We start from the raw sequence: 115,343 nt of genomic DNA on the forward strand, positions 1-115,343 counted from the left end.
AATCAGGACAGCCTGCATAACCTTTGCGCAGAATAAACGGTACGATAGCGTTCTGGGCCGCGGTTTCATGATGAAGGGTGGTGATTAGATTGACAGAAATACGGTTTGATTTAAACTTTTCATCGCGTACAGCGTTAAAAAACACTCGGTCTAGGAGTTTCGTCCTTTTCAAGGTCTGCTCCATCTTTTCTATCTCCTCCAACTGGATTTACGGGCAAAGCTCGCATTTCTTTTCTATCATACTATTTTTCCCAAAGATTATCAATTGCTTTTGCCCTCGTTCATTTTTTGTTTACGAGGTGCGATAGTTGGATATAACACCGGAAACAATGCTCCTCTACCGCTTGCAGGCTGTTCGTCCGAGGAGAGAATCAATCGGATACCCACAGGACGTCGGGGAGGAAGCTTCTTTGGTGGTCTGATCGTTACCCAGGAATCCAAATTGGATAGTAGGGCCAAGCGATATTTTCGGAAGTGCGCCTGGGCAAATCTCATAGCGCTATCTGAATACGGAACGCCACCTAGAAAGTAATTACTGTTCATTTCATGATCATCCTTTCACCGAAAGAGATTCATGAAATAGTTTTCCATTTTTCACCGCTTTCATACAAGAGGAAATAAGAAGCAGCTGCCCCCAAAAGGTAGCTGCTTCTTATTGTATTAGTACATTTCTTCTCTTTTTTTCCGAATACGACGCACTACATTAATGACAATTGAAGCCACAATACAAAGAACTAAAAACACAGGGATAATCCACTGATTTGCTCCCTCATTGGTGCTCATGATATCGGTCCAAAGCTTGTCCATCAGACGGTTTGCGTCATCCGGCAGACTTAAAAAGGTCTCGGTATTTTCCAGTATCTCATCAGACGGATAAGCGATAGGATTATTTTTTACTTCATCATCTAACAGTTCCATGGCACCGTCATTAGGTGTGGAGTAGCCGATGTATTCACAGTTAGCCAATCCTACTTCCGGTTCGCAGAGAAAATTAATGTACATCTCCGCCGCTTCCTTCTGTTGGCTGCCTTTTGGAATACAAATGGCATCTACAAAGCGATTGGTTCCTTCCTTCGGGAAGGCAAAAGCTAAATCTGGATTATCGGCAATCATGGTAATAGCATCCCCAGCATAATACGGAGCCAACGCCGCCTCCCCTGCCTGCATCTTGTCAAAGATCTCATCCATAACATAGGCCTGTACTAGAGGCTTTTGCTCTTTGAGACTTTCAGCAGCCTTTTCCAACTCGTCTGCATTGCCGGAGTTAAAGGAATAGCCCAGACGTTTCTGTGCAATAGCAAAAGCGTCTCTGGAATTGGCAAACATCAAAATGTCCCCCATATACCGAGCATCCCAAAGAATATCCCAGCTATCCACATCGCCATCCACCATGGTAGTATTGTAGATGATCCCTACAGTTCCCCAGGTATATGGTACAGAATATGCATTGTCTGGGTCATAAGCCGGATTGACAAATTGTTCATTAATATGCTGAAAGTTGGGGATATTCTCAAAATTAAGCGGTTCCAGCATATCTTCCTTGACCATCCGGCCGATCATATAATCAGAGGGGATAATAATATCATAACTAGCACCGCCGCTTTTTAACTTGGCGTAGAGTTCCTCATTAGAAGCATAGGTTGAGTAGTTTACTTTGATCCCGGTTAGTTCCTCGAACTCCTTGTTGACATTGATTGTCCCTTCTTCAGCACCATCAGAAATATATTCACCCCAGTTGTAAACGTTGATCGAAATGTTCTGGCCCTGGAATTTCTGATAGTAGCCCTCGTCCTCCACCTCAATTTGCGCGAAAGCGGGGAGCGTAAAGGTGATAAGCAGTAAAATTATAGAACATAGCGAGAGAACTCTTTTCACAGGCTCACCTCCCGGCGAACCTTTTTCTCTTTTTTCAAATCTTTGAAATTGACAATAAGAAGTGTGGCCAAAACTACAATAAAGATTATTGTAGATAGCGCGTTAATTTCTGGGCTTACCTTTCTCCGGGTCATGGAAAAGATGGTGACCGGAAGTGTCTGTGATGTGGGTCCGGTGGTAAAATAGCTAATAACAAAGTCATCCAAAGAAAAGGTGAAGGCCATCAGCATTCCTGAAATAATGCCTGGCAGGATTTCTGGAAAAATCACCTTACGAAAAGCCAGGAAGGGTGTGCATCCTAAGTCTAAAGCTGCCTCATAGACAAAATTATCCATCTGCCTTAGCTTTGGAAGCACATTGAGGATGACGTATGGTAGTCCAAAAGTAATATGTGCAATAATCAAGGTGGTAAATCCAAATTCCAGTTTCAGAAAGACAAACAGCAGCATCATGGATACGCCTGTGACAATTTCCGGGTTAATTATGGGAAGATATGTCAAATTCATCATAGCCGATTTCATCCACTTGTTCATGGAATTGATCCCTACTGCTGCCGCGGTGCCAATGATTGTGGCAATCAGGGAGGATACAATGGCAATGATAAGGGTGTTGATTAGAGATTGAATGATGACTTCATTGTGAAACAGTCGCTCATACCAATCAAAGGTAAAGCCTGTGAAGACCGCCCTGCTCTTCGATTCATTGAAGGAGTAGGCAATCAACACACCAATGGGAAGGTATAAAAATGCAAAGACCAATCCAATATAGGTGTTGGATAGCCATCTTCTCTTTTTCACAGCAATGCTCCCTCCATTCCCTCATCGTTGTCAAACTGGTTCATTATACTCATACATAGAAGAATGAGCACCATAAGGACCAGGGAAATGGCTGCACCCAAATTAGGATTATATGCATTGCCAAGAAATTGTAAATCAATCAGATCTCCGATGAGCAGATTACCGCCGCCGCCCAGCATCCGAGAAATGATAAAGGTGCTCACTGCCGGAACAAATACCATAGTAATTCCGGTGGTAATACCAGGAACGCTCAGCGGAAGAACCACCTTGGAAAAGACATGAAAGGAATTGGCGCCAAGATCCTGTGCCGCCTCAATGATCCGGTCATCTATTTTGACCATGATGGTATAAAGGGGCAGGATCATAAAGGGCAGGTAATTATATACCATCCCCAGAACCACCGCTCCCTGGGTATTAATCATCTCAAAGGGTCCTAAACCAAACAGGGCAAAAAAGCGATTGATGAGGCCATTTCTCTCTAATAAGGTCATCCATGCATAGGTGCGCAGCAGAAAATTCATCCACATGGGGAGCATCACCAGCATCAGGAATACCTTCTGCCTTCCTGCATGCATCCGAGAAAGAAGATAGGACAGAGGATAGGCAATGATCAAACAGACGATGGTGGCAATGGCAGCAAGCCAGATGGAACGAGCCAGAACCGGCGTGTACTGCCCAACACTGGATACATTTTCTAATGTAAAATGTCCATTCTGATCGATAAACGCAAAATAAGCCACCATTCCCAGCGGCACTACGACAAAGATAAAAGACCACACTGCATAAGGCAGAGAAGCAGATTTCAGTTTCATTTCTCCGCCTCCATTTTGTGCATAATGTGAATATCAAAGGGATCGATATTCATACCGATGGATGATCCCGGCTCCTGCGACTGGGTAGAATGGATAATCCAGGTAAATCCCGCTCCCTCCACCGTCATTTCATAGTGAACACCTTTGAATATAACCGACTCAACCCGGCCAGTTAACTGCCCTGCAATAGCGGGCACTACCTTAATATCCTCCGGTCGGATGACAACATCCACTTGTTCCATCTTGGCGAATCCTTTATCCACGCAATCAAATTGCCGTCCGGCAAATTCCACCACGAAATCTTTGTGCATAACGCCATCTAGAATGTTGCTTTCTCCGATAAAATCTGCTACAAAAGCATTTTCTGGCTCGTTGTAAATATCTTGAGGCGTGCCCACCTGCTGGATATGCCCATCTTTCATTACCACCACCGTATCGCTCATGGTCAAAGCTTCCTCTTGGTCGTGGGTTACATAAATAAAGGTGATATCCAAGCTCTGTTGTATGCGCTTCAGCTCAATCTGCATCCCTTTGCGAAGCTTGAGGTCCAATGCGCCCAAAGGTTCGTCTAAAAGCAGCAACCTGGGATGATTGACCAGAGCTCTTGCAATCGCCACCCGCTGCTGCTGACCACCGGATAAGCGATTCACGTTTCTTTTATCAAAGCCTTTTAGGTTGACTAGTTCCAGCATCTCAGAAACACGGGAGGATATTTCTTTTTCCGGCAGTTTTTTCAGCCGCAGTCCAAAGGCAATATTCTCAAATACGTTCAGATGCGGAAACAATGCATAACGCTGAAAGACAGTATTCAGCGGCCGCTTATAAGGCGGCAGGCCATTAATTCTCTTGCCATCAAAAAAGACATCGCCGGATGCAGGCTCCACAAACCCGCCAATAATGCGCAGCGTTGTGGTCTTTCCGCAGCCTGACGGGCCCAGCAATGTGACGAACTCCTTGTCGTGAATGTCAAGGTTGATTCCATCCAACACTACTTCCCCGTCATAGTCGACGACGATGTCTTTCAAGCTTACAATACAGTTCTCCCCCATTGAGCATCCCCCTTTGCGGATTTAAGTTACATGTCCCGGTAAACGAGCATGCCAACCCCGATGAACTTGTAGCCGCTTCCCGCAAAAGGCTTTTTCTATCGTTGCTGTGAATGTGCTTTTCCCATCATCCACCAGCCCGTTTTAGGCGGTACCTTATTCATCAGTTCATTCTCTTTTTTGCTAGATGCCAAAAGCAACGAATATCACTATAGCATATATCCTAAAAAAGTCAATATTTTTACTAAATTCTCGTAAATTTTGCGCTTCTGTCTGTGCTTTTATTAAATTTCCATATCCTGCTTCTAATATCTTTTATTTACTCCTTTTATCTTTTGTTTTCTCCGCATGAAATATCTCCATTGTCTTCTAGTATATCTTTATCATCATTTCACAAACGTTCTTAAAAATTCGGTACTACCCCAATATAGTTAGTTTCCCAAGCGGGGATGTAAGGCTGATGACGCAGATAAAAAACATAATTGGGATTGATTCTTTTAACCGCCAAGGGCAGAGACCATAGATCCTCATTGCGGTGATAAGCGCTGAGCAAAAGCTTGGGTCCGTAAGTGCGAATGGTATCTTGAGCTCCGGTCAGAGCTTTCTCTTCACTTCCTTCCACATCCAACTTGATGTAGGTTGCTGGATTTCCTTGTAAAAGACTATCCACACTGATAGCCGAAATTTTATTTCCACCCTGCTCCACTCGGGAATTGCGCCCTGCTTTTCCGAGAAAAGAGATTTCCCCAGCCTGATTCCAGATACCTGCATGGACTGCCTCAATATGATCAATTCCTAACGATTCAATGGTCTTGCACAGTTTTCGATAATTTTTTTCGTCAGGCTCTACCGCATAGATTTTTTTATATTCAGGAGCCCAATTTAGAAACTCCCGAAGGGTATCGCCGTCGTAGGCACCTAGATCGACATAAATTTCATCACGGCCCAGACAAAGAAGATTTTGATAGATTTCCTTTACCGGTGTTTCTACCTCTGCCAAAAGCTGAATATCTCCCGTAGCCTTAAAACGCAAGACATTTTCAAAGACTCGTTTTGACTGATCGTCCATCAACATTTCATAAACCTGTTGGATCTCTTCCTCATGAGCGGCGGCAAATTCTGGAGTAAACAGTCCTTCCCCTGCCACTGGAACATCAGGCGCTACCACCTCATATCGCTGAGATAACTGCTGCAAACGAAGAAGCATTTGAGGATGATGAACACCGAAAGCTACTACGATAAATAAATCATCATATATCTCTTCCAGCTCCGACAACCTTTTCACCTTATATCCTGCAAAACTATGTCCACGCACAAATTCATCACTGGCAAATATTTCAGCTACCGGAATCTGCTTTTGTTGGCAGACATCCAGAATCATCTGAGCACCGTTTCCCATGCCATACAGCGCAATGGGCTTTTTTGTTTTTTTCATCCGATCCCATACACCGGTTACATCCTTCCAGTTAGGGAGCATCTTGTCACCTCCAAACAAACAGCGCCCGCGCAACAATGCAGCGGGCGCTGTATCTCCATACAACTCTTTACCTTAATCTCTATTCTTCGATCTTTTCATCGGCATATTTGCTATCGTAAGCATTTGAAGTTCCTGCCGCCGTCTGGAATCCTTTGACCGCAGCCGATGCCTTGTTCAATGGGATAATCGTGCCAGCGCCACCTACGCAGCCACCTGGGCACGCCATACCTTCCAGCAGATATCCGTTTCGTTTACCCGCCTTGGCAATCTGGAGCATCTTCTTACAGTTGCGCAGACCCTCTGCCCGGTCGACTTTTACCTCTACATCAGGATATTTGGTCTTGATGCAATTGGCAATAGCATCCGCCACGCCGCCAGCCACGGCATAACCACGTCCCGCGCCGGTAGCATCCTGCAAGGGTTCATCTTCAATGCTGCCAAAGTCAATGCCTTTCGCGACAAACATTCCCATTAATTCTTCAAAGGTGATAACAAAGTCTACATCGCTTCGTACCGTCCGTCTGGATGCCTCCAGCTTCTTAGCCGCACATGGGCCAATGAATACCACTCTGGCGTTCGGATGCTCTTTCTTGATGATCCTAGCCGTGTCAACCATAGGTGTCAGTGCTTCAGAAACACAGCCCGCCAGCTCCGGGAAATTATTTTTTGCCATTACGGACCAAGAAGGACAACAGGACGTGGCCAAAAACGGCAAATCCTTCCCCACATGGTTCACATAGTGGTCCGCCTCTGCCATAGCACTGACATCTGCGCCGGCAGCTACTTCATAAACTTCAGAAAATCCTAGCACTTTCAGTGCTTCTTTCATTTTTTCTGGAGTTGCCATAGGTCCAAATTGTCCAACAAAAGCAGGGGCAATAGCAGCTATAATCTCCTGGCCATCCATAATCGCGCGGATCAGCTGATAAATCTGGGATTTATCGGCAATCGCTCCAAAGGGACAATTGACAATACACATTCCACAGGAAACGCATTTATCATAGTTGATCTTTGCCCGTCCCAAATAATCGCTTTCAATGGCGTCGACGCCGCAGGCCGCAGCGCAAGGACGATCATATTTAACAATGGCACTATAGGGGCACACATCCTTGCATCGACCGCACCGTACGCACTTATCCTGATCAATATGTGATTTTCCGTTTTCAAAAGATACTGCCTTTACCGGGCAGACACTAACACAGGGATGCGCCAAACATCCGCGGCAGTTATCGGTTACCATGAGGGAATTTTCTGGACATGCGTTACAGGCAAAGGGAATAACATTCACCAGCGGCGGTTCGTAATATTTTTCCGGCTTAGCGCATTCCTCAATTCCTTTTGCTACCGGCATGTGCTCATCTACTTTACGCAGAGAAAGGCCCATGGCCAAGCGCAGGCGCTCACCGATAATAGCCCTTTCCTTGAAAATGCTGTCGCGATAAGTCGCCACCTCACCCTTAATAATCCGATAAGGAATTTCCTCAAAGGCCGCATATTCCTCATTGTTATAAGCAAACTCAGCAATCTGGGCGAATACCTGACGCCGTAATTTTGTTACCGGTGTATAAATTCCGCGCACTTAATGCTTCACATCCTTCGCTTTTAATGAAATGATCTTTTCCATGACAGTCTGGCTGTTGGCGCAGACCAATCTGTCACCGTTAACCACTACCACAGGGGAGTCACTTCCATGTTTTGGATCTCCAATACAACTTTTGGTAATCACCTGCACCTGAGTATTCAATCTCAACTGGGTTTTCAGCTTTTTCAAGCTCTCAATGGCCTCAATGATGTCCATTGCCCCCATCATGACACACTCTGGACATACGCACACTTCCACAATCAACCTTTTCATCCGGGCAAAACGCCACCTTTCCTTATTCCTCCATGGTTTGTTCCAAATATTTCAGAACAATACACAAATTTTCTTATTAAAAATTGTCTACATTTTAACAATTAATTTTATTATATCCTATAAAAAGAGATCGTGTCAAGGCGTGGCCAGGAGTTTCCATCTGTTTTTTCCATCTTTGTTCATTGTTCCTAGGATTGTCCTCTTTCTTTGTACAGTCTTCCCTTTCATAAAGATTGCACCAAAGATTTCCCAGCCTTTTTATGCGTTTCTCATCTTGTTATTCTCCCCTTTTTTCATGTATACTAGAGATAATATGGAATTCGTTTCGTTTTTAACAATTTTATGTAGTAATTCATGAAGAAGGGATGGAGAAGTTATGGTCGTCGTCAGTGTCTGTGTAGGCAGTTCCTGTCATATGAAGGGCTCCTATCAAGTGATCAAAACTTTTCAAGAATTGATCAAAAAAAATCAATTGGAAGATGTCATTGAGCTGAAAGCCTCTTTCTGTATGGGCCGTTGCCTTTCCGGCATCTCGGTAATGGTCAACGACACTCCTGTCCAGAATGTTGGTTTCGTCAATGCGGAAAATGTCTTTTATGAACATGTCTTTCCCCTAGCACAGGCTGAGAAAGCAGGGGAATAAAAGGAAAGAGAGGTTATATTAATGGGAGTTATTGAGCTGAATATCGGTAATTGTCACAACTGTTATAAATGCATCCGGGAATGTCCTGTGAAGGCCATTGCTTTTAAGGATGGGAAAGCCACTATTATTGACGATGAATGTATTTTATGCGGTAACTGTGTCCAGTGCTGTCCCCAAAATGCTAAATTTATCAAAAGCGATCATCACTATGTCCAAGAAATGATTGCCCAAGGGAAACGAGTCTATGCTACCGTCGCGCCTTCCTGGCCGGGGTTCTTCGGCACAGATGACTTCTCCGAACTTTCGGCTGCACTAAAGAAGCTAGGCTTTGCCGGAGTAGAAGAAACAGCCATCGGCGCCAATGAAACCAGCAGAGAGTACGCCGCTCTGATGGAAAACGGACAGATGAAAAATATTATTGCCACCGCATGCTCCTCTGTGGTCATGCTGATAGAGCGGTATTATCCGGAGCTGATTAAAAATCTGGCCCCTGTCTCCTCCCCCATGATGGCTCATGCCAAGCTGATGCGTGAAACTTACGGAGATATCAAGGTAGCTTTCATCGGGCCTTGCCTTTCCAAAAAAAATGAAGCCTCTGATCCATTGGCCGGCGGCTTTGTGAACTACGCTCTAACCTTTGCTGGCATCCAAAAGTGGATGGACAGCGCTGGCGTTTCCATGGATGTCCAGGACAGTGAAGCCACCGGTGTGAGCAATCCAGTTTCTCGTCTTTATCCCAAAACTACAGGTATTCTCAAGACCATTCCCGACGAAAAATTTCACCATTATCGGCCTGTTGCTGTCGATGGCATCAGCCGTTGTATGGAGGTTTTCGATGCCATCCGCGATGGTCTAGTAGAGGGTCTGTTTGTTGAGGCCAATATCTGCCCGGGCGGATGTATTGGCGGTCCTATTATGCGGATGGGTCACAAGAGCCTGCTGGTCACTGAAACAATGATTGACGATGCCCCCATGCCCCAGGATGAAAATCCTGCCCCCACCTCTACCATCGAATTCCCACATCCCCGTGTCTTTACCAACCGTTCTGTCCGGCGAGATATGCCGACAGAAGAAGAGATTAGAGCTATTCTTGCAAAAATCGGTAAGCTGACGCCAGAGGATGAGCTAAATTGTGGCAGCTGTGGCTATCATTCATGTCGTGAAAAAGCGGTTGCAGTTTTCCAGGGTAAAGCGGATATTAATATGTGTCTTCCCTTCTTCCGCGAGAGGGCAGAAAATATGTCCAGCACCATTACGGAGCATTCCCCCAACGCTATTTTGGCGCTGGATGAGGATCTGAATGTGCAGGACATCAACCCCATGGCAGAGGATATTTATCAAGTAAATCGTGGGGAAATTCTGGGCTATCCTATTCCCGCCTTTTATGGTGAGCCCGATTTCGACACCGCTAAAAGTGAAGGAAAGGCTGTCACCAAGAAAGTACATGTAGATGAATCCGATAAAACAGTAGAACAAACCATCCTTTATATTAAAGAACATAGTATGTATTTGGTCTTCGTCAAGGATATCTCTGAAGAAGAGCAGCATAAAAAACAGATGGAGTCTCTCCGCGATTCCACCGTGGACATTGCACAAAAAGTCATTGTCAAACAGATGAGGGTCGCTCAGGAGATTGCAAGCCTGCTGGGTGAAACCACCGCAGAAACTAAGGTGGCGCTGACCAATCTGAAAAAATCCATGTCTGAACTTTCCGAGCTATGAGTGTGAACTTCGCCAGAGGAAACGCCCTAGATAGAATTGAAAGGTTCTTTCCGGCCTTTTTCAATGATTAGAAACGGAGGTTCACCATGGAATTATATATTGACGCTGTTTATGAAAGCCTACATAAATATGGCGAAGAATTATGTGGAGATAAAGTAGAATTTGTCCGTACTGATGATTATTTTTTGGCTGTGTTGGCCGATGGCTTAGGAAGCGGTGTAAAAGCCAATATTCTCTCTACCCTGACCAGCAAAATTATTGCCACTATGTTTGCAAGTGGCGCAGATTTAGAAGAAACTCTGGAAACTATCGCCAGTACTTTACCTGTCTGTAGTGAGCGTGGGCTTGCATATTCTACCTTTACGATCATTCGTGTCGGTCGGGATGGTAAAGTGTATACCGCTGAGTTTGACAATCCTGACCTACTCTATTTTCACAAAAATGTTCTCACCCCTATTCCCCGTGAAACAGTAGAAATTGGTGGAAAGATCATTCATATCAGCCAATTTGAGGCTGAAAGTTCCGACATGATCATCACTTTTTCTGATGGTGTAGTTCATGCGGGAGTTGGACGTCTGCTGGACCTAGGCTGGCAATATGAGAATATTGTCAACTATGTGGTAGAAAATCTGGAACCCGGCATGTCCCCTCGTGTTATTACCAAAAAACTACTTGCCGCTGTTAACACCCTTTACATGCAGAAATGTGGCGACGATTCCACCGTCTGTGCCCTGGCACTGAAGCCTAACCGGCCTGCTACAATAATGGTCGGCCCCCCTGTTAATAATGAGATGGACAAAATTGTCGTAGACAAACTGATGTATTCCAAGGGGCTCAAGGTAGTCTGCGGCGGTACCACATCCCAGATTGTCAGCCGGATTACCGGCCGTGAACTTAAGGTGCAAATCGACTATGAAAATCCTGCCGTTCCCCCAATCGCCACACTCCCTGGGGTAGATCTGGTTACAGAAGGTGTTCTGACCCTAGGTAAGGCGCTGGAGATTATCAAGGGAATCAACGATGCTGGAGTGGAAAACACAGAAGCCTACACACTCAATAAAAAAGATGGTGCTACCAAACTGACCCGTCTTCTTTTAGAGGATGCCACCGAGGTTCGCTTCTTGGTTGGACGGGCTCTCAATCCGGCACATCAAAATCCAGGTATGCCTGTATCTCTCGGTCTTAAACTTAACCTAATTAAAGAACTTGCAGCCGAACTGGAACGCACAGGAAAAAAGGTTTCTGTAGAATACTTTTAATCTTTATCCTGTTTTCGTAATACTTCGAAAAACGGCACGCTGCCCTGTCATGGATGCGGCGTGCCGTTTCTTCGGCAAAAAATAAAAAAATCAAATATTATGCAATAAATCGCAATATTTTTCCCACTAAAAAAATGGACACCCTTTCCGGAAGGTGGTGGAACATATGACGATCGATATACGTGTCGTCGAAGAAGCGCGGTTGGGAGATCAGGAGGCCTTTACTCGCCTTTACGAGCAAGTCTATGCCGATTTATACAAAACTGCTCTGTTTATACTGGGTAGTCGGTCAGATGCGGAGGACGCGGTATCCGAAACCTTCTTAGATGCCTATCGGGGCATCCGAAAGCTCAAGGAACCATCAGCCTTTAAATCCTGGATTTTCAAAATTCTACAGGCTCGCTGCAACAGGAAAATTGCTCTCAACTATAAGCTTCGCAATCATTTTAACCTCGAAGATTTTGCCCTATCCGACACCAGCTTATGCTACAATCAAAACTCAGATGACAAACTGGTACTGATGAACGCTTTGTACTGCCTTAATTATCACGAGCGCTCTATTGTTGTCCTCAGCGTCATCCAGGGGTACAAAATCAGAGAGATTGCAGAAATTCTTAAAATGCCACAGGGAACGGTCTCCTCAAAACTGCACCGCTGCCTAGAAAAACTGAAAAAAACTATCGAAAGGGGTGAGTATTGTGAAGTACAAAAATAACGGCTCACATGGGGATGATATGCTTCGCTTACAAAAGCTCCTACAGGACATTGACCGTGATATTCCAATTCCCGACAAGGTCCAACCCAGCGAAATGCAAAAACTCTTTTCTTTGCCGCTAAAGAAAAAGCCTATCAGCAAGTACATCGCCATCGCCGCCAGCCTAATTCTGGTTCTAGGATGCGTGGTCAGTATCTCCATGTATGCGGGCGCCAAACTCGCCACCACTGATTTTACCGCCGCAGACCAAGGGAACGCTTTTTCTTCCACCGCCACTGCTGATGCCGCAAGTCCTGAAACCGCTGTGGTCTCCGATCTGGATTCTTCTCTGGCTGACCGAGAACTTACAGAACTAAAGGCTAAGGATTATGAGGAAATCGCAGAGGTTCTAGCTCCCTTTGAAGAAAGCGGTTTTCTTGGCGGAAGCGATGGAGGTACGGCACAAAATATCAACCCACCTACCGCAGGAGCTGGTAACGAAAACGGGGCTGACTCATCCAGTGAAATCAAGCCCAATCCCAACACAGCCGGCGGGGATACAGACGAAAAGCTAGCCCGCGATCAAACCAATACTCAGGTAGATGGGGTCAGCGAAGCGGATATTGTCAAAACCGATGGGGATTACATTTACTATTCGACTACTGACACCATTGACATTGTCCTCATGGGAGAAGACGGCGACATGGAACATGTGGCCAAAATCAAGGATCAGGAATTCTGTTATACCTTAGATCTATTCCTCCATGAGAGCAAACTGGTGGTCCTTGCCTCTTCCAATACTGGATTAGACAGTCAGAGGAAGATGGCGGCAGATTCTAGCGGAGAATCCAGAAGTTCTGTAAAAATTACCATCTATGATGTCTCGGATCCTTCTTCCCCCCAAGTGGACCGCGTTCTTACACAAGAAGGAGATTATAAGGATGCGCGGATGATCGGTTCACAGCTCTATGTCGTCTCCCAGGATTTCATGTATCTTCAAGAAACGAATCAAGCAGAACCTTCCTCCTTTATCCCCTCAATTTCGGACAGCAGCAACACTTCCCTGCAAATGCTCTCCGCAGACTCCATATATCTGCTTCCCCAGATAGAGGCATCCTGTTATAATATTATCTCCGCAGTGGATGTCACGGACACCAGCAGTGTTTTCAATACGAAAGCTATTTTGGGCAGTTCCAGCCAGATGTATGTTTCTACTAACAGCATGTATCTAGTCAGCGAGAGCTACGACAATGTATCCATGATCTCCTATTCCAATATTTATAAGGTAGAGCTTTCCGGTAGTGAAATCGCTCTCACCGCCTCCGGTCGGGTCAAAGGAAGTGTGCTCAACCAATTCTCTATGGATGAATATGACGGCTACTTCCGGATTGCTACCCAGCTTTATGACGCGCGGAATAATAGAACTACCAACAATCTCTATGTCCTCGATGAAAATCTCAGCCTATTCTCCTACTTGGAGAATATAGCGGAGGGCGAGGAAATCAAGTCTGTGCGTTTTATGGGGAATAAGGTCTATCTTGTTACCTTCCGTCAGGTTGACCCACTTTTCGCCATTGATCTTTCCGATCCCAGTCAACCTGTCATTTTAGGCCAGCTGAAAATCCCCGGATTTTCAACCTATATGCATCCGATTTCCGATGATCTTATTGTGGGGTTAGGCTATGACACGCAAGAGGTGGATGACGGATATGGCAATACCTTTACCGTTACCGGCGGCATCAAACTTTCCCTGTTTGATGTTTCTGATATGGAAAACCCAACCGAAATCAATCATATCATTGTAGGAGATGTCGGTAGCGATAGCCCCGCATTGTATGATCACAAGGCTTTCCTTTATTATGAAGAAAAAGGGATCATTGGTATTCCCGCCACCTTGACTCAAAATCTTACTCCCAATGCCGGCTATTATGATGCTCAATATGAAAATGTGTTCAATGGATACCTTCTCTTCCAAATTTCTGATGGAAAACTGACCGAATTAGGACGGATTACCCATCAAAGTGAGGAAGCACAACAGGATCTCACACAGCTCTTGGATCAATCTCTCAGCATTCGTCGCGGGGTCTATCGAGGAAACTATATTTACACAATCTCTGATCTCAAAATCAAGTCAACTGGGCTCAATGATATGAAGGACGTCAAGGAAGTCTCTATCGGATAGTAAGTTCTCACCTTCCCATATTTCATTTGCGGGACAGGAAAATATCCTGCCCCGCCTTTTTTGTCGAGATTTTCTATTGCTCCCCTTCATTTGCGAAATTGAGAAAACAGATAGTCCATGGGGATGAAGGCGAATAAGTAATTTTCTCAAAAACTCGTCTGGAGTAAATCAATCACCTTCCCACTTGGCGATAGATTAATGTCTTATACCAATATGTGAGACTGTCAGGTTTTCCCCTTTCTTTTTCAATGAGTTTCGTGTAAAATATATGACAAGAGTTAGTGCAAAGGCGGGTGATGCTCATGAAACTTCACGGATTTTCTGCCGGTGTAGAGCCGGGAGGATTACACGAGGATTACGAGATAAAAATTCTCATTTGCTATCTTCTTTCCGCACTTAAGGATCCTCTGTCAAAATCTCAGATGAACGAGGTGCTAACCGGAAATGGTCTGGTGAACTATTTTCAATTTGCCGATGCCTTGGAAGAGCTTGTACAGGATGGGCATATTGAAGTCATTGAAGAAATGCGGCCTGAAGGAGAGTTTTACCGTCTCCTTCCCAAGGGAAAGATGACAGCTTTGGAGTTCGAGCGTTCATTGCCTCTTACTGTACGGGAAAAATCAGTGAACAGCGCGCTACAGATACAAAAAAAGGCCCGGCTTCGTTCTCAAAATAAGGCAGAAATTGAGAAAACAAAAGATGGCTATATCGTCACCTGCCTCATGAAGGATATTGGATCTGATCTATTACGACTAAGTTTATTTGTGCCCACCAAGGAGCAGGCTGAGCGGGTGAAAGAGCGCTTTTTGGATGATCCGGAGATTCTCTATCGAAGCGTGTTGGATTCATTGCGATGACATAGTCTGTGAAAAACATGAAAAATGGCATAAGCTCTAGGGCTTATGCCATTTTTCATGTTTTTCACACTTTATCATGCATTCTCTGCATCTGCATTTTGCTCACCAATATGATTGATTTGCCCCATAATAAATGGGACTACATCATCAGGTTTAATTTTTAACACATAGGCAAATTCACCATGCAGGATTCGTTCCGCCTCTTTCATCGCCTTTTCATCGGCTACATGAAACTTCTTCCCCTCCTGCTTCTTTTCTTGCTTTTTATAGTAGAGGGTTTTGATAAGCTGTACCAGCTCTTTATGATCTCCTCTTCTGATAATTTCCCCATATTTTTCCTTCCGAAGCTGCTCATTTTCAATCCACTTTGTTTGTGCATCCGGCATAGCCTCAATCAGCTGATGGATTTCTCCGATAGAAAGGATCTTTCGCATTTTGTCTTCTCCACTCTCAACAGGGCAATAAAAGGTAGAATTTTTATCCTGTACCGGCTTGAGCACATAATAGAGCTTGGCGTCCCTGTCAAATTTTTCTGATCGGATGTCAACAATTTGGCACACTCCGTAGCTACCATACATGACAGAATCTTCGACATGAAACATTTTCTTTACCTCCATAAAAACGCACAACTTGTTGATAACTGGACTTACGTTCGGTCATCGACAAACTGCACGTTATATATAGATTATAACATTTTTGCTAGAAAAATGTTATAGGAAGAATGTATAAAAATGTCCATATTGTTTGTTTTTACATTAGCTCTTTATCAATAAAGGGAGAAACTGCCAGACACAGTTTCTCCCTTTATGAATTACTTTATTGATGTTGATTATTCCTGATATCCACACGTTTGATCTTCCCGCTGATGGTCTTGGGAAGTTCTTCGACAAATTCAACAATACGCGGATATTTATAGGGTGCTGTCTGTTTCTTCACATATTGCTGTAGCTCCTTCACCAATGCGTCCGAGGGCTGATAGTTCTTGGTAAGAACAATGGTTGCCTTTACCACCTGGCCACGTACTGGGTCAGGCGCTCCAGTGATGGCACATTCCAAAACTGCGGGGTGCTCCATTAGAACACTTTCAATTTCAAAAGGCCCGATGCGGTAGCCAGACGCTTTGATTACATCATCGGTTCTACCCACATACCAGTAAAATCCGTCCTCGTCTTTCCACGCTGTATCTCCAGTGTGATAGAGGCCATCATGCCAGGATTCTCTGGTCTTTTCCTCGTTTCGGTAATAGCTGCAGAAAAGGCCAGGCTGTTTTTTACCTTCCTCGGTGATTACACAGATCTCTCCAACTTCACCAGGTGCCACTGTATTCCCATCCTCGTCGAAAAGATCAACACGATACAGTGGCGAAGGCTTACCCATAGAACCAGGTTTTGGCTCTGTGCCATAGAGATTCGCCAAAAGCAATGTCGTTTCTGTCTGGCCAAACCCTTCCATCAATTTTAGTCCGGTATACTCATAGAAGCGATTATAAACCTCTGGATTGAGTGCTTCTCCAGCCGTTGTCGCATAGCGCAAACTGGAAAGATCATAGTTGCCCATTCCCTCTTTGATAAAGAAACGATAAATAGTCGGAGGAGCGCAGAAGGTAGTAATACGATATTTTTCAATCATATGCAGCAGGTCGGCAGGTACAAATTTTCCGTCAAAATCATAGACAAAAATGCAACTAGCGGCAAACCATTGGCCATACAGTTTTCCCCAAACAGCTTTTCCCCACCCTGTTTCTGAGACAGTCAAATGGAGATCATCCGAATGGATATTGTGCCAATGTTTTGCTGTGATGATATGGCCCAATGCATAATAATGGTCGTGGATGACCATCTTGGGATATCCTGTGGTGCCAGAAGTAAAATACAACAGCATATAATCTGTGACCTTCGTGGGTACACGATCAAAATGCTCATCCGCCTTTTCTACTTCCTCATCAAAATTAAACCAGCCTTCACGCTCTCCGTTAGCTACGAATTTCACCTGCATACCATGATACTGCTGACATGCCTCATCTACATATTTGGTAACATCCCCATGGGCTGTAGCAACAATGGCTTTGATATCCGCTGCGTCAAAACGGTAGATTAGATCTTTCGTGGTCAACAGGTTGGTCGCCGGGATTGTTACAGCGCCGATCTTATGCAGTGCAAGAATGGCAATCCAAAATTGATAGTGACGTTTGAGGATGAGCATTACCATGTCGCCTTTTTTGATACCATGCTCTGTAAACATGTTTGCCGCCTTGTCACTCAGGCGTTTGAGATCCGCAAAAGTAAATATTTTTTCTGCCCCGGCATCATCACACCAGATCATTGCACGGCGATTCGGATCCAGCCGGGCAATCTCGTCAATAACATCATAGCCAAAGTTGAAATTGTCTGCACAGGTGATTTCAAATTGATCCAGTACTCCATTTTCATCAAAATGTTCTTTGCAAAAGCGCTGATAAAATGTTTCCATATTTTCCATTTGCCTAATTCCTCCGAAGCATCAGTTTAATCTTGATTATCATCTTTTTTCAGGACTACAGCCAAAAAGACACACTCTTTTCCGCCGGTGGCAATCATACCATGGCCGTGGCCGGAATCGTAATAAATTGCGTCTCCTTCGTGAAGGATTTCAATGTGGTCCTCCATCGCCACCTTCAAGCTGCCACTGAGGATGTAGTCAAATTCCTGCCCCTCATGGGTCGAAAGCTTGATTGGCTGATTCTGTTCCTCCTCAAAATAAGGTGCTGTAACCACAAAAGGCTCTGCAACCTTAGCCCGGAACCGGGGCGCCATATGCTGATAGAGAAATCCCTTTCTCCGTTTAATTGGCAGTCCCTTTCCCTTCCTTACAATACTATAGAAAGAAAGTTTTGGACCGTCTCCAGTGAGAATCTCCACAATGTCTACGCCAAACATTTCGGCACATTTATACAGAAAGGTGAAAGAAAAATCAGATTTTCCTTCTTCCATCTCGCTGTATTCCTGGACAGAGACCCCAGTCCCGGCTGCCATTTCCTCAAGGGAAAAGCCCATAATATCTCGTAAGGTCCTTATTCTCTCTGCAATTTCAATGATCTGAGTTTCCATGGAATCGCTCCCCTTTGCTCATAATTTTAGAATGGTTTATAGACAAAAATAAAAAGCTCGTCCCAATCAAATTGATTGGGACGAGCTTATAAACAAAACCCGCGGTACCACCCAAATTGCATCTATTGATGCCACTTAGCAGGATTCTAACAAATCCCCGACCTTAACGCAGTCATACGGAAGAGCCCTACTTGAAAACGTTCAGGCCTCAGCTCAGAAGTGATCTCCCTTCTCCACCTTTACCGGTTTACACCACCCACCGGCTCTCTGTAAAAGGCTACGGCGAAAGGCCGCCTTCCTCATCGCTTTTGCTTTATTGTTCCCTATCATATCCCAAGTTTTCAGCTTTGTCAAGAGAGTTTTTTTAAAAAATTTGGATAGATCTGCTAGGAACACATTTCTTTCATTGTGCGTTTTGTGTTAAACTTCAATCAATAAAATCGATAATTTCCTCTGGTGCATGGACAATGGCATCAGCGCCGTTTTCCAAAAGTTCCGCTTCACCGCGAAATCCCCATGCTACTCCAATGGTCAGCAGCCCTGCATTTTTCCCCGTCTGCATATCAACACCAGAATCGCCCACATAAATAGTATCTTCCGGCGCTATATCCACCTGACCCAGTGCCTCAAAAACAGCGGCTGGATCCGGTTTTTTTGGCACATGATCCCTCTGTCCCAAAATAACGTCGAAAATGCCGGGAAAGATGTTTTGTATTAGCTGTACCACAAAGTTATGGGCCTTATTTGAAATGACAATCATCTTTACTCCCTTGTTCTTAAGGGTGTCCAGCATCTCAGAAATACCGTCATATGGTTTTGTAAAATCTACAGTATGGGCTTCATAATAGGCATCAAATGCCGCTTTTACTTTCGCCCGTGTCTCCTCATCCTGAGCATCCTCAGGAAGAATCCTTTTTACCAGATTATAGACGCCGTTTCCCACAAACATCTTGTACGCTTCTACCTGGTGCGTCGGATAGCCATATGTTTCCAGCGCATGGTTACAAGCAACAGCAAGGTCTGTCAACGTGTTTAATAGTGTGCCATCCAGGTCAAATATGGCAGCTTTTTTCACCGTAATATCCCCCATCTAAAAAAAGATTCTTTTTTCGTCAGATTTACTATTTTTATTATAAATTATTTCTTCATTCTGTCAAGAAAAAGTCCTTTTATCTCAACATTTTGACCAAAGTGTTGGATTTTTTTTGTTCTGGTGGTCCATTCCCTTTTGAGGACAGGTACGGTATAATAAATTTAACTATAAGAAGGAGGAGTATGCTTGCGCCAGGATTTTACCGATTTACTCAGTGATTCCCCTGTCATTGCGGCAGTCAAAGATTTCCGTGGTCTCCAAAAATGCATGACATCGGAATGCATGGTGGTATTCGTACTCTTTGGGGATATCTGCAATATCGGACAAATCGTCCATACCATCAAGGCTGGAGGGAAAATGGCCATTGTTCATATCGATCTAGTGGATGGTCTTTCTACCAAGGATGTAGCTGTGCGTTTTCTCAAAGAAAATACTCAGGCAGACGGAATTATCAGCACCAAAACCAATCTGATCAAACTGGCCCATAGTCTGGGATTTCTCACCATTCAGCGTTTTTTCCTGATTGATTCCATCGCCCTTGGCAATGTCCTGAAGACGATTGACAGTGGATATGCAGATTATGTAGAGATTCTTCCCGGTGTTATGCCCAAGATTGTCAAGCGTATTGCCTCCTATAGCGCGGCGCCTCTCATTGCAGGGGGGCTGATTTCAGACAAAGACGATGTAATTTCCATGTTGCAGGCAGGTGCTACTGCCATATCCACCACCTGCGAGGACGTTTGGTTTATGTAAGCTAAGAAAGAAGGAGATTGAATGAAACAGTATGTCATCGCCCTGGATCAGGGCACTACCAGTTCCCGCGCCATTATTTTCGATAAAGAGCAAAATATTATTGCAATGGCACAAAAGGAATTTATCCAACACTACCCGAAAGAAGGCTGGGTGGAACACGACCCTATGGAGATCTATGCTTCCCAGTACGGTGTCCTCATCGAAGTGCTGGCCAAAAGCGGTGTTAAAGCGGAAGAAATCGCTGCTATCGGCATTACCAACCAGCGTGAAACCGCTATTGTCTGGGATAAAAATACTGGACGTCCGGTATACAATGCCATTGTTTGGCAATGCAGGCGTACCGCCTCTATTTGTGAGGATCTTAAGGCCAGAGGACTGGCCGACTACATACAGAAAACCACCGGCCTTGTAGTAGATGCCTATTTTTCCGGAACAAAGATTAAATGGATTTTGGATAACGTCCCAGGTGCTCGAGAAAAGGCAGAGCGTGGAGAACTGCTTTTCGGCACTGTGGATACCTGGCTCATCTGGAAGTTGACGGAGGGTAAAGTCCATGTGACCGACTACACCAATGCTTCTAGGACCATGATCTACAACATCAAAGACCTTTGTTGGGATGAAAGGATGCTCAAAGAGCTGGATATTCCTGCTTCCATGCTGCCAGAAGTGAGAAATTGCAGTGAAGTCTATGGATATGTCAACATTTCCGGTGACCAGGTGCCTATTGCTGGTATTGCAGGAGACCAGCAGGCCGCTCTCTTTGGTCAGACTTGTTTTTCCAAGGGAGATGCTAAGAACACCTATGGTACCGGTTGTTTCCTGCTGATGAACACAGGAGAAGATATGTATCTGAGCAAAAATGGCATGGTGACGACCATCGCCATTGGACTTGGAGGCAAGGTCACCTACGCTATTGAAGGAAGCGTCTTTGTCGGCGGTGCGGTTATTCAGTGGCTGCGGGATGAGCTACGTTTCATTGTGGAATCCAAGGATTCGGAGTATTTTGCCACCAAGGTACCTGATAATGGAGGAGTCTATGTTGTCCCCGCCTTTACAGGATTGGGTGCTCCCTACTGGGATATGTATGCCAGAGGTTCCATTTTCGGATTGACCCGTGGAAGCAACCGCAACCATATTATCCGCGCCAGCTTGGAATCCATTGCATATCAGTCTTTTGATGTGCTTTCTGCCATTATTGCTGATACCGGCATCGACATCAACGAGCTCAAAGTAGACGGCGGCGCGTCAGCCAATAACTTCCTCATGCAGTTCCAGGCGGACATCATCGGCAAAAGAGTGCGCCGGCCCATGATTCGGGAGACAACAGCACTGGGGGCTGCTTATCTCGCTGGCTTAGCCATGGGGCTGTGGAACAGTCTGGATGAAATCAAAAATAATTGGACACTGGATAAAGTATATGAGCCAAACATGGATGAAGCAACGAAAAAGACGCTGATCGCCGGATGGAGTAAGGCGGTGGGAAGAAGCAGAGATTGGACAAAATGATCCATGTGCCAGGAGAGCCATTGCAAACGTATTTTTATTGTGATATAATAATTTTGTTCTAAAATGTCGGAGTAATGAGAGTCGATACATTTTAGGCCTATTGGGGTTGGCCTAATGTAGCGGCTCTCTTTGTTTTGCTCCCATTTGGAGAAAGAGGGAAGAAACAATCAATTGGAGAAAAGATATCCTCCAAAATTGATGCTGAAAGGATGTCATTATGGTTGATGTAATCATCATCGGTGCAGGTATTGTGGGCTGCAGCCTGGCCTATGAACTTTCCAAATACCAGGTTCAGACGGTGGTACTGGAGAAAGAAAACGATGTAGCCTGCGGAACCACCAAAGCCAATAGTGCCATCGTCCATGCGGGGTATGATCCCCGCCCTGGAACACTGATGGCCAAATACAATGTAGAGGGCAACCGGCTCATCGAAGAAATCGCTAAAAAACTGGATGTGCCCTATAAAAAAGTCGGATCTTTTGTCTTAGCGTTTGACGACACTGATCTTGCTACTGTAGGCACATTATTTGACCGAGGCCGGCAAAATGGTGTGCCTGACCTACAGATTCTCTCCGCAAAGGAGACTTTGGCAATTGAGCCTAACATCAATCCAGAAATTAAGGGGGCGTTATATGCCCCCTCTGCCGGTATTGTCTCTCCGTGGGAGATGGCCATTGCGATGATGGATACCGCTCTTCGTAATGGTGTTAGCCTTTACACCGATTCTCAGGTCACCGCAATTGAAAAAAAACCGGATGGCTACGAGGTTATCTGCGGCGATAAGCGCTATCAAAGCCGCTATGTCATCAATGCAGCAGGTCTTTATTCCGATCAAATTCACAACATGGTATCGGCCCCTGCCTTTACAGTGACGCCTAATAAAGGTGAGTACTATCTCCTGGATAAAAATCAAGGGAATGTGGTCAGCCATGTCATTTTCCAGTGCCCTTCCAAGGTAGGAAAGGGTGTCCTCGTCTCCCCCACCGTCCATGGCAATCTGATCGTGGGCCCCAATGCTGTAGACGCTGATGAAAAAGACGATGTTGGTACTACACGTACTGGCCTGGATTTCGTTATCAAGGCAGCTTCCCGTTCCTGTGACAAGGTGAATTATCGCCAATCGATCCGCAATTTTGCTGGCAATCGTGCATTGACAGAAATTGACGATTTTATTATCGGGGAGGCGCAAGACGCAAAAGGATTTTTTGATATTGCGGGAATTAAATCTCCTGGCCTCACCTCTGCTCCTGCCATTGCCGTGGATATGGTATCCATGCTGGGGGCAGCTGGTCTTTCCCTAGTCAAAAAGGAGGAATATATCGACCGGAGGGAAAAAGTTACCTTCCGTGATCTTTCCCCCCAGGAACGTGCGGAGCTCATTAAAAAAGACAGCCGTTATGGAACAATCATCTGTCGCTGTGAAACTGTAACTGAAGGGGAAATCGTGGATGCCATTCACTCCCCTACCGCTCCCCGATCTGTAGATGCCATCAAGCGCCGTTGCAATGCGGGAATGGGTCGCTGCCAGGGCGGTTTTTGTGGGCCTCGCGTCTTGGAGATACTCTGTAGGGAGCTTGGCCTTGATCCCCGTGAAATTCCACAGGACAAAGATGGTTCCTATATTGTCATGGGTGAGACAAAAACAAGAGGAGGTAACAACTAATGCAATATGATCTTGTCGTTGTCGGCGGAGGTCCTGCTGGATTGGCGGCTGCACTTTCTGCCCATGAAAATGGTGTTAACAGTATCCTCATCATCGAACGTGACCGTGAACTAGGTGGCATCCTCAATCAGTGTATCCACAATGGTTTTGGCCTGCACTATTTTAAGGAAGAACTGACAGGGCCGGAGTACGCCCTTCGTTTTATCGATATGCTGCAAAACACAGGGATCGATATTAAACTTGGCACTATGGTCCTGGATATCGCAGAAGACCGCACCATCCAGGCCATGAACAGTGTCGATGGCTATATGATGATAAAGGCTAAGGCCATCATCTTAGCTATGGGATGCCGGGAACGTACCAGAGGCGCTATTGCCATTCCAGGAGACCGGCCTTCCGGCATCTTCACCGCTGGAGCGGCCCAACGTTACCTCAATATGGAAGGCTATATGGTAGGCAAACGGGTATTGATCTTGGGATCTGGCGATATCGGGTTAATCATGGCCCGGCGTATGACGCTGGAAGGAGCAAAAGTCTTAGCGGTTGTGGAACTTATGCCCTATTCCAATGGCCTTAACCGCAACATTGTTCAGTGCCTTCAGGACTATGATATTCCCCTCTATCTTTCCCATACTATCACCGATATCCAGGGCCATAAACGGGTAGAAAAAGCCATTGTTTCCAAGGTGGATGCCAACAGAAAGCCCATTCCGGGAACGGAAATCGAATTTGATTGTGACACCATTCTTCTTTCAGTGGGTCTGATTCCGGAAAATGAGCTATCCCGTGGCGTAGGAATCCAGATCGATCCCCGTACCAACGGGCCCGTCGTCTATGAAAATATGGAAACTTCCCTAGAAGGTGTTTTTGCCTGCGGCAATGTGGTTCATGTCCACGATCTAGTTGACTTTGTCACCCAGGAAAGTATGCGTGCTGGTAAGGCTGCCGCACAGTACATTTTAGGAAATACTCCAAATCAGAAAAATTTGATTACCGTTAAAAACGGCAGTCATGTCAACTATACGGTTCCTCAGTATATTCGGCCTGACCATGTCGAAAAACTGGTAGAGGTCTTCTTCCGTGTGGATAATGTTTACAGCAATATGCGCATCGTGGTCACATCTGGTGGACAAGAATTATGTAGCTTTAAACGGGAACATATGGCTCCTGGAGAAATGGAAAAAATTGTTGTACCGAAAAAATTTCTTGACGAAGCGAAACAGGATGAAATCACCATTGCAGTAGTCAATCAGGAGGAAGCAAAATGAAGGAACTGATCTGTATTGTCTGCCCCAAAGGATGTCACCTGCGGGTTGACGAGGAAAATGGCTATAAAGTGACGGGCAACAGTTGTCCCAAGGGTGCGGATTATGGTTATAAGGAGCTGACCCATCCCACCAGGGTAATCACCTCTACCGTAAAAATTCATGGCGGCATTCATCATCGTCTCCCTGTGAAAACAAGCTGTGATATCCCCAAAGACAAAATCTTTGATGTTGTCCGATTATTAGACAATGTTGAAGTAGAAGCGCCTGTACATAAGGGAGACATCATCATTGAAAACATTTTAAATACAGGTGCGAATATTATAGCGACCAGAAATATGTAAGTTTTTTGTTAATATTGATTTTTTTTGATTTTTTTAAATATCATGACAGCAGAATACATAAAAATCTATTCTTCTTTGCTTGACGATTTATTTTGTTTTTTGCGGATAAAATATTGTATTTTACATGTAAATGGGCTATAATAATTATGGTACTTGTTGCGGGATGCAATAGGTTATCAATTATTTTATTTGATTACTTCTTATTTCTTCTTCTCAATAAAAGGAGCCGGATGTGTGAAAGCACATTCGGTTCCTTTTATTTTGCGTATTTCTGATCGTTTTGAATAAACAAGAAAAGGATGGAATTCTTCGCAGAAATTCCATCCTTTATCACTCACTTCTTTTTCTTTTGTCCGTAATAAGCATTCTTTCCATGTTTTCTCAGATAATGCTTATCCAAAAGCGCCTGCTGCATGGGAGGATATCCTTCTCCTGCCAGCATCTGTGTATGCCAGGCCATCATAGCAACCTGTTCTAACACAACAGCATTGTGTACTGCCTCTACCGGATTTTGACCCCAAGTAAAAGGACCATGACTATGGACTAGGACCGCCGGTACCATATCTGGATCGATATGCCGTTTATTAAATGTTTCTACGATTATTTTACCTGTTTCCAGCTCGTATTCCCCAGCGATTTGCTGATCGCTCATCAGTCCGGTACAAGGTATGTCACCATAGAGGTAATCGGCATGTGTGGTTCCATAAGCTGGAATATCTTTTCCAGCCTGCGCCCAAATTGTAGCCCAATTGGAATGGGTATGGACAATGGCTCCAAGCCCAGGAAAACTACGATAGAGTTCCAAATGGGTTGGTGTATCCGAGGAGGGATTCAGTTCCCCTTCTACTACCTCTCCTTGAAGATTCACCACCACCATGTCCTCAGGTTTCATCACATCATATTCCACTCCGGACGGCTTAATAACTACAAGGCCTTTTTTCCTGTCAATGGCGGAGACATTTCCCCAAGTAAAGGTAATCAGTCCATAGTGAGGCAGTAACATATTTGCCTCATATACTTGTTTTTTCAAAGATTTGAGCATGAAAAACCTCTTTCTTAACGGTCCACAGCTTTTTTAATCTTTTTTAGCCGCTTCATCACATCATTTCCACCTCTGCCGAAGTAATCATGCAGGATAGAATATTCCGCATAGAGCTGATCGTAAACAGCCACATTTTCCGGAATTGGCTGATAGATCACATCTTTGAGTTTGCCCATTACTTTTGCGGCATCAAATACGCTGTCATAGCCACCCTTTTCTTTACCCGCGGCCACTGCTCCGAAAATTGCAGATCCAAGGGCCGGTCCCTGGGTACTTCCCGCAATTTTTATGGGCATATTGATAATATCCGCATAAATCTGCATAACCATAGGACTTTTCTGTGCAATCCCTCCGGAAGCATAAAACTCTTCGACAGGCACGCCGCTTTCCCGGAAAGTCTCGATAATCTTTCTGGTTCCGTAAGCTGTGGCTTCAACCAAAGCACGATATATTTCTTCAGGCTTGGTAGCCAAAGTGAGTCCTACCATCATTCCAGTAAGATCTACATCTACAAGGCAGGAACGATTGCCATTCCACCAATCAAGGGCCAGCAACCCACTTTGTCCAGGACGGAGAGCTTTTGCTCTTTCTTCCACGTATTGATACACATCTTTATTCTCCGCTTTTGCGGCAGAATAGTACTCGGAAGGCAGACAATTTTCCATAAACCAGGCAAAGTGATCCCCTACACAGGATTGGCCAGCTTCATAGCCAAAATAACCAGGAAGAATTCCATCCTCTACCACGCCGCACATACCCGGTACCTCTTTTTCCACTTCAGAAAGGAGCATGTGGCAGGTAGAAGTACCCATAATTGCCAGCATTTTATCCGGTCCATCAATTTTTACTGCTGGTACACAGACATGGGCATCCACATTTCCTACTGCCACGGCGGTACCTGCCTTCAGCCCCGTCAGTTTCGAAGCAGCCTCAGTAATCTCTCCAGCCTTTTGACCCAAAGGAGTAATGGGACATCCAAGTTTCTCCTCTACAAAGTTTTCCAAACGAGGATCCAACGCTCGATAAAAATCTTTGGAGGGGTAGCCTTTTTTCTTATGCCAAATTGCTTTATATCCCGCGGTACAGGAGTTGCGGGTCTGGACGCCGGTTAACTGCCAAATGACCCAGTCAGCTGCTTCAATAATGAAATCTGTAGCTGCATAGACATCAGGTGCTTCATCAAGAATCTGCCAAACCTTTGGCACTACCCATTCCGATGAAATCTTGCCACCATATCTAGGGAGCCAATCTTCTCCTCGTTTTTCAGCGATTTCATTCAGTTGATTGGCCTTATCCTGCGCTGCGTGGTGTTTCCACAGTTTCACATAAGCGTTAGGATTGGACTGAAATTCCTTCAAAAAGCATAGCGGCGTTCCATCTGCTTTGACCGGCAGAATCGTACACGCAGTGAAGTCAATACCAATACCGATGACATCTTCCGGACTAATTCCAGTTTTTTTCAATACATCCGGTATGGTATGGGAAAAGACATCCAGGTAGTCTTGTGGTTGCTGTAAAGCCCAGTCAACACCTAGCTTTGTGCCATCCGGCAGTTTCTCATCCATGACACCATGGGGATATTCAAACACACTGCTGCCCAGTTCGTTACCTGTCGTAACATCCACAAGAACTGCGCGTCCAGAAAGTGTTCCAAAGTCCACACCAATTGTATACTTTCCCATAATAACCTCCCTTTCGCGGAAATCCGCCTTTTCATAGAATTGTCAGACTGTATCTTGTACGTACAACTCCACATTGTAACTATTGTAATTCGATTTCAAAAAAAGAGCAATAGAGAATATGAATGAAAAAAACTATAAAATTTTTACAGAGTCCCGTTCTACCATTTGCGGTTTCATAACCAACGTCTGATCCTCTTCCGGACGATCAATTAACTTGATGATGCGGTCTGCAGCCTGTTCCCCAAGATGAGCACCCGCATGTGCGACAGATGTAATCCCAATCGACTGAATCGTTGCAAGATTAGAATCGTCAAAACTGACGATGGACATATCATCCGGCACTTTTTTATCATTTCGGGCCAACATGTCCATAAATTTTAACGCAATCTGATCATTGTAGCAGACCACACCTGTGCATCGACTGAGTCGACTCATAATAATTTTGTCAAATTCTCCTGAGAAAAAGCTTTCTACATCTTCTGTTGTATACCATACGACAGAACTGTCATTGAGAATAATTCCAGAGTTTTTCAGCGCTTTTGCAAATCCCGCATATCGGCTATGTCCCTGAATATCATCTGACTTAAATATACCGCCGATCTTTCGGTGACCTGCGTTAATCAAGGTTGAAGCAGCTGTATACCCGCCATACTCATCATCCATAATGACCTTATTACAGGGCAGGGCAGGATAATAGCCATTGATAAAAATATAGGGAATCCCCTGGGCATCAAATTCTTTATAAATATCTAAATTAGGATTGGGCAAAGCGCTTTTTGTCGCTTCTACAATTAGTCCATCAATTCCTTTATCTAAAAGTGAACGGAGCAGTTTTCCCTCGTTTTCAACTTTGTTGTATGTAATTCCTAATGACATACCATAGCCATAGTGGGATAACACCGTATCAATCCCTTTAATAATGCCGGGAAAAATGTAGTCATCAACATAGGTTGTAATGACACCAATATTCATAGTTTTGGGATGGCTTTGAATATTGGAAGAACAAATATAAGTGCCGCTGCCTCTTCTTCTCTCTAAAAGCCCTTCTGCTTCCAAGGCTCCTATCGCCTGCCGCACAGTTTGACGACTGATACCGAATTTTTCTGCCAAAATATTTTCAGAAAGCAGTTTTTCCCCGTTGGCAAAGGTTTTATCCATGATGTTTTTTCTGATCCATTCTCTGAGATAAACATGTTTTGGAACGTTTTTTATGTCCATAATACAACTCACCTCCTGATTGTACTTACATCTTTTCTTATTGTAAATGTTATTTACAGTGAAAACAATTGACAAAACTTATATTTTTTCAGATATTTTTTATATTTTTGATACAAATTTAAAATAAGCTCTTTATATTTATTGCAAAATATCAAATTTTATTCTATTTTTTCCCAAATTTAAAAATAATAAGAAACCGTTATTTGCTTATCGTTGTTTTATTTACTTGTTTTCTAAGAGAAATTGTACCAAATTTTTTTGTGAAATTTTCCAAAAAATCTCCTATATTATTGGGGGCTCCTCATCGTATGGATACGATAAAAAACCCGGGAAACTATTCCCAGGTTTTTTATTTCACTATTCCAATACAATATATTGTCGTATATTTTCAAGGGTCTTTTCTCCGATACCCGACACGTTGACAAGCTCCTCCATGGTTCTTATCACCCCCACAGTGTTACGGTAGTCAATAATTGCTTGCGCTTTTGCAGGCCCAATCCCGGGAATCAGATCCAACTCCTCTTTGGTTGCTGTATTGATATTGATGGGAAAGCTGGCAGTTACACTGGATGTAACATCCGATGACTCATAGACATCTCCTCTTCCATCTGGAAGTTCCTCTGAATCCTCCTCATAGTAATAAAATTCCGGCTCTATCGTGGAGGGGATGGTCGCCACATTAAAGGCCACCAAAAAGATTGACATGACTAAAACTGCGATCAACAAGATCTTCATGTCACGATGATTGCCCATGATCCCACGTCCCATCTACAAATATTAACATCCATATCATACCACATTTTTCGACTATTTTCGATTATAGTATAAAAAAAGAGACGCTCATGCGTCTCTTTTTTACATCAAAGGATATTAAAGGGAAGCTTTTACCTTTTTGGCAATATCTTCGCCCGTCAATTCAAATTGTTTTAAGAGCTCTCCTGCCGGACCAGAATAGCCGAAGCGATCTTTTACACCGATCCGATGGACCTTTACTGGGCAGTTTTCACTGACAACAGAGGCCACAGCTTCACCCAAACCGCCAACAATGCTATGTTCCTCGGCAGTAAAGAGCAGTCCAGTTTCTCGAGCGGCCTTCAGGACAATCTCTTCATCCAAGGGTTTGATGGTATGGATATTGATAACACGGACATGAATCCCCTCATCTTCCAAAATCTTTGCCGCTTTCAGAGATTCCTGAACCATCAGGCCTGTGGCAATAATCGCCGCATCATTGCCGTCTTTGAGCTGGATTCCCTTGCCCAATTCAAAATGATAGTCTGGGCCATTGTTGATGTTTTCTACCGCAAGACGGCCAAAGCGCAGATAAACAGGGCCTTCATGGAGAATGGCAGCTTCTACCGCCGCTTTTGTCTCAGTATCATCACAGGGATTGACCACTACCATGCCCGGAATAGCCCGCATAAGAGCAATATCCTCCAAGCATTGGTGGGTAGCGCCATCCTCGCCTACTGTAATACCCGCATGGGTAGCACCAATTTTTACGTTCAAATGAGGGTATGCGATAGAATTGCGAATAATTTCATACGCTCTGCCTGCCGCAAACATGGCGAAAGAACTTGCAAAGGGAATCTTGCCGCAGGTCGAAAGACCGGCTGCAACTCCCATCATATTGGCCTCAGAAATTCCACATTCATAGAAACGTTCTGGAAATTTTTTCAGGAATACTTCTGTCTTGGTTGCTTTTGCAAGGTCTGCATCCAAAACGACAAGATTTTTATATTTTTCACCCAGCTCAGCCAAAGCGGCGCCATAACTTTCACGGGTTGCCTTTTTTACCATTTCTGCCATTTATTCCACCTCCAAGCTCTTAAGCTGTGCATTCAGCTCGTCCATTGCCTGTGCATACTGCTCATCATTGGGAGCGGATCCATGCCATGCTACATTGTTTTCCATGAAGGAAACGCCCTTGCCTTTGATAGATTTTGCAATAATCACTGTAGGCTTGCCTTGGGTTGCTTCCGCTTGATCTAAGGCAGAAAGGATCTGATCGTAGTCGTGGGCATCAATGGTGATCACTTCAAAGCCAAAGGAGGCGAATTTTTCAGCCAATGAATCGGCAGAATTAGAGTAAGCCACATTGCCGTCAATCTGCAATCCGTTGCAGTCCACAATCGCGCACAAATTATCCAGGCCGTAATTTGAAGCAAACATTGCAGCTTCCCAAATCTGGCCTTCCTGGGTCTCACCATCGCCGATGATGGAGTAAACACGGTAATCTTTATGATCTGCTTTCGCAGCAGCGGCCATACCACATGCCGTGGAGAAGCCCTGACCTAAAGATCCAGTGGACATATCGATACCGGGAGTTCCTTTCATATCAGGATGCCCTTGGAGCATTGCGCCGGGCTTCCGCAGCTTTTTCAGCTCCTCTACCGGGAAATAACCTTTCAGCGCTAAAGCGGCATAGAGGCCGGGAGCACAGTGGCCCTTCGAAAGGACCAGACGGTCACGGTCTTCCCACTTGGGATTTTTCGGGTCAACCCGCATTTTGTAAAAATACAGGCAGGATAACAGGTCAGCAATTGACAAAGACCCACCGGGATGTCCGGATTTGGCTGCATGGACTGCATCCACTGCGTGGATTCTAATTTTACATGCCATGCACTCCAACTGTTTTTTCTCATTTGGTTGCATAAGAACACTCCTTCTGCCACTGATGGCAATAATTTCTGATAGGCTAGATTTCATAGGTATTTTCTAAATATTCAATCAGCTCCGCTACAGCGCCGTCCAAACAATTGCAAAATTGGCGCTCACACAGGGTTTTAATTTCCGGCCGGGAGTCTCCAGGACACACCGGATGCCCCACGCACTTCAGCATCTCCACATCGTTGTCATAATCGCCAATGGCATAGACATTTTCCAATGGGACTCCGTAGAGCTGGGCCAGCTTCGGCATGGCAGTGCCCTTGGTAACATGAGCCGGAAGCATCTCTAAATAGAATGGACCGGTTTGGACAAAATAAACGCCCTCCACCTGCATATGATAAGCATAATCCAGAATTTCAGGCATGACGTCGCCTTCAGAGCCAAACATAATTTTAAAACAGCTACCCGATAATCCCGAAACTCCGTCTACTTTGATATGCTTTAGGAATTCATTATTCAAATGCTGTTGAGTAATACAATTCATACGGGGAATATAAATATCCCTGTCTATATAGACCTCAATGCCGGTACGAGGGAAGCGGTCATAGATTTCCTGGACATACTCCATGGCATGGGGAGGAAGAAAATGGGTGTCGCCAATCTGGTGGGTTGTATAATCATAAATACCGCCACCATTAAAGACAATAGAGGGTCCTATCGGAGGCAATTGATTAACATAATACTGCGCTGAGACAATGGCGCGGCCCGTAGCAATAGCAAAATTTCCGCCTTCATTGATGAACCGTTCAATGGCTACCAAGTTCTTCTTTGGTATGCCCGTCTTCGCAGTCATCAATGTGCCATCCATATCGGTGACAAGCAAGATCTCCGAAAGCTTTGTCATAGGTTCCTTCCTTTCTATCATCTACTCCACAGGTAGGCCTTTGATAAATTGGTCAAAGTAGCTCGGCAATGGAGACGTAAACTCCATATATTCCCCGCTGCGCGGATGAACAAATCCCAAAGTTTGGGCATGGAGGCATTGGCCCTGAAGGCTCTTGATCACCTTTTTAGGGCCATAGACAGGATCGCCGGCTACTGGATGTCCGATATAAGCCATGTGTACCCTAATTTGGTGGGTCCGACCTGTTTCCAACCGCAACTTCAGTTGGGTAAAACCGCGAAAATACTGTACAACCTCAAAGTGGGTAATCGCTTCTTTGCTATTTCTCTCTGTGACCGCCATCTTCTTGCGATCCACTGGATGCCTCCCAATGGGAGCGATCACCTCACCCTTTTCTTCTTTCATGTGGCCGTAGACCACGGCCGCGTAAATACGGGTAAAGGAATGATCTTTTATCTGTTGGGCCAGAGAAAGATGAGCAAAGTCGTTTTTTGCCACCATGAGCAGCCCACTGGTGTCCTTATCGATACGGTGAACGATACCGGGACGCATAACACCACCAATGCCCGATAAAGAGTTCCTACAATGAAAAAGCAATGCGTTGACAAGGGTACCATCATGGTTGCCCGCCGCCGGATGAACTACCATCCCTTTCGGCTTGTTGACAACAAGGAGGTCTTCATCCTCGTAGACAATATCCAGGGGTATATTCTCAGGGAGAACACCCAAAGGAATTGGAGGAGGGATGGTTAATTCCACTCGATCACCGGGTTTCGCCTTGGCGTTTTTAGAAACGACTCTGCCCTCCAATCGCACCTCGCCCGCTTCCATAAGCCTTTGAATACTGGCACGGGACTGATCTTCCACAACATCAGCCAAATACTTATCCAGCCGGACTTCTTCCTCCCCTGCTACCGTCAAAATAATAGTCTCTTTCTCATTCATGAGAAATCACCTGTGAGGTTTCTTTATCCTTCTTTCCGTCAAAAAACAGAATATAGATTACAATAGCAATCATCCCTATGACAACACAACAATCGGCAAAATTAAATACGGGAAAATCTATAAAAGAAAAGTTGAGATAATCTACTACAAAGTGGTTTCCCGCAGCATCTACCCGAAAAATCCGGTCTATGAGATTGCCAACTCCCCCTCCGATGACAACGCTGATCATCCAAATCAAAAAGGGAGACTGAACCTTTTTCATCAACATGAATACAACGGCTGCGATGATAGCAAGGGACGTTACCCCCACCAAGAGCCAAGTATTCCCCGCAAAAAGCCCCCAGGCAGCGCCAGTATTTTCAACATAAACCAGATCGATGAGCCCCGGTATCAGTGTCACTGTGCCGGCGTCCTGCAGCCAGGTTACAGCAAAAAACTTAATAAGCTGATCGATAGCGGCCAAACCAGCAGCTGATAATAACGCAATATAAACCATACGAATATCCTGTCCCTTTCGAATTGATAGCGCAAGGGTAGCATAAATTTGCGGTGTATCTCAAGGAGACACACCGCAAGAAATTATTCTTTGATAATTGAGGCACACCGGCTGCATAAAGTCGGATGCTCTATATCCTGGCCAACAGTATTACTGAAGGTCCAGCAACGTTCACATTTCTCGCCGTCAGCCTTGGAAATAGTGACCTTAAGGCCTTCTACATCCCCTGCAAAATCTCCACTGGGAGTATTCACAATTTCAACAGCGGACACAATAAATGCTGTCGTCAATTCCTTTTCCACGCTCTTCAAGAAGTCATAAAGTTCACCCTCACAGCCCAAGGTAACCTTAGCCTCCAAGGATTTTCCAATAACTTTTTGTTTTCTCGCCAGCTCCAGCGCTTTATTGACATCTTCACGAATATCCTTAATCCGGTTCCACTTGGTCATGAAGGCGCTATCCTCGCTGAGCCCAGAGGTAGAAGGCATGTCATTAAACATCACACACTCGCTATCCTCGCTGTCAAGATGGGGCAAGAATTTCCAGATTTCATCAGCAGTGAAAGCCAAAATTGGAGCCAACATCCGAGTCAGAGCGCTAAGAATACGGTAAATAGCAGTCTGCGCTGCACGCCGGGAAAGAGAATCCGGCTTTTCAACATACAGGCGGTCTTTCAAAATGTCCAGATAGAAATTCGACATATCAATCACACAGAAATTGCGCACTGCATGGTAGATCAAATGGAACTCGAAGTGATCGTAGGCATCGCGCACCTTGCCGATAAGGCTATCCAGCTGGGTCAACGCCCAACGATCCAGCTCAAAGAGCTGATCATCTGCGACCATGTCCCGGTTGGGATCAAAGTCATAGAGATTGCCCAGAATATAACGCGCCGTATTGCGGATCTTCCGATACACTTCAGAAAGCTGCTTGAGAATATCAGGAGAAATACGAATATCCGCATGATAATCAGAGGAGGCAACCCACAGCCGCAGTACATCTGCACCATATTGTTTGATGATATCTTCAGGAACAATTCCGTTGCCCAAAGACTTGGACATTTTCTTGCCTTCTCCGTCTACAACCCAGCCGTGGGTACAAACTGCTTTATACGGTGCTGTACCAAGGGCTGCCACCGAGGTCAACAAGGAGGACTGGAACCAACCGCGGTACTGATCCGCACCCTCTAGATAGAGGTCTGCAGGCCAGCGCAGTTCCTTTCTTTCTTTGAGGACTGCTGCGTGGGTACAACCAGAATCAAACCACACATCCATAATGTCGTTTTCTTTGGTAAAGTGAGTGCCGCCACAGTGCGGACACTTAAAGCCCTCCGGCAGAATCTCATCTGCCTCCTTGGTATACCAGGCGTCAGAGCCTTCTTTTCGGAAAAGATCGGACACCGCTTTGATGCTCTCATCGGTGACAACATGCTCACCACAGTCTGCGCAGTAGAAGATGGGGATAGGAACACCCCAGGTCCGCTGCCGAGAGATACACCAGTCGGAGCGGTCTCTTACCATACCGGTAATCCGATCTTCACCCCAGGCAGGAATCCAATGAATATCTTTGATCGCCTTGTATACATCCTCTTTAAAGCCGTCAATGGAACAGAACCACTGTTCGGTCGCACGGAATAACACCGGCTGTTTACACCGCCAGCAGTGTGGATACTGGTGAATGATCTTTTCGATAGCAAAAAGATGTCCCGTCTCATCCAAATGCTTGGCAATGGCCTTATTGGCCTCATCTGTCGTCAAGCCGGCAAATTGTCCGGCAAGTTCTGTCAACTTACCCTTATCATCCACCGGTACTACAATTGGAATCTCAGGATAATGGTTGACACAAACCTCGAAGTCCTCAATACCGTGTCCCGGGGCAGTATGGACACATCCGGTACCACTTTCCAGGGTAACATGGTCACCCAAAATCACCAGGGAATCCCGATCAATAAAGGGGTGTTCGCAAACCACATATTCCAGCTCTTTACCCTGGATGGATCCTACAATTTCATAATTTTCGATTTTAGCGGCTTTCATGGCATTGTCTACAAGTTCTCTCGCCATGATATAATATTCATCCCCAGCCTTGACTGCACAGTATTCAAAGTCAGGGCCAAGGCAGATGGCTACGTTACCCGGCAAGGTCCAGGTGGTCGTTGTCCAGATCACAAAGTAAGTTTTGGACAGATCCACCCCCAAAGGTGCCATTTTTCCCTTATCATCCTTTACCTTAAACTTAACATAGATGGAATGACAAGGATCCTCCGCATATTCAATCTCTGCCTCCGCCAGCGCCGTAACACACTCAGGGCACCAATATACCGGCTTTAAGCCTTTATAGATATAGCCTTTTTTCGCCATTTCACCGAAAATTTCGATCTGGCGGGCCTCAAATTCGGGCTTCAAGGTCAGATAGGGGTCATCAAAATCCCCCCAAACGCCAAGGCGTTGGAACTGTTTTTTCTGATTTTCTACAAAGGACAATGCAAATTCACGGCAGTGATGGCGGAGGTCTACCGCCGACTTAATATTATTGACGCCGATACTCTTCATTGCCTTAAGTTCGATGGGCAGACCATGGGTATCCCAGCCCGGAACATAAGGAGACTGGAATCCGGCCATATTTTTATAGCGAACAATAAAATCTTTCAGTACTTTGTTAAGCGCTGTACCCAAATGGATGTCTCCATTGGCATAAGGCGGGCCGTCATGAAGCACATACAGAGGTTTCCCCTCATTTTTTTTGATCAGCTTCTCATAACGTTTGTTCTCTTCCCATTCCTTGAGCATCTCGGGTTCCCTCTGGGGCAACGCCGCACGCATCTGAAAATCTGTCTGGGGAAGATTCAGTGTTTGATTATAGTCCTGAGGCATTGGGTATTCTCTCCTTAATATTTTAGGTATCCAAAAATACCGTTATTTGTCGGAATCACGGGTCAAGTCATAGGCAGCGCCGAATTTAAGCGGACCAAACTTGTTTTCGCTCTTGGTCTCGCTCTTTGCAGGCTGGCTCAGTTCCTGAATGCCCTGAGCGATATCTGCGTGATAATCTGGCTTAAATGCAGAGCTGCTCTTTTTTATGATAAATTCATCCTCTTCAGCCACTTCCTCAACAGCAGCCGCTTCGTCGGATTGGGAATTCTCTACAACAGAAATGGACGGCCCTTCGTTGAGCTTGGTTTCCTCGGGCTGAACCGCAGCATCCTCTTTCGGTTCAGAAGAGGAAATATCGTCAATATTGATTTCCACCGCATCTTCCTTTTCATCGTCAAAATCAGGAAGCGCTGTGATTAACTCTAAATGGGCTTTATACAGGGAAAGTAATTTCTCTTTAAAGTTTTTAACTTCCGTCTGCATCAACTGCAGGGCGTACTGCTCTTTTTCGATTTTATGCTGAGCATTTTCTACGATGCGTTCTGCCTTAATCTGAGCATCACGCATAATGAGCTCCGCCTTATTTTTCGACTCTTTGACAATATTGTCTCCCAGTTTCTGGGCGCCGATCAACGCGGCACGAAGGCTGTCCTCGTCGTTCCGGTACTCCTCAACCTTGTCAGCTAAAACCTCAATTTTAGCCTCCAGTTCATTTTTCTCGGCCTGAAGGGCAGCCATAGCCGATGCAACTTCCTGCATGAAAACATCTACGTCCTCAGGCCGGTAACCGGAAAATTTAGTCTTCTCAAAAGTTTTGTTGGCAATCTCATTCGGAGTTAACATTCCCTGTCCTCCCTCTCACTTATATGAATTTTTTCGTATGGATAAAGGTTCTGCCCTTACGGGTTGTCCCTCCGATGCTGTCAACCAGAAATCGTCCATATCCGCGAATGGAGAGTTGATCTCCCTCCTCCACGGTTTTGTCCTTGTCTTCGCACACCAGAAAATTTAGCGCCACCAATCCAGATGTAATGAGACGCACTGCTTTTTCACGGCTCAAAGAAAGCAGCAGTGCAACGACACAATCAAGGCGCATAGAACTGACCGTACCTTCCGACTCTACAAAATGATGGAGGGCAGGCAAAGGGTCTTGAAAACCATCACTGATTTTTACACCTTCTCTGCCCACCTTGGACAATTCATTTTTCACTAGCCGAGCCGCAGGTTCTCTGAGGAAAACTACGCACCGACCTGGCTCTATCAGAATGTCGCCAACACTGTCCCGGGTAATATTAAGGTGCATCAGCGCCCCCAGCACATCCCGATGTGACAACTGCGCTTCCCTGCGAAAGGTAAGTGTCAAAGCACACAGAGGATAATCTCCTACCTCTGGCTCACAATACGGCGGGAAAAAGCCCGCCATCGTTCGTTCACTTCCCGGATATCCACCGAAAAAATCCAGTGTAACATCCACAGGTTTGATCATGGACTGAATTACCGCAGATTGGTGTAAATCCAAAAAGCCCAGGAATTTTGGCGTGTATTGATCCCGGGCAAATATGAAACAATCTTCGGCCCGGGACAAAAGAAGTTTGTCCTCAGGCGAAGATAAAACTGTCGTCATCACATTTCTCCCGTGCAAGCAATATTAAAAGAAAACGCCATTGCTCTCCAGCTCATCCAGGAGTTCTCCTTTGATGTCTACGTTATAGGGTGTAATAATATAAGTGCTGTTAGCGACTCTCTGCAGATGGCCATTGTTGGCATAAGCCACACCGCTTAAAAAGTCAAGCAGCCTTCTGGCAACATCCCGATTGGTAGACTCCAGATTCAGTACCACTGTGTGTTTGGAATTCAGATGGTCAGCTACAGCGCTGGCATCGTCAAAGCGCTCGGGCTTTACCAATACGACCTGCAGCTGTGTTGTGGCATGAATGTTTACCACCTTGTTGCGCTGCTTTCCAGCCGTATCCTCTGCCGGAGCCTCCACCTCGTCGTCAAATTTAGAAGAAATTATATCCATGTCGTCATCTTCGTAGTTTTCGTCAGGTATTCCCATAAAGTTCTTGAATTTGTCCATCATTCCCATGACAAAATTCCCCCTTAATAGTTTCGTTTGCCGAAGATTGCTGTGCCAAGACGTACCATGTTAGACCCATGGCGGATTGCAGTCAGATAATCGCCTGACATTCCCATCGACAATAAATCCATAGAAACATTATCTATTTTTTTCGTGCCGATGTCAAGAAATAGCTGATACATTCTGTCAAAATAGTCCTCCAAATCTGAAATTTGATCACAAATTGGAGGAATCGCCATCAGTCCAGCTACATGGATATGGGGATATGCAGAAGTTTCCTCCACAAAATCCAGCACCTTATCCGGATCCAGACCTGACTTGCTCTCTTCCCTTCCGATATTGACTTCTAGCAGCACTTTCATCCTTTTATTCAGTTTTGCCGCCTCTTTTTCAATTTCAGCCAGCAATCGGTGGTTGTCCACCGATTCAATACAATCCACTTCCCCTATAATGTATTTTACCTTATTGGTCTGCAGATGTCCGATCATATGGACAGAGACATCGTTTCGATGATATTTGTCCTTCTTAGAGAGAAATTCTTGTACCCTGTTTTCCCCCAGGAGCTTGATACCGCAGTCAATGGCGGTATTGACAAAAATAGGGTCTACTGTCTTTGTTACCGCCATCAGTGTAATATCATCCGGGTTTCGCCCACAGGAAAGCGCCGCCTTAACGATCTCCTCACGAATCCGATCAATATTTTCCCGTATCTGTTCCTGTTTCTCTTTAACTGAGTAACTTTCCATCATATAAATCTGTCCCTTCTACAATAATCTCGTCAAACAATTGCAGTGATCCATCTGTATCCAATTCGTCAATGGAACTGAGGACAAAATCTTCTCCAACAAATATGGGATAAATCTGTTTAAAGCTCACTCGGTCTCCAATGCGGACAAAAACGCCCTGTACATTGTTTTGAATCCGGATCGCTTTCTCAGGAACACGCAGTCCAGTATAGCTTTCAAACTGAATCTGCGCCTGTGCCGTCCTCATTTGAGCAAGATCAGAAGACATACGATTACACCGGATAATAACAATATTATTTTCTGAGGTATCATCACTGAAAATCTTCATAACTTCCCCAGGAACGCTTTCCTCATCAGTCTCACTAAAACTCAGACTAACATCAGAACCTTCTACAAACTTCGAGGCATCATCTGCGGACACCTGAGCCGCATAAAACCAGTTAAACTCACTGATGATCTTTCCTATATGCCCGCTTTGAGGCTCTATCTCTTGGGCGATGAGATCTTCATACTCTTTAACACTCATCTGATCCATTGCCTCAAACTTCAGTGTTTCCTCCAATCCATCAGTAGAACCTACAAAATACCCGGCCAAAGGAGATGTAATCGTCTGTTCTGTTCCAGCGGCAGCCGTACTTTCCAATTGCTCCTTTTCCGCAGTCAATTCTTGGATTGTAGCGCTGAAATCGGTAGTATTACCAGTGGACATCTGTTTTTTATTGATAAGAGAGACCAAATTCATCTTGGTATCTTCTATCTCTCCCACCTGCCCAGATGAAGCAGCGTCAATGTAATTTCCTAATTCATCTGCAATCTGGCGAGTGATAGAATCCGAATTGGCATAATAGCCGCTGCCAGCGCTTTGGGCTTCTTCCAAAATCTCGATTTGATTGGCCAGTTCTTCAATGCGCACCTTATCGGCCGCATACTGTTCTGATGGATAAATTTCAGCGATCACACTGCCCTGGGATACTTTGGTCCCATCAGCGTTGACATAGCTAATGACATCGCCTGTCTGGCCATCAATTACTGTCTCATCACGAATCATAATTCCTTGGACATCTATGCTGTCCGCCACCGTGAAGTTAAATGCCGTCTCTGTCCGATAGGGAGCATAAAAATAACGCACCGCCTGATAGCCGGCATAAATAACAAGGAATAAAGAAAACACAAAGATTAAAACCTTACCAGTTCGGTTATTCATTGCTAGACCTCAGACTTTTATTCTATACTTTCCTTTTCCGTCTGATCCAAAATGCTGATGGCCCGAGACGGGGTAATGGTGGAAATCGCATGTTTATATACCAAATTCTGTTTTCCCTCGGTGTCGAGAATGACAGTGAAACTGTCAAAACCCTTGACAACACCTTTGAATTGGAAACCATTGGTCAGATAAATGGTCACCGTAATTTTTTCCTTCCGTGCCTGATTGAGAAATACATCTTGTAAATTCATATTTTTGTTCATTTCAAACCACCATTTCTCCAGCGAACCTTGCAAAGGAAAGAAACGGATTCGTCGCTGGCAAAAACCCGCTTTTCCTATTTCCTATGAATCAACTTTTCTGTGTCTGAGCAAGCAACACTGAGCTATATTTTATCATACCATAATTTTGTGTCAGATTTGTTGATGGGCTTTTAAATATATCTTATCACAGTATTCCACTTTTTTCCAGTATTCTTTGCGCTGACCGAAAAACTTCATCATAACCATGGAGAGTATCAGGCAAAATCCACTGAATCCGCTGATCTCTGCGAAACCACGTGAGTTGTCGCTTAGCGTATCGCCGGGTTTCCCTTTTTAGATTCTCCACAGCTTCCTGATAGGAAATCTGACCATCAATATACCCCTTAAGTTCCTTATAGCCTATGGCCTGCCGGGCTGTTTTTAGATCTCCTCTGGACAAAATATCCTTTGCCTCTTCCAGCAGCCCCATCTCCAGCATTTGGTCCACTCGAAGATTAACGCGGTCATACAGCTTCTGCCGGTCGGCGTAGGCAATACCGATCATACATAGCTGGTACTGGCTTTCCTTTTCTTTCGCCCTTTTCTGCATTTCTGACATAGGGATTCCAGTGGTCTGATAAACTTCGATGGCGCGGATCACCCTGCCCACATTGTTGGGATGTAATTTTTCACAGAGCAAGGGATCAATTTTCTGTAATATCGCAAACAAGGCATCGTTGCCCTTTTCCTGTGCCAAGCCCTGTAGATTCTGACGAAGTTGGGGATCAGTTTTTATCTTTTCAAAATTCACATTGTCAATCAAGGAATTAATATAGAGACCAGTTCCACCCACTAGCATAGGGAGTTTCTGCCTGTTTGAAATATCCGCGATTGCTTCTTTCGCCTTTGCACAATACTGAGCGACGCTAAACTCCTCATCCAGGGATAAAAAATCAAAAAGATGATGGGGGATGTCCTGCATCTCCTCAGCCGTTGGCTTGGCCGTGGCAATCTGCATTTCCTTATAAATCTGCATGGAGTCAGCGCAAACGATTTCTCCATGGTAGCATCGGGCCAGGTCAATGGAGAGCCGGGTCTTTCCAGATGCAGTTGGTCCTGTAATGACCAAAAGAGGAATTTTCCTATCCAACCTCGCATCCTCCTTTATTCTTGACCATCATCCTATCCTAGCCTACCGAATTTCTTTTCCAGCTCTGTTTTTTTGATCACTATAGAAACCGGCCGGCCATGAGGACAGTATTTCGCATCGTCATCTTGCCGCAAAAGGGTAATAAGCTGCTCTAATTCCAGAGTATTCCTTTTGTCATTGGCCTTCATCGCCGCCTTACACGCCATGGAATGGTAGAGATCATCCATAACCTGAGGCGTCAGATCTTTTTTATGTTCCAAGATGGAAGTTGCAATTTCACAAACACAGTTCTCAATCTCCGCCGTATCCAGCATCATGGGAGCACTACGAACAAGAATAGTATGATCGCCAAAATCTTCCACGTCAAAGCCGAGAGCGGCATAGGCTTTCACATTTCCGCAGACAGCCTCATGTTCCGGCGGCGTCAGCGTCACCATCACCGGAGACAGGAGAAACTGCCGATCCATCTCACCGAGCCCAGCCTTCAGCCGGTTATATAGCAGCCTCTCATGGGCTGCGTGCTTATCAATGAAAACGACTTTTTCTCCTTGTTCCAGAATCATATAGGTGCGGAAAACCTCTCCCACCAGCCGATAGCCGTCCTCTTCCTTTTGCATTCTATTGGCACTTTCAGAGATCTCTTTTACATTTTTTTCTGTCTCTTCCTGCTGATCTGCCTGGATAGGGCGCAGTGATGGTGAAGTAGTTTCATCCACCGGAATTGCCGCTTTAGGTTTCAGTTCATAGGTAAAGGTGGTGGTATCCTGAAGTGGCCGCAGCTTCTCCCTTTCAGGGGAGGTAAAAATCATCTGTGGACGGTAGGCAGCAGCTTTTGGGGGAACAGGATTCTCGCGTTCAACCAGAGTGCTTTTTCTGGAAGACGGTTTTATCTCTTCAAAGTGAACTTGATTCTTTACAGCATCAATCTGTTCTGTTGCTTTAGCAGCAGACACAGTTTGGCCGGTGGGAGAAACATAAAGCTCCGGCTGATCCCCCGACTTCATAATCGCAGATTTCACCCCGTAATACACAAGGTCAAAAATCATCTTTTCGTTTGCGAAACGAACTTCGATCTTTGCGGGATGGACATTGACGTCTACCATATTTTCCGGAATGGTAATATGGAGCACACAAGCGGGAAATTTTCCCACCATGATGCTGTGTTTATATCCTTCCTCCAACGCTACCATGCAGGTTTTGGATTTGACAAAACGTTCATTGACAAAAAAGTTCTGCATGGTGCGGTTTGCTCGGGCCGCATAGGGTTTTGTAATATAGCCTTGCAAGGTAAGGGTACCACTGGTAAAATTCACCGGTATCAAATCATCAGAGAACTTCTTTCCATAAACTGCATAAATAGTGGATTTTAAGCTATTATCTCCCGGTGTATACAGCCGCTCCTGATTATCCCTCAGAAAACGGATGGATACATTAGGATGAGAAAGCGCAGTTTTCTCCACAACATTGGCGACCGCATTCCCCTCTGAAACGTCTTTTTTCAGAAATTTCATCCGAGCCGGGGTATTGAAAAAAATATCCCGCACAATAATGGTCGTCCCTTTGGGGCATCCAGCGTCATCCAGGCTTTCCACTTCACCACCTGACAAGGTGATGCGGGAACCTACGGTCTCCTCCTGGGTTTTGGTCAGCATCTCTACTTTGGATACCGCCGCAATAGAGGCCAGAGCCTCTCCTCGAAATCCCAGTGTCCCGATGCTTTCCAAATCTTCCTCGCTCTTAATTTTACTGGTGGCATGGCGCAAAAAGGCGTTTCGGACATCCGCCCTTTCAATGCCACAGCCGTCATCCGTAATCCGTATATAGGAAATGCCACCATTCTTTATCTCTACCGTAATGGAAGATGCACCAGCATCAATGGAATTCTCCATCAGCTCTTTAATAGCGGAAGCTGGCCGCTCTACCACCTCGCCGGCAGCAATCAATTCGGCAACATGTTTGTCCAGCACATTGATAACAGGCATCTTTCCACCACCTTCTCATTATTTAAGCATGTTCTTTAATTCGTATAGCTTGTTGAGCGCTTCAATCGGCGTCACCGTGTTAAGATCAATATTCCGGATGGTATCCGCCAACTGGTCATTGACCGACTGGGCAAAGGAAATCTGCATAGAGTCCTCCGCTGCCGCCGCAGGCTTCCTGCCTCTCCGGTGTTCAGCCGGTGTTTTTCCTGCCTCTAGGGCCTTGAGCACCTCATGGGCCCGCTTGATCACCGGATCGGGAATGCCCGCCAGCTTTGAAACCTCGATTCCATAGCTATCATCTGCCCCACCACTGACAATGCGGCGCAGAAAGATAATCTCATCGCCTCGTTTTTTTACCGCAATATTGTAATTTTTTACCCCGCTGATAGTATCTTCCAATTCCGTCAGCTCATGGTAATGGGTGGCAAACAGGGTCTTGGCCCCTAGCTTTCTCTTATCAGCGATATACTCGATCACAGCCCGTGCAATGCTCATGCCATCATAAGTGGAGGTTCCCCGTCCGATCTCATCGAGAATGAGAAGGCTGTTGGATGTGGCATTTTTTAGAATATAGGCCACCTCGCTCATCTCCACCATGAAGGTAGACTGTCCCGCCGAAAGATCATCCGAGGCGCCAACACGGGTAAAGATGCCATCTACAATTCCGATATCCGCACTTTCTGCCGGAACAAAGCTCCCCATCTGTGCCATGAGGACAATCAAGGCGACCTGCCGCATATAGGTAGATTTCCCCGCCATATTAGGCCCGGTAATGATGGCCACCCGGTTTTCGTTTTTATCCAAAATGGCATCGTTGGGGACAAATGGCGCGTCGCTGATGGCCTCAACTACAGGATGCCGCCCCCCTTTGATTTCTACTCTGCCCTCTAAATTGATGTGGGGCCGAACATAGCGGTTCTTTACCGCCACCTGAGCCAGAGAGCAAAATACGTCCAGCTTGGCCACTGCCGTTGCGGTAGCCTGAATTCGATGCAGGGCACTCGCCACCGTTTTCCGAATCTCTTCAAATAACTGATTCTCCAAAAGGATAATCTTATCCTTGGCTGTAAGAATCAGCTCCTCCAATTCCTTGAGCTCCTGGGTAATGTAGCGCTCACAATTGGTCAGGGTCTGTTTTCTTATGTATTCTTCAGGTACTTGGCTTAAAAAGGACTTTGTTACTTCGATATAATAGCCAAACACCCTGTTATATCCAATTTTTAAGTTTTTAATCCCGGTTTTTTCCCGCTGAGACGCCTCAATATTGGCCAAATACTGTTTCGAGTTGTTCACCACGTCCCGCAGGGAATCCAGTTCTTCATTGTATCCATTCTTGATGACCCCACCCTCTTTCAGGGTAACTGGCGGGTCGTCAATAATAGCGTTTTCAATCAAAGAGGCAATATCCTCCAGCGGATCAATGGCATTTTCGATCTGCTCCAGATAGGTTGCCTGGAAAGGGGCAAGAATTCCTTTGATTTCGGGTAATTTTTGAGCTGTAAAGGCCAGTGCCTTTAGTTCTCTTCCATTGACACTCCCATAGACAATACGGGTCATCAGGCGCTCCATGTCAAAGACACCGCCCAGTAATTCCATCAGATCTTGGCGCGCCACATTGTTTTGGGACAATTCATCTACAGCGCCTAAACGTTTAGTGATAATGGTGGGATTGACCACCGGCTGCTCAATATAGGTTTTCATCAGCCGCTTGCCCATGGCTGTCTTTGTCTGATCCAGCACCCAAAGCAATGATCCTTTTTTATCCCCGGAACGCAGCGTTTTGGTCAGTTCCAGGTTTCGCCTTGCCACCAGATCCAAATTCATGAATTGAGTTTCCTGATACAAGTTGATGGTCATCAGCCTCTCGACACCGGTTTTCTGGGTGTCATATAAATAACGAATCAGCCCCCCTAAACTCTTAAGGGCCGCTTTCTTCTCAAAAAGTCCCAACTTTTCAAGATCCGTGTCCGCAAATTGGCTGGTTGCTCTGGTCTTGCAACTTTCTTCTTCAAAATAGCCGTCATCGAGCACATCATACATGCAGTTGAGCTTATCTTTAAAAAACTGGATGACCTGTTTCTTCTCCGCTAAGGTATGATTGGCTACTACCTCACTAGGAGAGAATCGGCTGGACTCGTTCATAATCTTATATTCCACTTCGTCAGTGGAAAGTTCGGTTACATAAACTTCGCCTGTAGAGATATCCGCGAAGCTAAGCCCACAGGCATAGGTATCTAGATAGGCACAGCAGATAAAGTTATTGCTTGCCTCATCCAGCATACTGTTTTCAATCACAGTTCCGGGCGTAACAACCCGGACAACTTCCCGCTTGACAACGCCTTTGGCAAGGGCAGGATTCTCCATCTGCTCACAGATGGCTACTTTATAGCCCTTTTTCACCAGCCGCGCAATATACGCTTCACAGCTGTGGTAAGGAATTCCGCACATAGGTGCTCTTTCCTCCTGCCCACAGTCCCGTCCTGTCAAGGTCAGTTCCAGCTCTTTGGAGGCGGTAATGGCGTCATCATAAAACATTTCATAAAAATCCCCAAGGCGGAAAAACAGAAGCTGATCTTTGTGTTCACTTTTGATCCTAAAATATTGCTGCATCATGGGTGAAAGCTCGGCCACTGTCATTTCCTCCTTGAAAATCTTTATGTTTTGTCACGTTAATCAGATGGCTCTAAGGATTAATGGCATCCAGCGCAGCTAGAGCAGCTGCCGGTGCAGGAGCTAAGCTCCGTATCCGGATCCTCACCGTTAACAGAAAGCATGAGAATCTGGCTGACCTGATTCATCATGGTATCAATTGCCTGCTTGGCCTGGTTAAAAGCGATCATGTTTTCATTGCCAATGATGCTGTTGTAAATTTCTTTGATCTCACGATCTAAGGAGGCCAATTTGGACTGATCCTTTTCTTCCTTACCCAGTTCCTGGTTAAGGCTCATCTTTTTCAGGTTAAATTCAGAAATCTGCTTCTGCAGTGTAGGATCATTGTCGATAAGGTCCTTAGCTTTCATCAGTGCCAGGTAATTTTCGTCTTTCTGGATGGCCTTGCCCATCTCTCTTGCCATTTGAATAATATCCATGGTTATATCCTCCCAAACTTTTTTCAAAATGATTTATTTTAAGGGTCTCCCCACTAAAATACAGCTTTGCCAAACACCGCCCAGTTGGCTGCCCGGTCTATCTTCACATCAACAAAAAGCCCTTTCGCGCTTTCATCACCCGGGAATTCCACAATGATATTCTGCTCACTTCGTCCCGTCATCGTTCCCGGATGTTTTCCAGGACCTTCCACCAATACACGGAGAGTCTGTCCGATCAGTCCTCGATGCCGCCGACTGGCAATCTCTTCCTGCGCCTCTATAATCTCTCTGAGCCATCTGGATTTCTCTGCATAAGGCACTGGATCTTCCATCTGTGCGGCCTTTGTCCCCTCCCGCTTAGAATAGATAAAAGTATAAAGGCTGTCGTATTCTATCTCCTGAACCAACCGGAGAGTTTCTTTGAAATCCTCATAGGTCTCCCCTGGGAATCCTACCAAAATATCGCTGGTGAAGGACACTTCTGGAATCTTCTTTCGGGCATACTGGATCAGCTCCATATATTCCTCCCGGGTATAATGGCGGTTCATTGCCGCTAACACCCGGCTGCTGCCCGACTGGACCGGTAGATGGATGTGGTTGCATACTTTGTCGCATCTGGCAATTGTGTCAATTAGCTCATGAGTACAGTCTTTGGGATGGGACGTCATAAACCGGATGCGAAAATCCCCTTCCAAGCCGTTGATTTTCTCCAGCAGTCCTGCAAAGGAGAGAGGTTTTTTCAGGGTTTTTCCATAGGAGTTGACATTCTGCCCAAGCAGTGTGATCTCTTTATATCCTTGCGCGACCACCCCGCGGATTTCCTCCAGAATTGCTTCCGGTTCCCTGCTGCGCTCCCTGCCTCTGACATAGGGTACAATACAGTATGTGCAGAAGTTATTGCACCCATACATAATGGGAATCCACGCCTTAAGCCCATCCTTTCTGCGCACCGGCATTCCCTCAATGATCTCGCCCGCGCTGTCATGGATGTCAAATATCCTCTTGTTTCGGCTCAGCTTATCTAGTAAAAGCTGTGGAAACGAGGACAAGGCATGGGTACCGAAAACCAAATCTACATAAGGATAGCTTTTTTTAATGCGTTGGGCGATATGCTCCTGCTGAACCATACAGCCGCACAGTCCGATGATAAGGTGTGGATTTTGTTCCTTCTGACGTTTAAGTTCTCCTACATTGCCAAAAACACGATCCTCCGCATTTTCCCGGACCGCACAGGTATTAAAAAGGATCAGGTCCGCAAGGGCGGTTTCTTCTGTAAGTCCATACCCCATTTGAGAAAGCATTCCTCGAATCTTCTCACTGTCCGCCTCATTTTGCTGGCAGCCAAAGGTCCGTACACACGCCATAGGAGGATGGTCAAAGCGCTCTTCCAATAAGCTTTTTACCTGGGAAATATAGCTTTGCTGAGCCTCCCAGCCAATCCTCTCAAGTTGCATAGCAGTGCCTTTAGATGTAGTAGAAATCTCTATCTCTAAATCTTTGCTTTGGAGCAAAACAGAAACTCCTTCCAAACGATGAAATTCAAATAATTATATCATTTTTTGCCCTAAGATTCAACCAATAATCCCCTTGTCCTGGCTTTTCGGCATCACGCAAATAAAAATACAGCCGATAGTAATCGGCTGTATTTTTATCTATCTTTCAGTTTGCCAGTAGGAAACACTATAAGGGGGCAGCGTACTTCCGCCGCCAAAATCATGGAGCTGTCCTGTAATCAAATCCTTTCCCTGTCCTGACTGAGCGTCAAAATGGGCTACATAGGGCTGTGAATCTGCATTGACGGCAACAATGACCCGCTCTGTATCACATCTGCGTTGGAATATAATCTGACGATTGGTGAGAACCAGCGAGGTATAATCACCGTAGCAAAGGGCAGAACTATCTCGGTGTGCCTGGGCCATGGCTGCAATCTGCTGGGTCAAATCGTTGAAAATAGGTCCGTCAAAACAAGGGCGCAAATTGGCATCGCTTCCCTGCTGTTTTACCCCTTCTGTCCCCCATTCGCTACCGTAATAGATGCAGGGAATCCCCGGCATGGCAAAAAGGATACCATAAATTAAAGGCAGATGTTCCGGATTGGTCAGAATACTGGCTACCCGAGTCACATCATGGTTGTCCACAAAATTGAGTAGATGCTTGCCCTTATACAAAGTCCAATTCTCCGGGCCGAATTGGCGCAAAAGGGAATGACCAATTTCAAACATGTTCATGCTGTTAAAACTGGAATACAGCCCCTTATAACATTCGTAGTTGGTTGCAGAGTGGAGCATCTGGTCATTGACCAATTGATTGTAGTCTCCGTGGAGCATTTCTCCCACCAGGAAAAAATCTGGTTTGAGGCCCTGACAAAAATCGTGGAGCCGACGTAAAAAGTCTCGGTCAAGCATATAAGCCACATCCAGCCGCAGTCCGTCAATGTCAAATTCCTCTACCCAGCCCCGGATGCAGTCAAAGAGATGGGCAATCACTTCCTCATTGCGCAGGTTGAGCTTGACTAGTTCATAGTGTCCTTCCCATCCTTCGTACCAAAGGCCATCATTATAATTACTATTACCCGAAAAGTTGATATGAAACCAATCTTTATAAGGTGAACCCTCTCTATTTTGCAGTACATCCTGAAAAGCCCAGAATCCCCGCCCTACATGGTTAAATACGCCATCTAGAACAACCTTGATTTTATTTTCGTGAAGCTGCCTGCAAACTTTTGCAAAGTCTGGATTTGTTCCCAACCTGCAGTCCAGTCGGCGATAATCTCTGGTATCATAACCATGGGAATCCGAATCAAAAAGAGGAGAAAAATAAATGGCATTCGCACCTGTCTGCAAAATATGAGGAATCCACTCCGCCACCTTCGCAATACGCGGAACAACCAATCCGTCGTTTTGCTCTGGCGCGCCGCAAAATCCCAGAGGATATATTTGATAAAAAACGCTCTCATCAGCCCACATTACCGTCATCTCCTTTTAACAGCAGAAAGCACAATTTAAATTAAGTATACCATGTCCCCAACCGGATTACAACTTTGGGGCGAGTCCGATGAAGAGAATACAAAAACCGCGGAAAGTCTTCCTTTCCGCGGTTTTTCAATTCAATTAGAGTGTCTTTGCAAAATCTGCGCCGTAGGCTTTGGCAGCGGCAATCTCTTCTTCAGAAGGTACAAACACAGCCCGGCAACCATCACCAAAGACATTAAATTTCATCGCCTTCAGATAAGTGGTCAGCATAGGCACAGCCTCACCACTCCATCCGTAGGAACCGAAGACCATACAAGGCTTCTTCTGGTTATTGATCATATCCAGATGGCTCAGCAGCTGCAGCACCGGCGGTACGGCAGCACGATTGAGGGTGGGAGAACCGATAGCAAAAGCATCACTGCCATTCAGTTGTGCAGCAAGCTCTCCCATCTCGTAATCGTTGATGTCATAGACAGGTACCTGCGCATCAGGCAGTACACTGAGAATTCCCTCTTTAATCGCATTGGCTAGGATTCCGGTATTTCCATAAGCAGTGCAATAAAATACCGGGATGGTTGTTGCCTCATTTTTCGCCGGACGGCTCCAGAGCTCATACATCTCTTTGACGTGCTGGATATTGCCGCCTTTGGTGAGAATAGGGCCATGGCTTGTACAGATAAATTCAGGATCAATGTCTTTAATTTTGTCCAGTCCTTTGCGCACATAGGAGCCAAAGGGGCCAAAAATTGCATCGTAGTAGCCCTTCAGTGCAATTTCATATGCTTTGGGATAGGCCACATTGACATCAAATCCATAGGGCTCACAGTAGTGGCAGCCGAAGAAATCACAGGAGAAAAGGACCTTATCCTCTTCACACCAGGTAAACATAGAGTCAGGCCAGTGGAGGAAGGGGGCAATCCTAAATTGAAGCTTTTTCCCGCCCAAATCCAGCGTATCGCCATCCTTGACCACCTGGACCTTTAATCCCGGACGATTGGTGATATTCTTCAGATAAAGAGCACCTGCCTGAGATGCGATGACGGTCAGGTTGGGATTGAGGTCAAATAATTTGGCCAATACGCCAGAGTGATCCGGCTCATTGTGATTCATAATCACATAGTCAATCTTGTTAATATCTGCAACTTCATTGATGTTATCCTGATAAGCTCTAAAATAGGTTTTATGGCAGGTCTCGACAAGTGCCGTTTTTTCACTGCCTTTGACAATATAGGAATTATATGTTGTCCCGTATTCTGTCTCCATGACAATATCAAAAATGCGCATATTGGGATTAAGTACACCAACAGAATAGATAGAATCGGTAATTTTGTAACTTGCCATTTTATTTCCCCACTTTCACAAAGAGCAAGGGGGCCAATGTGAGCCCCCTTACGCCGTTTGGTTATTCCTGTTCGAACATGTCCTTTCCGACACCGCAAAGAGGACAAACAAAATCATCGGGAACATCTTCCCATTTGGTGCCGGGAGCAATGCCAGCATCAGGAGCGCCCTCTGCTTCGTCGTAGACATAGCCACATACGGAGCAAACATATTTTGCCATACTTGAAATCTCCTTTCCAACATTCATGGATTGTGAAATTCTTAACTAAATTATACTGTTTTAGTATCGGTTTGTAAATAGGTTTTTCAAATTATTTGAGCATTTTTTTAAGATATCGACCAGTATAAGACCGTTCACATTGAACAACTTCCTCTGGTGTGCCGCAAACGACAACTTCACCGCCCTTGTCACCGCCTTCCGGGCCAAGGTCAATAATGTAATCCGCAGTCTTGATGACATCCAGATTATGCTCAATAACAACCACTGTATTACCGCTATCCACCAGCTTCTGTAGCACCTGAATAAGCTTGTTGACGTCATCAGCATGAAGGCCGGTAGTAGGCTCGTCCAAGATATAGATGGTGCGACCGGTAGGACGCCGAGAAAGCTCGGTAGCCAATTTTACCCGCTGTGCCTCTCCGCCGGAAAGCGTGGTGGCCGGCTGTCCGATCTTGACATAGCCAAGTCCCACATCATAAAGGGTCTGGAGCTTTCGGCTGATTTTCTGGTGATTGGCGAAAAATTGCAAGCCTTCTTCTACCGTCATCTCTAAAATGTCGTAGATGGTCTTCCCCTTATATTTTATCTCCAAGGTCTCACGGTTATACCGCTTGCCTTTACAAACTTCGCAGGGGACATAGATGTCAGGAAGGAAATGCATCTCAATCTTGATAATGCCGTCTCCTTCGCATGCCTCACATCTGCCGCCTTTCACATTAAAGGAGAAACGGCCAGAATTGTAACCACGCATTTTAGCCTCATTGGTCTGGGCAAACACCTCCCGGATATCGGTAAAGACGCCGGTGTAGGTTGCTGGGTTGGACCGCGGCGTCCGACCAATGGGGGATTGGTTGATATCGATCACCTTATCCAATTGCTCAATGCCAATCATATCCTCATGTTTTCCGGCTTTGGTCCGGGCGCCATTGAGCTCATGAGCCAGCTTTTTATAAAGGATCTCATTGACCAGTGAGCTTTTTCCCGAGCCGGACACCCCGGTAATAGCTGTGAATACACCCAACGGCAGTTTTACATCTATATTTTTCAGATTATTCTCTGCCGCCCCCTTGATTTCCAGATAGCGTCCGTCTCCTTTTCTGCGCTCTTTGGGAACTGGGATTTTCTTTTTCCCACTGAGATATTGCCCGGTAATAGAGGCATCACATTTCATCATATCCTCTACTGTTCCGGCAAAGACCACCTCACCACCATGCCGTCCCGCTCCTGGACCAATGTCTACAATGTAGTCAGCAGCCAACATCGTCTCGTCATCATGCTCTACTACAATCAAGGTATTTCCCAAATCCCGAAGCCGCTTCAGGGTTGCGATCAGCTTGTCGTTATCTCTTTGATGCAGTCCGATGCTTGGCTCGTCCAGAATATAGAGAACCCCTACCAGATAAGAGCCAATCTGGGTGGCAAGCCGAATCCGCTGGCTTTCACCACCGGAAAGGGTGCTGGCAGAACGGGACAGGGTCAGATACTCCAGCCCCACACTCTGCAAAAATCCCAGACGTTCTGTGATCTCTTTGAGGACACGATCTGCAATCATGTGCTCCCGCTCTGTCAAATTCAGATGTTCGATAAAGGATAACGCATCCACCACCGACATCTTACAAAAATCACTGATGTTGATGCCGCCTACCGTGACTGCAAGAACTTCTTTTTTTAGTCTATCCCCATGGCATTCCGGGCACTCGACACTGCTCATATAGGAGGAGATTTCCTCCCGCATCCATTCGCTGTTACTTTCTCGAAAACGCCGCTCCAGGTTGTTGACTATTCCCTCAAAATCTGTAAAGTAGGTGCTTTGAGAAAGTCCTTTTTCCCTTTGGAGTTTGATCTTCTCCCCTTTGGTGCCATAAAGCAGAATGTCCATGATTTTTTTGGGCAATTGCCGGACAGGGGTATCCAAAGAAAAATCATAGTGTTTGGCCAGGCCCTCATAATACATCTGGGCAATACCGCCATCGGAAAAATACCATCCACTGGCCTTAATCGCTCCCTGACGGATACTCAGCTTTTTATCCGGAATCACTAAATCTGGATCCACCTTTAAAAAGGTACCAAGTCCGGTACACTTTTCACATGCGCCAAAGGGATTATTGAAGGAAAACATCCGAGGAGAAAGCTCATCGATGCTAATGTTATGTTCTGGGCAGGAGTAATTTTGCGAAAACATGATCTCTTCGCCACCAATGACATCGATGACTGCCAATCCGCCTGTCAACCCCACCGCTGTTTCAATGGAATCAGCCAGCCGGGACCGGACACCCTCTTTGATAACCAGACGATCTACAATAATTTCAATGGTGTGCTTTTTGTTCTTTTCCAGACTGATCTCTTCCGAGAGATCATAAATGTTGCCGTCAACTCTTACACGGACATAGCCACTTTTTCTTGCGGCCTCAAATTCCTTTTGATGGGTACCTTTTCTTGCCCGTACCACCGGAGCCATTACCTGGATCCGGGTTCCCTCTGAAAACTCCAGGACCTTATCCACGATCTGATCCACGGTCTGCTGTTTGATTTCTCTCCCGCAAACCGGACAATGGGGAATTCCAATGCGGGCATAGAGAAGGCGGAGATAATCATAGATTTCTGTCACCGTGCCTACGGTGGAACGTGGGTTTTTCGAAGTTGTCTTTTGGTCGATGGAAATGGCTGGAGAGAGCCCTTCAATATAGTCTACATCTGGTTTTTCCATCTGGCCTAAAAATTGCCGCGCATAGGAGGAGAGACTCTCCACATAGCGCCGCTGGCCATCCGCATAGATGGTGTCAAAAGCAAGAGAGGACTTGCCAGAACCAGAAAGTCCCGTAAACACCACCAGCTTATCTCTGGGAATCTCCAAATCTATATTTTTGAGATTGTGTTCCCTTGCGCCTTTAATGATAATTTTATCCCTTGCCAAATTGTTACCTCCAGTATCTATGCCTGTTCCTTGAGTTTTTTTATTTTATCCCGTAGGTACGCTGCATGCTCAAACTCCAGAATTTTAGCGGCATTTCGCATCTCCACAGTATATTTTGCAATGAGAGCCTCCCGTTCTTTCCGGGAAAGCTTCTTGGTTTTCTTGTTTGTAGACTCCTCTTTCTTAGAAATCTCTAGAATCTCTCGAACATCTTTTTTAATAGTTTTCGGCACAATTCCATGTTCTTCATTATACCGCATCTGAATCTCTCGCCGGCGCTGGGTCTCATAAATGGCCCGCTCCATGGAGCCAGTCACGCTGTCGGCATACATGATGACCTCGCCTTCAGCATTTCGGGCAGCACGGCCAATGGTCTGAATCAGGGACGTCTCGCTGCGCAAAAATCCCTCCTTATCCGCATCCAGAATGGCTACCAGAGAAACCTCAGGGATATCCAATCCCTCACGGAGTAGGTTGATGCCCACCAGTACGTCAAACTCGCCCAAACGCAGGTCCCGAATAATCTCCATCCGCTCAATGGTATCAATGTCGTGGTGCATATACCGGACCCTGACCCCCATATTTTCCAGGTAAGAGGTCAGATCCTCCGCCATCTTTTTGGTCAAGGTGGTGACCAGCACCCGCTCTCCCTTGGGGGCACGCAGATTAATTTCGCTGAGCAGATCGTCAATCTGTCCTTCTACCGGTTTTACCGTCACCTTAGGATCCAAAAGGCCGGTTGGCCGGATCACCTGTTCTACAATCTGGGTGCTGTGTTCCCGTTCAAATTCGCCTGGCGTGGCGCTGACATAGACAATCTGGTTGAGCTTGTTGTAAAACTCGTCAAAATTCAGAGGACGGTTGTCCAGTGCTGAGGGAAGCCGGAACCCATATTCAATAAGGCTCTCTTTTCTCGCTCGATCCCCCGCATACATTCCTCTGACCTGTGGCAGTGTTACATGGGCTTCGTCCACAAATAGAAGAAAATCATTGGGGAAATAGTCCAGCAGCGTAAAAGGGCAGCTCCCCGGAGCGCGGCCTGACAAGACACGAGAATAGTTTTCAATCCCTTTACAAAAGCCAATTTCCTGCAGCATTTCGATGTCGTAGCAGGTTCTTTCCCGAATGCGCTGAGCCTCGATCAGCTTATCCTTGGACTTAAAGTAGGCGACTCTTTCCTCCATTTCCCTTTCGATATCCACAATAGCCGCTTTCATCTTATCCTGCGGAACAATGTAATGGGAAGCGGGATAAATGGCCACGTGAGAAACTACATTTTTTATCTGCCCTGTCAGTGGGTTAATCTGGCTGATACGGTCTATTTCGTCTCCGAAGAACTCTACCCGAATGGCGCTTTCTCCAGAATAAGCGGGAAAAATCTCCACTACATCTCCCCGCACCCGAAATTTATTCCGCACAAAATTGATGTCATTGCGTTCATACTGTATTTCTACTAGCTTTTTGAGCAGCTCATCCCTATCTTTTTGCATTCCTTGCCGCAGGGAAATGACCATATTGCGGTAATCAATAGGGTCTCCCAAGCTGTAGATGCAGGAAACAGATGCGACGATGACCACATCCCTGCGCTCCGACAACGACGAAGTCGCTGAATGGCGAAGTTTTTCAATCTCCTCGTTGATAGCACTGTCTTTTTCGATATAGGTGTCGGTCGAAGCAATATACGCTTCAGGCTGATAGTAATCGTAATAGGAGACGAAATATTCCACTGCATTTTCTGGGAAAAACTCCTTAAATTCAGAACAAAGCTGTGCTGCCAACGTTTTATTATGGGCAAGCACGAGCGTAGGACGGTTCATCTGCGCAATGATATTCGCCATGGTAAAGGTTTTTCCCGAACCGGTGACTCCCAGCAGGGTTTGTTCCTTATCCCCTCTTTTGATGCCCTCGACTAACTTGGCAATCGCTTCCGGCTGGTCTCCCGTGGGGCTATAAGGCGAAACCAGCTTAAATGGTTTGTCAATCTGTTCCATTTTTGCTCCTTTTACTTAGCATTGCTGCTACTTTCATTCTGAAAACAAACCTATATATCATTGGCTCTTATCTGTCGTGCCACACATCAAACATGAGAGGGCACTTAACGCTTTATTATAGCACATCTATGATAAAAATTGAAGTTTTTCACTTTCCCATTCTAATCATTCAAATTCTCTCTTTGGTGTAACGGGCGAAAAGGCCGGCGTCTTTTTGCCTGTCTCCTCGCCTGCTCGTTTATTTTGAATAGGTATCTAAAAATATATTTCCCGCTTTTGGCTATCCTCAGTCCAATTTTCTAATGGGGTGCCGGATCACAGTCTTTAGATTTTCCGGTTTGCATCTGCGCACATCGTTTAAATAAATTTCATGATGATGTCTGGTTGCAGAGATATCTATCTGGTACCCTTGCTCCCTTGCAAACTGTTCCATACATAGGATCGTATCCGCTTCGTTGTCATAGGGGCCGACATGCATGCACTGGACACAAAGCCCTTCTTCATAGGTCAAAAACTCCACCTTGGAAAAATCAACTTCTTTTTTCTTCCCCGCTTCTTGACATGCCCATGCGAATGCTTCCCTAGTCACAAATTCCGGCAATCGGATCAGGGAAATCCATCGAAAGTTTTCTTTCTGGCTATAGTCTATGGCCATATGATCATCCTGCCACCAGAAACCCTCCAAAGGGGGAACCACATAATCAAAATACCCCTCAATTTTATGGCTGCCCATCTTGCTCATCTTAATTGTGTACGCCACGCTGTAAAGCAATGCAATGGAATCTTTATAGACTCCTCCTTCTTCATTGGGATTGCCTTGGCCTCTCACTGCCAAAAAATTCATCTTTGGAATCTCCACAATCTGCGGCTTTTTCGGGGGGAGATAGAATTCCTTGTATTCCTTCTTATAATCAAAGGCCATCTGACTTTCTCCTTGTCTTTGGTTTCGATTCCGGAAGCGAATTCCATATCGTTCTCACAATTTGCGCGAGAAAATCACTATTATCAACGTCTTCTACTAAAAAATAGTCTTTCGCCCCCTCATAAGGCGGTGCTTTCGGAAGATGTGGGAATGCTCTCTCCCCTTCCGGCGTAATCTTGACAAAAAGCTGGTCATCACAGATAACACCTAAAAATTTCCCATCACAGTACCAGCCATATTCCCCAAACATCTGGCGGCAGGAAATTGTTCCTGCGCATCTGAGCTGCTCTGCCACATATTCCACAAACTCTTTGCTGGACGCCATGTGAGTCCCCCCCTTTTTCCTATGCTGACTTCTTTCGAGCATTAGCGGGTTTTATGCTCAGTATACCACACCATTCCTGACAATACTATGTCAGGTTTATACAAAAAGTCGTTGCGGAAAATTTTGAATTTATAGCCCGTTTAAATCAAAAAGCAGCTTCATCTGAAGCTGCTTTTTATCATGGCTATTTTCCAAAAAAAGATACCGCCTGCTTCATCCGCTCCACAATGGGAACAGCAAAGGGACATCGTTTCTCACAGGCTCCGCACTGAATGCAATCCCCTGCTGTTTTTGTTAGGCTCTTATAGTGCTCGGCTACGGTAGGGGACAGCTTTCCTTCCGCCAAAACCATATCCAGATATTTGTTCACCTGTGCGATATCAATATGGGAGGGGCAGGGCAGGCAATGATTGCAGTACATACAGTGTCCGTTGAGACTAAACTTAGGAGTACCGGCTAAAACAGCAGTGTAATTCTTTTCTTCCTCCGGCATGGTTTCATAGCGTAGGGCCTCTTCAACCTCTTCAGGGGTCTGCATTCCTACCAGAACACTTGCAACCGCCGGACGGGTCAACGCATAGTGGATACACTGAGGTACCGTCAGCGCTTTACCAAAAGGTGACCGGGTTTCGTCCAGAAGCACACCGGCAGCCAGGCTCTTCATTACCGTAATTCCTACACCCTTTTCCTCACAGGCCCGATAAAGCTCACTGCGGTCTTTGTTCATAGTATAGAAACTGTCTCCTGCAAATAAATCATTTTTCACCATGAGAGGACCATTTTCCCCATCGTCTTCTATGAGGTCATAAGCCGGATTCAGGCTAAACAGAAGTACATCAATGAGCCCCTCATCTACCGCTTTCTTGGCCACTTTGGGGTTGTGGCTGCTCAGACCAATGTGACGGATCACCCCTTTTTCTTTTAGAGAAAGAGCATACTGATAGATTTCACCCTCAAAAACCGCTTTGTAATCATCAAAATTGTCGATCATATGCAACATGCCAATGTCAATATAGTCTGTATTCAGCCGATGCAGCAGATCTTCAAAGAAAAACTTTACCTCGTCAATATTCAATGTCCGCGCATACTGGTTGTTCTTCCAAATAGCACGAAAATGTCCCTGGATGATGACCTGATCCCGTCTACCAGCAATCGCACGCCCGATATTGGTCCTGACATTGGGCTCCGACATAAAAATATCGATGATATTGACACCAGCGTCCAACGCTTTTTGAATAGATTTTACTACAATGGCAGCGTTTTTTCCCTCAAGATATTCTCCTCCATATCCTATTTCGGATACCTTGATTCCTGTATTCCCCAGCATGCGGTAATTCATAGCGCTTCTCCTCCCCAACTTGATAATTTCATTATAGCAAAAGGCCAGAGAGAGCACAAGGCGGCAAGCCATACAGTAGGCTCTATTTTCGATGAGTATAACCCACCTTATTTTATCGACAATTTTCTATCAATATTATATACTATACTTAGTTTCTATTCTAGCTGACGGAGGCGTTTGAGATGCAATTATCCATTGAAGATTGGATGAAAGACCTAACGGAAAAGTTAAAGCGGCAATTTGGTCAACGTCTCTTATTTGTGGGGCTACAGGGTAGCTATCAACGGGGAGAAGCTACAGCGGACAGCGATATTGATGTAGTCGTCCTGCTGGATACCCTGTCTTTCCAGGATCTTTCTCTTTACCGGGATATAATACAACATATGCCCCACTCCAAACTTGCTTGTGGCTTTATCAGTGGGAAAGCAGAAATCCAGCACTGGCCATCCTATGATCTCTTCCAATTTGTCCACGATACCCGAGCATATTACGGTTCTCTGGAAGAGATTGTGGGAGATGTAGATCAATACGCCGCTGATGCCCTTCGTGTCGGCGCCGCCAATCTCTATCATGCTGCATGCCACAGTTATCTCTTTGACCCTCTTCCCTCCGAAAGCCTCCCGGGGCTCTGTAAAGGTATCTTTTTTCTCTTGCAGGCTCACTATTTTCTTCTCTTTGGCCGGTATGTCTCTACCAAAGAGAAACTTTTCCCTTTGCTTGATGGCCTTGACCGGGAAATGCTCTCGTTGTGTATCCATCGTCATACACTGCCCTCACGGACCCAGGAAGAAATCGACCATGCATATGAGATGCTAATTCATTGGGGTTCCAAACAGATGCAAATATAACATGTAGTCTTTCATAGTTTATGAAGAGGAGGAAAATACGATGAAAGTCTTACTGCTTAACGGAAGTCCGCATGCCAAAGGATGTACCTTTACCGCACTCTCTGAAGTGGCAAAAGAGCTCGAAACACAGGGAATCCAAACGGAAATCCTACAGATCGGTACGCAGCCTGTCCGCGGATGTATTGGCTGCAGACGATGTCGGACTACCGGTCATTGTATCTTTGATGACGGCATTGTCAATTTGGTCATTGATAAAGCCGCAGAAGCTGACGGTTTTATTGTCGGTTCTCCCGTATATTATGCCTCTGCCAACGGCGCGCTCATTGCCCTACTCGACCGTATTTTTTATGCTGGCAGCAAAAACTTTGTTTACAAGCCAGCGGCAGCGGTTGTCAGCGCCCGGCGTGCGGGAACAACCGCCTCTTTTGATGAACTTAATAAATATTTTACCATCTCTCAGATGCCCGTAGTTTCCTCCCAGTACTGGAATATGGTGCATGGCAATACTCCTGACGAGGTACGGCAGGATCTGGAGGGTATGCAAATTATGCGTACCCTTGGCAGGAATATGGCTTGGCTTCTCCGGTGTATAGAGGCCGGTAAAAAAGCAAATGTGTCCCTCCCAGAGGCAGAACCCCGTGTCGCCACCAATTTTATCCGGTAATATTTCTAAAAAAGCGCTCTGTAGATATCTACAGAGCGCTTTTTTAGAATTTATATGCAACGAGCGAGGCCGTGGCATTTTGCCACGGCCTCCGCGTCTTCTTATCTCTTCTTCTTTCCTCCAATATGTAAAGCCGCTCCAGCAGACACAGCCATCAAAATCAGCGCTGCCATCAACTGGGTGCTGTCACCAGACTGCGGATTGGTCTTCTCGGGTACTGCGTCTGTACCGCTCTCTGTGTCGGAACCAGTCGGCCACTCCCAATCGCTGTCGCTGCCACCGGGAATCGATGGGTGATCGGGCAACGATGGCTGAGGCTCAACCTCAAGAGCTGGGATCTCCCACTCGATTACAATGTCTACCGGGGTCTCACCATCCAGAGATAAGGTAATCACTCCTGTAATGGAGCCTGGATTTCCGACTGTAGCATTCACCTTTACAAATTCCTCCGACCAAGCAGCTGAAATTTCATTGTTGGTAATGACTCCTTCTACAACTGCCATGATCTGCTCCGCTGTGGTATCGTTAGACGGAACTATCTGTGCCAAGGCTTCTTCTGCTGCTGCTTTTGCCTCAGCCAATGTCTGCGGCTGCACAGGAAGCTTTGCAATCTCTTTGTCTATGGTAATGTCTACCGAATCGTTGCCAAGATACAGAGTAATGACGCCATCAATTTGTCCTGCGGCCTCCTCTGTAGCCTGCTGCATTGTAAATTCCTTTGTCCACTGGGCAGTGATCGCCTCATTTTCTATAGCAGCTGCTACTACCGCCATAATGTCTTCAGCGGTGGTATTGTTGCTGACAGTCATCTGAGCCAGTGCCGCTTCCACAGCGGCTTTTGCCTCATCCAAGGTTTGTACTGCTTCCACAAAGGTTACTGTATAGGTCTTGGTAGTGCGGCCGTCGCCGGAAGTTACCGTAATGTCCACAGAACCCGGCAGGGTATCTACAGGATCACCAATGGTAACCGATGCATCTTGATGAGAGGCCTGTGCTGTCAATTCGGGAATTTCGTCTTCTGCCGGCACCTGTACCTCATAGGTCAGCGTATCCGGATCGAAGTCGGCGATGGGATTGCCATCCAGAGAAATCGATGCCAAATCTGCGCTGGCGTAACCGCGGATATATTTTGCAAATTCTTCTGCAATGATGGCATAAGCTCCGTCATTGGGATGCAGACCATCGGGGAACCAATCCGGATGCCCGGTGGTAAAGGCGTTCATATCAATGACCTGCAGATCCTGTTCCTCTGCAATTTCCTTGAGAGCCGGAATAATGTAATTTTCTAGGTTCTCCTGCCTACCCTCTGTCTGATAGCTGCGCATAGGAAGAACCATAAAAATCTTTGGATTGCTCTCAAGAGCCTTATATTCTTCAATCAGCGTTGTGTAGTCTTGTTTAAACAGCGCAGTTGACTCCGCAGGATTGCTGGGATTCCAGACATAATCATTCAGAGCGTCATTGGTGCCGATCATGATGATAGCGATATCCGGAGCAAAGTCTTTACCTTCCTGATAACGAGTGGTGGTCCAATAAGGATAGCCTTTTCCCTTGGTCACATTGGAGCCGCTAACGCCCGCATTTTTCACCTGATAGCCATCGCCCAAAATCTTCTGGAGCTGTGCTGGATAGGAATAGAGGTTTTCGTTGGAAGATCCTACACCCTGAGTGATAGAGTCTCCTACACAGGTGATACGCAGCGGACGTGTCAATTCCTCTATCCGCTCAACTGCTTCGTTCAGGCGGTCTACTCCCTCTACCAGCATCTTTTGAAGAGGTGTCAGGTTATCATAATCCTCTTTCAGCTGATCAACCGTAGCCTTATCCTCTGCAGTCAGGCTTTCAGGAAGATCGGCGATTCGATCCGAAATCCCAGACGCTGCATTTCTATCCGCATCGGTAATTTCCTCTTCCTTATATACGGTAACTGTATAGGGCCGTTCGTCTCCGTTGGCTGCCTTTACAGTGTAAACTACAGGGCTGGAGAAATCCTGAACACTGCCCGAAGACTTATCCACCGTTGCGGTATCCGGAATGGTAAATGTAGGCGCTAATTGGGTGACATCGGTTCCTGCCGGAACAATATAATAAAGCTGGTCTCCCTCCACCAGGGTTGCGGAATGAGGCTCCAGAGTAAAGTTTGTCATCTCATTTGCGGAGGAGCCGATCCGCAGATATACATTTTGGAAATTGGCGACGGCATTAAAGGCCATGACGCCAACTCGGCCTGATGTATAATAATTATCAGTATTGACATCAGGAATATCGTCAAAAATCAGATGATCATCAAAGTACATGGTGGCCTTGTTGTCTTGCACATCAAGACGCATGTGATAGGTCTTACCCTGTTCTGGGTACAGTCCCACTTCCTCAAAAGTCTTAATCGAAATGGTGGACATTTCATATCCAGGGAAGCGGAAAAACTTAAAGCATTGGGAAACGAGATCACAGTTCACGACATAACTGCCGTCAGTAGCAACATTCGCGCCCTGCGCACGGAATACCAATCCCAAAGCTGTACCGCTTTCGATCGTCACATCTGCTTCCAGAGTAAAGTCGCCGTCCACCGACTGTGCCGCTGTAGAAAAGCCATCTCCATTGAGGCTGGTACCCTGATAACCAGTATCTACCTCCTGCCAAGTGCTGTTGGCATTTTCCCATCCAGAGAGATTGGTGTTGAAGGTTTTCGGGGTTGTATCGGTAAACTGAATATTGGAAAAGGTCGCTTCTGTCGCAAAGCTGGTAAAGCCGACATATCCCCCCACATAGCGTGGATAACTTTTCGTAGTTACGGGATTTTCCATGTCGTTAACATAAAACTCCAAATTCCCATTGACATCTGCAACCAGCTTCAGATGATTGGTCCCCTTTAAGGTATAATCGGGATCGGAGATGGGAAGATCAATGAGTAAACCTTCCGGATCAGTGTAGTCGGCCAGATTAAAGGCCCACAGACCCTCTTCCCTGATCTTCATGCAGCACCACTGATTGCCAGGGTTGTCCCTGTTTTTCACCCCAAACAATAAGCCGGCTTCGGCATTTGTAGTAGATTCAGACACAGTCATATCTGCTTCAAAAACAAACGCTTTTGCATATGTATCGGATACTACTACATTGTCTGCCGAACCAGGATTTCCTAGGGTAATCGTCCCATCACCTTCAGTGAATATACCTCCCTTAAAATTTGAAAGGCCATTCCCTGTGGAAGTAGAAAGATCTTCAAAAAGAATATCTGTGAATTTTGCCGCTGTATTAAACGCCATCAGTCCTACATTTCCACCTTTAAAGTTCGCATATTGGGTGGAAATAACCGGAGTAACCATATCGTTGACATAAACGCAAAAATTCTTATATCGGTCCACCGTCAACTTAATATGGACACTCGAAGGATTTACACCGCCAGGTACGGCTTTTGTAATATCAAGATTCTGCGCATCCTGTTCAAAAAACAGACGGACTTCCTGATCATTAATATGCACGCCACCCCAATATTGAGACGGGTTTGTTTTATCCCCAACGCCAAAAAGTAGGCCTGCGCCCTGTACACTTTCCTCTTGATAAGACATAACTGCCTCATAAGAAAAGGCTGTAGAAGACGCACTGGAAACTACAAAATTATTTGTAAAACCAGGGTTGTTAACTATCACAGCATTACCGTCCAAGGTGTAGTTCCCCGTCCAGCCTTCTGGGGCTTCAGAAGCGGCACTTGCCGACAACACCCCTCCCGGTAGAATGCTGGTCAAAGAAAACAGCACCGCAAAAAACAGTGTCAATACCCTGTATGTTTTGCGGTGCTGCCCTCTTTGCGTTCTTCTTCTCAACATATTTCTTCCCCTCATTCCTTTTCAAAAACGATCACTTTAAAAAAACGATTTTTCTGTATTATATCACTCATTTACTTTTTATACAAATTCCCTTATCCATATTAACTTGTATGGATAACCCGCTCTTTCTGCATAAAGATGTCCTGTTAATTTGCGAGTTTTATATGTTTTTATTTCCTTAAAAAGTAAAATTTGCTCTATTTTTCTATGTTTTTTCTTTTTCTTTCTTTGCTAATTTTTAATTATAATTTTTTATCAACTTTGTCCTTCAAAATGTCAGTACAAGTTTTATCACGATCTTTCCAAATTTCTCAAAGTAAATTCTCCAATTTTGCCAGAAGAAAAAATAAAAAATTTGAATCGTTACTTTTAAAAAAGTTAACCATCTATTATCTTTTTTTCTATAAGTCTACTTTTATTCTATTGATTTTACCAGCAGTCGCCGCCTATAATGAAGCAAAGAGAGGTGAGCATGTTGAAAGAACTTTCCATCGGAAAAATCATCTATGCTAAGCGCAAGGAGCTAGGACTCACTCAGGAAGAATTGGCAGAATATTTGGGAATATCAAAACCGGCGGTGTCCAAGTGGGAATCCGGGCAAAGCTACCCAGATATAACGCTTCTGCCTGTCATAGCTTCTTACTTTAATATAAGCGTTGATTGTCTTTTGGGATATGAACCCCAATTGGACCAAGAAAAAATACGAAATCATTACCTTCATTTGTGTCAATTAGCAAACCAGGGTCATTTTGATAAGGCACTCGCAGAATGTAGGGAATATTGTAAAAAATATTCCTCTTGTTGGGAATTGCTTCTTCTTATGGGGCAATGGATCATTAACTACCACCAACTTGCCTCATCCCCCTCTCAACCTCATGAACTCCTTCAAGAGGCACTTGGTTTGTTCCAGCGCATCGAGAAGCACGGAAGCGATCACCATTTGGCTAGCCAAGCACTAGAAATGCAGGCCTACTGCTATCTCACCCTCGGAGAACCTGATAGTACCATTCGTCTTCTGGAAAACAGAAAGGAAATCAATATTTCACCGCAACTTCTTCTTTCCCAGGCCTACAAAATGAAGGGGAATAACGCCAAAGCCAAGGAAGTGCTCCAAGTCTCTCTTTATTATGGGGTAGTGCTGTTATTTAATATTCTCCCCAATATGTCCATACTTTATATCGATGAGCCGACAAAGGTGGAACAATGCCGCCGAATTGGTCAAATGGCATCCGATGCCTTTGATTTGATCCATTTGCATCCTATCCTCCTACTTTCCTTTCTTCTTCCCCTTTCTATATCCTATGCCAAGCAGGCAAACTGGGAAAAATGTTTGGATATTCTGGAGGAATATACCGATATAGCTCTCTCTCCCCAAACTTTTCCTCTTCATCTCAAAGGTAACGATTTTTTCGATCAACTAGACGGATATTTCTCCTCTCTAAGTTTAGGTGACGCACTACCTCGTGATGAAATCTCAATTCGTCAAAGCCTTGCTAGTAGTCTAGAAGTGGTTCCCGAGTTTTCCGTTTTACGAGATCACCCCCGCTTTCTGGCTATGCAAGAGCGTCTTTCACGGTTGAAAAGCGCACAGAAACAGTAACGATTACCGCTCAGTTGAAAGGAGTAAACTATGGAAAATCTTATAACTTATCTTCCCCTTCTTATCCCTGTGATCGTCTTAGAGTTGATTCTTATGATTACTGCTCTAATCCATTTACTCAGACATCCCAACTATCGCTGTGGAAACCGGGTAATCTGGATTTTGGTTGTACTATTTCTCCAAATTCTTGGTCCTATCCTGTATTTTGTCATCGGAAGGGAGGACTCATAATGGACATTCTCACCCTCTCTCATGTATATAAGCAGTTTGGCAACACAAAGGTCATCAAAGATCTCAGTTTTTCTGTATCAGAGCACCATGTTTTTGGCTTTATTGGAAAAAATGGCGCGGGAAAAACCACTACCATGAAGATGATTTTAGGCTTTCTTAAAATGGATAGCGGTGAGATATGCGTCTGCGGAGAAAGGGTAACGGCAGGCAGTCCAAAAGCCAACCGTTACATCGGCTATCTTCCCGATGTTCCTCACTTCTATCCATATATGACTCCCAAAGAATATCTCGGTCTCTGTGGAAAAATTTCCGGACTGACAGGAGATCAAATTGATCGACGTTCCAGAGAACTGCTTCACCTTGTCGGACTAGATGGTATCAGCCGTCGTATTCGAGGATTTTCCCGGGGAATGAATCAACGTCTTGGCATTGCACAGGCTCTATTGGGAGAGCCCAGGCTGTTAATCTGTGACGAGCCTACCTCTGCCCTGGATCCCATCGGCCGCAAGGAAATTCTGGACATTCTGTCGATCGCTAAGGAAAAAACCACTATTTTGTTTTCCACCCATATTCTTTCCGATGTGGAAAGAATATGTGATACTATTGGCGTTCTCGATAACGGCCACCTGGTCTTGGAGGGAAAGCTGGAAGAAATCAAGAATTCCTATCGACAAGATCGGGTCCTCATCTCCCTGGCTGATTCCTCCCAAAACGATCTGCTGATCCAGAGGCTATCCGCACTTTCTGGAATAAAAGGCTGCACAAAACAAGAGCGGGATGTAATAGTCCGCTTCACCGGTGCAGAAGAATCAAAACAGGCAATTCTTAGGTTGCTCCTGGAAGAAGGGTTCTCCCTGATCAAATTTGAACTTCTAGAGCCTTCTTTAGAAAATCTCTTTCTGGAGGTGGTCAAATGAGTGGTTATCTTGCTTTTATGGGGAAAGAATTTAAAGAGCAAATCCGGACTTTTAAGGCGCTGATTCTCTTTATTGTCCTGCTACTTTTCGGGTTAGTGAGTCCCGCCTTAGCAAAAATCATGCCAGAACTCCTGAAATTAATCCCTATGGATGGTCTCGAACTCACCATCAATATTCCCTCCCCCACCTGGATGGATGCCTATGCCCAGTTTTTTAAAAACATAACGCAAATTGGCATTATTGTCCTGCTAATTCTTCTCAATGGCTCTATATCCCAAGAAATGCAGCGGGGAACTCTGATCAATATGTTGTCCAAAGGTCTTGCTCGGCCCACGGTCATTCTCGCCAAATTCACTGCCTCCGGCCTTTTATGGAGTTTCTGCTATGTTTTGTCTGCAGTAGGGACATGGATTTATACCCTCATTCTCTTTGGGAAACATGCGCCGTCTCACCTTTTCTTTTCGTTTTTTTGCCTTTGGCTTTTAGGAATCTTTATCATAGCTTTGCTTCTATTTTGCAGCACCCTCATTGGAGGCGGATATGGCGGTATTCTTCTCACTGCTGGTATCCTAGGTTTTTTGCTCTTGATTGGCATCTTTCCTCAGGCAGCGCCCTACAATCCTATTACTTTGGGTTCCGGCAACATCTCCCTGCTCTCGGGCATTGGAGTTGACGAAATGATAAGCGCTTGTGTTGTCACTTTGCTTCTCACAGTGCTGTGTATTGTTGGCGCTATCGTAAATTTTTCAAAAAAACAGTTATAAAAATATCATTCTTCCTCAATGATTCCCTGATAAAAAACGTAAAATTTTTGTCTTTTAGGGAAATAATAAAAACGAGGTGATGATATGCCGCAGGAAAGTGCCTATTTTATTATTGAAAACGTAGACGACAAGCATGATCTTAAGGATGTGAAACGAGGTCTCGACCAGATGCACGGCGTCCATTCTGTCAGTGTCAGCCTCGATTCTCATCTTGTTGCCATCGACTATGACAGCAGCGGTGTTTCTTACGATCTCATAGAAAACCGCCTGAATAAAATGGGATATCAAATTGCTGCCGACGCCAGCGATATTCATACCCGTTAGCATAGCCTCAACCTCAGCCGTCCAGTACTGGACGGCTTTCCTTTTCGCCGTATTTATCCAAAAACTGTTGACTTTTGCTAAATGGCGCATTATAATATAGGACAATATGATAATGCGTTGATGAGGAAGAGTACATATTTGCTTAAAGCCCAGAGAGAAGATGGTTGCTGTAAATCTTCGTGAGAGCAATATGGAATGTCGCCTTTGAGCACTGGACTGAAAGGAATATTTTCTCGGTAGGCTTCAGCGGTGATCCCCCGTTATAAGGAAAGCATGTCGGCGTCTGCCTGCATGTAATGAGTGCAGAATTTTTTCTGAATTTAGGTGGTACCACGGATATATAATCCGCCCTAAGCAATTAGGGCGGATTTTTTATTTTATATCATTCATTTTTTCAACAGAAAGGATGCGTTGAAGATGGAAGAAAAACTCCATGAGCTGGCGGCCCGTTTGCGGGAGCTACGGGAAGTATGTGACTATACACCGGAGCAACTGGCCAAAGAATTGGGGATTGACGTCAACACATATTTAGGCTATGAAAAGGATGGCTATAACATCCCGATCAACATTATCTTTCAGATTGCCAACAAATTCGGTGTAGATTTTAATGAACTTCTCTCCGGTGAATCCGGAAAATTGACCACATATCACGTTGTTCGGGCCGGTAAGGGTATCACAGCTGACCGATATCCCGGTTATCATTTTAAAGATCTTGCCTATCGCTATGCCCGCAAGGTGATGCAGCCTCTGCTGGTTACTCTGGACCCCTCTCAGGCTCCTGCAGATCTGGTCACCCACAGCGGTCAGGAATTCAACATGGTACTAGAAGGCAGCGTCAAACTCACCTTCGACAATCAGGAAATCATTTTAAATGCTGGTGATACCGTCTACTTTAATCCCCAATATCCTCATGGGCAGTCCTGTGCAGGTAATGAGCCTGCCACCTTCCTAACGGTGATTGCGGAATAAGCAGGCAAAATTACAAGGAGATGATAACAATGTCCGTGTTAGACCGTTTCCTGCCTCGGCAGGAATTCGATTCCTATGAAGATTTTAAGCAAAACTATCGCGTCAATATTCCCGATCACTTTAATTTTGGTTTTGATGTTGTCGATGCCTGGGCCAAAGAGGACAAAAATAAAAAGGCACTGGTCTGGTGCGACGATCACGACAACGAAAAAATATTCACCTTTGAGGATATCCGTAAACTGTCCAACCAGGCAGCCCACTTTTTCAAAGACTGTGGCATCAAAAAGGGCAGTGTTGTCATGCTGATCCTCCGCCGCCGGTGGGAATACTGGATCGCCGCCGTCGCGCTGCACAAAATTGGCGCCATCCTCATTCCCGGTAACCTCCAGCTCGCCAAGAAAGACTTGATCTATCGGGCCAACGCCGCACAAATTTCCATGATGGTGTGTATCGATGACGACTATGTCATTGAGCAGGTCGAGGGCGCTATGAAGGAATCCCCCTCCATCAAATGTTGTGCAGTTGCCGGCGGAAAGCGTCCCGGCTGGCTGACCTTTGATGAAGAAATCGCGAAATATCCTACCGAGTTTGACCGTCCTACCGGAGAAGAAGCCAATGACAACGATGATATCATGCTGATCTACTTTACCTCCGGTACTACCAGTATGCCCAAGATGGTACAGCATAATTTCATCCATCCTCTGGGACATATAGTAACCGCAAAATACTGGCAGCGGGTACAGGAAAACAAGCTGCATATGAGTGTTTCCGATTCTGGCTGGGCTAAGTTTGGCTGGGGCAAAATTTACGGCCAGTGGTGCTGCGGCGCTGTTATCTTTGCCTATGATATGGAAAAATTCGTCCCCTTAAAGCTTTTGGAAAAGCTGGAAAAGTACAAGGTAACCACCTTCTGCGCCCCTCCCACCATGTTCCGTTTCATGCTACAGGAGGATGTCAGCAAGTTTGACCTTTCCTCAATCGAAACCTGCTGTAACGCTGGAGAACCCCTTAACCCAGAGATCTGGCGTAAGTGGTATGATCTTACCGGCGTCAAAATGACAGAAGGCTTTGGTCAGAGCGAAAGTACAGTTCTTCTCGCCAATTTCCCCTGGTTTGAGCCCAAGCCCGGTTCTACCGGCAAGCCTTCTCCCATCTACGATATCCGGCTTATCAACGCTGAAGGCAAGGAATGTGAAGACGGTGAAGAAGGAGAAATCTGCATCTTTGGCGTTAAGGAGCATCCCCCTGTAGGCCTGTTCCGGGGCTATTATCAGGACAAAGTTCAGACAGATGAAGCACTGGGCGGAGAGTGCTATAACCTCCACGACGTTGCTTGGCGGGACAGCGAAGGTTACTATTGGTTTGTCGGACGCAGCGATGATGTTATCAAATGTTCCGGTTACCGCGTTGGACCCTTTGAAGTAGAAAGCGCCCTGATCGAGCATCCTGCGGTGGTAGAATGTGCCATCACCGGCGCGCCCGATCCCATCCGCGGACAGGTCGTCAAGGCTACCGTAGTGTTGGCTAAGGGCTATACCCCCAGTCCAGAGCTTATTAAGGAGCTGCAAAACCACGTCAAACACACTACCGCTCCCTATAAATATCCCCGCATTATTGAGTTTGTGGATGAGCTGCCCAAAACCTTAGGCGGAAAAATCCGCCGGGCACAAATCCGACATGCCGACGCAAATAAATAAACAAATAAAAAACCGGCTTTTTACAGCCGGTTTTTTGTCATAAAGAGGCCGGACCTATTAGGTCCGGCCTCTCTGCCTATGTAAGGTTAAATACCATCATCGTCCAAATACTGATCCAACGTCTTTTCTTGCAGGCGATCAATCACCATTTGGCTAATCTCCCGAAAAGTACATTGAAACTGGCAGGGTTTTGTCTTTTTCCGGGTACAAACAAAATCCTCTCCGATACATCGGTTGATGAGGAGCGGCCCTTCCACCGTCTCGATGATTTCACAAAGAGAAATGTCTTTGGGATCTCGAGCCAATTCGTATCCACCCTGGGTCCCTTTAAAAGACTTGACAATACCGCTTGCCACCAGCTTGCGCAAAATTTTCAGGGAAAAGCGCAGGGTAACCCCCGTCTCCTCGGATATGCTCTTCGCATCCATCCGGCCTGGCGCTTTTGCCAAGCAATAGGCAATCCGCGTGGCATAATCGGATTCCAGCGTAATATGCACGGCCCTTCCCTCCATTCAGCTTAAACTTCAAATTAAATATACTATAATAGTGGATTTTTGTCAAATGGCTAATCCAGGAAATCCTTGAGCTTTTTGCTGCGGCTTGGATGGCGCAGTTTACGCAGAGCTTTGGCTTCAATCTGACGGATGCGTTCCCTGGTCACGTTAAACTCCTTGCCTACCTCTTCCAGGGTGCGGGAGCGACCGTCTTCCAGACCAAAACGCAAACGGAGCACCTTGGCCTCTCTGGGGGTTAGGGTCTGTAAAACATCGCTAAGCTGCTCTTTTAACAGGGTATGAGACGCCACTTCCGCCGGAGCAGGCGCGTCGTCATCCTGAATGAAGTCACCCAGATGGCTGTCTTCTTCTTCACCGATTGGCGTTTCCAGAGAAACCGGCTCTTGGGCTACCCGCATAATTTCCCGCACCTTATCTACCGGCATGTCAAGCTCTACGGAAATCTCCTCCGCTGTTGGCTCATGACCATTGCGATGGAGCAACTGGCTGCTCACCTTTTTCACCTTGTTGATGGTTTCCACCATATGCACCGGAATCCGGATGGTTCTCGCCTGGTCAGCGATGGCACGTGTAATGGCCTGACGAATCCACCAAGTCGCATAGGTAGAAAACTTAAATCCTTTGGTATGGTCAAATTTTTCTACGGCCTTAATGAGTCCCAGGTTACCTTCTTGGATCAGATCCAAGAACTGCATGCCGCGTCCCACATAGCGTTTTGCAATGCTGACCACCAGCCGCAGGTTTGCTTCGCTCAACCGTTTGCGTGCGTAGGGATCTCCTTGAGACATCCGGGTGGCAAGATCGATTTCCTCTTCTGAGGTCAGCAGAGGAACCCGTCCGATTTCTTTCAGATACACCTTTACCGGATCGTCAATGTTGATTCCCTCGGTAGAAAGGGCATTTTCCAGATCCTCCGGCTCGGTGGATTCAAATACTGGATCTGCCTCTGGCGTAAAGTCATCAACAATTTCCACATTGTTGGCTTCCAAGGTGTCGTAAAGCTTCTCCACCTGCTCCACATCAAAATCCAGATCGTCCAGAGCGTCGTGAATGTCCTTGGAGGAGAGCTTTCCTTTGCTCTTTCCCAAATCCAGCAGTTCTTTTAGTACTGTTTTCTTATCCTGTGTGCCCAAATTTTTACCCCCTATTTTTTCTTAGCCGCAAGACGCTTCAAATATTCTATCGTCTCTTCGTTGCTCATCCCAGCCACATCCTGTGGCTTTTTTTCATCCCGGACCGACTGTAAGGAACTGATATATTCCTCCAAGTCTGCCAGGGAAAAATTCATTCCTGCAATGGACACCATAAGGCCCGTAATCCTGGCCATTTCACCTTCATCAAAAAAGGCGCCTAAATAGCCAAGGTCAATGGCCTTTTGTTCTTGCAGCCTTTCAGCAAGAACCGCATAAATCTTACGGTTCGATTGGGTCACAAAGTCTTCTTCCTTCAGTTTATGCGAAATGTCCATAAAATAATCAGGATTTTTTAATAGAATTGCTAAAATCCGCTCTTCAATCACCGCTGCTTTCAAGTTCCTACTCCGTTCAGGATCAGGTGGAGCACCTACTGGTTCTGCCGCGGCAATCTTCAGCGTATCCTTTCTTTTTTCCTTTTGCTGCCTTCGTTTTATGACAGATTTTATCTGAAGCAAAAACGCGTCTTTGGAAATTCCCAGATCATGAGCTGTCTTGGAAGCATACACATCCCGTTCGATGGGATTGTAAATCGAAGCCAACAGATTTGCTGCCTCCTTTAGATAGCCCACTTTTCCATCGTCTGTCTCCAAGTCATATCGACTGCCTATTTTAGAAAGCTCAAACTCAATGGCATTTGATGAGCCGTCCATTAACATCTTAAAACGTTTGGCACCAAACTTTTTGATAAACTCGTCTGGATCCTTTGCATCGCGAATCGTGAGTACCTTGACGTGGACTCCTACATCAGAAAACATATTGATCGCCCGTTTGGTGGCGGCTTGTCCTGCTCCATCTGAGTCATAAGCGATGACAACGCTGTTTGTATATTGAGAAATCAACCGGGTCTGTTCCGGTGTCAGCGCCGTTCCCAAGGTGGCCACCGCATTGTCAAATCCAGCTTGGTGGAGGGCGATGACATCCATATATCCTTCCGCTAAAATCAAGCAGTCCTGCTTGCTGGATTTAGCAAAATTTAACGCAAACAGGTTTCTGCTCTTTTTATAGGCAATGGTATCTGAGGAATTGAGATATTTGGGACCGCTCCCTTCCATCGTTCTCGCTCCGAAGGCGATGACATTGCCCCGAATATCGATGATTGGGAAAATTACCCGATCCCGGAATTGGTCATATACCGAATCGTTTCTTCCTCGCACTACAACGGCTGCAGCAAGCATTTCTTCATAAGTAAACCCCTCTTGCCGCAGAAAATTCCGGGCGTTATCCCACCCCGGCGGGGCAAAACCCAGCCCAAAGTGGCGAATTATTTTATCGGTAATGCCTCTCCCCCTCAGATAGCTGAGAGCCTTCCGTCCCGAAGGAGCAATGAGCTGCTCGTGGAAAAAACGCGCCAGCTTCCGGTTGAGCTCCAAAATACGGGTGCGAAGCCTTGCTGTTTTGTCCCCCTCTACATCCTCCGGCATCTGCATGTTGGCCCGCTTTGCCAGAAATCGAAGGGCTTCTACATATTCTAAATTTTCAATCTTCTTGATAAAGGTGATAACATCTCCGCCGGCACCGCATCCAAAACAGTAGAAGGACTGACTATCTGGATAAACTGTGAAGGATGGGGTCTTTTCACTGTGAAAAGGACAGAGGCCCACCAGATTCCTGCCCCGGCGTTTCAGGTTCACATAGGAGGAGATCACCTGCTCAATATCACTGTTGTACTTGAGCTCCTGTATAAATGAATCCGGAATCAATCGGTTTTCCCCTCCTTTGCGCAGATGTTAGTATTTACTCCACCCCTGTGGAATAAAGATCTTTGAGAAAATGTGAATTGCATAGTAATCGCTCATACCAGACACATAATCACAGACAGCGCGGTGCACATCTTCCTGTTCCAAAATCACTTTATATTCATCAGGCAGCTGCTCTGGATGCTGAATAAAATACTCGTAGATCTTGATAATGATATCCTGTGCCTTTCCCTCTTCTCCCTTGGGCAGAGGGTTGGTATAAACCTTTTCAAACATAAAATGATGAATTTCCTGATATGCCGCAAAGATTTCATCATCCATCCGAATTTCATCGGTGCTGTTGTTAATGACCGAGGAAACAAGGGTCGTAATTCTCTTGGATTTGGTGTCTCCAAGTACCTGATGGATGTGGTCGGGGATATCCGCCTCCTCCATCACCCCAGCCCGGATGGCATCCTCAATGTCATGGTTGATATAAGCAATCCGGTCGGCGTAGCGGACAATCTGTCCCTCCAATGTCTTTGCCACGGGGCCAGTAGTATGGCAAGCGATGCCGTCCCGGACCTCTTTGGTCAGGTTAAGCCCTTTTCCGTCCTTCTCCAGCCGCTCTACAATCCGCACGCTTTGCAGGTAGTGCTTGTATCCGTAGGGACAAATTTCATTGAGCGCCCGTTCCCCGGCATGACCAAAGGGAGTATGGCCCAAATCGTGGCCCATTGCCACCGCCTCGGTCAAGTCCTCATTGAGCCGCAATCCTCTGGCAATCGTTCTAGCTATCTGGGCTACCTCCAGGGTGTGGGTGAGACGGGTGCGGTAATGATCCCCTTGAGGGGCCAAAAAAACCTGGGTCTTATGCTTAAGGCGCCGGAATGATTTGCAGTGGATAATCCGGTCTCTGTCCCGCTGATAGCAGGTTCTGAGAGGACATTCCTCAATGGGGATATCCCTGCCCTGTGACTCACAGGCAAGGGCAGCGCGTTTGGAGAGTGTCTGTCGTTCCAGTGCTTCCGTCTGTTCCCTAATGGTCATTGCTGCACAACCTCCCCGAGCAAAAGTTCCTTTTTTCCTAATTTCTTACTTAGCCAGGCATTTCAGAGGCCAACGATTCCTGCACCCAAAAACGCGAGGAAATCCTTCTACTATATTATTCTAAAATTATGTCTAAATTCCTTCTGATTCCCCAAAAAAATATAAAAATTCATGGGGTTTACTTTTCTGGAATACAGTCCCAAACCTCCTCTATCTCGTAGGGGAATACGGTTGCACTGGTGAGTTCTTCTAATTCCCGCTGAAACTGGCTTGCATAAACAGCCCGCATCATGACCCTCATTTTAACCACAACGCCAAAGTCGGATTCCAGGGTCACTGCGTGGAATTTTGGCAGCAGGTAGGTAATCTTTCCATATTGGCTGTAATCCATCTCTAGCTCATAGACCTTGCAGACACTCATAGGTTTTATTCCTGCAGCATCTACCGCGATTTTGGCCCCATGGGAGTAGGCGCGCACTAGGCCTCCAGCTCCCAAAAGAATGCCGCCAAAATACCGGGTCACCACCACGCACAGATCGGTGAGCCCTTCTTTCTGTAACACGTCCAGCACTGGGACACCGGCTGTTCCTTGAGGCTCTCCATCATCGCTGTACCGTTTAGTTCCATCTCGGAGGATATAGGCATAAACATTGTGTGTGGCATCCCAATATTTCGAGCGCATTTCATCAATAAAAGCGATAGCTTCCTCCTGCGTAGATACCGGCGCCGCCGTCCCAATAAAGCGGGATTTCCGCTCTACAAATTCATCCTGGGCCCGCTGATTCAGGGTAACATAGTCCTTCATGGTTGAGACTCTCCTTCCCCGGCACACAACAAAGGCGGTGCACATAGCATGCACCGCCTGCGTTTCGCAAATATAAAATTGCTTATTTGTCCATACCAAAACGTTTTTTGAATCTGTCAACACGTCCGCCGGTATCTACGAGTTTCTGTCTACCGGTGAAGAATGGATGACACTTGGAACAAATTTCAACGCGGATGTCCTTTTTGGTAGAGCGGGTCTCAATGACCTCACCGCAAGCACATTTAATTGTTGTCGGCTGGTAATCCGGATGGATTCCTTTTTTCATCTGAGTCACCTCTTTCACTACTCACGCTAACAATAGAATGTTATCATAACTCGGAACAAAATGCAAGACTTTTTATGGATATCCTCTTATTTTTTTCGTTTTTCCCCTTTGATTTTCTCTTATTGCATGAAACTTCGGAGATATCGACCCTCCTCTTTATTCTTAATAAAAGCGGCCGCAACTTTGCGGCCGCTTTTATTAAAGGTCTGCCATATTAAAATCCCATCATTTTGTTCATATCCGCCGCCATTTTTGCTTGTTTCTCCTCGGCTTCTTCCCAGGTACTGCCTACAGCGGTGTAATAAACCTTAATCTTCGGTTCTGTTCCCGACGGCCGGACAATGACTCCCAGATTATCGGTTAAGTCATAGGCCAATACATCAGATTTGGGCAGTGTAATCTCCACTTCTTCGCCGGTCTTCAAATTTTTCTTCACCGAGCTTGCGTAATCAGAGAACCAAACTACTTCATAGCCTCCGATTTCTGCCGGTACATTGGCCCGAAGATCCGCCATGATCTGTTTCATCCGTTCCATGCCGGCAGCACCTTCACAAGCGAAGTTACCGATCTTATGCAGGTATTTGCCGTACTTGTCATAAAGCTTGTTCACCGCATCTACCAGTGTCATGCCTTGAAGCTTGTAATATGCGGCCATTTCACAGATGAGCATAGAACCGTTGACAGCATCTTTATCCCGAACATAGCTTCCAGAAAGGTAACCGTAACTCTCTTCAAATCCGAGGATAAACCGATCTTGCTCGCACTTTTTCTCCAATGCCAAAATCTGCTGTCCAATATATTTAAAACCGGTGAGTACATTAATGACCTGCACGCCATACTCTGCCGCAATCTTTTCCACAATGGAGGTACTTACAAAGCTCTTGACCGCAATAGGATTTTTCGGCATTGTTCCGTTTGCAGTACGCACTTTACAGATAAACTCCAGCAGGAGGGCGCCTACTTCGTTGCCGGTAAAGAGGCGATAGTCATCCCCATCTTTGACTGCAATACCTACACGGTCACAGTCAGGGTCAGTGGCCAACAGTAAATCCGGTCCTACCTCTTCGCAGACTTTGAGTCCCTCATTTAGAGCCTCCCGGATCTCTGGATTAGGATAGGGGCAGGTGGGGAAATTGCCATCGGGCATTTCCTGGCTCTTGACAACAGTCACATCGCTGACCCCAATCCGTTTGAGGATCTCCCTGACACAACGGTTTCCGGCGCCATTCAGAGGAGTATATACTACTTTGAGGTTTGCCTTCCCACATGCCCCTGGCACAATTTCCTGGGCCTTTACCGCCTCGATAAACCGGTCAATCAAATCTTCACCTATGTATTCGATGAGGTTGGTAGACATTGCGCTTTCAAAGCCAATGAGTTTGATATCCGAGAAGATATCCAGCTTGACGATCTCCGCCAACACCTGATTGGCATCCTCTACATCTAGCTGGCAACCGTCACTGCCATATACCTTATAGCCGTTATACTTTGCCGGATTGTGGCTGGCGGTAACAACAATACCTGCGTCACAATGCAAATCACGCACCGCAAAGGAAAGGGCCGGTGTGGGCATCAATTCTTTATATAAATATACCTTAATACCGTTGGCCGCCAGAACACAGGCCGCCTCTTTGGCAAAGACATCCGATTTGATGCGGGAATCGTAAGCGATGGCGATTCCCTTGGATTTATTGTTTTTAATCAGATAATTGGCAAACCCCTGGGTGGCCTTGCGGACTGTATAAATATTCATTCGATTGGTGCCTGCGCCTAGGACACCCCGGAGTCCTGCTGTACCGAATTCAAGCTCCCTGTAAAAACGGTCGTATATCTCCTCTTGATTGCCCTTAATCTGCTCCAAATCTGCCACTACATCTTTGTCTTCCAGATTTTTGTCGCACCAAAGCTGATATTTCTGCATCTCTGTCATCTTACATCACCCATTTTCTTTGAATTGTGATTTTCTCACACTATTTACCCTTCTATTTTACTATAGCTCGTATGCAGTTTCAATACAAATCGAAGAACAATTTGACTAAAAATCCCCTATTTTTATGTTGTTTTCTACAATAATCCAAAATAAATATACTATTTTTTATTATGATCCAATAAAAAACGGCGAAGGATTTTTCCCTCTCATACTTTCTTCCATTGTCGAACTATGTTATAATATTTCTAAAAATTGGCCAAAAGGTGGCGATATAGATGTTCTGCAAAATATCCAGTCTTGCAGTGTATGGAATACATTCGGTTGTGGTCGCTGTGGAGGTAGACATCGCCACCGGTCTTCCCAGCTTTGATATTGTCGGCCTTCCTGACACAGCTGTCAAGGAGTCTAAAGACCGGGTCAAGGCCGCTATCAAAAACTGCGGCTATACCCTGCCTGTCAGCCGGATTACTGTCAATCTTGCCCCCGCGGATATTCGCAAATCCGGCCCGCTCTATGATCTGCCGATCATGATTGCAATATTACAGGGTTCTGGCCAAATCAGTTTCCCCACCGATTCCTTTGCCTTTTTAGGAGAGCTGTCCCTTTCCGGCGAAGTTCGCCATGTCAGTGGTGTGCTTCCCATGGTTCTCAAGGCCAAAGAAGAAGGCTTTTCTGGCGTTTTTGTCCCGGCTCAAAATGGAGCCGAAGCCGCAGTGGTAAAAGGGATCGCGGTCTATCCTGTATCCCATTTCACCGATTTAATCCGGCATTTTTCCGGAGAAGCCCCGATACAGCCTCTGATCTCTCCTCCCTTTTCTGCCGAGTCAGCTCTTCCAACGCTGGATTTTCGTGACGTCAAGGGGCAAGCCGAAGCAAAGCGCGCTATGGAAATCGCGGCGGCCGGCGCTCATAATATGATCTTGATCGGTCCTCCCGGTTCTGGGAAGAGTATGCTGGCCAAACGTCTGCCCTCTATCCTGCCCCCGATGACATTTGATGAGGCCATCGAGACCACCAAAATTTATTCGATTTGTGGACAGTTGGGGGAAGGCAATTCTCTGATCCGGACTCGACCCTTTCGGGCCCCGCACCACACCGTATCTGCTGTTGGGTTAGCTGGAGGGGGCTACAACCTGGCTCCCGGTGAAATTTCTCTGGCCCATAACGGCGTTTTGTTTTTGGATGAACTGCCCGAATTTAACCGCAGTGTCCTGGAGGTGCTTCGCCAGCCTATGGAGGACCATATGGTCACCATCTCCCGGGCGGCAGGACAAATGAGCTACCCTTGCTCTATCATGGTGGTTGCCGCCATGAATCCCTGTCCTTGCGGCTATTACGGCCATCCTACCCGGCCCTGTACCTGTTCTTCTAAGGCTGTTGCCCACTATCTTTCCAAGGTTTCTGGCCCTCTGCTGGATCGCATTGATCTCCACGTGGATGTCATGCCGGTAGAATATGAGCACCTGTCTTCCTCTGAAAAAGCAGAGCCGTCTGCCGCTATCCGTGCCAGGGTGGAAAAAGCGCGTGAAATTCAGCTACAGCGCTTTGAAGGAACCGGGATTACCTCCAACGCCCGGATTACCAGCGGGCTGCTCTCTACGATGTGCCCGATCTCCGATAAAGGCAATATCATTCTGAAAGCGGCCTTTGACTCCATGGGCCTTTCTGCCCGGGCTTATGACCGGATTCTCAAAGTTGCCCGCACCATTGCCGATTTAGAAGGAGCAGAAGTCATTGATGCGCCCCATATTGCCGAGGCGGTACAATACCGCAGTCTGGACCGCAAGTATTGGCAGCACAGCGTTTTATAATGATATCTTCATAAATAAAAAGGAGGCCGCTTATGGTCAAACACATTGTATTTTGGAATCTTAAAGAAGAGGCCGCTGGTGGCAACAAAGCCCAAAATGGCCAAATTATCAAGGAAAAACTAGAGGCGCTGGTTGGAATTGTACCCGGCTTGCTCAAGGCCCAGGTAGGGGTCAATTTTAATCCCAAGGGATACGACCTGTGTTTATACAGCGAACTCACCTCCAAAGAGGCGCTGGATGGATATCAAACCCATCCGGCCCATTTGGCTGTCAAAGAGTTCGTCCACCAGGTTATCTGTGACCGGGTTGTTGTGGATTTTGAGGTATAATCCAGCAAAAGGAGGCTTTATGGACGAAAATAAGAAAAAGCGATACTACATTTTGATTTCTGTATTTGCCGGAGCTGCTGTGCTTGGCATTGTGGTCATCTGCCTTCTGTTAGGGCAGACCCACCGATTGCGTTCCGAAATACAAAATCTGCAAACTAACATTTCCGAAATGCAAAGAAACCTTCAAAGCAGTATTGACAGCGGTATCGGTAATATCGAGGCTTCCCTAAAGGAGCAAAGCCATATTTTTTCCTATTCCAGCTGTGAAACCGGCAATTATGACCGCGAAAGCAAAAAGCTAAATATTTCCATGACTGCAATCCCCAAATCCGCGAAAGAGGCCGCTCAGGTTACATTCCTCCTCATGTATGATGGCCAACAGCAGGAAGTTGTGCCAAAAGCGCAACAGGATTCCGATCTGGGGCTGGTATTCACTGCGGAAGGTCAGATTCCCCTTTGTGAGAATTTAGTGGTGATGGGGGTGCTCCAACAGGGCGACGAAAAGCAGACCCAGACCATCGGCGAATTTTACAACCTGCAGGGAGAGTATCTCCTTACTCTGGAAAGTGCCAGCTATTGGGGCAGTACAGAATTTGATCCAGTTCATCAACAGTTGACACTGGATGGCAGCTTTGAAGTTTTTATGTATCTGCCAGATCCTTACGGCGACAATCAGGTGGAAAAGGCGGAGCTTGTTATTCAGGTCAATGGAAGCGATGCCAAGGTATATCCCATCCAGGTAACAGAGGAAATGCTCATGGGAGTCTCTCTGGAAATTCCTGTAAAAGAAAATCTTGATGTCCAGACTGACGATATGGTATCTGTCCTTCTGAGGGCGGATGACACCTATGGCTATCATTACGAGCGTATCTTTGACGCTTATAGTTTGCAGCCAGACGGTAGTCTCTCTTCCCATCCTGAACTTTTTAGCAAAGGAGAAACCCAGATTAGCTAAAAAAGGGACCGGAAATTTCCGGTCCCTTTTATTTGTGATATTGGGTATGGGCATTGATGGAAAAAGCCCGATATATTTGCTCTAACAGCATAATGCGAAACAGTTGATGAGGAAATGTCATAGCTGACACAGAAAGCCGCAAATCCCCGCGGCGTTTCACCGCATCTGACAGGCCAAAGGATCCGCCAATGACAAAGCAAACCTGACTTTTTCCACCGATTGCTACGTTCTGCAATGTTTCCGCCAACTTTTCGGAAGATAAAGATTTTCCCTCGATACACATTGGGATCACATAGGCGCTCGGAGAGATTTTTTGAAGGATGGCGTTTCCTTCCGTTTCCAGCACTTTTTCAATTTCTCCCCCAGTAGGCCGATCCCCCACCCTGCATTCCGGAATTTCCGTAATGCGCAGCTTACAAAAGGATTGGAGGCGCTTTGTATATTCTGCTACCGCTTCTGTCCAATACCTTTCTTTGAGCCTTCCTACACACAATATTTCCACGCTGAGCAAGTATCTCTTCCTTTCTTCAACCAGAAAACACCTCCCGTGGGAGGTGTTTTTGCAATCTTCATTAAAAGGTGAGCATCCTGCTCACTTCATATCGGGACGCAACGTCCAAGGTAAAATCAATTCCCGGTTTCATCTGCTCCAACAAAAGCTGCGAAAGGGATGATTGATAGGCGATATCAGGCAGGTTATTTTCCCGGCTTAGGTGGGCCAAAATAAAACGGGTAGCTTTCGATTTCACCAGCCTTGCAATTTGTATAGCACAATCCTCATTGGAAAGATGCCCCTTGGGCGAGGCAATCCGCCGCTTAAGATGATAAGGGTACCTGCCGCTTTGCAGCATTCCTCTGTCGTAGTTAGACTCAAGTACCACTACATCACAACCGCTCAGGCCACGATCCACAGCGTCGGTAATGCAACCCGTATCGGTAGCATATCCCACCAAGCGGTCATCAGCCATATGGATGCGGAAACCAAGGCTGTGGGCACAATCATGGGAGGTGTCAAAGGGGGTGATCTCCATCCGAGCAATCTCCATGGTACCAGCAATCTCCCGCAACTCTGCCGTAGGAGGCACCAGGTCGTTTTGTTCTATGTACTCCAAGGTTTCCCTGGAACCGTAAACTGGAATGGGAAGCTTTTTTAACAGAATCTTGAGCCCCTTAATATGGTCGGTGTGCTCATGGGTGATGAGAATCGCTTTGATTTGTCCAGGATCCACATCAATTTGCCGCAAACCACTTAAAATCTTTCGACAGCTGACCCCAGCATCAATGAGGATACCATCCTTTCCTCCGCCTAGATAGGTGCAGTTTCCGCTGCTTCCGCTATAAAGTGGACAAATGCGCGACACAAGCTCTCCTCCTTCTGACCATCGGTCAAGGAAATACAGCAAAAAAGCAAAACACGAAGGTTTTGCTCATCCGTTTATTTGCTTCATCAAATAGCGCTATAATGCCTTGGCCAGGGTTTCCTCCGGGATCATAACCTTACGAATATTGGCTCCCAAGCCTTTCAGCTTGATCTCAATATTCTCATAACCACGTTCAATATGATAAATATCCTCAATTTCTGTAACGCCGTCTGCGCAAAGTCCCGCGATCATCAGCGCGGCGCCTGCCCGCAGATCCGTAGCGCGCACCGGTGCCCCATGAAGCTGAGGAACTCCCTCAATCACTGCCACTTTGCCATCAACCTGGATATTAGCGCCCATCCGCCGCAACTCATCCACATAGCGGAAGCGATTATCCCAGACCCCCTCGGTGACGATGGAGGTGCCATTGGCCATCGAAAGCAGGGTTGTCATCTGCGGTTGCATATCGGTGGGGAATCCAGGATGGGGCATTGTCTTCAGGCTCGTCCGCTCCAAAGGACCTGTGCGCCAAACCCGCAGACAATCGTCAAACTCCTCCACTTCCGCCCCTGCTTTGATGAGCTTGGCTGTAATGGATTCCAGATGCTTAGGGATGACATTCTTAATGAGTACGTCGCCGCCGGTAGCAGCTGCGGCAATCATGTAAGTGCCGGCCTCAATCTGATCAGGTATAATGGAATAATTGGTTGTTCCCAAATGCTGAACACCATGAATTTTGATGACATCCGTTCCCGCGCCACGAATATCGGCTCCCATAGAGTTAAGGAAGTTGGCAAGATCGACAATGTGCGGCTCTTTTGCCACATTCTCGAGCACAGTCAGGCCTTTTGCTTTTACGGCTGCCAGCATGAGATTGATGGTCGCCCCCACGGACACTACATCAAAATAGATGTGGCTTCCCACCAGATTCTCCGCTACTACCTCAATCATGCCGCCCTGTTCCAAAGAAACTTTGGCACCCAGCGCCTCAAATCCCTTGATGTGCTGGTCAATCGGCCTTACTCCAAAATCGCAGCCGCCAGGCATGGATACCCGGGCACGATTATACCGTCCCAGCATGGCCCCTAAAAAGTAATAGGACGCACGCATGTGTCTCGCCATCTCATAGGGGACCTCAGGAACTCTAATATTTCTAGTATCAACTCGAATGGTATTTTTATTTATAACTTTAATAGAAGCGCCCATCTCATGCAGAATGTTAAAGAGAACGGCAACATCTTTAATATTTGGAATATTTTCAATCACGCACGGTCCTTCCGCTAAAATAGCGGCCGGAATAATCGCAACAGCAGCATTTTTGGCACCGCTGATGACGACCTCTCCCTGCAGGCGCACGCCACCGGTTAAAACATACTTATCCAACGCGGCACTCTCCTTATAGGTTCTTAACATTCATATTATATCATTAAAATACACAAAATAAAAGCCATTTTTTCTATGATTAGGATATTTTTAGAAAATAGCTATTTATGTCCCCGCACCTTCTACTACTATTCTAAGCGATTGTGAGGGAAATAACCAAAAAAGCGATACAATATTTCGCATCGCTTTTTGTCGTAAATATTTCCTAAATCTACTAAAAACATCTTTAATTCGCGACGTCAAACAATTTTTTCAGCCGCATTAATGTCAATCTCCGTCGAATGTAAGGGCTGTATTTCTTTGTGTCCTCTAATATATCGTCGGAGAGGCCGAGATCCGATAGGGTCTGCGGTGCGCCTACCTTCCCCAACATCTCTCTTATCTCCTGAGGCTGGGGAATCTTCGCAATAATCTTTTTGATTTCATCATAATGCTGTGCAATTGCATCAACGTCTACATCCAACAGCATGTCCCTGCCATTTTCCCGCCGGATGTCTTCCGCTGTATTTTTAAAGACTCTGTCAATCTCCTCATCGCTGAGGGGATGATATTCGACCGGCACAATTGATTTTCCTGCTCCAATTTCATGATACACCTGGGAAACCAACGCCGTAGCAACCCCTACCTTTTCGCCGTGCAAGGCATCAATAGGCGGATTGATTACCGCCGTCTCCCACAGGTGGGACATGTGGTGCTCTGCGCCGGAAGCCGGACGAGAATTGCCGATCATCTGCATGGCTACACCGGAAAGAAGCAACGCATACATGAGCTTTTCACATGCTGAATGCTTCCCTCGGGCTACATCATCAATGGCGGAAACCGCTTCGCTAAGCGCCTGCTCCATCACGCCATAGACCTTCTCACATAAATATTCCCCTGTGACAAGATGCGCGATACGCCAATCGGAAAGAGCAGTATACTTTCCTAAAATATCTCCTACTCCCGAAGCGATCAGCTGTTTCGGAGCATCAGCAAAAATATCAGTATCCGCAATGACCGCAATGGGAGCAATTCCCGGCGTTGTCACCTTTGCTCCACGAAAGGTCATAGCACATACGGTAGATACAAATCCATCTACAGAAGGGGCCGTAGGAATAGAAATAAAGGGAATGCCTCTTTCATGGGCGCAATAGCGGGTGATATCGTGAATGGTACCCGCGCCTACAGCAATCAGATAGTCGGGCGTCCCCATCTGGTCCAGGACAAACTGGGTGCTTTTTTCATCTGCATGAACCTCAGGGAAATCAAGGACCACCTTCTCTTCGCTGTTCAAAACCTGAGAGACGGCACTTGCTGCCGCAACATCCGTGTTTCTGTCGCAAATAATACACGCATTTCCATCAAGCTCCACTTTTTCTAACACATTTTTCAGTTTGTAGATTGCTCCGCTTTCCAGAATAATCTCTCGAATGGTAAGTGTATGTTCTCTTCCACAATCACACTTTTCTCTTTGGAGCTGTTTGACGATTCTGAGCACGGTAAAGCCCTCTTTTCCTACTTTTTCGGCAGAGATATTCTGCCCGTCCTTCCCCTCTTCAAACGTCCTTTGTTTTATTTTTCTCTCTCTTTAAAATGGATGAAACTGATACAATTATAACACAATCTATACAAAAGAAAACCCCGACGTTTTAACCAATTAACGTCGGGGAAAACTCTTATTTTTTCTTCTTTTTGGCAGAAATCACTGCCACTGCCACAATAGCAAGAAGTGAGGCTCCCAAAAGGACCGCCATGATTCCCAGCATCATCCCCGAAGTATCCCCAGTGGCCGGGTTTCCTTGGGTCTTAACTGAAGGACCACCGTTTCCTGCAAAGGTTTGCAAAGTCGACATCACCATCATTATTGCAGATGACATCAGAAAGGCAGTATGTTTCCAAATTTTCTTCATCGTCCGGTCCCTTCTTCCACTTGTTGTTTCATTTGTGATGTGGACAACCGCAGCACAATTCTAACGCATTTTCAAATTATATGCTGTTTATATAGTGCATGTCAATGAAGATTCTCTTGCAAAAACCAAACGATTTTTGTAACTATTCTGCCAGCAACTGCTAAATATAAAAATCCGGACCCATAGGGCCCGGATTTTGAAGGCATTACCGATAGGATTTCTCCAAAATAGAGACAACCTCATCCATAGAAAGCTGATAGCGGTCAACTTCAAACAGTCCGCCCATGGTGTCTTTCGCATGCTTTGCCATCTGAGGAAGCTCCTCTTTCTTAATGCCGTATTCCGACATCTTCAGTTCGTCGACTCCGCAGTCTTTCTGCAATTTCTTAAGCATCTCCACAAAATCCATAGGATCTTTTGCATCTTCTTTTCCCAGCGCTTTTGCCATGGCAATAAAGCGATCTGGCACCTTGTCCGCAAACAGGGTATTGTAAGCCACAGAAACCATAATCAACCCAGCACCATGAGGTAGATCCGGATGGTAACCGCTCATTGCATGCTCAATGGAATGCTCAGAGGTACAGCCAGAAGTGGACTCCACCATACCGGAAAGGGTATTGGCCAGAGCGACATAGGATCTTGCCTCCACATCGCTGCCATCTTTCACCGCACGGGCCAGATATTTTCCGAGCAATTCAATGGACTTCAGAGCAAACAGATCACTGATGGGATTGGCTACAGATGCAATATAGCCTTCCGTTGCATGGAACAGGGCGTCAAATCCCTGATAAGCGGTAAGCTTCGGAGGAACGCTCATCATGAGATCCGGATCAATGATAGAAAAAACAGGGAAAGTCTTATCGTAGCCAAATCCAATCTTTTCGCCTGTCTCCTCCTTGGTGGTGACAGTAAAAGGATCGGCCTCAGTGCCGGTTCCCGCAGTCGTTGTAATAGCGATAATGGGCAAAGGATCGTTGGGTACCGGCATTCCTTTACCGGAACCGCCGCTGATGTAGTCCCAGTAATCCCCCTCATTGGTGGCCATAACTGCAATAGCCTTGGAGGCATCAATGCTGCTGCCGCCGCCTAGGCCGATAACAAAGTCGCAGCCTTCGGATTTGGCCAGTGCAGCACCTTCCATAACATGGGATTTGATAGGGTTGGGCAGGATCTTATTAAAAATCACATAATCCGTCTTATTCTCTTTTAAAAGCGCAGTCAGACGGTCCAGGTAACCATATTTTTTCATAGAGGTGCCGCTGGAAGTGACAATCAACGCTTTTTTCCCGGGGAGCTTTTCTGTCGCGATTCTGCCCAGCTCACCCTTGCCGAAAAACAGACGTGTTGGGATGTAGTAACTAAAATTTTGCATAGTTCATTCCTCCTACCGCAGATGCGGCAAAGTTTTGATAATACAACCGTGAAATATTATAAATGATTCAGCGTAAATATACAATGGTGCCTTTGGATTTGCAACTGGTTTCACATCGATCTTTGTAAAATATGCACATAGACTTCCGAGAAGACCCACCTATTTTGAGATAGCACTCACAGCCTAGCGCAATCCCGCATAAAATAAAGTGACAGACCATGAAAAGAAGGAGGAAATTCTATGCTAAAAATCCGCGATATTACCGAAGATGACCGAGATAGCTTTATTCCTATGGTGGTAGACTTTTATCGCGACGGCGCCACACTATATGAGGCCAATGTCGGCTATATCTCCCAAACCTTTGACGCTGTCATCCAACATAGTCCCTACCTCCGGGCAGTGATCATACAGCAGGACGACATCACGGTAGGTTATGCTCTCCTTGCCTTCACCTGGAGCAATGAGTCGGGCGGTAGGGTGGTCTGGCTAGAGCAGCTATACATAAAACCAGAGTTTCGGGGAAAAACCATTGGTTCCCATTTCTTACAGTGGCTCCAGGAGGAATACCGAACATTCAGTCGTATCCGGCTAGAGGTATGCCCCTTCAATCCAGATGCCAAACGACTTTATGAAAAATACGGATTTCATACACTTGATTATATACAGATGGTGTATGACCGTTGATCGCTTGGTTTCGTATTTCCTTCCATCCCATCATACGAACTCTAAAAAAGCGCGGCAATTGCCGCGCTTTTCTTATAAATGATAGATCATATGCTCACAAATAGAGCTTGCCGTCTGGCAATACTCGGTGATGTCAAATTTTTTTACCACCAATTTCTCTTTCGCGCCTTCATCTGCGTCATCGCTCATAGAACGAATGATGACAAAAGGCACATCGTTTTTCATCGCAATGTGGGCTATCGCCGCTCCTTCCATCTCTACGCAAAGAGGAGCGTATTCTTTTGCAATCCTGCTTTTCACTTCGCTCTCGCAAATAAACTGATCTCCTGTAGCAATTGTTCCCACAGCAAAGTGAACATCCAGCTCCTCGCAGGCTTTCTGCGCCGCATGTACCATTTTTTCGTCCGCCTGAAAGCGCTCTAAAAAAGGATAGCTCTGGCTGAGCATAGACAGGGTGGCATCATGGTAGGTAACCATCTGGGAAATCGCTACATCACCTACTCCGAGGGCAGAAGTCATATTTCCCGCAATGCCGCTGTTAATGACCATATCTACTCCAAAGCCAGTAATCAGCAGCTGGGTTGCGGCGGCTGCACTGGCTTTTCCCATACCGCAGCAGCACAAAACTACCTCTTTCTGGTCCAAGCTTCCCACATCTATGTCAATGCCGCCCTGGTGGTAATGTTTTACTTCACCTAACCTATCTCTCAGGATCGCCACTTCTTCTGGCATCGCTCCAATTATTCCGATTCTTTTCATAAAAGCCTCCTATCCCTTTCATTCATTTTTTCAGTATACGCTGAAATTACCATGCGGTCAACGCCGAAAAATTGCATTCCTTGTTTTATGGTGAGGCTATTAATCTTAGTTTTGAACTTTTCCCAGACAGAAATCAGCGGCGTTCGCAGAATTCTAAAAATATATAACCAAAAATCTTCTTAGTTTTTACTACATTTCTACAATATTTCATTCAAGATATTGCTATTCCTCTGAAAATATTGTTTAATAGTAATCAGAGTTTAATAATACGACTCGGCCGATAGCAATCGACTCATTTCATTTATAGGAGGATGAAATTTATGTTGCAACCCATTCGACTGCGTCCTGCTTACAAGGACTATCCTCATGGCGGCCATGGCCGGTTGAGAGATGAATACGGCAAATTTGACACCCCATATGAAATCACCGCTGAAAGCTGGGAGCTTTCTTGTCATAAAAATGGAGAAAGCATCGTTGTATCCGGCAACCACAAAGGAAAGACACTTTCCGCTTACATCGCAGCTATGAAAGAGGAAGGCTATGATGTAGTTGGAACCGTGGGCCAGAAATATGACCGCTTCCCGCTGCTGGTAAAATTCCTTGACTCTGATCAGGATCTTACATTGCAGGTGCATCCCACCGACGAATATGCTTATCGTGTAGAACACGAGCCTGGAAAAACCGAAATGTGGTACTATGTGGAATGCGAGCCTGATGCTATTACTTATTATGGTTTTAACAGAAAAACCAACCGCGAAGAGTACATTCAGAAGGTGAATGACGGCACCATCATGGATATGATTTCTGCTGTTCCTGTGAAGCCGGGAGATGCTATTATGGTCAACTCCGGCATCATTCACGCAGTGGGCAAAGGCACCCTTTTGGCAGAAATTCAGCAGAACTCTGATACAACCTATTCCATGTATAACTATGGCCGTCCCTGCGAATTCCCCTTCCAGCTGGAAGAATCCGCTGATGTTATGAACTACAATCCGCCTGAAACCGTAATTCTCCCGAAACCAGAGCCTGAGGTGTTTGACGGATTTAAGAAATATTGGGTGGCTGACTGCCAGTACTTCACCGTCTATCGCCTTGAGGTAGAATCCAGCGCCAAACAGGCCACTGGCGCAGATTCCTTCCATCATCTGCTTTTCCTCTCCGGCTCTGGCGAGGTCAAGTGGGATGGCAGCAGTGCTCCTTACAATAAGGGAGACAGCATCTTTGTACCGGCAAACTTTGGTGAATATGAAATCACCGGCAATGGCGTTTGCCTGCTTTCCATCGCAAAATAAAATTGCAGATAAAAACAAAACACCCCGCATTTCAACAAATGCGGGGTGTTTTTCTGTAAATAAAAAGCGGACAGGTCTCCCCATCCGCTTCAAAGATTATTTTATTTGATTTTCAGTTTAAAGTCGTCTCCCACGATACCTACATAAGCGCCATCTTTCGCCTCACTGGTTCCCTCACGGCAGATGACCCATTTATTTTTGGCCAGCAGCATTTTATCTTCCAGATTTTTGACCACTACAGGCTTTTCAAGAGGCATATTGGTGCCCTGAGGCAGGCAGACCAGTGTAATAAATCCGGTCTCTTCTACATTGCAGGGACCGTAGTGCAGGCATGTACCATAGGTTTCCAACACTGTACCCGCCGGTACATAGAAAGCTTCTGCATCTTTGGTATCAAATTTGCCGTCCACAATGTCAGACTGACATCCGATCAGGATCACACAGTCGGTTACTGCAATAACAGTTTCATCCCCCTTGTGATATTCCAGTGCGCCAATGCTGTCTCCAAATCCTGCACAGGTACCGATCTGCATAGGCATTTCACCATAGTGCATCTGCTCCAGCAGATCCTTAGGAGCCAATGCTTCCAGTTCTGGCACCGACGCATGATAATCGCAGCCAGCGGCCGGCATCTTGACAATTTCCTTTGCTTTGGCAATCAGAGCAGAAACATCATAGCCCTCCACAATAAAGCCATATCTTCTAAAGTTGTCATTGGAGACTTTCTTAATTTTCAAATCGGGATTGAGTTTTACCAGCTTCTCATACATGGGAAAAACCTCCGTTTCAAAATAAGTGATGAAATTTGTACGTACATCTTTTGGTGTACAAGGCCATTATAGTCCTTGTGCAGGGTAAAGTAAATCAGTAATTCCCAGGTTTTGATAAAATTGGCGACTCTGTCATTTTTGCATCTTTAAATTTGTCATGTTTTACAGTGGTTACAGCAGTGAAAATAGGTCTTTATTGCGCCCATAAAGCTGTTTATATACCTGGTAACGCTGGCGATAAACCTTGCTGTTTTCAGGGATAGGGTGGGTAACAACCGGACTCATGACAATTAACTGATCGCATGCTGCCGCCAGGCTGTCATAAATTCCTACGCCGACACCTGCACAAATGGCCGCTCCAAAGCTAGCCTGTTCCTTACTCTCGGTGGTATAAATATCCTGCTCAAAAACATCCGCCTGCATCTGCAGCAAAAGCGGACTCTTGGCACCTCCGCCAGACGCGATGATCTTGTCCGTTGTAACGCCCAGGGAATTAAATATTTCCAGGCCGTCTTTCAGAGAGAAGACCATGCCCTCCATTACTGCACGGACCATATGGGCCTGGGTATGTTTGATGGTCAGGCCGAAAAAGATGCCCCGGGATAAAGGATCCAAGCAGGGAGTCCGTTCTCCACACAGATAAGGAAGGAAAATCAAACCTTCACTGCCAGGTTCAATAGTTTCCGCCTCTGCATCAAGCTTCTTATAGCTCTCTTTATAAAAGATATTATCTCTCAGCCATTTTTGCGCGATCCCTCCATTGAGGCTGGCCCCAAGGATGGTCCAGATATTCTTATCCGCATGGCAGAATGTATTGGTACGCAGCTGAGGATCATAGACCGGACGGTCTACACAGCAGGCAATCTGGCTGGCTGTGCCGATATTCGAGGCCACATAGCCCGGACGCACCAAGCCATTGCCTACCGATTGCATTGGCTGATCTCCGCCGCCGTAGACCACAGGAGTCCCTACTGTAAGGCCTGTCTCCTCCGCCGCTTCCGAGATAATTTCTCCCGCAATATCGCAAGCTTCCTTGCACTCAGGAAATAAGTCTCTTTCCAATCCCAGTTCATCGATCAATTCCCAGGCCCAATGGCGGCCGGCAGTATCAAAAGCCACCGAGCTGGAAGCATCTACTGATTCGGTGCCGATCTTTCCCGTCAACTTCATTCTAATGAAGTCCTTGGGCATCATAACCTTATCAATTTTCCTATAGTTTTCCGGCTCGTTGTCCTTCACCCACAAAAGAGAAAGGAGCATAAACCCTGTAGCTGGCGCGTTGAGGGTTACCTTAGAAAATTTTTCTAATCCGATCTTTTCCTTGACAAAGTTAATTTGCTCAGAACTGCGCTGATCCGCCCAGATAATTCCCTTGCGCACCACTTGGCCGTTCTTATCTACAGCAACCAGGCCATGCATTTGACCGGAAAAGCCAATGCCTTTGATTTCGCTCGGTATGATTTTACCTTTGGCAAGCGCTGTACGGATGGTATTCTTGGTGGCATTCCACCACACCATAGGATCATTTTCTGCGTAACCAATTTGCGGAATATCAAAATCATAGTCTTCCTGACCTACGCTAATAATATGACCCTCTGTATCGATAATCAACGATTTTACACTGGATGTGCCCAAATCAATGCCCAATAAATATGACATTTCACTTCTCTTTTTTTGTGGCATATAAATTGTAAATGTATTATACCACTCTCAAGGATACTTTCCAACTTATCGGATCATAAAAATTTTAGTTCATGATCCAAAACAAAAAAGCAGCTGGATGTCCAGCTGCTTTTTTTCTAGATATTTACTGGTACCTTTCTCCAATAACAAGACTGAGTATTGCGCCCGAACCAGCCAAACCAGCCATGGTCCAGAGAATCGCCGGTTCAACCCGCAGCGCCGGACCACCTGTGTTGGGGTTCTCTTTCTCTGGATCTATTACTGTTGCAGAATCATCGGTGAAATCTATGTTCGCATTACTGTTGTTACCGCCTGGAATGGAGGGATTTTCATCTGCCGGCTGCTGAGGCTCTGCATAGCCCTCCGTCAGAGAATAGACGGCAACCGTGCCGGAGACTTCATGGGCCGCCAGCACCAAGGGATATCCGGTGGGGCTTAATGACGCCGGGATGGTGCAAAGCCCTTCCACTGACACATCGCCTTTGATATCCTCGCTGTAATCCCTGGTAGAAATGTAGTCTACATAAGTGGCGTTGGCCGGGTCGGAAATGTCATACATCATGACGCCGCTGATCCGCTCCAGCCCGATGAAGGCGTAGGTCTTCTCCCCTACCTGGAGGGTCTTCACGTCTTCCGGCTCTGGCCCCTTCTTAGAGCTGCGTTTATCCATCCCAACCTCATCGTTAGAAGTATTGAAGAAGGCCTTGTTCCAGCTCTGTGCTGTTACATTTTCGAAATCACTGCCGCTTTCATAAACAGTCGTCAGGTCGGATGCCCGCAGGATGGAGAAGGAACGTCCTCCCAGCATAAAATTGGCAGTTCCACCCTGATCGTCCAAGCCGTCAATTTTACCGGCGTCTAAAACTTCTGTATCTTTAGCATCAGGATCCAAGGATACCTCTTTAATATTTGCATACTCTTCCCATTCTGAAGCGTCGCCCTCATTGGCCGTCAAAATGTAATCCACACCACCGATGTTGACACAGGCAATACCATCGGGCATATAGACGCCATAGAGGTTTTCCATGGTTTTCAGTTCCACCTGATCATTTCTCAGCGCATCGATTTCATTACCCGCTTGGCTGTGATCCTTAAGGCCCAAGCTTTTGACAGAGATAAACTCCTGCTCCGTCAGGTCGAACACCGCAATAGAGTTTGCCTCCTGCAGCGAGACGTAGGCGGTCTTGCTGTCTGCGCTGACCGCAATATATTCTGGTTCAAAGTCCTGAGAAGGCATCAGGCCAGTTTTCAGCAGTACACCTTCATTGACCAAATTGTCTCTCTGGGCATCAAATTTCTCAAAGCCTACAGTCTGTGCCGTTGCATTGTCAATTCCTTGGCTCAGATCAACCATGGTAATAGAGCCGGCAGGATCCTCTCCAGCTTCGTATCCATTCCTCGGCTCGCCTTCATCCGCGGTCAGCACAGCGTTTCCGTCAGGTGTGAAGCAGACCATATCCGGCTGTACGCCGGTGGAAAAATGTGTCTGGTAGTTGCCGTCATAATCTAACAAAACAACTGCTCCAGCTTGATTGTATGCCGCGGCCTGGACCGCTACGGCAATCAGATCCCGTTGGGTGTTAACGTCTACACTGGTAATATCGCCGCAGTCAAATCCGTGCTCCGCTGCCATAGCATCCAGTTTTAAAGAAACCGCATTGGAAAAACTGTTATCCCCATCTTTGAGCCCAGAGAGATCGACAATATCGATCTGCTGCTCCTGTCCACTGACAATGTACATCTTTTGATTGTCAGAATTATATTTGACAATCTCTGCGACACCACCGTCGGGATTGCTAGCTCCTACAGAATAACTGCCAAGATATTGAATCTTTCCGTTCTCACTGTTGTAATTGACTGTCACGATTGGATCAGTCTCGCCGGGATCCTCCTGCTCCAGCGGACCGTCCGCCAGAGAACGGGGCATTGCGGGCGAGGGATCGCTATAATCGACAACCTCAAAATCTGCTCCATTGTCATCGGTATCTACATTCCGGTCGGTGCGGATAAAACCTTTTTTCTTAGATTGTCCCGCTGCCGGATTTGTCTCGCAGCCGTCAATTGCGTCAGTCTCCCCTTGGTCGTTGCCTGCGGTACCGATCATATCCACATAACCATCCACTTTTGTACCTTCACCATCTGTATTAAAGGGGTTGACAACCTCATCCCCCAAAGGCGCTGTCGTGCTCAGAAGCACTGCTTTTCCACCTTTGGTACAAAGGGATACATCCTCCCATTGGGCATCAAACTGGGTCAATTCTACAGAACCATCTGCATCATTTGTGCCACAGCCGACCAAATAGGAGCATTTGGCGGGAATCACAGCGCTGCTGTCAAAGGTAAATACCTCCCATCCGCTGCGCTGCTCAGCAAACTGGGTGGGATAGGGCTGATACTGAATTGAATAACCATTCAGTGAAATTTCCTCATTGGTGGGATTATAGATCTCGATAAAGCTATGGGAAACTGGCACACCGCTTGCCGCATTTCCCTCTTCATCCACAGCGCCTGCATAAAAAGCCGCAATCACCAGATGGTCTGCTGCCTCGCCCTCCGCAAACACAGGGATAATAGCGGCAAGTCCAATGATTACAGCCATGATGGCGCTTAAAATGCGCTTCTTCATAAAATATCCTCCTGTTTATGTGTTTGTTTCATCATAGCATGGGCAGTTATAATCCACCTGATGGACGGGTAAAGGTCGTGTAAAATAATGAAGCAACAAAAAAGCGGCGCTTGAAGCGCCGCTTTGCATTGAACAAAGAAGATTTATTTTTCAATGATCTCTTTATGATACTGCTGAAGGGATTTAACCTTATTGATCTCTGGGTTGGAGGCCGCTTTGATACCAATCACCGCCGCTTTGGCCGCAGCCATGGTGGTGATCTGGATCACCTTGTTTTTGATAGCAGCCTTACGGATATAGCTGTCATCGTTGGAGCCCTGTTTGCCAATGGGAGTATTGATGACCAGATTAATCTCCCCGTTGGTAATGGCGTCGACAATGTTCGGCCTTCCCTCGTGGAGTTTTTTAATAAGAGTAGCATTGACCCCATTTGCTTTAAGTAGATTATAGGTGCCTCGAGTGGCATAGATCTTAAAGCCGACTTCCTCGAAACCGCGGCCCAGCTCTACCACCTCATCCTTGTCAGAATCGTTGACACTGATGAGCACACTGCCGGACGTGGGCAGCGGAGTTTGGGTAGCCTCCTGGGATTTGAAGAAGGCGACACCAAAGGAGTTGGAAAGTCCCAACACCTCACCGGTGGAACGCATCTCGGGTCCCAATACCGGGTCAACCTCCTGGAACATATTGAAGGGGAACACCGCTTCCTTCACACCATGGTGGGGGAAGATATGCTCTTTGAGGTTTACTACTGTGTCCTTTTTACCGGTCAGATCAGAGGTGATAATCTCAGTAGCTGCCCGGACCATATTAATATTGCACACCTTAGAAACCAGCGGCACTGTACGGGACGCCCGGGGATTTGCTTCCAGCACGTAGACTTTATCATCGGCAATGGCGTACTGCATGTTCATAAGTCCTTTGACGCCCAATGCCCTGGCCATCTTCTTGGTATACTCTTTGATGGTGGCTACATGTTTTTCTGGAATGGTCATAGACGGTACAATACATGCCGAGTCACCGGAGTGGATACCTGCAAGCTCAATATGCTCCATAACCGCAGGCACAAAGACATGCTCTCCATCACTGATGGCGTCCGCCTCGCACTCGGTGGCATGCTGTAGGAATCGGTCGATCAAAATAGGCCGCTCTGGTGTGACACCTACCGCCTGGGCCATATACTCCCTGAGCATGCTGTCGTCGTGAACTACTTCCATGCCCCGGCCGCCCAAAACATAGGAGGGACGAACCATCAGCGGATAGCCAATCTTCTTGGCAATCTCCAAAGCCTCATCAATGGTGGAGGCCATACCAGATTCGGGCATGGGAATCTGCAGCTCATCCATAATAGCGCGGAAACGGTCTCTATCTTCTGCCAGATCAATGGCGTCAGGAGAGGTTCCCAGGATCTTGACTCCCGCTTTTTCCAGCTCAAAGGCAAGATTCAACGGTGTCTGTCCGCCAAACTGGGCAATAACTCCCAGCGGTTTCTCTTTATGGTAAATGCTCAAAACGTCCTCTAATGTTAGCGGCTCGAAGTAGAGCTTATCAGAGGTGTCATAGTCTGTGGATACTGTTTCAGGGTTACAGTTGACAATGATGGTCTCAAATCCCAAATCCCGCAGGGCAAACGCCGCATGGACACAGCAGTAGTCAAACTCAATACCCTGGCCGATGCGGTTGGGGCCGGAGCCCAGAATCATAATCTTTCTGCGCTCAGAGGGAGCGGGAGAGGAATCCTTGGCATTATAGGTAGAGAAGTAGTAGGCCGCATTTTCCACACCGCTGACAGGTACAGCCTCCCAGCCTTCTACAACGCCCATAGCTTCTCTCTGCGCCCGAATCTTCTCCTCTGGAATCTCCAGAATCTTGGCCAAATATTTATCTGCAAAACCATCGAGTTTTGCTTCTTTCAGCAGATCATCCGGCAGTTCCTTGCCCCGATAGGCCAGAAGCTTTTCCTCCAGATCCACCAGTTCCTTCATCTGCTCCAAGAAATATTTCTTGATTTTGGTCAGTTCAAAGAGCCGGTTCAGATCCGCGCCTTTGCGAATGGCTTCATAAAGGATAAACTGCCGCTCACTGGTGGCAGTTCCCACCAGCGCATACAGCTCATCCAATGTTTTTTCATGGAAGTCCTTGGCAAATCCCAAACCATAACGTCCGATTTCCAGACTGCGGATTGCTTTTTGTAGTGCTTCCTTGTAGTTTTTGCCAATACTCATGACTTCGCCGACAGCACGCATCTGTGTGCCCAGCTTGTCTACCGAGCCTTTAAACTTTTCAAATGCCCAGCGTGCAAATTTAATAACCACATAGTCGCCGGAGGGCTTATACTTATCCAAAGTTCCCTCTTTCCAATAGGGAATTTCATCCAAGGTGAGTCCGGCGGCCAGCATTGCGGAAATCAGCGCAATGGGGAAACCTGTCGCCTTGGAGGCCAATGCCGAAGAGCGGGAGGTACGGGGATTAATCTCGATAACCACCACACGTCCGGTTTCTGGATCATGGGCAAACTGTACATTGGTTCCGCCGATGACCTGGACTGCTTCGACAATTTTATAAGCCTGCTCCTGCAGTTTTTTCTGGAGATCCTCAGAAATGGTAAGCATAGGCGCGCTGCAGAAAGAGTCTCCGGTATGCACACCCACCGGGTCAATATTTTCAATGAAGCAGACGGTAATCATCTGGTTTTTGCTGTCGCGGACAACTTCCAGTTCCAGCTCTTCCCAACCAAGTACCGATTCCTCGATCAGAACCTGGCCAATCAAGCTGGCGCTGATGCCACGGCTGACCACTGTTTTCAGTTCATCCACATTGTAAACGAGTCCGCCGCCAGCGCCGCCCATGGTATAGGCCGGACGGACTACCACCGGATAACCCAGCTTCTCCGCGATTTTAACGGCCTCCTCTACCGAATAGGCAGGTTCAGAGCGCGCCATATCAATGCCCAGCTTGTCCATGGTGTTCTTAAATTCAATGCGGTCCTCGCCCTTTTCAATTGCCTCGACTTGGACTCCAATGACCTGTACATTATATTTATCTAGGACACCTGCCTTATACAGCTCGGAGCAAAGGTTAAGTCCAGATTGTCCGCCAAGATTGGGCAGCAGTGCGTCCGGACGTTCCTGCTCGATAATCGCAGTCAGTCTTTCTACATTGAGCGGCTCAATAAAGGTAACGTCCGCCATGTCTGGATCTGTCATGATGGTAGCAGGATTGGAGTTGACCAGCACGACTTCGTATCCCAGCTTCCGCAAGGCTTTACATGCTTGCGTTCCAGAATAATCGAACTCACATGCCTGACCGATAATAATCGGCCCTGATCCAATGATCAGTATTTTGTTGATGTCGCTACGTTTTGGCACTTTGCGCACTCCCCTTTTCATCTCAATCTTTCTTTACTGCGCGGGCCTACAAACCGGCATAACTACGCCATTTTATAGTCTCCAATTATTATACACACGCATGAAATGATATGCAAGCGCCAAAATACAAAAAAATAGCCAAAAAAAATCCTAGAGAAAATTTACATTTTTTCTATTTTTCCTTGGTCACTTTCACACTTCCACATTTTGTCCCTTGCTTTTCATATGGTGTTGAATTATAATCTGTTTATATATACCGTGTATTAATTTTATAGTTCAATTCTGTGTAAGAAGGAGTGCAAATCGTGGCCCCCAAAAAGCCAAAGCAATATCTTGGTGTACGTGAAATCGCTAAGCTTGCCCATGTTTCCCCTTCCACTGTTTCTCGGGTGATCAATTATCCGGAACGCACCTCCGACAGTGTGCGGGAACGGGTCAATCGGATTATTCAAGAATATCACTATGTGCCCAACCAGATGGCAAAAAATCTGTTTTCCCAGTCTTCCAATTCTCTGGCTATTTTTATCCATGATTTTACCAATCCTTTTTATGGCCTCCTCATTCAAGAACTGGGACAGATCGCTTTCAAAAATCAATATAACCTATTAATTTGTAGTACCCTTCACAATAAAAATCAGGAAATCGAATATTTAAACTATTGCCAAGCAGTTCGTACTAAAGGAATTATCTCCATTGATAATCATCCCAGCAATATGTACGAGCATCTTCATGATTCAATTAAGCTGGTTTCCTTTGACTGCAAGGTCGATAGCATTCATTATTCTTCTGTCACTTCTAATCACTATCAAGGGATTGAATTGCTTCTTAACCACCTGATTCAGCTGGGTCATCGGAAAATAGCCTTTGCAACGGTTAACTCTCCCACAATGCAGGCGGCCAAATTGCGCCGACAAGCCTATCAGCAGCTGATAGGCTGGCATCATAATCTCCCCTATCGAGAAGATTACTGCCAGAAATTTGAAGGCGGCAACCGTGCTACCCATTCTGGTAAAGCAATCATCGACTACTTTATGAATCTTCCCGATCCGCCCACTGCCATTCTTTGCAATAATGATCCCATGGCCATCGGCACCTTAATGTATGCCCAATCCGTGGGCATCCGTGTTCCTGAAGATTTGTCCATTGCCGGTTTTGACGGGCTGACAGAGAATTTTTCCTATCCCCGGCTGACAACGGTATTGCAAGATTACAAAAAAATCGCCCAAATTCTTTTTGACGATGTTGTGGATCCCAGCCGTTCCTCGGAGGTGCACCATGATATTGTGGATGTGGCCCTTTCCATTGGCGAAACGACTGGGCCAGTCAAAAAATAATTTGCCCCATACTTCGGCTCCTTTTGGAGCCTTTTTTGTTGTTCTATACTTTTTCGCTTTACCACACTATCTACTTGCATTCTTTTAGATGATATTTTATAATAAAGCTGTACGTCTGTCGCCATCAGTTTCGGACAAAAAGGAGTGCCCGTTTTGAATCAGAAAAAGCAAAAGGAGTATCTGGGAATCCGGGAAATTGCCAAGCTTGCCCATGTTTCCCCTTCTACCGTTTCTCGCGTCATCAATTCCCCAGAACGCACCTCTGTGGAAGTACGTGAGCAGGTCAACGCCGTCATACAGAAATATCACTATGTGCCAAATCAGATGGCGAAAAACTTGTTTTCAAAATCGTCCAACTCCATTGCAGTTTTTATTCACGACATGACCAATGCCTACTTCATACTCCTCCTCAAGGAACTAAGTCGGCTTGCCTTTGAGCATAAACTCACTTTACTCACCTGCAATATTGACAACAACCACATCCAAGAACAAGAATATCTGGATTACTGCCAAGCCATTCGGACAAAAGGAATTATTGTGGTCGACGGTCCTCTGACAGAACTATACAAGAGGGTGCCCCCTTCCATGAAACTAGTGTCATTTGACCGAACCATGGATAGCCTCAAGTGTTCTTCGGTCACCGCCAACCATCTGCAGGGCATCGATTTATTGTTGGGATATCTCGTGCGGCTAGGACATCGTAAAATTGCTTTTGCTGCAGGGAACAATAATAGTTTTGCTGCCAAAGCCCGCAGGCAGGCCTATCAGCAGTTAATTGGCTGGAAATATAACCTCCCCTATCGAGAGGAATATGTTCATGGTTTTGAATGCTCTATTCGCTGTGGCCTGGATATTGTCAACTATTATATGTCCCTGCCCGATCCGCCCACTGCTATTGCCTGCGCCAATGATACTATGGCTATCGGTGTGTTGATGGGGGCACAGCATCTGGGGCTTCGGGTGCCAGAGGATCTATCCATCGTCGGTTTTGATGGGCTCAACGAGAATTTTTCTTTTCCTCGACTCACCACTGTCAAACAGGATTATAAACAGATTGCCCGGCTTCTCTTTGATAACATTACCGATCCAAAGCGTACAGAGGAAGTGCATCACGATGTTGTAGATGTCACACTTTGTATCGGACAGACAACCGGCCCTGTAAAAAAATAAAAAAGCCAGACCCCTTTCACAGGGGCCTGGTTTTTTTATTTATCCCCGCTGAGCAAATTGTCTGCATAACGACGCAGAGTCTCAGCATTGTGGATTTTGTCTGCCCTTTCACAGATTGACTCTTGTACATAGACAGGCAGCGAAGAAAAATATTGGTTGATCCTTCCATCTAAACGAATCATCTCGTGCAGGTCCCGATATTGATGGGCCATAATAAATCACCTCTCCTGTTCTTGGGCACGGGTGTCCAGATCCTTCCTCAGCAGTTCTGCACACTCCTGCAGTTCTCCCAGGGTGGTGATTTCCACGCCGGAGGCCGCAAGCTCATTGCGCACATAGCCTGGCAAAGAAAGAAAGTATTCCCGCAAGTCCGGATTGTCACGGTAAAAATTGACGGACATCCAATCACCTCACCTTTAGTTTTCACACAAAAGGCCCATTCAAAAGTGAAAAATTTTACCTTTCCATAAAAAAAGTGCAGCCAAATGATTGGCTGCACTTTTTGGCATGTTGATTTATTTTTTCTTGCGGGAGGCAAAGACAATCAGTGCGGATGTTCCCGCCAGCAGGGCCAGCGCCACAGGCAGATTCGCTGCGTCACCCGAGCTGGGATTCTCCTTATCTTTGTCTGTATCTGTGTCAGAAGTTGTGCCGTCCGGCCATCTCCAGTCACTTCCGCCACCGCTGATACTTCCATCCCCGCCGGGCTGGATCTCCTGGTCAGCGCGTGTCACCACGATGGTATAGGTATTGGTGCCTCCATCGCTGCCGGTCAGAGAAACTGTAATGGTATTTTCGCCCACAGACAAAGGAATGGGATCACAGTAAATACCGCTTTGGACATCTACGCCATTGATCTTCACCGCTATCTCATCGGCAAAGAATGCCTTGACCTGGATATTGTTGACCGCATAGGCCACCGATGCCTTGTATTCTGTCACATTGGAATCAAATTCAGGATCAAGAGTTCCATGAGAGAGCTGTAGATCGTCTAATACCGGTGTTTCCGGCTCAGGAATATCTCCATCCTTCTCCCTTGTCACAACGATAGTATAGCTGTTGGTACCTCCATCGTTACCAGTCAAGGAAACTGTAATGGTGTTTTCGCCAACTGCCAAGGGGATGGCGTCGGAGAATGTACCACTTGCCACCTCAGCATCTATCAAGACGCTATGTTTGATACAAAGAAAAAAGCCTTCTCCGGTGTGTAAATACCGAAAAAGGCTTGATTTTGCTGGATTTTCACGGCATTTGCTGTCTGTGGAAGCCCAGCGATTATTCTATTGTTAGTGATTTTAACCGGCCCAGACGCCGCCAGTAGTCGTTACGGCAGGCCCGGAAAAGGTAAAATTAAAAAGTATGTCAAAATTAAAAGGTTCAATCAACCACTCAAACCGGTCTCTCCATCGATCTTACGAATAATAAATTTTGTCTTATCGACGGGATATGGAGCGGCAATACGCATATACTGTCCGACTGAAACGACCGTTCCGGTTGTCTCCTTATCGCCCACGGGAACAAGAACCAGATCGCCGACTTTAATTGTCGTGTCTTCCGTTCTGTAGCTGTAGGGACGCTGTGCGTGAGGGAACGCTACCCCGCAGAAGGTGTAAATCTTATCATCTACACGAGCCTTTTCAGCTTCAACACGCAGTTCTTCCTCATGGCGCTGTTGGCGTTCTTTCTGGAGTCGCAGACGTTCCTGCTCTCGTTGTTCACGCTCTTTTTGGCGAATCTCTTCACGACGGGTATTATAGACTTTCTGAAATTCCTCTTGTGTCTCAAAGTCATTCACATCAAGACCAAAGGTATCATCGTCCTTATACCATTCACGCCATCCGTATTTTTCTTCGTTTAGAGCCTCTAAGTATTCCTGCTCGGAATCGTAGTATCGAGGGTCCAAACCATATTTTGAACCATCAGGGACGGTCTTTCGCCATGCGTTCTTGCGGGTATAGGTGTACTGCTCACAGTCATCTTCAATCTGCCTTATGTACTCATCAAGTCCTTTTTCCCATTCGTCAATCTCATCCTGTACCATACCGATGTTGATTGTCTCGACAAGCGGGAGCATATTCAACTTGAAATATTCGGCGGATTCAAGTTCGTCATAGTTTTTGCACCAAGAGATTGTACCGTCTGTCAACCCATTTATTTTCTTCCAATCTTCGCCCGCCTGAACCAAACCACGCTTGAACAGAACGAGAGCAGTGTTCAGCAATCCGTCCTGCAATGCAGCAACGATGAGTGCATCAAGGTCGCTTGGCATTTCCGCTTTTTCATCTACAACCTTTTCCATAAAATCGGGGTGCCTATCCATATATCGGGCAAGTTCGATTCTATAGCCTTCAGGGAAACTGTATAGATCATCAATCACGGAACTTGTAAGTTCGGAGAGTGAACCATCAGCATACTGTATGTATGGCAGGAACGTCGTCAGAACCCATTTCCAAACTTCAAACGAAAGCATAATATTTCGTTTCGCAATTTTGCAGAGTGCCTCAGACAATTCGTACTCTCTGTATTCGTCCTCATCCGGGAGGGAGACAGGAAGTTGGAAATTGTCCTTGATTGCCTGTGCATAGAGGAAACCACCTTCGTAGGAGAGGTAATTTGCCGCAGTTATCTTATCAGCATTGTCTATAATAAACTGGCAGCAAGCCTTGTCCCTTCGTTCAACTTCCTTATCGCTGTAACAAAGAAACTCGTTTGCCAAGGTGTAAGCTGCGTTGAACCTACGTTTGTTCGGATAGTTTTCTTCCTTGATTTCTTCTAATTTGTCAAGAGCAGGACACTCAACGGAGAACTGAAGAGAAATTGACGGAGCTGTAACTCTTGCATATTCGTTTTCCTGTGCTTCTTCAAGCGCCTCATTATATTCGTCCTCAGTTTCATAATCTTCGGGGTCTAAATCAAATTCTGAACCATCTTCACAAAAGTCACGCCAAGAGGTGTCAATGGCATCGTCATCATCATCCAAAACGGAATGGTAAATATAGTCCGAGGAATACTCGTGGTGCGGTTTTTCTTCCTTGGTACAGTCCTCAAAGATTTTCTGTGCTATCCATAATTCACCAAAATCCTCTTTGCCGTCACGGTTGAAGTCAAACATGCCACCGAATGGATTATCCCAGAAGCTCTTTTTACCGCCATCGCCGCCCTTTTTAGCCATTTGAGTCCCTCCTTTCGTATCAGTTATTCATAAAAGCATCAAATTCTTCGATACGGTCAATCCATTCCAGCTCCTTTTGCTTCTTGGCTTTGCTGTCAAGAACCGTGGCCTTGGGATTTCTTTTCAGAATTTCTGCCTTCATTTTCTTCTGTTCTGATTTTGTTGTAGGAACCAGCTTTGTGCCTCCCCACCAAGTTTTCGCTATCTTCTGGGTAACATCATAAATAGGCTCCGGTGCCTTCTTTTTTCTACCAAACATAGCACATCTCCTTAGTCCATACTGCCACTGCCTTTATTTCCACCGAACTCGCAGCCATGTACATGGTCATGCCCATAATACCATCTGCCGTATCGGTAACCGTAGTGAGGAGGACAGTTGGCACAGTCGCCGTTGCAAAGGCGTCGCCTATCTCCATGTTGCTGCCCCGGTATCCATTGGTAACCTTCTGCCAGGAGCCGTTTGCCGCCTGCCAGCCAGAGAGGTTGGTCACAAAGTTCAGAGGCTCATCCGCGGTGGTCAGTGTGGCACTGGTGAAGGTCACATCACTTTGGTAGGTGAGCAAACCAAAATAGCCGCCCTGGAATTCAATAGGTTCATTTTCCAAAACAGGGTTGCCATTGAGCCAAGAGCTAAAATTGCCTGCTCCATCATATGTGACCTTAAGCGTGTATTCAGAGGTATCAATTTCTTCGGAGGTCAAATATCTTCCAGCTTCAAAGACCAAATCGCCTTTGACATGGAAGATCCGGGAATCTTTTTTCCCCTCACGATTTCCGCTTTTATCAATGTTGGCGCAGTACCAGTCAGCGCTCGGGTTGCTGGGGTCCGCTACACCAAACACAATGCCTCCGGCATTGCCGGCATTGATGATAAAGTCCACTTCATAGGTAAAAGCCTCATCAGCCTCCACCTTCACACTGGACATGGCAAAACCGTCGCCAATCCCCGTATTATTCCCGCGATATCCATCGGTTTGGGATTCCCAGCTTCCGTTTTTGCCCTCCCAGCCTGTTAGGTTGGTGACAAATCCTGCGCCGCGCGCCTGTCCCGCACTGTCTTGGATCGATGGGTCGATCCCATAGGCAGCCATTCCCGGCAGCACAGAGGACAAACCGACAACGGCTGTTAAGATAAACGCCACCAGCCGCCTACGGAGCCTTTTTGCCGGTTTTAATGGGGCAATTTGCATGTAAATCACTCCTTCTTCTTTTCCTTACGCTTTTTGCGCCACTGTAACATCAAAGCGAATCAAATGGCTTCACATCACAAACTCCTGCTTGTGGTTATGTGGGAAATTCGCCTTGGATGTATGAAAGAATTATAACATTTCCCATATTTTTGTTCAATTATTTTATTGGTTGTTTATTTTTTTTGTTAATTTAGTAAAATCCCCATCTGTTGATTCATTTAAAACAACGACAAATGACCGATATATTCCCATATTTATGGCTACTTATCCGTACAATTTGCGATACATTGCGAATATTTGTGAATTGCACAGTTTTTATTTGCGAAAAAAGGCATCTGGATTTTCTATTTGAAAATCTAGATGCCTACAGATGGGTCCACGATAACATTCGTTTTCGCTTCTTTGGCGAAAACAAGCTTCGGTTGAGGTAATGTGTTGCCCCCACAATGGGCAGCGAAAGCAAAAACCACAATCCCGTATACAAAGGACAAATTTGTCCTAAAAGATTAAACGGAAGCGACGAATAATCCCATACATCCCATCTCAGCTGCAAATTGACGATACACCCTACAATAAATTCCGCCGCTGTAATCACTGCGGAGCCAATGGCGCATTTCCTGAAAAGAGAAAGTCGTTCAAACCTGGTATATACATTATATAAGATGCAAAAACAGGTGCCGCCGGTCAGTCCCATGGTCCAGTGGGTAAATCCTCGCCAGACAAGCTCAATACAGGAATAGGTGCAGGAACCGATTAAAAAGACAGCCGGCATCCTTGCCGCAATTTTCATAAACGAAACTCCTTCCCCGACATTCTTGTAAGGTTAATATTTGCCGCTATGCAAAATTCATACCATACAAATGGTGGAAATCTATGTTTTTCTGGGTGAAAAGCAGTGAAAAAGGAAAAAATGTAATGGAGACTTCTCAGTGCACAGATGCAGGGCAAACCTTTACACCAAAGGCGTTTCGTATTATACTTTGAGTTGCAAAACAAGTGAAACGGAGTAGAAATATGGCTCTTTTGAAGCCAGCTATTATGCTGGATAAAATCACAGAAATTGACGCTGCTTTTTTACATCGTCATCAGATCCGCGCCCTGATGCTGGATGTGGATAACACCTTAAGCCTTCACGGCAATCCAGAGCCCTATGAAGGGATCATCCCTTGGGTGCACCAGATGAGGAAGCTGGGCATTGAAATGATTATTGTCTCCAATAACAGCCGAGAGCGCGTTCAGCCCTTTGCTGATAAGTTGGGGATACCCTGTGTAGGCGGTGGATATAAGCCGCTTTCCAAAGGAATGCGGGAGGCTCAGACGATGCTGAAAACTCCTAAAAGGCATTGTGCCATTGTGGGAGACCAGTTATTCACCGATATCATGGGCGGAAATCTTTATGGCATTACCAGCATCCTGGTCACCCCCTTTGAAATGGAGGACAAAACAGGATTTAAAATTAAACGCAAGCTGGAGCGTGGGTTTCTCCGCCGCTACCGGCGCAGTCATCACAAAAGTAAGGGGGATCTCCTATGAGCGCACGTTTCGGCCCGGCAGGCAATAGTGAAAGCTTTCGCCAGATGGGCTATACATCCTCTCAAAGTGTACCCGAATATATTGAGAAGATGGGCCTAGATGCCTATGAATATCAATGCGGCCACGGCGTGCGCATCTCTGAAAAATCAGCCAACGAACTAGGAGAGCGTGCCAAGGAGAAAAACGTGATTCTCTCCCTTCATGCCCCCTACTATATTTCCCTATCCAGCGTGGAAGAAGAAAAGCGCCAAAACTCCATCCGCTATATCCTCCAAAGCGCAAAGGCCGCCCATGCTATGGGGGCGAATCGGATTGTCGTTCACTCCGGCTCCTGCGGCAAAATCAGCCGGGAGGAAGCGCTTTCCCTTGCTATGGATACCTTGCGGCAGGCGATTGCAGAGCTGGACGCAGCCGGGCTTTCGGAAGTCCATATCTGTCCTGAAACCATGGGAAAGGTAAATCAGCTGGGTACACTGGATGAGGTCCTTTCCCTGTGTTCTATGGATGAACGTCTCATCCCCTGCATCGATTTTGGGCATCTCAATGCCCGCACCTTTGGAGGGCTGCGGGCATTCTCCGATTATGAGGCCATTTTCGACGCCATTGAGAATAGACTGGGCAACGATCGTATGCGCCATTTTCACTCCCATTTTTCAAAAATCCAATACACGGACAAAGGCGGAGAAAAAGCGCATCTCACCTTTGCGGACACCGTCTACGGCCCTGACTTTGAACCAGTGGCAGAACTGCTGGCAAGGAAGGGATGTTCCCCCACCATCATCTGTGAATCTGCCGGTACCCAGGCAGAGGATGCCAAAATTATGAAGGATATCTATCTGGCGGCATTACAGCGCCATGAAAAAGAGTGACAGAAAAGGAGCGAACAGCCATGAAAAAAATTCTTGTCGTCCATGGCCCCAACCTGGATCTGCTGGGTAAGCGGGAGCCGGAAATTTATGGGCATGAAACCCTTGCGGATATCAACGCCGCCATTGAAGCGGAAGGGGCAAGTTTGGGATTGTCCTGCGTGTTTTTTCAATCCAACTATGAAGGCGGCATCATTGAAAAAATCCATGAGGCCATGGAGGACTATGACGGCATTATTCTCAACGCTGGCGCCTATACCCACTACAGTTATGCCATCCGGGACGCAATTGCCGTTGTGAAGAAACCGTGCATCGAGGTCCATCTCTCCAACATCCATGCCAGGGACGAATTCCGTCACACATCGGTCATCGCCCCTGTCTGCACCGGGCAGATTGCCGGCTTTGGCTCTTACAGCTATATTTTGGCCATCCGCGCCCTATCCCATCTATGCATATAGAAAGAAGGCAGCACCATGAGCAATCATATAGAACAGGCTATGAAATGCCTTCCCGATGGCATCGATGCCGCACTGATATCCTCTCCTGAAAACCGCCGGTATCTTACCGGTATGCCCTCCAGCGCCGGTGTCGTGGTGATCACTCGGGAAAAAAGTTATTTTCTTATCGATTTCCGCTATATTGAGGCGGCAAGGGAAAAGGTTAAAGGTATGCAGGTGGTCCTGCTGAACAAGATGCGGGATCAACTCCAGGAGATCTTTCTCCGCCATGGGATCCAGCGAATCGGTGTAGAGGACGCTTTTCTCCCCTTGGCTGAGTTTTCCAGCTATGAAAAGTGTTTTCCCCAGTTGGAATTTGTCAAAAACAGCGGTGTCAGCGGGCTGTTATCCGCCCTACGGATGCGCAAGGATAAGGAAGAACTTCGCTGCATCCGGGAGGCCCAACGGATCACCGACGCCGGTTTTTCCCACATTTTGGACTATATAAAACCTGGCCGTACAGAGCGGGATATTGCTTTGGAGCTGGAATTTTTTATGCGCAGGATGGGCAGCGAAGGCACCGCTTTTGATTTTATCGTCGTCAGCGGGAAGAATTCTTCCATGCCTCATGGTGTCCCTACAGAAAAGGCTGTGGCCCATGGCGATTTCATCACCATGGATTTCGGCGGGGTCATTGACGGTTACCGCAGCGATATGACCCGCACCATCGCTGTTGGGGATGTAACAGAGGAACAACGCGTCGTTTATGATACAGTCCTAAAGGCTCAGCTTGCCGCACTTTCTGCCATCAGCTCAGGAAAAGAGTGCGCCAGTATCGACAAGATTGCCCGGGACATCATTGAGCAGGATTATCCTGGCTGTTTTGGTCATGGCCTCGGACACAGTGTAGGTCTTTTCATCCATGAGGAGCCCCGGCTCAGCCCTGGCTGCCACACAGTTTTAGGGCCAGGCGTTATGATGACGGTAGAACCAGGGATCTATCTGGCGGGCAAGTTTGGCGTAAGAATCGAGGATTTGGTGATCGTCCGGGAAAATGGGATTGAAAATTTGACAAAGTCCCCGAAAAACCTCATTGTTTTATAGAGAAAGTGCAAAAACCCCTTGAAAAATATACGCAGATCATATAAACTTAGTATGATACGACAGATGGCTGGCAGGCCTCAACTTGGCACTGCAGCGCCTGCTGAAATGAGCAGGGTCGCATAGGAATATGGGAGTATTCCCTGGTCGGACAACTTACTTTTGGAGGTTAATTTATGATAAGTGCTGGCGAGTTTAGAAACGGCGTAACCTTTGACGTGGACGGAAATGTATTCCAGATCATCGAGTTTCAGCATGTAAAACCCGGCAAGGGTGCAGCGTTTGTCCGTTGTAAGATCAGAAACGTAATTACCGGTGCCGTTGTGGAAAAGACCTACAGCCCCACCGAAAAATTCCCCACCGCTTTTGTTGAGCGCAAAGAGATGCAGTATCTTTACAATGATGGAGATCTTTATTATTTCATGGATAATGAAACCTATGAGAACATCCCCATCAACAAAGAAAAGCTGGGCGATAACTTTAAATTTGTCAAGGAAAACACCGATGTAAAGGTCCTTTCCTACAAAGGAAATGTTTTCGGTGTAGAGCCCCCCTTCTTTATGGAGCTGCAGGTAACCGAGACTGATCCTGGCTTTAAGGGCGATACTGCAACCAATGCAACCAAGCCCGCTGTTCTTGAAACAGGCGCTGAGATTAAAGTTCCTTTGTTCATCAATGAAGGCGATATGATCCGTGTAGATACCCGTACCGGCGAGTACATGGAGCGCGCATAAGAATCCGCCTTGTGTGCAAGACTAGAAAATACGTGGATGGAACTGGTTTCCGGTTGACGAGGAGGTTTGTTATGATGACCATCACTGAAAAAGTTTCCTATTTGAAAGGCCTTTGCGAAGGCGTTGGAATTTCTGACGAGACCAAAGAGGGACGCATTATCAAAGCGATGATTGATGTCCTGGATGATATGGCTTTGACCATCTCCGACATGGAGGATGGTTTTGCTGAGGTTTGCGAACAGGTCGATGCTATCGACGAGGATCTGGGCTCCCTGGAAGAGGATTACTACGGGGAGGACGGTTGCAGCTGTGAGGACGACGATGATTTCGATGAGGAAGAGCTCTACGAAGTCACCTGCCCCAGCTGTGGTGAAACCATCTGCATCGATGAAGAAATGCTGGATGCAGGCCAGATGGAGTGTCCCAGCTGCGGTGAGCATCTCGAATTTGATATCGATGATGTAGAGGACGAGTGCGGCTGCGGCTGTGAAGATCACGAATAAGCAGAAAAACAAAATGCCTTATGATTTATCTAGGGTAAAATAGCAGCGAAATATATATTCAAAAAGGCGCTACAGTCAAAAGACTGGGGCGCCTTTTTATTTGGGGTATTTTACCGTGCTGATCTGCCGTTCGTCAAAATGCCCTTATATTACTTCCTGTTCTTCATGGTATAGTTTTCAATCGGCCCAGCATCTTCTAACTTGTGATGATAAAATTGAACATTTCATGTCAATGATATCACAAAAATAAAAATTGTAAAAAGCATGTACAATTTAGCATAAAATATACTCTTTTTGTCTTTTATATTTTGAGAGTTTGCCCATTGTTTTTTTCATGCTTGCCATGTTATTATAAAGGCAGAAAATGATTGTTAGTTATTTAACAAGCAATTTATTGATCTATCAGGAGGTATCAATCATGGCACGCTTTACTTTACCAAGAGACATCTATTTTGGCGAACACGCAATTGAAGAACTGAAAAACCTGAAAGGCCATAAAAAGGCAATGATTATCACAGGCGGCAGTTCCATGAAGCGGGGAGGCTTCCTGCAGAAAACTGAACAGGTTCTGAAAGATAATGGTATGGAGGTCCAGTTATTTGAAGGCGTTGAGCCCGATCCCTCCATTGAAACTGTATTTAAGGGCGCAGAAGCTATGCGCGCTTTTGAGCCAGATGTTATTGTTGCTATCGGCGGCGGTTCTCCGATCGATGCTGCAAAGGCAATGTGGGTTTTCTATGAATATCCTGAAAAAACCTTCGATGACATCAAAGATCCCTTTACCATGCCAAAACTGAGACAAAAGGCTATTTTTGTGGCTATCCCCTCCACTTCTGGCACTGCTTCTGAGGTAACAGCCTTCTCTGTAATTACCGACTATTCCACCGACATCAAATATCCTCTGGCTGATTTTGAGATCACACCGGATATTGCTATTCTCGACACCGATATCCCCTTGACCATGCCGAAGAAGCTGACCGCACACACAGGTATGGATGCTCTGACCCACGCCATTGAGGCCTATGTAGCAACTGCCCGTTCGGATTTCTCCGATCCTCTGGCATTGAAAGCGATTTCTGATATCTATGATAGCCTTGTCGATTCCTATAACGGCGACAAAGACGCACGAGGCAAGATGCACATTGCACAGTGCCTGGCTGGCATGGCCTTCTCCAATGCTCTGTTGGGAATTGCCCACAGCCTGGCCCATAAGACCGGCGCTGTTTTCCATATTCCTCATGGCTGCTGCAATGCAATTTTGTTGCCCTATGTCATCCAGTACAACTCCAGAACCTGCATGGACCGGTACGCTGATATCGCCCGCGCCATTGGACTGCCGGGTGCCACCGATAAGCAGTTGACCAACGCTCTGGTTGATTCTATTAAGGAACTGAACAAGAAACTCAACATCCAGCAGACCTACAAGGAAAACGGTGTAACCGAAGAAGTCTTCAATGCACATGCAGATGCCATTGCAAAGAACGCCGTGGGTGATCCTTGCACTGCTTCCAATCCAAGGCTCATCGATGTGGAGAACATGAAGAAAGTTCTCACCTGTGCCTTTACCGGCGAAGATGTCACCTTCTAAATGCTTTTTCTCCTCTTCTTCTTTTTCATAATCTTGCAAGGGGGCACTGCCTTAAAAGGCAGCGTCCCCTTGCTGCATAAACCACCATTGCCGTTTGGCTTCAACTATGCTACAATAAAGGTCAGCCACGAAGATTCTCTGGGCTTCGAAATTCTTAGATTTTTGGGATAAATCTCTTTGCTACTCCCGCCGCTAGGAAATTTCACGCAGACGTTCTGGAATCTGGCGGCCCCACTGATTCTGAATAGGAGGTTATAGCATGAAAATTGAAACCCAATGCTTACATGCTGGCTATGAGCCAAAAAATGGAGAAACCCACGTTCTCCCGATCTATCAAAGTACCACTTATGATTACGATTCTACCGAATTCGTGGGCAAACTCTTTGACTTAACTGCTCCGGGACATATGTATTCCCGAATTTCCAATCCCACTGTAGACGCCGTGGAACAGAAAATCGCAGCGCTGGAAGGTGGCGTTGGTGCCTTGTGCACTACTTCTGGACAAGCGGCTAACATGATTGCGCTTCTCAACATCTTAGGTGAAGGAGATCATTTTGTCAGCGCCTCCACCATCTACGGCGGTACCGTTAATCTGTTTGGCGTCACCCTCAAAAAGCTGGGAATTGATGTCACCTTTGTAGATGCCGACGCATCTGAGGAAGAAATTCAAAAGGCTTTCCGTCCGAATACCAAAGCACTTTTTGGTGAAACCATCGCCAACCCCGCAATTGCAGTGTTGGATATCGAAAAATTTGCAAACATTGCTCACAAAAATAAGGTTCCTCTCATTGTGGATAATACCTTTGCCACTCCTATTCTCTGCCGTCCTTTTGAATATGGCGCAGATATCGTTGTTCACTCCACCACCAAATATATGGATGGACATGCGATCCAGGTAGGCGGCGCCATTGTAGACAGCGGCAAATTTGACTGGGAAAACGGCAAATTTCCCGCTCTGGTTGAGCCGGATGAATCTTATCATGGCGTTTCGTACGTCAAAGATTTTGGAAAATTGGCCTATATTACCAAGGCACGGGTACAGCTCATGCGTGACCTGGGTGCCTATCCCAGCGCCAACGCTGCGTTTCTCACCAACTTGGGTCTGGAAACCCTGCATCTGCGGATGGAGCGGCATTGCGAAAACGCGGAGAAGGTTGCCCGCTTCCTAGCCGCCTCTGAGAAGGTAGAGTTTGTCAACTATCCCGCTCTGGAAAGTGATCCATACCATGCCCTAGCACAAAAATATCTTCCCAAGGGTTGCAGCGGTGTCATCTCCTTCTCCATCAAAGGCAGCCGTGAAAACGCTATCCGCTTTATTGACAGCCTCAAACTTGCTTCTCTTGCCGTTCATGTCGCCGACGCCCGCACCTGTGTTCTCCATCCCGCTAGCTCTACCCACCGGCAGCTCACCGATGAACAGCTGGTGGGAGCTGGCATTACACCAGGTCTCATTCGGCTTTCTGTTGGCATCGAGAATATCGATGATATCATCGAAGATGTCAGCCAAGCTTTGGCGCAAGCATAAAAATTTTACTTTGGATATAAAAAAACAGCCGCTTTTGCGGCTGTTTTTTTATATCCAGCTTTACGCCCTTAAATTATTTTCCATAACTAATGCAGCCGTACCAATAAAGTCGGCATTATTTAAAAATCGGGAGGCAAGAATGTCAATTTTAGGCCGAACATCACTGGCCCAAAGGTGATTCATTACCTCATTGCGTACGCCTTCTACCACCATATCCTGAATCGTCCAAAGGTCACCACCGATAAAAATGCACTGAGGATCGAAAAAGGCAATGATATTGGTTACACCAATGGCCAGGTAATGGCAAAGGCGTTTCACCGCCTTCAGACAGATTTCATCGCCGCCGGCAACTTTATCCAAAAAGCTGAGCCATGTCAAGGATGGATCCGCGCCATTGTCTTTGGCCCAGCGAAGGATCGCGCGGGTGCTACAATACCGTTCCAAGCAACCTTTCTGCCCACATTCACAGGGAATCCCATCCGGTTCCACAATATAATGGCCAAAGCTGCCCGCCATACCGGATGCTCCCCCATAGAGTTTGCGGTCTACAATCATGGCCCCACCCACTCCGGGCTTGATATCCACAAAAAAGAAATGATCGTAATTCTGCGCGTTGCCTAAATACATCTCGGTCAAAGCGGAGACCTTGGTATCCTCTGCTAAATAGACGGGAAGATGGTACCGTTCCTTAAATTTTTCTACGATGGGTACGTCATGAATGCCATAAAAAGCCGGCGGTGAATAGATGACCCCTTTACTTTCTGAAATAGGCCCTATCGTGGATACGCCGATCCCCCATATCTTGGGAGATCCACTAGTTTTAAGGATAGAATCACACAACACAAACAGCGCTTTCATAAAATCATCGGCGTTGTTAATATGCCCCATAGCAAAATTGTTGGATACTAGGACATTCCCTCGGAGGTCAATAATACCGGCCCGGACATTGTCGCGTCCGATATTGACTCCCAAGGTCAGCTGGGAGTCTGCCACAATATCAAGCAGGATGGGGCGGCGACCCGATGAGCCCTGATTCTGGGAGAGCCCGCACTCATAGACAATGCCCTTCTCTATATATTCATTGACCAGAGCCGTTACTGTCATTTTACTCAGTCCGGTTTTTTCGCTTAAGCTAATTCTGGAAATCGGCCCTTGTGTTGCGATCATTTTTAACAGCAGGAACTTGTTGGTCCCATTCATGTTCTGATGGTTTACACCTTTCACCCCAAGACCCCCATTTTATAACATTCCATTCCATATCATACCATATTTATTTCGACAAAACAATCATTATTTTTTTTAGGTTTTTTATAGCTTTCTCCAAAAAAATTAAAAGCATAACAAAAAGGCAGCCAGTTGATCTGGCCGCCTGAAAAAAATCACTGGTTATTCTCCC

At 46.1% G+C, this 115,343-nt stretch carries 103 protein-coding genes and 2 other annotated features (2 of these 105 cut by a window edge); of the genes, 35 read left to right on the plus strand and 68 right to left on the minus strand.

The window, feature by feature from the left end:
* The 8 genes from yfmF to WGC32_RS03885 all read right to left on the minus strand — a co-directional run.
* Positions 1 to 184 carry the 5' portion of an EF-P 5-aminopentanol modification-associated protein YfmF gene (yfmF, locus tag WGC32_RS03850; RefSeq protein WP_342680741.1) on the minus strand. The gene continues 1,106 nt to the left of window position 1, outside the view, so the window shows 184 of its 1,290 coding nt (coding positions 1-184); it begins with the start codon at positions 182 to 184; its stop codon lies off the left edge, out of view.
* Positions 185 to 660: 476 nt separating this feature from the next.
* On the minus strand, positions 661 to 1,875 hold the full coding sequence (locus WGC32_RS03855) for an ABC transporter substrate-binding protein (RefSeq protein ID WP_224771902.1): 1,215 nt from the start codon (positions 1,873 to 1,875) through the stop codon (positions 661 to 663).
* The gene (locus WGC32_RS03860) at positions 1,872 to 2,672 is read right to left on the minus strand and encodes an ABC transporter permease subunit (RefSeq protein ID WP_191482254.1); all 801 of its coding nucleotides are present in this window, start codon (positions 2,670 to 2,672) and stop codon (positions 1,872 to 1,874) included. Before WGC32_RS03860 ends, WGC32_RS03855 begins: the two co-directional genes overlap by 4 nt.
* Complete coding sequence (locus WGC32_RS03865) at positions 2,669 to 3,484, minus strand: ABC transporter permease subunit (RefSeq protein WP_191482253.1); 816 nt, start codon at positions 3,482 to 3,484, stop codon at positions 2,669 to 2,671. The genes WGC32_RS03860 and WGC32_RS03865 overlap by 4 nt, the downstream gene beginning before the upstream one ends.
* The gene (gene potA / locus WGC32_RS03870; RefSeq protein ID WP_191482252.1) at positions 3,481 to 4,533 is read right to left on the minus strand and encodes a spermidine/putrescine ABC transporter ATP-binding protein; all 1,053 of its coding nucleotides are present in this window, start codon (positions 4,531 to 4,533) and stop codon (positions 3,481 to 3,483) included. The genes WGC32_RS03865 and potA overlap by 4 nt, the downstream gene beginning before the upstream one ends.
* Positions 4,534 to 4,933: 400 nt before the next feature.
* The gene (locus WGC32_RS03875) at positions 4,934 to 6,007 is read right to left on the minus strand and encodes an FkbM family methyltransferase (RefSeq protein WP_342680742.1); all 1,074 of its coding nucleotides are present in this window, start codon (positions 6,005 to 6,007) and stop codon (positions 4,934 to 4,936) included.
* A 79-nt stretch (positions 6,008 to 6,086) separates the two neighbouring features.
* Entirely contained in the window at positions 6,087 to 7,586 is a 1,500-nt protein-coding gene (locus WGC32_RS03880; RefSeq protein WP_191482250.1) for a monomeric [FeFe] hydrogenase, read from the minus strand.
* Positions 7,587 to 7,862 carry a (2Fe-2S) ferredoxin domain-containing protein gene (locus WGC32_RS03885; RefSeq protein ID WP_342680743.1) on the minus strand — a complete coding sequence of 92 codons (276 nt, stop codon included), beginning with the start codon at positions 7,860 to 7,862 and terminating at the stop codon, positions 7,587 to 7,589.
* Positions 7,863 to 8,238: 376 nt separating this feature from the next.
* Between WGC32_RS03885 and WGC32_RS03890 the strand changes: the two genes are divergently transcribed.
* The 6 genes from WGC32_RS03890 to WGC32_RS03915 all read left to right on the plus strand — a co-directional run bounded on the left by WGC32_RS03890 (position 8,239) and on the right by WGC32_RS03915 (position 15,219).
* On the plus strand, positions 8,239 to 8,505 hold the full coding sequence (locus tag WGC32_RS03890; protein WP_191482248.1) for an NAD(P)H-dependent oxidoreductase subunit E: 267 nt from the start codon (positions 8,239 to 8,241) through the stop codon (positions 8,503 to 8,505).
* Positions 8,506 to 8,526: 21 nt separating this feature from the next.
* A complete protein-coding gene (locus WGC32_RS03895; protein ID WP_342680744.1) occupies positions 8,527 to 10,227 on the plus strand; it encodes a [Fe-Fe] hydrogenase large subunit C-terminal domain-containing protein in 1,701 nt (566 codons plus the stop codon).
* Between the two features lie 86 nt (positions 10,228 to 10,313).
* Positions 10,314 to 11,486 (plus strand): SpoIIE family protein phosphatase, encoded by a 1,173-nt coding sequence (locus WGC32_RS03900; RefSeq protein WP_191510438.1) that lies wholly within the window; start codon positions 10,314 to 10,316, stop codon positions 11,484 to 11,486.
* Between the two features lie 166 nt (positions 11,487 to 11,652).
* Entirely contained in the window at positions 11,653 to 12,201 is a 549-nt protein-coding gene (locus WGC32_RS03905) for a sigma-70 family RNA polymerase sigma factor (protein WP_191482245.1), read from the plus strand.
* The gene (locus WGC32_RS03910) at positions 12,185 to 14,362 is read left to right on the plus strand and encodes a beta-propeller domain-containing protein (protein ID WP_342680745.1); all 2,178 of its coding nucleotides are present in this window, start codon (positions 12,185 to 12,187) and stop codon (positions 14,360 to 14,362) included. Before WGC32_RS03905 ends, WGC32_RS03910 begins: the two co-directional genes overlap by 17 nt.
* 302 nt (positions 14,363 to 14,664) lie before the next feature.
* Positions 14,665 to 15,219, plus strand: coding sequence for a DUF4364 family protein (locus WGC32_RS03915; protein ID WP_342680746.1), 555 nt, complete (start codon positions 14,665 to 14,667; stop codon positions 15,217 to 15,219).
* Positions 15,220 to 15,293: 74 nt separating this feature from the next.
* On the opposite strand, the gene WGC32_RS03920 is transcribed toward WGC32_RS03915, so the two are convergent.
* From WGC32_RS03920 to WGC32_RS03935, 4 genes are all read right to left on the minus strand, one after another.
* On the minus strand, positions 15,294 to 15,821 hold the full coding sequence (locus WGC32_RS03920; RefSeq protein WP_224771587.1) for a CarD family transcriptional regulator: 528 nt from the start codon (positions 15,819 to 15,821) through the stop codon (positions 15,294 to 15,296).
* 214 nt (positions 15,822 to 16,035) lie between these two features.
* Positions 16,036 to 17,697, minus strand: coding sequence for an AMP-binding protein (locus tag WGC32_RS03925; RefSeq protein ID WP_342680747.1), 1,662 nt, complete (start codon positions 17,695 to 17,697; stop codon positions 16,036 to 16,038).
* Positions 17,698 to 17,723: 26 nt separating this feature from the next.
* Positions 17,724 to 18,305, minus strand: coding sequence for a cupin domain-containing protein (locus tag WGC32_RS03930; RefSeq protein ID WP_191510434.1), 582 nt, complete (start codon positions 18,303 to 18,305; stop codon positions 17,724 to 17,726).
* A 73-nt stretch (positions 18,306 to 18,378) separates the two neighbouring features.
* Positions 18,379 to 18,617: a binding site (T-box leader), on the minus strand.
* A 115-nt stretch (positions 18,618 to 18,732) separates the two neighbouring features.
* Positions 18,733 to 19,380, minus strand: coding sequence for an HAD-IIIA family hydrolase (locus WGC32_RS03935; RefSeq protein ID WP_191482282.1), 648 nt, complete (start codon positions 19,378 to 19,380; stop codon positions 18,733 to 18,735).
* Between the two features lie 204 nt (positions 19,381 to 19,584).
* On the opposite strand from WGC32_RS03935, the gene WGC32_RS03940 reads away from it, so the two are divergent.
* The 5 genes from WGC32_RS03940 to WGC32_RS03960 all read left to right on the plus strand — a co-directional run bounded on the left by WGC32_RS03940 (position 19,585) and on the right by WGC32_RS03960 (position 24,929).
* Positions 19,585 to 20,151 carry a glycerol-3-phosphate responsive antiterminator gene (locus tag WGC32_RS03940; RefSeq protein ID WP_342680748.1) on the plus strand — a complete coding sequence of 189 codons (567 nt, stop codon included), beginning with the start codon at positions 19,585 to 19,587 and terminating at the stop codon, positions 20,149 to 20,151.
* Positions 20,152 to 20,172: 21 nt separating this feature from the next.
* Entirely contained in the window at positions 20,173 to 21,657 is a 1,485-nt protein-coding gene (gene glpK / locus WGC32_RS03945; RefSeq protein ID WP_342680749.1) for a glycerol kinase GlpK, read from the plus strand.
* A 217-nt stretch (positions 21,658 to 21,874) separates the two neighbouring features.
* Complete coding sequence (locus WGC32_RS03950) at positions 21,875 to 23,320, plus strand: NAD(P)/FAD-dependent oxidoreductase (RefSeq protein WP_342680750.1); 1,446 nt, start codon at positions 21,875 to 21,877, stop codon at positions 23,318 to 23,320.
* Entirely contained in the window at positions 23,320 to 24,588 is a 1,269-nt protein-coding gene (locus WGC32_RS03955; protein WP_342680751.1) for an NAD(P)/FAD-dependent oxidoreductase, read from the plus strand. Before WGC32_RS03950 ends, WGC32_RS03955 begins: the two co-directional genes overlap by 1 nt.
* Positions 24,585 to 24,929 (plus strand): DUF1667 domain-containing protein, encoded by a 345-nt coding sequence (locus tag WGC32_RS03960; RefSeq protein ID WP_342680752.1) that lies wholly within the window; start codon positions 24,585 to 24,587, stop codon positions 24,927 to 24,929. The genes WGC32_RS03955 and WGC32_RS03960 overlap by 4 nt, the downstream gene beginning before the upstream one ends.
* Positions 24,930 to 25,263: 334 nt before the next feature.
* Here WGC32_RS03960 and araD read toward each other — a convergent pair whose 3' ends face one another.
* From araD to WGC32_RS04105, 29 genes are all read right to left on the minus strand, one after another.
* A complete protein-coding gene (gene araD, locus WGC32_RS03965) occupies positions 25,264 to 25,971 on the minus strand; it encodes an L-ribulose-5-phosphate 4-epimerase (protein ID WP_342680753.1) in 708 nt (235 codons plus the stop codon).
* A gap of 14 nt (positions 25,972 to 25,985) precedes the next feature.
* Entirely contained in the window at positions 25,986 to 27,653 is a 1,668-nt protein-coding gene (araB, locus tag WGC32_RS03970; protein ID WP_342680754.1) for a ribulokinase, read from the minus strand.
* A gap of 132 nt (positions 27,654 to 27,785) precedes the next feature.
* A complete protein-coding gene (locus tag WGC32_RS03975; RefSeq protein WP_342680755.1) occupies positions 27,786 to 28,871 on the minus strand; it encodes a GntR family transcriptional regulator in 1,086 nt (361 codons plus the stop codon).
* Between the two features lie 357 nt (positions 28,872 to 29,228).
* Complete coding sequence (locus WGC32_RS03980) at positions 29,229 to 29,624, minus strand: ComEA family DNA-binding protein (RefSeq protein ID WP_342680756.1); 396 nt, start codon at positions 29,622 to 29,624, stop codon at positions 29,229 to 29,231.
* 117 nt (positions 29,625 to 29,741) lie between these two features.
* On the minus strand, positions 29,742 to 30,680 hold the full coding sequence (locus WGC32_RS03985; RefSeq protein ID WP_342680757.1) for a transketolase family protein: 939 nt from the start codon (positions 30,678 to 30,680) through the stop codon (positions 29,742 to 29,744).
* Positions 30,681 to 31,526 (minus strand): 1-deoxy-D-xylulose-5-phosphate synthase N-terminal domain-containing protein, encoded by an 846-nt coding sequence (locus tag WGC32_RS03990; RefSeq protein WP_191482229.1) that lies wholly within the window; start codon positions 31,524 to 31,526, stop codon positions 30,681 to 30,683.
* A gap of 43 nt (positions 31,527 to 31,569) precedes the next feature.
* Positions 31,570 to 32,385: an HAD-IIB family hydrolase gene (locus WGC32_RS03995; protein WP_342680758.1), complete on the minus strand. Its 816-nt coding sequence runs from the start codon at positions 32,383 to 32,385 to the stop codon at positions 31,570 to 31,572.
* 21 nt (positions 32,386 to 32,406) lie between these two features.
* Entirely contained in the window at positions 32,407 to 33,330 is a 924-nt protein-coding gene (locus WGC32_RS04000) for an RluA family pseudouridine synthase (protein ID WP_342680759.1), read from the minus strand.
* A complete protein-coding gene (gene lspA, locus WGC32_RS04005) occupies positions 33,323 to 33,826 on the minus strand; it encodes a signal peptidase II (protein ID WP_191482226.1) in 504 nt (167 codons plus the stop codon). Before lspA ends, WGC32_RS04000 begins: the two co-directional genes overlap by 8 nt.
* Before the next feature lie 83 nt (positions 33,827 to 33,909).
* Positions 33,910 to 36,699 (minus strand): isoleucine--tRNA ligase, encoded by a 2,790-nt coding sequence (ileS, locus tag WGC32_RS04010; protein ID WP_342680760.1) that lies wholly within the window; start codon positions 36,697 to 36,699, stop codon positions 33,910 to 33,912.
* Between the two features lie 42 nt (positions 36,700 to 36,741).
* Positions 36,742 to 37,542 (minus strand): DivIVA domain-containing protein, encoded by an 801-nt coding sequence (locus WGC32_RS04015; protein ID WP_191482224.1) that lies wholly within the window; start codon positions 37,540 to 37,542, stop codon positions 36,742 to 36,744.
* Positions 37,543 to 37,561: 19 nt separating this feature from the next.
* A complete protein-coding gene (locus tag WGC32_RS04020) occupies positions 37,562 to 38,323 on the minus strand; it encodes a YlmH/Sll1252 family protein (RefSeq protein ID WP_191510090.1) in 762 nt (253 codons plus the stop codon).
* A 24-nt stretch (positions 38,324 to 38,347) separates the two neighbouring features.
* The gene (locus WGC32_RS04025; protein WP_191482222.1) at positions 38,348 to 38,788 is read right to left on the minus strand and encodes a cell division protein SepF; all 441 of its coding nucleotides are present in this window, start codon (positions 38,786 to 38,788) and stop codon (positions 38,348 to 38,350) included.
* A gap of 14 nt (positions 38,789 to 38,802) precedes the next feature.
* Positions 38,803 to 39,528 (minus strand): YggS family pyridoxal phosphate-dependent enzyme, encoded by a 726-nt coding sequence (locus tag WGC32_RS04030; protein WP_191482221.1) that lies wholly within the window; start codon positions 39,526 to 39,528, stop codon positions 38,803 to 38,805.
* A complete protein-coding gene (locus tag WGC32_RS04035; protein ID WP_342680761.1) occupies positions 39,506 to 40,729 on the minus strand; it encodes an HlyD family efflux transporter periplasmic adaptor subunit in 1,224 nt (407 codons plus the stop codon). The genes WGC32_RS04030 and WGC32_RS04035 overlap by 23 nt, the downstream gene beginning before the upstream one ends.
* A 17-nt stretch (positions 40,730 to 40,746) precedes the next feature.
* Entirely contained in the window at positions 40,747 to 40,992 is a 246-nt protein-coding gene (hfq, locus tag WGC32_RS04040; protein ID WP_191482219.1) for an RNA chaperone Hfq, read from the minus strand.
* Positions 40,993 to 41,176: 184 nt separating this feature from the next.
* On the minus strand, positions 41,177 to 42,121 hold the full coding sequence (miaA, locus tag WGC32_RS04045) for a tRNA (adenosine(37)-N6)-dimethylallyltransferase MiaA (protein ID WP_342680762.1): 945 nt from the start codon (positions 42,119 to 42,121) through the stop codon (positions 41,177 to 41,179).
* Positions 42,122 to 42,153: 32 nt separating this feature from the next.
* Entirely contained in the window at positions 42,154 to 44,103 is a 1,950-nt protein-coding gene (mutL, locus tag WGC32_RS04050; protein ID WP_342680763.1) for a DNA mismatch repair endonuclease MutL, read from the minus strand.
* Between the two features lie 18 nt (positions 44,104 to 44,121).
* Positions 44,122 to 46,740, minus strand: coding sequence for a DNA mismatch repair protein MutS (gene mutS / locus WGC32_RS04055; protein ID WP_462933615.1), 2,619 nt, complete (start codon positions 46,738 to 46,740; stop codon positions 44,122 to 44,124).
* A gap of 53 nt (positions 46,741 to 46,793) precedes the next feature.
* Positions 46,794 to 47,192, minus strand: a complete 399-nt coding sequence (locus WGC32_RS04060; protein ID WP_191482215.1) for a YlbF family regulator — start codon at positions 47,190 to 47,192, stop codon at positions 46,794 to 46,796.
* A gap of 53 nt (positions 47,193 to 47,245) precedes the next feature.
* Positions 47,246 to 48,703 (minus strand): tRNA (N6-isopentenyl adenosine(37)-C2)-methylthiotransferase MiaB, encoded by a 1,458-nt coding sequence (gene miaB / locus WGC32_RS04065; RefSeq protein WP_342680765.1) that lies wholly within the window; start codon positions 48,701 to 48,703, stop codon positions 47,246 to 47,248.
* Between the two features lie 141 nt (positions 48,704 to 48,844).
* Complete coding sequence (locus WGC32_RS04070; protein ID WP_191510088.1) at positions 48,845 to 50,158, minus strand: alpha-amylase family glycosyl hydrolase; 1,314 nt, start codon at positions 50,156 to 50,158, stop codon at positions 48,845 to 48,847.
* 144 nt (positions 50,159 to 50,302) lie between these two features.
* The gene (locus WGC32_RS04075) at positions 50,303 to 51,505 is read right to left on the minus strand and encodes an oxygen-binding di-iron domain-containing protein (protein ID WP_191510087.1); all 1,203 of its coding nucleotides are present in this window, start codon (positions 51,503 to 51,505) and stop codon (positions 50,303 to 50,305) included.
* Positions 51,506 to 51,566: 61 nt separating this feature from the next.
* Positions 51,567 to 51,725 carry a rubredoxin gene (gene rd, locus WGC32_RS04080; RefSeq protein WP_191482212.1) on the minus strand — a complete coding sequence of 53 codons (159 nt, stop codon included), beginning with the start codon at positions 51,723 to 51,725 and terminating at the stop codon, positions 51,567 to 51,569.
* A gap of 91 nt (positions 51,726 to 51,816) precedes the next feature.
* Positions 51,817 to 54,639, minus strand: a complete 2,823-nt coding sequence (uvrA, locus tag WGC32_RS04085; RefSeq protein ID WP_342680766.1) for an excinuclease ABC subunit UvrA — start codon at positions 54,637 to 54,639, stop codon at positions 51,817 to 51,819.
* 17 nt (positions 54,640 to 54,656) lie between these two features.
* Positions 54,657 to 56,630 carry an excinuclease ABC subunit UvrB gene (uvrB, locus tag WGC32_RS04090; protein WP_342680767.1) on the minus strand — a complete coding sequence of 658 codons (1,974 nt, stop codon included), beginning with the start codon at positions 56,628 to 56,630 and terminating at the stop codon, positions 54,657 to 54,659.
* A 286-nt stretch (positions 56,631 to 56,916) separates the two neighbouring features.
* Complete coding sequence (locus tag WGC32_RS04095) at positions 56,917 to 57,552, minus strand: GyrI-like domain-containing protein (protein WP_342680768.1); 636 nt, start codon at positions 57,550 to 57,552, stop codon at positions 56,917 to 56,919.
* Positions 57,542 to 57,877 carry a TfoX/Sxy family protein gene (locus WGC32_RS04100; RefSeq protein ID WP_342680769.1) on the minus strand — a complete coding sequence of 112 codons (336 nt, stop codon included), beginning with the start codon at positions 57,875 to 57,877 and terminating at the stop codon, positions 57,542 to 57,544. Before WGC32_RS04100 ends, WGC32_RS04095 begins: the two co-directional genes overlap by 11 nt.
* Before the next feature lie 184 nt (positions 57,878 to 58,061).
* Entirely contained in the window at positions 58,062 to 59,216 is a 1,155-nt protein-coding gene (locus tag WGC32_RS04105) for an aldo/keto reductase (protein ID WP_342680770.1), read from the minus strand.
* A 182-nt stretch (positions 59,217 to 59,398) separates the two neighbouring features.
* On the opposite strand from WGC32_RS04105, the gene WGC32_RS04110 reads away from it, so the two are divergent.
* Together WGC32_RS04110 and WGC32_RS04115 are read left to right on the plus strand one after the other, a co-directional pair.
* A complete protein-coding gene (locus WGC32_RS04110; protein ID WP_342680771.1) occupies positions 59,399 to 60,064 on the plus strand; it encodes a nucleotidyltransferase domain-containing protein in 666 nt (221 codons plus the stop codon).
* Between the two features lie 40 nt (positions 60,065 to 60,104).
* A complete protein-coding gene (locus WGC32_RS04115) occupies positions 60,105 to 60,728 on the plus strand; it encodes a flavodoxin family protein (protein ID WP_342680772.1) in 624 nt (207 codons plus the stop codon).
* Positions 60,729 to 60,829: 101 nt separating this feature from the next.
* Here the strand turns inward: WGC32_RS04115 and WGC32_RS04120 are convergent, their stop codons facing one another.
* On the minus strand, positions 60,830 to 64,552 hold the full coding sequence (locus tag WGC32_RS04120) for a GDSL-type esterase/lipase family protein (RefSeq protein WP_342680773.1): 3,723 nt from the start codon (positions 64,550 to 64,552) through the stop codon (positions 60,830 to 60,832).
* Positions 64,553 to 65,024: 472 nt separating this feature from the next.
* On the opposite strand from WGC32_RS04120, the gene WGC32_RS04125 reads away from it, so the two are divergent.
* The 7 genes from WGC32_RS04125 to WGC32_RS04155 all read left to right on the plus strand — a co-directional run bounded on the left by WGC32_RS04125 (position 65,025) and on the right by WGC32_RS04155 (position 71,054).
* On the plus strand, positions 65,025 to 66,152 hold the full coding sequence (locus WGC32_RS04125; protein ID WP_342680774.1) for a helix-turn-helix domain-containing protein: 1,128 nt from the start codon (positions 65,025 to 65,027) through the stop codon (positions 66,150 to 66,152).
* Between the two features lie 30 nt (positions 66,153 to 66,182).
* A complete protein-coding gene (locus tag WGC32_RS04130) occupies positions 66,183 to 66,383 on the plus strand; it encodes a PLDc N-terminal domain-containing protein (RefSeq protein WP_191510630.1) in 201 nt (66 codons plus the stop codon).
* Positions 66,383 to 67,300 carry an ATP-binding cassette domain-containing protein gene (locus WGC32_RS04135; RefSeq protein WP_191482202.1) on the plus strand — a complete coding sequence of 306 codons (918 nt, stop codon included), beginning with the start codon at positions 66,383 to 66,385 and terminating at the stop codon, positions 67,298 to 67,300. Before WGC32_RS04130 ends, WGC32_RS04135 begins: the two co-directional genes overlap by 1 nt.
* Positions 67,297 to 68,064 carry an ABC transporter permease subunit gene (locus WGC32_RS04140; protein ID WP_342680775.1) on the plus strand — a complete coding sequence of 256 codons (768 nt, stop codon included), beginning with the start codon at positions 67,297 to 67,299 and terminating at the stop codon, positions 68,062 to 68,064. The genes WGC32_RS04135 and WGC32_RS04140 overlap by 4 nt, the downstream gene beginning before the upstream one ends.
* Before the next feature lie 84 nt (positions 68,065 to 68,148).
* A complete protein-coding gene (locus tag WGC32_RS04145; protein WP_191510654.1) occupies positions 68,149 to 68,388 on the plus strand; it encodes a cation transporter in 240 nt (79 codons plus the stop codon).
* Between the two features lie 108 nt (positions 68,389 to 68,496).
* Positions 68,497 to 68,744 (plus strand) — a binding site (T-box leader).
* A gap of 61 nt (positions 68,745 to 68,805) precedes the next feature.
* A complete protein-coding gene (locus tag WGC32_RS04150; protein WP_191482199.1) occupies positions 68,806 to 69,357 on the plus strand; it encodes a cupin domain-containing protein in 552 nt (183 codons plus the stop codon).
* Positions 69,358 to 69,386: 29 nt separating this feature from the next.
* A complete protein-coding gene (locus WGC32_RS04155) occupies positions 69,387 to 71,054 on the plus strand; it encodes an AMP-binding protein (protein ID WP_462933616.1) in 1,668 nt (555 codons plus the stop codon).
* A gap of 86 nt (positions 71,055 to 71,140) precedes the next feature.
* Here the strand turns inward: WGC32_RS04155 and WGC32_RS04160 are convergent, their stop codons facing one another.
* The 7 genes from WGC32_RS04160 to WGC32_RS04190 form a co-directional block, all read right to left on the minus strand.
* A complete protein-coding gene (locus tag WGC32_RS04160) occupies positions 71,141 to 71,551 on the minus strand; it encodes an Rrf2 family transcriptional regulator (protein WP_191482197.1) in 411 nt (136 codons plus the stop codon).
* A 68-nt stretch (positions 71,552 to 71,619) separates the two neighbouring features.
* Positions 71,620 to 72,702, minus strand: a complete 1,083-nt coding sequence (gene rpoD / locus WGC32_RS04165) for an RNA polymerase sigma factor RpoD (protein ID WP_191482196.1) — start codon at positions 72,700 to 72,702, stop codon at positions 71,620 to 71,622.
* A gap of 11 nt (positions 72,703 to 72,713) precedes the next feature.
* Entirely contained in the window at positions 72,714 to 74,465 is a 1,752-nt protein-coding gene (gene dnaG / locus WGC32_RS04170) for a DNA primase (RefSeq protein WP_191510678.1), read from the minus strand.
* A 27-nt stretch (positions 74,466 to 74,492) separates the two neighbouring features.
* Positions 74,493 to 75,491, minus strand: coding sequence for a deoxyguanosinetriphosphate triphosphohydrolase (locus tag WGC32_RS04175; protein ID WP_342680776.1), 999 nt, complete (start codon positions 75,489 to 75,491; stop codon positions 74,493 to 74,495).
* A 178-nt stretch (positions 75,492 to 75,669) separates the two neighbouring features.
* Entirely contained in the window at positions 75,670 to 76,296 is a 627-nt protein-coding gene (locus WGC32_RS04180) for a YigZ family protein (RefSeq protein WP_342680777.1), read from the minus strand.
* 82 nt (positions 76,297 to 76,378) lie between these two features.
* Positions 76,379 to 76,582 carry a 50S ribosomal protein L31 gene (gene rpmE, locus WGC32_RS04185; protein WP_191483029.1) on the minus strand — a complete coding sequence of 68 codons (204 nt, stop codon included), beginning with the start codon at positions 76,580 to 76,582 and terminating at the stop codon, positions 76,379 to 76,381.
* Between the two features lie 214 nt (positions 76,583 to 76,796).
* The gene (locus WGC32_RS04190; protein WP_342680778.1) at positions 76,797 to 78,512 is read right to left on the minus strand and encodes a phospho-sugar mutase; all 1,716 of its coding nucleotides are present in this window, start codon (positions 78,510 to 78,512) and stop codon (positions 76,797 to 76,799) included.
* A gap of 275 nt (positions 78,513 to 78,787) precedes the next feature.
* Between WGC32_RS04190 and WGC32_RS04195 the strand changes: the two genes are divergently transcribed.
* Genes WGC32_RS04195 through WGC32_RS04205 form a run of 3 tightly spaced genes read left to right on the plus strand, consistent with a single transcriptional unit; the run spans position 78,788 to position 81,607 of the window.
* On the plus strand, positions 78,788 to 80,323 hold the full coding sequence (locus WGC32_RS04195; protein WP_342680779.1) for a YifB family Mg chelatase-like AAA ATPase: 1,536 nt from the start codon (positions 78,788 to 78,790) through the stop codon (positions 80,321 to 80,323).
* Between the two features lie 32 nt (positions 80,324 to 80,355).
* The gene (locus WGC32_RS04200) at positions 80,356 to 80,652 is read left to right on the plus strand and encodes a Dabb family protein (RefSeq protein ID WP_191483032.1); all 297 of its coding nucleotides are present in this window, start codon (positions 80,356 to 80,358) and stop codon (positions 80,650 to 80,652) included.
* Between the two features lie 19 nt (positions 80,653 to 80,671).
* Entirely contained in the window at positions 80,672 to 81,607 is a 936-nt protein-coding gene (locus WGC32_RS04205; RefSeq protein WP_342680780.1) for a hypothetical protein, read from the plus strand.
* A gap of 28 nt (positions 81,608 to 81,635) precedes the next feature.
* Here the strand turns inward: WGC32_RS04205 and rlmH are convergent, their stop codons facing one another.
* The 6 genes from rlmH to WGC32_RS04235 form a co-directional block, all read right to left on the minus strand.
* Positions 81,636 to 82,109, minus strand: coding sequence for a 23S rRNA (pseudouridine(1915)-N(3))-methyltransferase RlmH (gene rlmH / locus WGC32_RS04210; RefSeq protein ID WP_342680833.1), 474 nt, complete (start codon positions 82,107 to 82,109; stop codon positions 81,636 to 81,638).
* Positions 82,110 to 82,179: 70 nt separating this feature from the next.
* Complete coding sequence (locus WGC32_RS04215) at positions 82,180 to 82,968, minus strand: MBL fold metallo-hydrolase (RefSeq protein ID WP_342680781.1); 789 nt, start codon at positions 82,966 to 82,968, stop codon at positions 82,180 to 82,182.
* Between the two features lie 96 nt (positions 82,969 to 83,064).
* A complete protein-coding gene (locus WGC32_RS04220) occupies positions 83,065 to 84,351 on the minus strand; it encodes a UDP-N-acetylglucosamine 1-carboxyvinyltransferase (RefSeq protein ID WP_342680782.1) in 1,287 nt (428 codons plus the stop codon).
* 226 nt (positions 84,352 to 84,577) lie between these two features.
* Complete coding sequence (locus WGC32_RS04225) at positions 84,578 to 85,828, minus strand: sn-glycerol-1-phosphate dehydrogenase (protein ID WP_342680783.1); 1,251 nt, start codon at positions 85,826 to 85,828, stop codon at positions 84,578 to 84,580.
* Positions 85,829 to 86,006: 178 nt separating this feature from the next.
* Positions 86,007 to 86,240: a hypothetical protein gene (locus tag WGC32_RS04230; RefSeq protein ID WP_191510400.1), complete on the minus strand. Its 234-nt coding sequence runs from the start codon at positions 86,238 to 86,240 to the stop codon at positions 86,007 to 86,009.
* A 205-nt stretch (positions 86,241 to 86,445) separates the two neighbouring features.
* A complete protein-coding gene (locus WGC32_RS04235) occupies positions 86,446 to 87,612 on the minus strand; it encodes an iron-containing alcohol dehydrogenase (protein WP_191483039.1) in 1,167 nt (388 codons plus the stop codon).
* A 240-nt stretch (positions 87,613 to 87,852) separates the two neighbouring features.
* Between WGC32_RS04235 and WGC32_RS04240 the strand changes: the two genes are divergently transcribed.
* Positions 87,853 to 88,296, plus strand: a complete 444-nt coding sequence (locus tag WGC32_RS04240) for a GNAT family N-acetyltransferase (RefSeq protein WP_191483040.1) — start codon at positions 87,853 to 87,855, stop codon at positions 88,294 to 88,296.
* Positions 88,297 to 88,368: 72 nt separating this feature from the next.
* Here WGC32_RS04240 and WGC32_RS04245 read toward each other — a convergent pair whose 3' ends face one another.
* On the minus strand, positions 88,369 to 89,055 hold the full coding sequence (locus WGC32_RS04245) for a 5'-methylthioadenosine/adenosylhomocysteine nucleosidase (protein WP_191483041.1): 687 nt from the start codon (positions 89,053 to 89,055) through the stop codon (positions 88,369 to 88,371).
* A 320-nt stretch (positions 89,056 to 89,375) separates the two neighbouring features.
* Between WGC32_RS04245 and WGC32_RS04250 the strand changes: the two genes are divergently transcribed.
* The gene (locus tag WGC32_RS04250; protein ID WP_342680784.1) at positions 89,376 to 90,347 is read left to right on the plus strand and encodes a type I phosphomannose isomerase catalytic subunit; all 972 of its coding nucleotides are present in this window, start codon (positions 89,376 to 89,378) and stop codon (positions 90,345 to 90,347) included.
* A 101-nt stretch (positions 90,348 to 90,448) separates the two neighbouring features.
* On the opposite strand, the gene WGC32_RS04255 is transcribed toward WGC32_RS04250, so the two are convergent.
* The 4 genes from WGC32_RS04255 to carB form a co-directional block, all read right to left on the minus strand.
* Positions 90,449 to 91,117 carry a DUF4867 family protein gene (locus WGC32_RS04255; RefSeq protein ID WP_191510402.1) on the minus strand — a complete coding sequence of 223 codons (669 nt, stop codon included), beginning with the start codon at positions 91,115 to 91,117 and terminating at the stop codon, positions 90,449 to 90,451.
* Between the two features lie 171 nt (positions 91,118 to 91,288).
* On the minus strand, positions 91,289 to 92,776 hold the full coding sequence (gene xylB / locus WGC32_RS04260) for a xylulokinase (RefSeq protein WP_342680785.1): 1,488 nt from the start codon (positions 92,774 to 92,776) through the stop codon (positions 91,289 to 91,291).
* Positions 92,777 to 92,924: 148 nt separating this feature from the next.
* On the minus strand, positions 92,925 to 95,426 hold the full coding sequence (locus WGC32_RS04265; RefSeq protein WP_342680786.1) for a choice-of-anchor I family protein: 2,502 nt from the start codon (positions 95,424 to 95,426) through the stop codon (positions 92,925 to 92,927).
* Positions 95,427 to 95,569: 143 nt separating this feature from the next.
* The gene (carB, locus tag WGC32_RS04270) at positions 95,570 to 98,794 is read right to left on the minus strand and encodes a carbamoyl-phosphate synthase large subunit (RefSeq protein WP_342680787.1); all 3,225 of its coding nucleotides are present in this window, start codon (positions 98,792 to 98,794) and stop codon (positions 95,570 to 95,572) included.
* 305 nt (positions 98,795 to 99,099) lie between these two features.
* Here carB and WGC32_RS04275 point away from each other — a divergent pair, with 305 nt between their 5' ends.
* Together WGC32_RS04275 and WGC32_RS04280 are read left to right on the plus strand one after the other, a co-directional pair.
* Positions 99,100 to 100,128, plus strand: a complete 1,029-nt coding sequence (locus tag WGC32_RS04275) for a substrate-binding domain-containing protein (RefSeq protein WP_191482489.1) — start codon at positions 99,100 to 99,102, stop codon at positions 100,126 to 100,128.
* Positions 100,129 to 100,281: 153 nt separating this feature from the next.
* Complete coding sequence (locus WGC32_RS04280; protein WP_191510636.1) at positions 100,282 to 101,298, plus strand: substrate-binding domain-containing protein; 1,017 nt, start codon at positions 100,282 to 100,284, stop codon at positions 101,296 to 101,298.
* 218 nt (positions 101,299 to 101,516) lie between these two features.
* Here WGC32_RS04280 and WGC32_RS04285 read toward each other — a convergent pair whose 3' ends face one another.
* The 6 genes from WGC32_RS04285 to WGC32_RS04310 form a co-directional block, all read right to left on the minus strand.
* Entirely contained in the window at positions 101,517 to 101,699 is a 183-nt protein-coding gene (locus WGC32_RS04285; RefSeq protein ID WP_191482487.1) for a hypothetical protein, read from the minus strand.
* 114 nt (positions 101,700 to 101,813) lie between these two features.
* Positions 101,814 to 102,449: a cadherin-like beta sandwich domain-containing protein gene (locus tag WGC32_RS04290; RefSeq protein WP_342680788.1), complete on the minus strand. Its 636-nt coding sequence runs from the start codon at positions 102,447 to 102,449 to the stop codon at positions 101,814 to 101,816.
* Positions 102,450 to 102,679: 230 nt separating this feature from the next.
* A complete protein-coding gene (locus tag WGC32_RS04295) occupies positions 102,680 to 104,470 on the minus strand; it encodes a primosomal protein N' family DNA-binding protein (RefSeq protein ID WP_342680789.1) in 1,791 nt (596 codons plus the stop codon).
* 19 nt (positions 104,471 to 104,489) lie between these two features.
* On the minus strand, positions 104,490 to 104,729 hold the full coding sequence (locus WGC32_RS04300) for a hypothetical protein (RefSeq protein ID WP_342680790.1): 240 nt from the start codon (positions 104,727 to 104,729) through the stop codon (positions 104,490 to 104,492).
* The gene (locus tag WGC32_RS04305; RefSeq protein WP_342680791.1) at positions 104,719 to 105,660 is read right to left on the minus strand and encodes a 3-keto-alpha-glucoside-1,2-lyase-like domain-containing protein; all 942 of its coding nucleotides are present in this window, start codon (positions 105,658 to 105,660) and stop codon (positions 104,719 to 104,721) included. The genes WGC32_RS04300 and WGC32_RS04305 overlap by 11 nt, the downstream gene beginning before the upstream one ends.
* A 364-nt stretch (positions 105,661 to 106,024) precedes the next feature.
* Complete coding sequence (locus WGC32_RS04310) at positions 106,025 to 106,450, minus strand: putative ABC transporter permease (protein ID WP_191510624.1); 426 nt, start codon at positions 106,448 to 106,450, stop codon at positions 106,025 to 106,027.
* Positions 106,451 to 106,674: 224 nt separating this feature from the next.
* Here WGC32_RS04310 and WGC32_RS04315 point away from each other — a divergent pair, with 224 nt between their 5' ends.
* From WGC32_RS04315 to WGC32_RS04350, 8 genes are all read left to right on the plus strand, one after another.
* Positions 106,675 to 107,193 (plus strand): YqeG family HAD IIIA-type phosphatase, encoded by a 519-nt coding sequence (locus WGC32_RS04315; protein WP_191482484.1) that lies wholly within the window; start codon positions 106,675 to 106,677, stop codon positions 107,191 to 107,193.
* Positions 107,190 to 108,062, plus strand: a complete 873-nt coding sequence (locus WGC32_RS04320) for a TIM barrel protein (protein ID WP_191482483.1) — start codon at positions 107,190 to 107,192, stop codon at positions 108,060 to 108,062. Before WGC32_RS04315 ends, WGC32_RS04320 begins: the two co-directional genes overlap by 4 nt.
* Positions 108,063 to 108,082: 20 nt before the next feature.
* A complete protein-coding gene (gene aroQ / locus WGC32_RS04325) occupies positions 108,083 to 108,517 on the plus strand; it encodes a type II 3-dehydroquinate dehydratase (protein ID WP_342680792.1) in 435 nt (144 codons plus the stop codon).
* Between the two features lie 15 nt (positions 108,518 to 108,532).
* Positions 108,533 to 109,600 carry a M24 family metallopeptidase gene (locus tag WGC32_RS04330; RefSeq protein ID WP_342680793.1) on the plus strand — a complete coding sequence of 356 codons (1,068 nt, stop codon included), beginning with the start codon at positions 108,533 to 108,535 and terminating at the stop codon, positions 109,598 to 109,600.
* Between the two features lie 173 nt (positions 109,601 to 109,773).
* Positions 109,774 to 110,331 (plus strand): elongation factor P, encoded by a 558-nt coding sequence (efp, locus tag WGC32_RS04335; protein ID WP_191482480.1) that lies wholly within the window; start codon positions 109,774 to 109,776, stop codon positions 110,329 to 110,331.
* Positions 110,332 to 110,402: 71 nt separating this feature from the next.
* A complete protein-coding gene (locus WGC32_RS04340) occupies positions 110,403 to 110,834 on the plus strand; it encodes a CD1247 N-terminal domain-containing protein (RefSeq protein WP_224771601.1) in 432 nt (143 codons plus the stop codon).
* A 418-nt stretch (positions 110,835 to 111,252) separates the two neighbouring features.
* Positions 111,253 to 112,422: an iron-containing alcohol dehydrogenase gene (locus WGC32_RS04345; protein WP_342680794.1), complete on the plus strand. Its 1,170-nt coding sequence runs from the start codon at positions 111,253 to 111,255 to the stop codon at positions 112,420 to 112,422.
* Positions 112,423 to 112,681: 259 nt separating this feature from the next.
* The gene (locus WGC32_RS04350; protein WP_342680795.1) at positions 112,682 to 113,947 is read left to right on the plus strand and encodes an O-acetylhomoserine aminocarboxypropyltransferase/cysteine synthase family protein; all 1,266 of its coding nucleotides are present in this window, start codon (positions 112,682 to 112,684) and stop codon (positions 113,945 to 113,947) included.
* 60 nt (positions 113,948 to 114,007) lie between these two features.
* Here WGC32_RS04350 and WGC32_RS04355 read toward each other — a convergent pair whose 3' ends face one another.
* Both WGC32_RS04355 and WGC32_RS04360 read right to left on the minus strand, forming a co-directional pair.
* A complete protein-coding gene (locus tag WGC32_RS04355; RefSeq protein WP_191482477.1) occupies positions 114,008 to 115,171 on the minus strand; it encodes an ROK family protein in 1,164 nt (387 codons plus the stop codon).
* A gap of 162 nt (positions 115,172 to 115,333) precedes the next feature.
* A protein-coding gene (locus WGC32_RS04360) for a ribokinase (RefSeq protein ID WP_342680796.1) crosses the window boundary here: on the minus strand, positions 115,334 to 115,343 show its end. 899 nt of this gene lie beyond the right edge of the window; the window shows 10 of its 909 coding nt (coding positions 900-909); its start codon lies beyond the right edge, outside the window; the stop codon is at positions 115,334 to 115,336.

It is taken from the genome of Zongyangia acetica (assembly GCF_038739695.1).
GTDB lineage: Bacteria > Bacillota > Clostridia > Oscillospirales > Ruminococcaceae > Zongyangia > Zongyangia gallinarum.

Coding starts and splice junctions, on each gene's coding strand:
- WGC32_RS04300 (WP_342680790.1), bottom strand. CDS start 104,729: ATGTTTGGTAGAAAAAAGAAGGCACCGGAGCCTATTTATGATGTTACC.
- WGC32_RS04075 (WP_191510087.1), bottom strand. CDS start 51,505: ATGGCAAGTTACAAAATTACCGATTCTATCTATTCTGTTGGTGTACTT.
- WGC32_RS04195 (WP_342680779.1), top strand. CDS start 78,788: ATGTTCTGCAAAATATCCAGTCTTGCAGTGTATGGAATACATTCGGTT.
- WGC32_RS04030 (WP_191482221.1), bottom strand. CDS start 39,528: ATGATGGAAAGTTACTCAGTTAAAGAGAAACAGGAACAGATACGGGAA.
- WGC32_RS04285 (WP_191482487.1), bottom strand. CDS start 101,699: ATGTCCGTCAATTTTTACCGTGACAATCCGGACTTGCGGGAATACTTT.
- WGC32_RS04175 (WP_342680776.1), bottom strand. CDS start 75,491: ATGACCATTAGGGAACAGACGGAAGCACTGGAACGACAGACACTCTCC.
- WGC32_RS04100 (WP_342680769.1), bottom strand. CDS start 57,877: ATGGCGTCCAGCAAAGAGTTTGTGGAATATGTGGCAGAGCAGCTCAGA.
- WGC32_RS03925 (WP_342680747.1), bottom strand. CDS start 17,697: ATGGAAAATATGGAAACATTTTATCAGCGCTTTTGCAAAGAACATTTT.
- WGC32_RS04115 (WP_342680772.1), top strand. CDS start 60,105: ATGAAAGTCTTACTGCTTAACGGAAGTCCGCATGCCAAAGGATGTACC.
- WGC32_RS04180 (WP_342680777.1), bottom strand. CDS start 76,296: ATGAAGGACTATGTTACCCTGAATCAGCGGGCCCAGGATGAATTTGTA.
- WGC32_RS04320 (WP_191482483.1), top strand. CDS start 107,190: ATGAGCGCACGTTTCGGCCCGGCAGGCAATAGTGAAAGCTTTCGCCAG.
- WGC32_RS04205 (WP_342680780.1), top strand. CDS start 80,672: ATGGACGAAAATAAGAAAAAGCGATACTACATTTTGATTTCTGTATTT.
- WGC32_RS03920 (WP_224771587.1), bottom strand. CDS start 15,821: ATGTTTCATGTCGAAGATTCTGTCATGTATGGTAGCTACGGAGTGTGC.
- WGC32_RS03865 (WP_191482253.1), bottom strand. CDS start 3,484: ATGAAACTGAAATCTGCTTCTCTGCCTTATGCAGTGTGGTCTTTTATC.
- potA (WP_191482252.1), bottom strand. CDS start 4,533: ATGGGGGAGAACTGTATTGTAAGCTTGAAAGACATCGTCGTCGACTAT.
- WGC32_RS04150 (WP_191482199.1), top strand. CDS start 68,806: ATGGAAGAAAAACTCCATGAGCTGGCGGCCCGTTTGCGGGAGCTACGG.
- WGC32_RS04025 (WP_191482222.1), bottom strand. CDS start 38,788: ATGGGAATGATGGACAAATTCAAGAACTTTATGGGAATACCTGACGAA.
- WGC32_RS03895 (WP_342680744.1), top strand. CDS start 8,527: ATGGGAGTTATTGAGCTGAATATCGGTAATTGTCACAACTGTTATAAA.
- hfq (WP_191482219.1), bottom strand. CDS start 40,992: ATGAACAAAAATATGAATTTACAAGATGTATTTCTCAATCAGGCACGG.
- WGC32_RS04035 (WP_342680761.1), bottom strand. CDS start 40,729: ATGAATAACCGAACTGGTAAGGTTTTAATCTTTGTGTTTTCTTTATTC.
- aroQ (WP_342680792.1), top strand. CDS start 108,083: ATGAAAAAAATTCTTGTCGTCCATGGCCCCAACCTGGATCTGCTGGGT.
- WGC32_RS04315 (WP_191482484.1), top strand. CDS start 106,675: ATGGCTCTTTTGAAGCCAGCTATTATGCTGGATAAAATCACAGAAATT.
- WGC32_RS04255 (WP_191510402.1), bottom strand. CDS start 91,117: ATGTATGAGAAGCTGGTAAAACTCAATCCCGATTTGAAAATTAAGAAA.
- WGC32_RS03950 (WP_342680750.1), top strand. CDS start 21,875: ATGGTTGATGTAATCATCATCGGTGCAGGTATTGTGGGCTGCAGCCTG.
- WGC32_RS03905 (WP_191482245.1), top strand. CDS start 11,653: ATGACGATCGATATACGTGTCGTCGAAGAAGCGCGGTTGGGAGATCAG.
- WGC32_RS04345 (WP_342680794.1), top strand. CDS start 111,253: ATGGCACGCTTTACTTTACCAAGAGACATCTATTTTGGCGAACACGCA.
- WGC32_RS04265 (WP_342680786.1), bottom strand. CDS start 95,426: ATGAAGAAGCGCATTTTAAGCGCCATCATGGCTGTAATCATTGGACTT.
- WGC32_RS04340 (WP_224771601.1), top strand. CDS start 110,403: ATGATGACCATCACTGAAAAAGTTTCCTATTTGAAAGGCCTTTGCGAA.
- WGC32_RS04305 (WP_342680791.1), bottom strand. CDS start 105,660: ATGCAAATTGCCCCATTAAAACCGGCAAAAAGGCTCCGTAGGCGGCTG.
- WGC32_RS03915 (WP_342680746.1), top strand. CDS start 14,665: ATGAAACTTCACGGATTTTCTGCCGGTGTAGAGCCGGGAGGATTACAC.
- WGC32_RS04245 (WP_191483041.1), bottom strand. CDS start 89,055: ATGAAAAGAATCGGAATAATTGGAGCGATGCCAGAAGAAGTGGCGATC.
- WGC32_RS03955 (WP_342680751.1), top strand. CDS start 23,320: ATGCAATATGATCTTGTCGTTGTCGGCGGAGGTCCTGCTGGATTGGCG.
- WGC32_RS04120 (WP_342680773.1), bottom strand. CDS start 64,552: ATGTTGAGAAGAAGAACGCAAAGAGGGCAGCACCGCAAAACATACAGG.
- WGC32_RS04020 (WP_191510090.1), bottom strand. CDS start 38,323: ATGACGACAGTTTTATCTTCGCCTGAGGACAAACTTCTTTTGTCCCGG.
- WGC32_RS03890 (WP_191482248.1), top strand. CDS start 8,239: ATGGTCGTCGTCAGTGTCTGTGTAGGCAGTTCCTGTCATATGAAGGGC.
- WGC32_RS03975 (WP_342680755.1), bottom strand. CDS start 28,871: ATGGACATAAAAAACGTTCCAAAACATGTTTATCTCAGAGAATGGATC.
- WGC32_RS04250 (WP_342680784.1), top strand. CDS start 89,376: ATGTTGCAACCCATTCGACTGCGTCCTGCTTACAAGGACTATCCTCAT.
- WGC32_RS04230 (WP_191510400.1), bottom strand. CDS start 86,240: ATGAAGAAAATTTGGAAACATACTGCCTTTCTGATGTCATCTGCAATA.
- uvrB (WP_342680767.1), bottom strand. CDS start 56,630: ATGGAACAGATTGACAAACCATTTAAGCTGGTTTCGCCTTATAGCCCC.
- WGC32_RS04105 (WP_342680770.1), bottom strand. CDS start 59,216: ATGAATTACCGCATGCTGGGGAATACAGGAATCAAGGTATCCGAAATA.
- WGC32_RS04130 (WP_191510630.1), top strand. CDS start 66,183: ATGGAAAATCTTATAACTTATCTTCCCCTTCTTATCCCTGTGATCGTC.
- WGC32_RS03875 (WP_342680742.1), bottom strand. CDS start 6,007: ATGCTCCCTAACTGGAAGGATGTAACCGGTGTATGGGATCGGATGAAA.
- WGC32_RS04140 (WP_342680775.1), top strand. CDS start 67,297: ATGAGTGGTTATCTTGCTTTTATGGGGAAAGAATTTAAAGAGCAAATC.
- WGC32_RS04135 (WP_191482202.1), top strand. CDS start 66,383: ATGGACATTCTCACCCTCTCTCATGTATATAAGCAGTTTGGCAACACA.
- ileS (WP_342680760.1), bottom strand. CDS start 36,699: ATGCCTCAGGACTATAATCAAACACTGAATCTTCCCCAGACAGATTTT.
- araB (WP_342680754.1), bottom strand. CDS start 27,653: ATGGGAAAGTATACAATTGGTGTGGACTTTGGAACACTTTCTGGACGC.
- WGC32_RS04015 (WP_191482224.1), bottom strand. CDS start 37,542: ATGTTAACTCCGAATGAGATTGCCAACAAAACTTTTGAGAAGACTAAA.
- glpK (WP_342680749.1), top strand. CDS start 20,173: ATGAAACAGTATGTCATCGCCCTGGATCAGGGCACTACCAGTTCCCGC.
- WGC32_RS03995 (WP_342680758.1), bottom strand. CDS start 32,385: ATGACAAAGCTTTCGGAGATCTTGCTTGTCACCGATATGGATGGCACA.
- WGC32_RS04240 (WP_191483040.1), top strand. CDS start 87,853: ATGCTAAAAATCCGCGATATTACCGAAGATGACCGAGATAGCTTTATT.
- WGC32_RS04190 (WP_342680778.1), bottom strand. CDS start 78,512: ATGACAGAGATGCAGAAATATCAGCTTTGGTGCGACAAAAATCTGGAA.
- WGC32_RS04000 (WP_342680759.1), bottom strand. CDS start 33,330: ATGAATGAGAAAGAGACTATTATTTTGACGGTAGCAGGGGAGGAAGAA.
- WGC32_RS04110 (WP_342680771.1), top strand. CDS start 59,399: ATGCAATTATCCATTGAAGATTGGATGAAAGACCTAACGGAAAAGTTA.
- WGC32_RS04235 (WP_191483039.1), bottom strand. CDS start 87,612: ATGCAAAATTTTAGTTACTACATCCCAACACGTCTGTTTTTCGGCAAG.
- WGC32_RS04070 (WP_191510088.1), bottom strand. CDS start 50,158: ATGTGGGCTGATGAGAGCGTTTTTTATCAAATATATCCTCTGGGATTT.
- rd (WP_191482212.1), bottom strand. CDS start 51,725: ATGGCAAAATATGTTTGCTCCGTATGTGGCTATGTCTACGACGAAGCA.
- mutL (WP_342680763.1), bottom strand. CDS start 44,103: ATGCCTGTTATCAATGTGCTGGACAAACATGTTGCCGAATTGATTGCT.
- WGC32_RS04200 (WP_191483032.1), top strand. CDS start 80,356: ATGGTCAAACACATTGTATTTTGGAATCTTAAAGAAGAGGCCGCTGGT.
- WGC32_RS03885 (WP_342680743.1), bottom strand. CDS start 7,862: ATGAAAAGGTTGATTGTGGAAGTGTGCGTATGTCCAGAGTGTGTCATG.
- rpmE (WP_191483029.1), bottom strand. CDS start 76,582: ATGAAAAAAGGAATCCATCCGGATTACCAGCCGACAACAATTAAATGT.
- araD (WP_342680753.1), bottom strand. CDS start 25,971: ATGCTCAAATCTTTGAAAAAACAAGTATATGAGGCAAATATGTTACTG.
- xylB (WP_342680785.1), bottom strand. CDS start 92,776: ATGTCATATTTATTGGGCATTGATTTGGGCACATCCAGTGTAAAATCG.
- WGC32_RS03900 (WP_191510438.1), top strand. CDS start 10,314: ATGGAATTATATATTGACGCTGTTTATGAAAGCCTACATAAATATGGC.
- mutS (WP_462933615.1), bottom strand. CDS start 46,740: ATGACAGTGGCCGAGCTTTCACCCATGATGCAGCAATATTTTAGGATC.
- efp (WP_191482480.1), top strand. CDS start 109,774: ATGATAAGTGCTGGCGAGTTTAGAAACGGCGTAACCTTTGACGTGGAC.
- WGC32_RS04145 (WP_191510654.1), top strand. CDS start 68,149: ATGCCGCAGGAAAGTGCCTATTTTATTATTGAAAACGTAGACGACAAG.
- WGC32_RS04330 (WP_342680793.1), top strand. CDS start 108,533: ATGAGCAATCATATAGAACAGGCTATGAAATGCCTTCCCGATGGCATC.
- WGC32_RS03980 (WP_342680756.1), bottom strand. CDS start 29,624: ATGGGCAATCATCGTGACATGAAGATCTTGTTGATCGCAGTTTTAGTC.
- lspA (WP_191482226.1), bottom strand. CDS start 33,826: ATGGTTTATATTGCGTTATTATCAGCTGCTGGTTTGGCCGCTATCGAT.
- WGC32_RS04060 (WP_191482215.1), bottom strand. CDS start 47,192: ATGGATATTATTCAAATGGCAAGAGAGATGGGCAAGGCCATCCAGAAA.
- WGC32_RS03990 (WP_191482229.1), bottom strand. CDS start 31,526: ATGCAACCAAATGAGAAAAAACAGTTGGAGTGCATGGCATGTAAAATT.
- WGC32_RS04095 (WP_342680768.1), bottom strand. CDS start 57,552: ATGGCCTTTGATTATAAGAAGGAATACAAGGAATTCTATCTCCCCCCG.
- WGC32_RS04350 (WP_342680795.1), top strand. CDS start 112,682: ATGAAAATTGAAACCCAATGCTTACATGCTGGCTATGAGCCAAAAAAT.
- WGC32_RS03960 (WP_342680752.1), top strand. CDS start 24,585: ATGAAGGAACTGATCTGTATTGTCTGCCCCAAAGGATGTCACCTGCGG.
- WGC32_RS04295 (WP_342680789.1), bottom strand. CDS start 104,470: ATGGCTAAAAAGGGCGGCGATGGCGGTAAAAAGAGCTTCTGGGATAAT.
- WGC32_RS04125 (WP_342680774.1), top strand. CDS start 65,025: ATGTTGAAAGAACTTTCCATCGGAAAAATCATCTATGCTAAGCGCAAG.
- WGC32_RS03930 (WP_191510434.1), bottom strand. CDS start 18,305: ATGGAAACTCAGATCATTGAAATTGCAGAGAGAATAAGGACCTTACGA.
- WGC32_RS03985 (WP_342680757.1), bottom strand. CDS start 30,680: ATGGCAGAAATGGTAAAAAAGGCAACCCGTGAAAGTTATGGCGCCGCT.
- WGC32_RS04155 (WP_462933616.1), top strand. CDS start 69,387: ATGTCCGTGTTAGACCGTTTCCTGCCTCGGCAGGAATTCGATTCCTAT.
- WGC32_RS04310 (WP_191510624.1), bottom strand. CDS start 106,450: ATGAAAATTGCGGCAAGGATGCCGGCTGTCTTTTTAATCGGTTCCTGC.